Genomic DNA, 92,720 nt, shown 5'->3' with positions numbered 1-92,720 from the left:
GCTCGACTTGCATGTATTAGGCACGCCGCCAGCGTTCGTCCTGAGCCAGGATCAAACTCTCCGAAGAAATGTTTGACTTGCTCATTTTGCTTTTTGATAGTGTGTGCTCACTTAAAAATTAACGTTGGCGCTTTGTTTTGTTCAGTTTTCAAAGAGCAATTTCGTTGTCGTTTACTTCGTAAGCGACTTTTACATCTTATCATGTTATCGACTGTTTTGTCAACATGTTTTTTTGATGTTTTTTTGTTTTGTTGTAGCTGCGAAAGCTGATGTCCCGCAGCGACATGTATTAATATAACACCTAGATTATTATTGGTCAACACTAAAAATGATTTTTTTGAAATATTTTTTTAAACTCTATAAAATCGATGATACACGTCTTGTCCTTTTGTTTCCACTTTGATGACATCTATTACTTTCTTCTCTATTAAGTATTCTAAAAGAACACCTAGATCGACTGAATAAAACTTAAGTTCCGGATGATCCATTAACTCTGCAATTGTCCAAGGATCTTCTTTTGTACTCATTATTTCAACTAAATGCTGTGAACCCGTATTCGTCCTAGAGTAAATAAGAAATTCACTCGCAAGGAAAAGAAGCTCCAATCTTTTTTCAAGGGTTTCCTCACTACTGATCAATTCTTTATACAACTTATAGATTTCAGGTTCCATATGTTTCACTTGGTTCCAGACCGTAACTTCTGGATAAAAACCTTGTTCTATTACTTCTAAACGGGCTAAGTGATGAAGGGAATGAACAATATGATTATACGCATCAAGATAATGACCTTTTTCAAAGAAGCCTTTTCCATCCATATATCTGCGAATTAACTTCGCAAACTCCATCCCTATTTTTAACTTCCTTCCATAAAAAGGAAACTCTCTGATTTCTGTTTTCAAATGATCCAAATATTCATTCCGGTCAAAGAGGACCTTTCCGTTATAAATCCAGTCAACTACTTTACGGTTTGATCCTAATAGAAGCCATTCTTTTAGTTGTTCTTCCTTAACGATATGTAAAGCTGCCTTTTTGTCCTGGTATGTGTAGTGCTTTAAAAACACTGCCTCTTCTGCTTCATCTACAATAACAAAAAGGATGTAGTCAAATGTATCGGTAATCGGGCTGTTACTTTCCCTTTTTTCTATTAATAAGATTCCAAGTGTAGATTTTAAACTTGCTCGCTCTTGATAAATCGGGCGAAGGATATCTTCCATTATAAATTCCTCCAAAACCTTTTTTTTTAAACATTCGACAAAACTCTTCAAAATCCTGTATTTCACCTAGATGATATTTACAAAAACAACACATTTAAAAGTAATATGTATCCTTTATTTCTTTTTTGTTCCATCCTTAGTTTATGTTATAGTTAAAGTTATATTTTAGGAGGGACAATCCATGGCTAAATATTCTAGCAAAATCAATAAAATCCGTACATTTGCTTTAAGTTTGATTTTCATCGGCTTTATAGTGATGTATCTTGGACTTTTCTTTAAATCACATCCTATTGTTATGACGCTTTTTATGGGTCTAGGTCTTTTATTTATTATTGCAAGCACCGGCGTTTATTTTTGGATTGGAATGCTTTCTACAAAATCTATCCAGGTTGTGTGTCCTAACTGTAGTAAACCTACAAAAGTATTGGGACGTGTGGATATTTGCATGCATTGTGAAGAACCATTGACTCTTGATAAAAAGCTAGAGGGCGAAGAATTTAACGAAAAATATAATCGCAAAAGCCTGCATGACTAAATTAAACCCTTAAGAGAGTTTGTTTCTCCCAGACAGATGGCTCGTGATTAATTGTATCATTTTTTTGCAACAAAAAAAAAGTTCCAACCAAGTGGCGGAACTTTTTTTAATGCGCTTCTTTTTTCGAACACTCTGTACAATCTCCATATATTTCCATCCGATGGTGACTAACATTGAAACCGGTGACCTGTGCTGCAAAATGTTCGACTTCGTCCAATGCAGGATAATCAAAATCTACAATTTTTCCGCAGGTTTGGCAGATTACATGATAATGATTCGTCGTTACAAAATCAAATCTTGCTGAAGAATCGCCATAGGTAAGTTCTTTAACCAATCCTACTTCGCGGAACACACGCAAGTTGTTATAAACCGTAGCCACACTCATATTGGGAAACTTTCCTTCTAGCGCTTTATATATATCATCTGCGGTAGGGTGAGACATAGAGCTTATCAAATATTCAAGTATCGCATGGCGTTGAGGAGTTATTCTTACACCGGTATCTTTAAGGGAATCCAACGCTTCTTTTAACTGAACTTCAGACACCGTCATCCACCTCTTTTTCTCATTAAGTATGAATTATTAAATTATAATATTTATAAATAGTGTACCTTTTTTAAGTTGATTTTGTCAATATTTCACCTGTTTATCTCTTCATTTTAAGTTTATTCATCCACCCTTTAAATCTTCCCCATTTTCTAGTTTGAGCCTAGCATCCTCTCGATAAGTCAATGACGTTGATAAAGTCATTTCCATCTATCAGGTATTCATGCATGTTTTTTCAAAAATCGAAAAGGTTCTAGGTAAATATTCACTGCTTTTACTCGAAAGATGCGGTGTGACCGTTACATTTTAACACTTCCTCGTAAACCAGATCACCGCGTCCAATATTCACGAAAACGGCAGAAGCTTTCATAGCTTTAAAGTGTTCTTTTTGCAACAGATTCTGTGTTTCAATCGTGCTTGGCAGAACAGATGCGATGTAATCTGCTTCCGGTAATACCCCATATAGACGATCAATGTGCTGCACAGGATTTCCGCTCCGATTGACCCCAATTGTCGTCATCCTAAAGGCATTCCCAAGACGCGCTACCTCTCCGCCAATTGCACCAGCACCAAGAATGAGTATCGATCGATTTCCCATTCAATTCTCCTACTTCTATCTTTCTATCCCAAAGCTCGTCTGATTCATTCTTGATAAGCTGTTTCACTTTCTTTTCGTACCGCAAAAGCATCCCAATCGTGTACTCTGCCATCGGTATTTTATGGATACCTCTTGCATTTGTTACCAAAATCCCGCGATTCTCAATGGCTTTAAAAGGCATTAATTCCATACCTGCACTCATAACCATAATCCATTTTAAATTCGGTGCTTTCTCAATTGTCTCATCTGTTAAATCTTCGCCGTATGTAATTAGGATTTCCGCTCCGCGCAGTGGTTCATCCTCCCAATCCTCTTGATAAACGAAATTCAAAGCAGGAAAGGTATCCTCCATCTTCTTTTGGATATCTTCGTTTGGAATGATTGTGAAAGTAATTACATATTTTATCTCTCCTTTTAATAACAAAAAAAAACACGGGCTCTGTATGTCCCGCGCAACTTTCTCTGAGGAGGTATTCCCTTAATAAAGCATATTCAGGTGTCCTCTTTTTGAGTTGGACAAAAGCCTTAACCCTGTAAAAAAAGGCTTTATTTTAATAAATTGGGGTTTAAAGCACGTAGTTCCGGCAACATAAAAATGCCATCCCTTCGGATCAGAATGTCATCAAAGTAGATATCACCACCGCCATATTCAGGGCGCTGGATCAAAACCATATCCCAATGTGTAGAAGAACGGTTTCCATTATCAGCCTCTTGATATGCTTGGCCAGGAGTTAGATGCAGACTGCCACATATTTTCTCATCAAACAAAATATCGTCCATTGGCTCCATAATAAATGGATTGATTCCAAGCGCGAATTCCCCAATAAAACGGGACCCTTCATCTACATCAAGAATCTCGTTCATTTTAGAACTTTGATTGGAATCTGCTTTCGTAATTTTCCCCTTTTGCAAGGTTAAAACTATGTCACGAAAGGTGACTCCTTGATATGTTGAAGGGGTGTTGAAGGCTATCTTACCATGAACACTCTCTTTTACGGGTGCCGTGAACACTTCCCCGTCCGGTAAATTGTTTTTCCCAGCGCATATGACAGCCGGCATTCCTTTAATGGAAAAGGTGAGGTCTGTCCCTGGTGATACAATTCGAACTTTTTCAGTATGCTCCATCAATAGCTTAAGCGGTTTCAGTGCTACTTCCATTTTTCCGTAATCCATTGTGCAAACGTTTAATAGAAAGTCTTCATACCTGCTAAAGCTCATGCCAGCTTTTTGTGCTGAGCTAGTGGTCGGGTAATTAAGTAAAACCCAGCGCCTGTTGTTTACATAGAAAAGAGTCGACGACTTCATCGCTTCTCCATGAAGACGATGCCTCTCTGCAGGTACATCTGCCAAATCAGCATTGTTATCTTCACCGGAGATGATTATTATCGCATCAATATCAGTATATTTCCTCAAAGTCCATTGTGATAAGGTATCAAGTTGTTCCTTCACATTCCCTTTTAACAAGTGGCAGCTTATTTCATCGTCTTCCAGTTCTACATATGGATATGCCCCAACTCTGTATGTTTCTTTAATCAGTTCTTTCAATAACGGTTTCGTGCTGATATGACCCCGTATCAAGATTCTCTCTTTTGGCTGTAATTGTACGGAATGATGAATCAGCCTTGCAGCAAGCCTGGTTATTCGCTTATCCTTCATCTGCCTGTACCTTATTTTTCTAGATCACGAAGAGTTTCAAGCGCTTCTTCAACATGCCCTTTAACTTTTACTTTACGCCATTCTTTAACGATCGTTCCTTCTTTATCAATCAGAAAAGTTGAACGTTCTATACCCATATATTCCTTACCGAAGTTCTTTTTTAATTTCCATACATCATATAATTCAGCAGCTTCTTGATTTTCGTCAGCTAGCAGCAGAAAAGGTAACCCATATTTTTCAATGAATTTTTCATGACGCGCCGCCGGGTCTGGACTAATCCCTATTATGACAGCATTCAATTCCTCAAACTGCTCATTGTGGTCACGGAAATCACAAGCCTCCGTTGTGCAACCAGGCGTCATGTCTTTCGGATAAAAATATAAAACAACGTGTTTGCCTTTAAAATCCGATAGGGACACTTTTTCACCGTTGTTTGCAGGTAGTTGAAAATCAGGTGCTTTTTCTCCAATTTTAACAGTCATTCTAACCCCTCCATTTCTTTCATTATGGTAAGCGTACCCAATAATTGAAAGAAACACAACTTTCATTTATTCCTCCTTTCCTGATCTAAATCAATCACTGTCCGAATTACAAACGCGGCCGGGAGCGTATAGCCGATGAATGCCTGGATTGTCGCAATCATCCTGCCCACGCCTATCGGGGCTATATCCCCATACCCTACAGAAAACATCGTCATCGCACTAAAATAAAAAGAAGTCTTCAGTTGCTCGTAAAAACTGCCGTCCAAACGATTGCCCATATCAAGAATCACTGAATGATTCTGAAGCTCGTATAATAAATAAATCAGTGCAAAACCTACTAATATCGTCGCATATAAATTGCCAAGCCACAGCATATCCTCCAGAGAAAACTTCTTTCCTCCCGACTCAACAAGAAATAACGTTCGAATGCTCATCACCATGCAAAAAATGATTCCTGCAATCAAGATGTAAAAAGTCATCCCCCACGCCTCATTTCAAAACAACCCATTCCCCTATACATACTCCCCGTCCAAACAATATATTCTTTATTTAGGGGTCAGACCCCATTTCCCAACATTCACATCCTTAAACAAACCTAGGTGCACCAATAGTTTTGTCGATATAGGGCGGGGTCAGACCCCATTTCCCGAGACTTTTTTCCTTGTTGACCATTTTAGTCGGGATATGTTAAGATTGTCTAAATTTTTATAATAGTTTTTATTTTATAAATTTTTGCCACCTGCAGTTTAATTTACAGCAGGTTTGTGAAATTTCATATGTGGAAATAGGTTCCTAATTTTTTTAGGATTAAAAGGGAAGTCCGGTGTAATTCCGGCACGGTCCCGCCACTGTAATAGGAATGTTAGCGCTATGCAATATGCCACTGATTTTCGGATTGGGAAGGCCTGCCGCTAATAAGATTCCTCAAGTCAGGAGACCTGCCTGTTTCGACAACACTGTTTTAACCTACGGAGAATAGGGAAGTGTTAGGGACCTTATAATTTTAAGGGGTTTTTGTATACCCCTTTATTTTAAGCATTTCTAACTTTCTCTTTTGATGGTTAGGGGTGCTTTTTTTATTGTTATTTTATTAAAAGAAAAAAGAATGTAGGAGGATGGGAATATTGAAAAGTAGTAGTTTAGGGTACCCGCGAATTGGGGAAGATCGTGAATGGAAACGCACATTAGAAGCTTACTGGTCCGGAAAAATCGATGAATCGGAGTTTACAGCACAGCTAGAAGCCATCCGTTTAGGCAACTTACAAAAGCAAAAGGACCAAGGTATTGATATTATTCCTGTCAATGACTTTACTTTATATGATCAAATGCTCGATATGTCTGTAATGTTCGGTCTTGTTCCTGAGCGTTATTCAGCCTATAAAGGCGGCACCGTTCCCCTTTCTGTATATTATTCTATGGCTCGCGGAAACAAGGATGAAGTTGCTTCTGAAATGACGAAATGGTTCAATACAAATTATCACTATATCGTTCCCGAATTAAAACCGTCAAAGCTGACTTTGACAGAAAATAAACCACTTGCTTCTTATCGCGAAGCCAAAGAAAAACTAGGAATTGAAGCTAAGCCCGTGTTAGTCGGACCTTATACTTTTATTACTCTGTCTAAAGGCTACAATAAACAAGATGTACCTGGAATCATCCTTAGTCTCCTGCCTTTATACACACAAATTCTGCAAGAGTTAGAACATGAAGGCGTGAAGTGGGTGCAAATCGATGAGCCCTCCCTTGTTTCATCCATTTCTAAAGATGATATGCAAACTGTTACTTACTTATATGAAAAATTGAGTGAAGCAGCTCCAAACTTGAACATCATGCTACAAACATACTTTGATGCGGTAGAGCACTACCAAGAGGTGATTGAATTACACGTTCAAGGGATCGGTCTTGATTTTGTCCATGATAAAGGGAAGAACCTTAGTAATCTTCAAGAATTCGGTTTCCCGAAAGACAAAGTGCTCGGTGCAGGTGTGATTGATGGGAAAAATATTTGGCTTTCCGATTTATCGAAAAAGAATCAGTTGATCAATACCATCACAAAAACCGTAGCCGAAGACCAAATTTGGCTTCAACCCTCTTGCTCCCTGCTTCATGTACCAGTAACGGTTCGAAATGAGACGGCTCTTACTAAAGAAGTTCAACAGGCCCTTGCCTTTGCTGATGAGAAGCTTGAAGAAATCACTCTACTAGTAAAAGGTAGTAATCAAGGTGCCAATGCAATTGCTGAAAAAGTAGCCACTAACAAATTAGCACTTCAAACGTTAGCAAGTTCAAATGCGCGAAATCATAAAGACGTCCAAACTGGTGTCGAACACGCGAAGAGTAAAACAGCCGGCCGGCAGCTGTCATTTAAAGAGCGCTATCAAAAACAACAGGAATTTTTCAAACTGCCTTTCCTTCCATCAACAACAATCGGAAGCTTTCCGCAGACAGCTGAAGTAAAACAAGCTCGCGGAAAATTCAAACGAGGAGAATGGACTGCTGCTCAATATGAAACATTTGTTAACGAGGAAATCAGCAGATGGATCAATATCCAGGAAGAAATCGGCTTGGATGTTCTTGTACACGGAGAATTTGAACGAACAGATATGGTTGAATTTTTCGGCCATAAGCTAGGAGGATTCGTTTTCCTCGAAAAAGGCTGGGTACAATCTTACGGTTCTCGCTGCGTAAAACCACCTGTTATCTACGGCGATGTTCATTTCATCGAGCCGATGACAGTCCGGGAAAGTGTGTACGCGCAATCCCTGACGAAGAAAACGGTAAAAGGAATGCTGACAGGTCCTGTAACAATTCTGAACTGGTCATTTGTACGTGATGATATTTCAAGGGAGAATGTTTGCTACCAGTTAGCGCTCGCCTTGGAAAAAGAAGTGGGAGCCTTAGAAACTGCCGGAATCAAAATGATTCAGGTGGATGAGCCTGCCCTTAGAGAAGGTCTTCCATTGAAAAAAGGCGACCGCGATGAATATTTAAAATGGGCTGTGAACTCCTTCTTGATTTCCACTTCAAGTGTGGAAGATACAACTCAAATTCACACGCATATGTGTTATTGCGATTTCAACAGCTTCATGGATGTCATCTCTTCCCTGGATGCCGATGTAATTTCCATAGAAACATCTCGCAGCCACGGTGAACTAGCTTCCGCATTTGAGGAAAAAACGTATGAAAAGGGTATTGGTCTAGGAGTATATGATATTCACAGTCCACGCGTTCCTGCAGTCGAGGAAATGGTCGATATGATTGAACGAGGCATCAAAGTATTGGATAAAGATCAATTTTGGATTAACCCCGACTGCGGCCTGAAAACAAGGGGCGTTCCTGAAACCATTGCTTCTTTGAAAAATATGGTGGAAGCTGCAACAATCGTTCGCAAAAACCTACTGGTCAATCAACAGTCGAATGATTGAAAAAGGTATTGATTTTACAAATGCTAATCCTATCCGGCAGTCACGGACTTTTTTAACTGATCTTGTTTTCCCACCAGATACGAATCATCACAACACTATCTTTGGAGGTAAAGTGATGGCCTATGTAGATAAAATCGCCTGCATTTCAGCAATGCGCCATTGCCGAAAACCGGTTGTGACCGTATCAAGCGACTCCTTTGACTTTTTGGCACCCATCAAGACAGGGGATGCGATTAACCTAGAGGCCTATGTCACCTGTGCCCATCGGACGTCGATGGAGGTATTTGTGAAAGTGGAGCGAGAAAACCTATTAACCGGTGAAAAGCAGCTTACAGCCCGCGCTTTTTTAACGATGCTAGCAATAGACGCAGATGGAAAGCCCACCCCCGTTCCTCAGGTTTTTCCGGAAACGGAAGAGGAAAAGCAACAATTCGTTCAAGCACAAGCTAGATATATTGAAAGAAAGAATAAGCGTAAATAAGAAAAATCCCTTCAACTGAATAATGTTGAAGGGATTCTTTTTAGTTTCCAGCTCCGCGGTACCTTTTCACTCCCTGATTCCAAATGAAAACAGATACTATGAAAAAGGCAATCCCGATAACCGGTGTTGCAAATGCATAAGCATACCACTCTTCTTTTCTAAGAAAATAAGAGGCTGGATACACGCCGACAAACGCGAATGGCAGCACCCATGTAAGTACAAACCGAATGACCTTGTTATAAATATCAACCGGATAGCGGCCATAGTTCCCGATATTGTACATCATTGGCATGATTGACGTTTTCGCATCCGACCAGAACCCAATGCTTGCAATTGCTACAAAGATGGACGCATAAGCAAGTGCCCCACCGATTGCAAAAATCACAAAGAGAATAGGATCATACCAAGTAAGCTCGAGATTCAATGATGCACCCGAATAGAAAATAATGATCAGGCCGGTCACAACACCAAATAATGATTCAAGCTCAATTCTTTCCAAAATGACTTGAAACAGGCTGTGGATCGGCCTAGTTAATATTCGGTCCATCTCACCTTTAACGATATAGCGATCGTTAAAATCCCAGATATTAAAAAATGAAGAAAAAAGAGCAAATGGTATAAGGAAGAATCCGTATATAAAAATAATTTCTTCACGGCTCCAACCGCTTAAAAATTGCGTATGTCCGAAAACAACTAAGATAAATACCAGATTCACAACCTGATTCAATAGGTCAGAAAGAATTTCCATGAAAAAGTCGGCACGGTACTGCAATCTCGTTTTCATATATTGGCTTACATATTGAAAAAACATCGATACATAGAACATCTCATCAACCCCCTTGAATAATCAGCTGTTTTTTTGCGACTATCCATAAAAGCTGAATTGGTATTATGAGAATAATGACCCAAATAAATTGCTGTAATAAGGCCATGCCGATATCGCCTGAGCTATAACCATTTGTGAAAATCATGCTTGGTACATAGCTGATCCCTTGAAAAGGCAAATACTTCATTACTTCTTGCGCCCATATTGGGTAAAAACTGATTGGTAGCAACAGCCCGGAAAATAAATCAATGATGACCCTTTTTGCCCGGATTAGCCCTGCGTTGTTATATAAGAAAAATGTAGTGATTCCCGTTAATAAGTTAATTTGTGTATTAATGATGAAACTGAACAGCAAGGAAATGCCGAATATTCCCCACGTTGCCGGTTCATGTGGCAATTCGATAGGAAAAATAAAAGCTACCAGCAGCATACCTGGAATGGAAAAGAAGAAGAAACGGAATATTCCCTCTCCCAGCCCTTGCATCGTCTTCATGCCTAAATAGTTATAAGGTCGAATCATTTCGATGGCAACCTTGCCGTCTTTTATTTCATTAGCAATTTCACGGTCAATATTATTAAAATAAAAAGCACGCGCCATCCAGGCAACCGCTACATAGGTTGTCATCTGCGTACTTGAAAGTCCTTCGATGGAGCTTTTATCCCCATATATCGCATTCCATAAGAAATAATAAGCACCAATATTGATACTATAAATTAAAATACCAGTATAATAATCCGTTCGATACGCAAGCATCATCAAAAAACGCATGCGAATCATAGCAAGATATTTCCCCATGGTCCTCTCCCTTCTTGTCAGACACGTTGTTTCTTAATGGTACGAGAGTCAGACCGTGCCTTCTTCATAAATATTACGAACAATCTCTTCAATAGAGGTTTCATGAATTTTGACGTCCTTGATTTTAAAATGTGATACGACCGCAGAAACAAGCTGTGAAATATGATCGCTTTCCTCTTTCATCATAGCCATGTAAGTTTGATGTTTTTCATCGTATACCCAGTTCGCGGTAAACGGCAGCGGTAAGGATTGCAAATCATGTAACTCAACCGGTTCAATAAATTGAAAGTGAACCTGTTTTTCCTCCGCCCAATTATCTTTCAAACTCTGCAGTTCCCCATCATAAATAATCTGGCCTTCATCAAGCATGATTACGCGCTCACACAAAGCCTCTATGTCTCCTAAGTCATGGGTAGTCAAAAGGATTGTCGTGTTATATTTTTTATTGATTTCTTTCAAAAACTCGCGAATTTTCATTTTCACGAGCACATCAAGGCCAATCGTCGGCTCATCTAAGAACAGCAGCGGTGGATTGTGAATCAGTGCTGCAGCAAGCTCACAGCGCATCCGCTGACCAAGTGAAAGTTTACGTACCGGTTTGTCGAGCAAAGGGCCGATATCGAGTGTCTTGATCACATGTTCCATATGGTCGTTATATTGTTCATCTGATACTTTATAGACTTTTTTCAGCAACCGGAAGGATTCTTGAACTGCAATATCCCACCACAGCTGGGAGCGCTGACCAAATACAACCCCGATTGTCTGCGTGAACTTTTCCCGTTCTTTATGTGGATTCATGCCATTTACCGTAATTTCACCCGCTGTTGGCTCTAAAATACCTGTAAGCATTTTAATCGTTGTCGATTTCCCTGCACCATTTTCCCCGATATAAGCTACCATCTCACCCTTTTTTACAGTAAAATTAATATCGTTAACAGCAGGAACAATTTTATAATTTCTTGTAAGTAAATCGCGAAAGGCTCCTTTTAAACCAGATCGGCTTGATACCGACTTAAATTCCTTCCGCAGCTGTTTCACTTGAATTGCATCACTCATTCTATTATTTCCTCCGTAATCTCTTGTCCTAATGAATTAGTTTATCCAACCTCAGCTTTTTAGACAATAAAAATGCCTAGATGCAAAGGACTATTTTCAGGGCAAATTTTGGCGTTGCATGAGATACATATATAAAGGAGACAAGTATGCTATGAATATTAAACAATTATTACTATCCCAAATCGAAAAGGTCGTTATCGATCTTCGATATGATTTCCTTTACGAAGATGAATACGAAATATTATGCCAAGTTGTCCAAAGGGATTCCTCCGGATCGATTGAAAATACCCCCTTAAGCTTCCACTTGCATATTAATGAAGAAAAAGGAACCGGCCACCTTATCTTCTACCAAGCCCAAGGTGAAATCAAACGCCAAAGCTTTGACATCGAAAACCCTACCACCATCCTGAACATCCTATCCTTCATAACTGATGTTTTGGGGTCAGACCCTATTTCCCGAACAAAATAAAATGCGAAGAAGCCTGCTGTTTCTAGGGTTTCAGCGTTTTTATAAGGGGCCAGACCCTATTTCCCAACCTTTCACCCCAGATTTCTGGCCAGAAAAGTGCTATGATTAAGGGGATTATGATTGTATTTTTAGGAGGTTTTTAGATTGGATTTTAGTAATTCAGAGCTTTTACATAAAGAGGCATTGGAGCATATTGTCGGCGGGGTTAACAGCCCTTCTCGTTCTTATAAAGCCGTAGGCGGCGGTTCACCGGTTGCCATGGATCATGCCAAGGGAGCTTACTTCTGGGACGTCGATGGCAACAAGTATATCGATTATCTAGCGGCATACGGGCCGATCATCACTGGCCATGCCCACCCACATATCACAGAGGCGATTACAAAAGCTGCTGAAACAGGTGTTTTATACGGTACTCCCACTAAACACGAAGTCAAGTTCGCCAAAATGCTAAAAGAAGCAATTCCATCCCTAGATAAAGTCCGCTTCACCAATTCAGGTACTGAATCTGTTATGTCCACCATCCGTGTGGCCCGCGCTTATACTGGACGCGACAAAATCATTAAGTTTGCCGGCTGTTACCATGGTCACTCCGACCTTGTTCTCGTAGCTGCAGGTTCAGGTCCGTCTACGCTTGGAACACCGGACTCTGCTGGTGTTCCGAAAAGTATTGCACAAGAAGTCATCACGGTTCCTTTCAATGATATCGAGCCATTTAAAGAAGCGCTTAACAAATGGGGCAACGAGATTGCTGGTGTCCTAGTCGAGCCGATTGTCGGCAACTTTGGAATCGTCGAGCCAAACCCAGGCTTCTTAGAAGATGTCATCTCTCTATCTCATGAAGCCGGTTCACTCGTTATTTTTGATGAAGTCATCACCGCTTTCCGTTTTATGTACGGTGGAGCACAGGACCTTTTGGGAATTCAGCCTGACCTGACTGCCCTTGGAAAAATCATCGGTGGAGGCCTTCCGATCGGCGCTTATGGCGGTAAAAAAGAAATCATGGAAACTGTAGCACCGCTCGGACCTGCCTACCAAGCAGGAACGATGGCAGGTAATCCAGCTTCCATGCTTTCTGGGATTGCATGCTTAGAAGTTCTAAAAGAAGAAGGTCTATACGATGAGCTTGATCGCTTAGGAAAAATCCTCGAAGAAGGTATCCTAAAAGCAGCTCGCCAATATAATGTCCCTATCACTACTAACCGCCTTAAAGGGGCTTTAACCATCTACTTCACAACAGAAAAAATTGAAAATTATGAGCAGGCAGAAAACACGGATGGCGAAATGTTCGGTAAGTTTTTCAAGCTTATGCTTCACCAAGGCATCAATTTGGCACCGTCAAAATATGAAGCTTGGTTCTTGACAATAGCTCACACAGATGATGATATCGCTTATACTCTAAAAGCGGTTGAACATGCATTCAAAAACCTAATATAAGAAATAAAAAAGCATAATTATGCAATTTTTATACACCTCCAAGATGCACATCATTCTTGGAGGTTTCTTATTTCCTTTAAATAAATCATTGAAATTGGCCTTTAAAGCATTTTTTCACAAAATTGACACTCTGCCTCTCATCCAATCTATTGTATAAAAAATTGATTTCTGAATATTTAAATGATATGATATCAATACATTTATATACAATTTCTTTCAATCAATTAATAACTTAAACGTTTGTTTAAGTTTACTAATATTATCCTCGTTAAATCAAATGCTACAGGAGGTGAAAGGCAGAAAATAAGGGAAAACCTTATTCACGCCAAACATATGACTCAACAATGGACACCTGCTTCATTTAAAGAATTTTACAGAGAAGAACATGATGCCTGCGGAATTGTTTCCTGCATTGAAAAAAAGAAAATCCCAACCAATGAAAATATCTTTGCCTGTATCGACGCTTTGGTTAAAATGAACCATCGCTGCGGCTTTATTAATGGTGAAGGAGATGGCGCCGGTATTCATATTGATATTCCTAGGGCTCTCTGGAAAAAGAAGCTTGAAGCGGAAAATATCGATTCCAGCATCGTCGATCAAGATGCCTTCATAGTCGGCCACTTATTTTTAAGCAATAAAACAGAAGCAAATGATTTGAAAATCCAAGTCAAAGAGAAACTCCTTCAACACGGGCTTTCCTTGATCTTCGAAACAGATAAAGCATACCTTTCTGAAGCATTAGGGCCGATTGCCATTCAAGAAGACCCAGTGTTCTGGCAATTTGCCTGTTCATCCACAATCGAAAACCACCAGGAGCTTTCCAATGCTCTTTTTGAACTAACTTCCGACATCGAAAAAAGTGATTTTATCCATGTTGCTTCTCTAAGCCAGTATCATGCGGTCTACAAAGTAATGGGGGCCGGAGATACGCTTCCTGCCTATTACCATGATCTTGCTGACCCTTTAGCCGCTTCCACTATGACCCTAGGACACAATCGTTTTTCAACTAATACTCTATCAAGCTTTTTCAGGGTCCAGCCCTTCAGTGTGCTTGGACATAACGGCGAAATCAATACTATTGCCAAATTGCGTGATGAAGCAAAAATGATTGGTGTTCCGATCGCAAAAGACGGGAGTGACTCCCAGGACTTAAACAAAACAATCGAAACATTTATCTGTCGTCATGGCTACTCTTTGTTTGAGGCGATCGATCTTGTTTTCCCTCCAATTATTAATGAAATCAAGGAATACCCTGAACACTTACAAAACCTATATACGTATTTACGAGAAGCATGGGGACATTTTGCACAAGGTCCTGCTGGAATTATCTCCCGTTTTGGCGACGAAGCAGTTTTCTCTGTCGACTCTCTAGGCTTGCGTCCACTTTGGAATATTGAAACGGAAACTTCCTATATGTTCACTTCTGAACCAGGTATCATTTCTTCTAATGAATATACAGGAGATCCAAAACCATTGGGTCCAGGGGAAAAAGTCGGCTTGAAATGGAACGGTGATTCTATTGAATTGTACAATTACAAAGATTTCCAGGATAAGGTATTTGAACTTTTCAATAATCGTTTTGTTCTTTACAATGACCTAGTCCGCTTACAGCCACAGATTTTTGAAAAAGTGGTCTCCATGACAAACACACAAGCCATTCATAACGGTCAATATAAAGCCTTTGGCTGGGAAAGAGAGCATGTTCAATTAGTCGAACAGATGGCCGAAAAAGGAGCTGAACCTATTCGTTCACTAGGTCACGATGCACCACTGGCCGCCCTCAATCCTCAGCGGACCAATATTTCAGATTTCATTAAGGAAAGTGTCGCTGTTGTAACCAACCCAGCGATCGACCGGGATCGGGAAACCGAGCACTTCTCAACAAGAACCATCATTGGGAAACGGCCTTCTTTATTTGAAGCCAAAAAGGCGGGGAAAGTTACGGAGCTTCTAACTCCTTTACTAATTGAAGGGTTAACAGGTTATGAATGCTCATCTATTGTTTCGCAGCCAAGCTACGATCAATTCGTTAAATATAATCAAGATCAAAAACTAGTACATTTTATTTCAAGCACTTTTACAGAGGATGAAAGTATTCCGGATGCATTAACCAGAATTACCGATGAAGCGGTTAAAGCAATCGATGAAGGAAAAACTCTGCTCGTTTTGGATGATGCCCTCGCCCACCAAAACGGAAATCTTTGGCTTGATCCACACCTTGTCACTTCAGCAGTCGATCAAGCATTAGTCAATACAGGTAAACGTAGGGATTGTTCCATTCTTTTACGTTCTGCATCGCTAAGATCTCTGCATGATATCATTGTTTCTTATGGACTTGGAGCAAACTTAATCAGTCCGTATTTCATGTTCCTATCCTTATCTTCTGATGATCTTAAGGGTGTTACCAATCTATATAACTCATTGACAAAAGGACTTGAGAAAGTAATCTCCACCATCGGCATTCATGAACTACGCGGCTATGGACGACTTTTCTCAAGCATCGGGTTGCATGAGGAGATTGCCAATTATTTAAATATCGCTAACTTCTTTGGTTCAAATGATTTAGACTATAACTTTGACAGAATCAAAGCCGACGCCATCCAGCGTGCGGTAGATTACGATAATGAAAAAGAACGGATGGGTAAAACCTTCCATTTATTCCCAAGGATTTGGAAATCTATTGGAGAAATTGCTTCAACCGGGGACTATGACGCTTATCGCGAAAAAATTACTGAACAAGAAGAGTCCAATCCGACAACGATTCGTCATTTAACATCCTTAAAAGCTTCCGATATATCTGTCCCATCCGAAGAAGTCAGTCTTTCTATCGGCGAACAGGAGCTGCCATTTGTCATTGCCTCTATGTCCTTTGGATCACAAAATGAGATAGCTTTCCGGGCGTACGCAGAAGCTGCCGAACGGTTAGGTATGATTAGTATGAATGGTGAAGGTGGAGAAATTAAGGATATGCTGGGCAAGTACCCGAAATCCCGCGGACAGCAGATTGCTTCAGGCCGTTTCGGTGTTAACGCAGAGCTCTTAAACTCTTCTAATCTATTAGAAATTAAAATTGGGCAGGGGGCAAAACCTGGTGAGGGCGGACATCTTCCCGGATCGAAGGTTACCGCGAAAATTGCGGAAGCCCGAAATGCAACCATTGGTTCTGACTTAATCTCCCCTTCCAATAACCATGATATATACTCTATTGAAGATTTGGCGCAAATGATTCATGAGTTAAAAACGGCAAATGACAAAGCCAAAGTCGCCGTTAAGGTACCAGTTGTTCCAAACATTGGTACAATTGCAGTCGGTGTTGCCAAAGCTGGCGCCGATATCATCACGCTTTCTGGTTTTGATGGCGGAACAGGTGCCGCTCGGATTCATGCCCTCGAACATGTTGGTCTTCCAGTTGAGATAGGTGTGAAGGCGGCACATAACGCGCTCCTTGAGTCTGGAATTCGTCAAAACATTGAAATTTGGGCTGATGGCGGGTTAAAAAGCTCGATGGATATATTAAAATTGATGTTGCTTGGGGCAAACCGTGTCGGCTTTGGAACCCTTTCGATGATTGCAGTTGGCTGTACAACTTGCCGTGGCTGTCACCTTGATACATGCCATGTCGGCATCGCCACTCAAATCGAATCGGAAGCACAAGCAAAAGAACATGGGCTGCGCCGCTTTGTTCCTCGAAAATTTGATTTAGCGGTTCAAGGATTAACGAATATGTTCACTGCATTTGCCAAAGAACTTAAAGCGCTGACCGGATCTCTTGGTGTGAAGAATCTTCAAGATATTGTTGGTCGCTCTGATTTGCTTCAGCAAGCTAAAGGTCAACAAATCCTGGATTTAACTTATTTATTAAAAAACCTTGATATAACGCCATTCTCTAATAAAGAAACTGCGGCGTATTTGAACGAGGGTTCCATGCAGGTAGCTGTAGGGGCTGAATACCTGGATTCACATGTCGAAGAGCTTCAGCAATCCCGCAACTATAGCTCGATCACCTCCGAGCAGCGTGTACTCGGTAGCCGAGTCTCCTGCCACCGGGTCCGAGGCCGGCTGGATGGATCATACAAAAAGCTTCCTCCTGTTCACCTATCCTATCAGGATGGTTCGATTCCAGGTAATGGACTTGGGGCATACAATACCGAGGGAATCTCGATTAGCGTAAATGGTGGCGCCCAGGATGGAATTGGTAAAACATCGATTGGTGGAAATATCGCCATCTTTAAATCTCCCGGAAAAGATGGAAAGTTTTTCAATGGATCTGTCGGTAAAGGCTTCGGATATGGTGCACAGCACGGTCTCCTTATTGCCCAAGGCGATGCCGATGCCAGGGCAGGAATCCGGCTTTCCGGAGCTGATATGATCATTGGCGGACTACTGAAGCAACCCATTCCAGCAAAGGAAACTGGAAATATTGCGGTAACTTCCAATATTAAGGGATTTGCTTTTGAATATATGACAAATGGAAGAGGATTGGTTCTAGGTGATCCAGGGCCATGGATCTGTGCAGGGATGACCGGCGGTGTCGTTTATTTACGTCAGCAACCTGAAGCTGGATTAACCAAAGAAGTTATTCAAAAGCGGGTTGCAAAAGGAGCGGAAATTTCAATTGAGTCGCTTTCTAAAAAAGGTCTTCAAGACGTGACTGAACTTCTTGGAAAATACGTGTCTCTGTTAAAAGATCAAGGCCAAACAGAAGAAGCAACTTCTCTAGAGACTTTGCTTCAACACCCTAGTAAACATTTCCTTCAAGTTGTTCCTGTTAAAGAACAAGCGGATCCAGCTGTATCCACTGAGTAATAAAGAGTTCTCACTTGAAAGATACTTGGCAGCTTAAGTCTTAATATTATCGAAAAAGCTGATGCTCTTTAATTTTGAGCATCAGCTTTTTCCAATAGTATAAATGCCTGAAGAGAAAGACATATTGAGGTAATTACACGATGATAAATTGCCTCTATTTTCTTTATATATTAGACTTAAAATTACCTATTGTAACTTCAAGGAAATTCCTGTATATTACTTTTTGTTTACTTCCTCATATTTTAGTGTAAAGTACTAACAAATAAGTTAGAATACAACTTTAAGCAATAGTCTATATATAAATAGAGCCTTTGTTAAAATAACCTATTACATTTCAAAGAAAGGATTAACCTATATATGAAGTTTGGTGCCCGCATTCTCAAAACAGGAATAGCGATAGTTTTAGCTCTTTATCTTTCGGAACTACTTAATCTACCTGCTCCTGGCCTTTCTGGGATTGCTGCAATTTTTGCAATACAGCCGACCATTTATCGTTCTTATCAAACGGTATTGGAACAAGTACAAGGAAATATAATCGGGGCATTGGTGGCCGTTTCCTTCGTATTGTTATTCGGAAATGACATTTTTTTTATCGGCCTGGCCGTGATGGTCGTCATAACCATCAATTTAAAATTAAAAATGGATAAAACGATTGTACTTTCTATCGTGACGGTTATTGCCATCATGGAAAGTCAGCAAGGTGAATTTCTAAACTTTGCCTTTATTCGTCTCTCATCTGTTTTACTGGGGATTGTCTCTTCTTTTATCGTCAATCTTGTTTTTCTCCCACCTAAGTATGAAGCAAAGCTTTATACACGCATAACTGATGTGACGGAAGATATTTTAAAATGGATTCGAATTAGCACAAGACATGCTACTGAACACACATTATTGAAAAAAGACATCAGCAGGTTAAAAGAAGAGTTACTTGATCTAGAACATATTTATTCTATGTACAAAGAGGAACGTGAATATTTCAAAAAGAACAGTGTTGCTAAAGCCAGGAAGCTAGTTGTATATCGGCAAATGATTATCACCACAAAAAAAGCGTTTGAAACTTTGAAGAGAATTCATAAATTCGAGAATGAATTTTATCAAATGCCTGAAGATTTCCAACGGAGTATCTTACAGCAGCTTGATTCCCTAATTCGTAAGCATGAACAGCTGATATTACTGCATATCGAAAAAATTAAAGCCATTGAGGAAATTGAAGATTGGGATCAGGATTGCTTAAGTCGTAAAGAGCTTCTTGCTCACTTTTTTGAACAGCAAAATCAAGTGGACGAAATGCATGATAACTTGGGCCATCTTTCGGCCCGCCTTGTACCATTGATTTCATCCGTCATTGAGTATGACGAACAATTGGAACATCTTGAAAAGCTGATTGTCAGCTTCCAGTCCTTCCATAAGGATGATAATGAAATCTCTGTCCAATATGAAGAAGATTAATAATAAGGACTGTTCATCGGAACCGTCTCAGTTTGTAGACAAAAGGGGTTCGGAATTAAAAAATTCCGAACCCCTTTTGAAATTCCCTTTGAATTTTGGCCCACTCTGTTAGGCCATTTTGGACCTTGCCATGTCCAATTGGCCATCTTCTTTAAATTAATGGCAGCGAAAGTAAGCATCTCCTGCATCGACAATTTTCAAGTCCCCTTAAAGTAGTCCAACGCATGCCATGCTTTTCTTTTGCATCTGCGAATACACGCTCAATCGTTTCTTTACGTTTCGCATATATAGGTTTTACATCTTGATGATGGATGATTGGAACGGAAGGTACGAGACTCCTGCGGGAAAAGCGTGTCCAAGGGAGACCCGGCAGGCGCAATGGCGCCGAGGAGGCTCCCGGACCGCCCGCGGAAAGCGAGTGCCCTACGTTCCAATCAACGGTCAAATTTTAAAAACCTAAAAAAACTGTAGACAAACTCAATTATTATCGAGTTTGTCTACAGGCTGGGACGGTTCATCGGAACCGTCTTTTTTTATTTTCACCATTTATTATATACTTATTCAATCTTCCAAAAGGTGTTGATCTGCTGCCTTTTCAATCCTATCCAATTTCATTAATAAATCCTGCATCTCATCCTCAGAGAATGTATTAAAGTTCTTACCCATTAATTGGTTATGCTCCGCAAGTACTTTACCCAAAATTTCTTCTCCGCCCTTTTTTAATTCAAGGTTAATGACTCTGCGATCTTTATCCGAAGGCGCCCGTCTCACATAATCCATTTCGACCAATTTATCTACAAAGACAGTAATCGCACTCGGCTTCACCGTCAAAAAGTCAGCCAGTTGAGTTGATTTAATTGACCCTTCTCTTTTTAATATCATCAATATGAAAAATTGAGGCGATGTCAATCCAAAGGGCTGAAGATTTTTGACAACGATGTTCCGAAGTTTTTTCCTGATCCGAAAAATCTGCATTTCTATACTATTGGTTACTTCCCATTTAAAATCCAGCCTTCTCACTCCTTATATAGGACAATCCTATCTTAAATTTAAATAAATGATTATGTATTGTCAAATCTACTCATCTTTATCATTAAAGCCACAGCACTTCCTCTCCTTCCCATTAGGGTTTATTTACCATCAGCAACTCCGAATATATTACATGACAAAAATTAATTAAACTGGTAAACTTTTTATTTAATAATATTAATACTTATAAAAATTAATATTTATTAAAGTTAACTAATAAACATTAGACATAGAGGGCAGGTGTTAACTAGGTCAAGTTAGTTTTTTATAGAAGGATCTGCAACAAATCGTGTGGCGATTTTTTATAGCCATTCAATTGAATCATTATCAATAATTCTTGGAGGCGAAGAACACGTGAATAAAGGACGTTTAATTTTAATCAATGTCATTGGATTAGTGGTTATTTTGGCAGTTGTAGGCGGAGGGGCTTATTACTATTATGAAAGCACGAATTTCATCAAAACAGATGAAGCAAAAGTTACAGGAGATTTATATACGATCGTAGCTCCTGCTTCTGGAAAACTAACAGGTTGGGACCTAAAAGAAGGCGACATTGTGAGTAAAGAAAATAAAGTGGCTAAAGTTTCAACGGTAGAAGGAGAACAAACTGTAAAAACTTCAGCCCCCGGTACAGTTGTTAAAACACAGGTATTAGAGGATCAGCTTGTCCAAGCAGGTCAAACTCTCGCACAGACCATTAATATGGAGGACTTATCGATAACCGCTAATATTGAAGAAAATAAACTAAAAAATATTGAAAAGGGTGATAGCGTCGATATTATCATCGATGGAGATCCCGATACGGTTTTCGAGGGTACATTAGAACAAATCGGTTACGCAACCACATCAGTCTTTTCAGTGATGGGTAACCAAAATAGTAGCGGAAACTATACAAAAGTAACTCAAAAGGTTCCAGTTAGAATTTCTATTAAAGCTCCTTCCGATAAAGTATTACCAGGCATGAACGCCGAAGTGAAGATATCAACAAAATAATTTTGCCAACACAGTTTTACAGAAAGGAGGTTGGCTTAAATGGCTCCTCAAACAATCTCAGTAAATGAAAACAAAGGAATGAAACAATATGCTCCCATGTTAATCATCTTAATGCTTGGCTTGTTCATGGTCATCTTGAATCAAACCTTGCTAAGTGTCGCGATGCCGAGAATGATGGCTGAATTCAATGTCGCGGCAACTACGATTCAATGGTTATCCACTGGTTTCATGCTCGTTAATGGGGCATTGATTCCTTTGTCCGCTTTTTTAATTGAGCGTTTTGGTACGCGCGTCTTATTCCTCGCTGCCATGTTTTTATTCACAGTCGGAACTCTCATCTGTGGCATTGCACCAAATTTCCCAGTTATTCTTACCGGCCGGTTAATTCAGGCAGCTGGTGGGGGGATATTACAGCCATTAGTCATGACGATCATTCTTTTTGTCTTCCCTCCAGAAATGCGTGGGAAAGGAATGGGAATCTTTGGCCTCGCTATCATGTTTGCCCCTGCCATCGGTCCAACTTTATCTGGTTGGGTCATACAGGAATATAGCTGGAGAGTCATGTTCTATGCAATGGTGCCATTAGGCATAATTATCATGACGTTAGCCTTTTTTAATATGCGCAATGTGGCAGAACCCAAGAAAATCAAATTGGATTTATTAGGTGCATCCTTATCTCTGATAGGTGTAGCATCCCTACTATATGGTGTCAGTGAAGCAGGTTCAAAAGGCTGGTCAGACGTTATCGTTCTAGGAACCATCATCGTTGGGGTTATCCTTCTTACCCTATTTGTAGTTCAACAGCTACAATCGGATACACCGATGCTCGATTTCCGTGTGTTTAAGTACGATATGTTCGTTTTATCAAATATTATTTCTGCCATCGTTACAGTGGCAATGTTTACCGGTATTTTCTTATTGCCGATTTATTTACAAACGCTAAGGGGTTTCACACCTGTTCAATCTGGTTTATTGATGTTACCGGGAGCACTTGTGATGATGGTGATGTCTCCTGTTTCAGGAGCTTTATTTGACAAAGTCGGCCCTCGTCCATTAGCACTTGTTGGTTTGGTAATTACAGCAATCACAACCTATGAATTCGCAAACCTGACTACGGAAACGACCTTTTCAACTTTGGTTATCTTCTATGCCATTCGTTCTCTTGGAATGTCTTTACTGATGATGCCAATCATGACGGCTGGGATGAATCAGCTTCCAAAGCATCTGAATACACATGGTACTGCGATGAGCAATACATTGAAACAAGTAACCGGGGCCATTGGAACAAGCTTTGTTACGACCATATATACAACTCGTGCTTCTTTTCATGGCACTACTTTAGGAACGGATATGAGTGTTAGTGACCCTGGCTTTGTGCAAAATTTCCAATCAATTGTTCAATCCATCATGAGTTCCATGAATCAAACTAGTGAGCAGGCACAAGAAACCGCAATGTCTCTGATTTCCGCTCAAATCCAAGGTCAAGCAAACGTAATGGGAATCAATGATGCTTTCTTTTGGGCAACAGGCTTTGCAGTTGCCGGCATTGTTCTCTCACTGTTTTTGCGTGACGTTCGGAAGGACAAAGCTTTTAAACAATCTAAACAAGAGAAAAATGATGTACCTTTATTGCCTTCACCAGTAAAAAAATCAGTTTAACCAAACGGGGGGATAAGAATGAAGATCTATGTTGTATATGACAGCGAAGGCAGCCACACGAAGGCTCTAGCCGAAGCAATCGCTCATGGAGCCGCTAAGATTCCTGGAGCTGAAGTACTAATTGATCATGTAAACGAGGCCGATGTTTATAAGCTTCCGGAAATGGACGCCATCATTTGGGGCTGTCCCGGACATTTCGGAACCATCAGTTCAGGTCTGAAAACCTGGATTGATAAACTCGGCTATCTATGGGCGGAAGGTACACTGATCAATAAAATCGGGGCTGTATTCTGTACAACAGCTACCTTACATGGCGGGCTAGAAGCTACGATGCTAAACTTGATTACTCCGATGCTTCATCAGGGGATGATCATTGTCGGTTTACCTGGTACTGTTCTTGAAAACGCATTATACGGGTCTTATTATGGTGTGGGAATCAGCTGCCCACCCGGCGTGGATGAGAGCATCACCACTAATGACTTCCAGCTTGGAGAAGCATTAGGAAAACGGGTAGCCCATGTCACTCGATCATTCATAAACGAGCTCTAGGAGGCTTGATTCAATGGGCATAATTCTAATTATTATCGTTGCCATTTTAGCGGTTACGGGTTTAATTACATTTAATATCAAAGCGTTATCCCCTGATGAGAACCCGGTCGTTGAGGAAGAGCACTCTTTAGGTGAGTCCGCTTTTCCCCCAGAAGTTGACTTTAGTACCGAAATCATTGTCCAAAAGGACAGGGATGAACTGAAAATGAAGGATGATGATTATCGTTTGGCGCTTTCTAATCTTCACAATCAACTGCACTCAAACGATGATTCATCTGAAGAAAACAATCCAACCGTTCGCAAAATGAAGGATAAAGAATATCGCGGTACATTAGAGGATTTTCAGCAACATGGCAAATAAAATAAGATCCCCTTATTGGCGTTAGGCCATTGAGGGGATCTTATTTTATAATTCAGAGTTTAAGGGAATCTGAAGGTCTGTTGTCGCCTTCAGATTCCCAATCAACGAGTTTGCTTTACTTTTTTTTCTGGTTGACAATTATTCACAGAGACTTTAAGCTAAGGTAATGCAACACAATCATTTTTAAACTCAGCTTTTGTTGAGAGACGGAATTTTAAAAGGATTTCCTTTTTTCGTTCGTCACTTGCCCTTTAGGCAGGTGGCGATTTTTATTTTTTTAGGGGTGAAAAATATGCAACTATTGAAGTATTCCATAATGGTTTTAATCGGCTCCATTTCATACGGCACATTATCCACAATGATTAAGTTCGGATTCATGGACGGCCATTCTTCCGGAGAATTAGTCGGAAGTCAATACCTAGTCGGTTGGCTGATTGTCTCTGTTTTATTTCTTTTTTCGTTTAAATATAAAGTTTCATGGAAAAGTGCCGGATTACTTTTATTCACAGGTATGATGTCCACTTTTGTCGGGAAAGCGTATGCCGTCTCAGTATCAGAGCTTCCAGCTTCGATTGCCGTGGTATTTTTATTTCAGTTTACCTGGATCGGCGTTCTAATCGAAAGCTTTCTAAATAAAAGACGGCCTGATAAAAATAAACTCATTGCCATTTTTGTTCTATTTATCGGTACGTTATTAGCAGGAGCAATTTTTGGCCAGCCTCTCTCTGCACTTAGTTTAAAAGGAGTATTGTTTGGCCTTTTATCGGCGTTACTTTTTGCTCTTTATATGTATTGTAACTCTCAGTTCGCCGTTGGGGAATCTTCCATGAAGCGGTTGTTTTTCATTGCAACAGGGGCGATGCTCACTGCTGTATTTACTACTAACCCTGTCACACTTGTAACAAATCTTGTTCAAACAAACCTATGGTATTATGGTCTATTGCTTGGCACGTTGGGTGTTCTTGTTCCTTTCTTTTTCTTTGCTGTCAGTATGCCGAAAGTTGGTGTCGGGCTTGGGACAATTCTTTGTGCGGCAGAATTGCCATCAGCAATGGTCGTTTCGGTTATCTTCCTAAATGAACAAGTTACGTCCCTGCAGTGGTTCGGAATGTTCATGATTATTATCGGAATTGCCTTACCTGAAGGGATGAAGCATCTCCCCAAATTTCTTCCTAATAGTAAAAGAACTTCGCAAGAAAAAAGAGTATCCTAATGAAAATAACAGGTTCTTTTAACTCGAAGTATTGAAGGGGAAATTACTTGTTTTTAGTTTTACTTTTCACATTTAACACAGCTGAAAATTCAACTAAAAGAGCATCGAATTTTCGATGCTCTTTTAGTATGCAAATTACATCAGGAATATTATCGAACTTTAACAATTTGGGTGCATTACACTTATTGGTATAGTTTTCAAATAAAAAAAGAGACCATTTCACTACTGCGAACTGGTCTGCTCTTCTATTTGAATCAGTTATAATTACTTAGGATTCTCTATATTCTATTTTCCTTAAGCATCCAATTGTTGCACTTGAAATAGGTTATAGTAATGCCCTTGTTTTTTCATGAGTTCTTCATGTGTTCCGATTTCGGTAATTTCCCCATTATCGATATGAACAATCCGATCGGCATGGGTAATGGTTGATAAGCGGTGTGCCACAATGATCGTAGTCCGTTTTTTCGCCAATATATCAAGCGCTTCTTGGATGTAATGTTCACTCTCTAAATCTAATGCAGAAGTTGCTTCATCCAACACAAGGATTGGCGGGTTTTTCAAAAATACCCTCGCAATAGTAACCCGTTGCTTTTGGCCTCCGGATAATTTCACACCCCGCTCGCCTACTTTTGTTTCGTAGCCATCTTTTAAAGACGTAATGAAGTCATGAGCATTCGCCGCTTTTGCCGCAGCAAAAACTTCTTCATCACTTGCCTCAGGCCGTCCCATTAGGATATTGGCCTTAACCGATTCACTAAATAAGATATTATCCTGAAGCACCATTCCGATTTTGTCTCTCAGGCTGCGGACTTTATATTTCCGGATATCCGTACCATCCAGTAATACGCTTCCCTCTGTTACATCATAGAATCGGGAAATTAAACTGACGATTGAGGATTTCCCTCCACCACTCATTCCAACAAGTGCAATGGTTTCACCCGGTTTCACATCCAGGTTGATATGTTTTAAAACAGGTGCCTCTTTCTCATCATAAGCAAATGACACATCCTGAAACGTAATTCGGCCGTCTACCTGCTTCAGCTCTTTTGAACCAGGTTCATCATCAATATCATATTTCTCATCCACAAATTCAAAAACCCGGTCCATAGACGCCAATGTTTGTGTCATTGTAGTCGAAGAGTTAACTAATCGTCTAAGAGGATTATAAAGCCTGTCTATGAAACCGACGAAGGCTACCATAGTACCTAGCGTCAACTGCTCATTGATGACTTGATAACCCGCAAAGCCAATCACTAGTAAGGGTGCAATATCTGTAATTGTATTGACGACAGCAAATGACTTAGCATTCCAACTCGTATGTTTCAGTGCCTTATCCAGGAAATTTTTATTTTGCTTCGCAAACAGTTCCTGCTCACGATCTTCAATCGCAAAGCTTTTTATAACCGACATGCCTGAAACACGTTCATGAAGATGACTCTGCACATCCGCCAACGCTTGAGACCTAACCCTTGTATAGGTTCTGAGCTTTCCAAAAAAATGTTTGATTGAAAAAGCGTAGAATGGCAGCATTATGATGGATACAATGGTTAGCTTTACGTCCATCGTGAACATAACCACTATTACAATAATAATTGTAGCGATATCTAGCCAGAGATTCATCAAACCGGTGATAACAAAGTTCTTTGTTTGTTCCACATCCGTGATCATCCTTGAGATGACCTCGCCCACTCTTGTGTTGGAATAATATTTAAAGCTCAGTTTTTGTACATGAGTAAATAAATCATTACGGATATCATATAAGATTTTTGTTCCTGTCCATTGAGCAAAATACTGCCGGTAATACTCAATGGGCGGTCTTACCGCTACAAAGATAAAAATCATGATGCCCATAACCCATAAAAGGCGTTCGGATTTCATATCAGTAGACAGGTCACCATTGATGATGTCATCCACAATATACTTGCTAAGCAATGGAATCAACAGTGGAATCGCGAACTTTAATAGGCCAATCAATATCGTCCCGATAATTTGCCATTTATATGGCTTAACAAATTGTAAATATCTCTTAATGCTCCCCACAGGACTCCTCCATTTCTCCTAATAACTTTGAAGACGGTTCATTAGCTATAGATAGTAATGCTAGTATTAGTTAATACAGTATAATACCGTGTAAAAGATTCTAAAGATACACTTTCAGTTATATTTTCCTTTTCGAAAAATTAAGCTAGTATTAGTCTTTCACATACTCACATTCTCTTCCAAATATTTAATGAATAGTTCCAAAATATTCTTTTCAACTACATATTATCCAGGGTCTTTCTATAAACGGGACTCATTTCAACATCTCGTAAGTTTACTTTAATACCACAACAGTTAAAAGAATAGTGCTTTCTTCTAGAAAAATAAGAGAAATAACATGTAAAATCTGTCTTTATCGAGAATAGAAAAAAAGCCTGCTAGATAAGCAGCAGGCCTTTTTACTATTATCGATAAGTTAAAAAGCGTTCATACCAACTATCAATAAATTCTGCGGAGAATGGTCCTTTTCGCTGGCGTATCATATAAATTAAATAATCTACGTTCTGTTTTAATATTTGATCGATAGCATCAGGATAATTCATCTCTTTCCGATGCCTTTCATATTCATCCTCATCCAGCAAATTAAACGTCATATCTGGGAATACTTTGATATCCAGGTCATAATCAATGTATTTCAATGCTCCTGGATCGTATGTGAACGGAGAACTGATGTTGCAATAATAATAAACCCCGTCCTCTCTCAACATACCAATAACATTAAACCAATACTTTGAATGAAAATAGCAAATCGCCGGCTCTCTTGTAATCCATGTCCTTCCATCTGATTCCGTCACCATAGTACGGTCATTTGCTGCTATCACCAGATTTTGGGTTCCTTTTAAAACGGTTGTCTCTTCCCAGATACGATGGATATGTCCATTATGTTTATAGCTATGAATTTGGATTTTTCCTCCTTCGGCAGGAACAATCCCCATTTATCTCTCCCTACTTTCTATAGACACCCTTACAGCGTACTGTGCCCTATTCCGTTTGCAGTTGTTGTGTGTATTTAAAATATATACTTTTTTCCATTTACCCTATATTCCTATATTATAGCGATTTATTCATAAATTTAAAACAAAAGTGGCTAATCCCCCAGTAAAAATGTGAAAATAAGCCAAAAAAATCTGACCTTCCACTCATTTCTACTTAGAAATTAGCCAATTATTTATTGTACTGCAGCCTGTCCTTGCTGAAAATAACGAATGACCTCTTCTGTTTGCCTTTCGAACATATCATGGATACATTTTAATTCTTGCTTCTTAAGTTGAATCTCTTCCTGAATGGTAACTGCTTCACCCTCCTCTTGCAGATCAAGGAGTTGCTTCTCTATATCTTGGCATCTTTCGATTTCAGATTGTAAAAGTAAAAGCTTTTCCATCGTTTTCAACTGATTGTTTATAAGCTGATTAAATTGCTCCATGATTGCACCATCCTAATCTGTATTTATTCTTTAATATGTATATTCTATTTTTATCTGATATCTCCTTTGACTTAAAATGTAAACGTTGCGAAACATTTGTCGAATGCAGACAAAAAATTAAAAGACACCCTTCAATAGAAGGATGCCTTTTCGTATCAGCAATTAGCCTTGGCTTTTTTTGCTTTGAGATTTTTGGTTTTGTTGTTTCACTTGTTGTACGTTTGTTTCGCTTGCAAACTCAGTACCGTATTGGCCTTGACCTTGACCTTGCTGAGATTGCGCGTTTTGTTGTTTCACTTGTTGCACGTTTGTTTCACTTGCAAACTCAGTACCGAATTGGCCTTGACCTTGACCTTGACCTTGCTGAGATTGCGCGTTTTGTTGTCTCACTTGTTGTACGTCTGTACCTGCTTGTGATTTATTGTTGTTAGCCATTAATATCACCTCCACAAATATAAGATAACCAATCTCATGGAGTGTTATCCGGCTAAAAACATTTAAATTTTACCAGTTATATTTTAAACAAGTAAAGAAATTCCTCCATCGACAATAACGGTTTGTCCTCGAATCATACTTGCTCCATCCGATATTAAAAATAGAATGGTGTTCACCATATCTTCTACCTCAACCATCCGTCCTGCTGGAGTCTGTTCAGCTGCTTCAGCAAGCATTTCATCCCGGTTCGGGAAAGACTTTAGCGCATCCGTATCAATCACACCGCCTGAAACGGCATTGACACAGATATTCATTGAGGCGAGTTCAACAGCTAAATATCTTGTCAGTGCTTCAAGCGCCGCTTTCGATACTCCGACAGCCGTGTAATTTTTCAAATAGCGGATGGAACCAAGTGAACTGATACTGACAATTTTACCTCCACCATTTCTTTCCATCAATTTCGCCGCTTCCTGGGCACAGAAAAGCAGGGCTTTTGTATTGATATCCATTGTCCAGTTCCAATGGGATTCTTCAAGCTCCATTAACGGGCGCTGCACACCTGATGCAGCATTATTGATGAAGATATCCAAACGTCCATAATACGCATCGATTTCCTCAAACATACTTTTTACTTTTGCAACGTCTCCGACATTTGCCTTTACTACAAGGGCTTTACGCCCCAATGCTTCAATTTCAGCAGCTACCTCTAATGCTTTTGACTTGCTCCGGGCATAATTAATAACGAGGTCGTATCCTTCCTCTGCAAGTTTTAATGCTGTGCTTCTTCCTAGACCTTTACTGCTTCCTGTAACGAGCGCTACTTTTTGTTCCATTTGTTTATTCATCCTTTCTGAGTAAACACCCATCACTTTAAAAAAGGAGTGTTACTATTATGTATGTTGGACGTGATATGACAGAGTTGTCGATGATGAAAAAATCGGATTGGGAAAATAGTGAGCTTGCCTATTTTCATCACTCTCTTCAACAAATGGTACCTTATTTAAACCAAGAAGGACAGAGTATCCATACCGAAATCGTCAAAGAAATTGAAAATAGAGGCGGACTCAACAAACAAGAAGCCAATTACACCCAAGGAACGGAAACAAGCTACGAGTAATTTACCTTTAAACAATTGAAAAGAGAAGGAGAGGGTATCTTAGCGGATATCCTCTTTTTGACTATGCTTGCTTCTCATATTTATAGAACTATCTCTCCGTAAAGATTTTTTTATAGAAAAAAATAATAATTCCGCAAATCAGAGCTACACCTACAAGTGATAACAAGTAAACAGAAGGGGAAATAACTTTACCAAAGACCGCTTCATTTTTAAGTGTCCCCGCTTGACCCCATGCGTTTTCAATTTCTGGTTTATATTGGCTTGTTTTTATAGATCCGACTATCATCGTACTAACAAAATAAAACACATGAAGAATTATTGAACCAATAACCGCTTGAAAAACTACCTTCATTTATGCGCCCTCCATAACCTTATTTTACCATAAAAAAAACAATGTACTTTCTTATCCGGAACGCACTGCTTTTTCTATTTAATTAGGTTGTGTGGATGGTATTAAAAAAACGGATAACTTAATTGGTACCCTCTTTATCGTTATAGGCCTTCATCATTTTTTGGTGTGAAACCGGAAACGCGAACTCCTCCATCTCCGTTTTACTAACCCACTTCAGCTGATTCTCTATTAACGTCGCTTCACTAATTGTTTCTTTGACTGTTCCGATATACGTATCCACTTTCCAGACAAGGTGTGAAAATACATGTTCAATTTTCACAAGCGGATCTGTAATCTCCGGTTTTACACCGTACATTTCATGAAATCGATTCTCAAAGAATTCCCGTTTATGCTGAAGCGATGTATGGTTTTCGAAGTTCGGGTATTCCCAAAGGTTTGCTAGCAATCCTTCAGATGCTCGCTTGTGAATTAAAAATTCACCTTTTTCATTCGTTAATAGCACAGCCACGATTGGTACATCACGCGTTTTTTTCTTTTGGATTTTCACCGGTAGTTCTGACTGAACCCCTGCCTCAAAGGCAAGACAGTGACTTTGAACCGGGCACAGTAGACAGGCAGGCTTACCAGGTGTGCAGATTAAAGCCCCCAGTTCCATTAAGGCTTGATTGAAAGCAGATGTATGGTTGTGATCAATCAGCTTACGAACAGCAGCTTCAAATGTTTTTCGCGTCTTTGGCTTTGCAATATCTTCATAAATCATTAATATCCTTGATAGCACACGCATGACATTCCCATCCACAGCTGGCTCCGGCTTGCCATAGGCTATGCTAAGAATCGCTCCAGCTGTATAAGGACCAACACCTTTTAGCTTAGAAATTTCCTCGGGACTATCTGGTACGACACCATTATATGACGCCTTTACCTCTTGTACAGCACTATGCAGGTTCCTGACCCGCGAATAGTAACCGAGCCCTTCCCAAGCTTTTAATATTTTTTCTTCATCGGCATTGGCAAAATCCTCAAGAGTCGGAAACCAGTCTATAAACTGGTTAAAATAAGGAATGACTGTATCCACTCGCGTTTGCTGAAGCATAATTTCAGAAACCCATACACGGTACGGATCCTTATTTTCCCTCCACGGCAATTCTCTTTGTTCTTCGAGAAACCAGGAAACTAAATCTTTTTGAAACGCCTCGATATTTATTTTTTCTATTGTTCGGATATTTATTTCTTTCACTTCAGTTCCTCCAAAGATGTTACACTTTTATTAAAAATGGGGAATACATATAATAGGCATTCTTTTTTTTAATAACATGTTCATATTTATTTTATTGTAATAGGTCATAAAAAAGTCAAAAATATATTCATTTGATTGATAATATATAAATACGGTATGATTATGGATAGGGAAGATCTTTTTTTCAAATTGTGGCAGGGAGGTTAGACTTTTGGATACAGGTACTCATTTTGTCATGGGAATTGCTCTTGGAGGACTTGCCACATTAGATCCTGTTATTGCGCAAAGTCCGGTTACTGCAAGTGCAGTCATTGCAGGTACGATATTAGGATCACAAGCTCCTGACATTGATACCGTTTTAAAATTACGAAATAACGCTGTATATATACGAAATCACCGTGGAATTACACATTCTATTCCCGCTGTTTTACTTTGGCCCCTGATTATCAGCGGTGCAATTTTCGCCTTCATGCCTGAAGCAAATTATCTTCATCTTTGGCTTTGGACCTTTTTAGCCGTTTTTCTTCATGTTTTTGTCGATATCTTCAATGCCTATGGAACACAGGCGCTAAGGCCCATTTCTTCCAATTGGGTAGCTCTAGGGGTCATCAATACATTTGACCCGTTCATTTTTGGAATCCATGTTGCCGGCTTGATATTGTGGGGGTATGGATTTCCTCCCGGCTATTTATTTCTCTCAATTTACGGGATACTCGTGCTCTATTATATCTCTAGGTTCAGGGAACAGGCTTTTATTAAAAGAGCTGTTAAGCAGCAAATTCCGGGAGCAAGAAAAATTATTTTATCACCGACCATGCGGTTTCATCGCTGGAAAATAGCGGTGATTACCGAAAAGCATTATTATGTAGCGAGAGCTGATAATGGCTATGTGACGATTCTGGATACTTTTGATCGAATTCCATTGCCTGAAAGTAGAATTCTCGAAGCCGCCAAACTTGATATCAATTTGGCTGCCTTTCTGTCTTTTTCCCCTGTTTATCGCTTTGAAATCGAACAAATTAAGGACTATTACGAAGTCCGTTTTATTGATTTAAGATACCGCAGCAATGGGTATTACCCCTTTGTAGCTGTCGTCCATTTAGACAGCGATCTAAATATCTTAAATTCGTATACCGGTTGGATCTTTAGTGAAGCGAAACTGCAAAAGAAATTGAATATTATTTTGTAGATCTACGCAGATTGAAAAAAGGCTGATTCCAGAGGAAACCCGCTGGAATCAGCTTTTTTAATGCAGTCGATTCTGTTGATTTAATAAATGCTTATATTTAGGATTTTTCGCAATGAATTCGTGGAATTGTTCACCGTAATTATCAATCCAGGTCTGAACAACACGTGACGTCATTTCTTCGCCAGCATACTCATGCCCAGCTTTTGCATAGGTCGCTTCGAAATCTTCCCATAATAATTCCACCCAAGTTAAAGCTTGCTCATACGTGATGTGATCATTTTTCTCAAGCAGGATCTTGGTTAATCTTTCATGGTAATCATTCATTAGAACCACCTCATTGCCAATATTTTTACAGACTGAACTATACTGTACTTTACCCATACTAGTAGTAAGCGGAAACGCTTCTTTCTTAATACAAATGTTTGGAGGAGAAAAACTTGCGAAATAAACAAAAAGGATTCCCCAACCAAAACCATAATAAATTTCAAGGTGAGCCTCGTGCAAAGGAGAGATTTGCCTCTAAGCGAGCGGATGGCAGCATTAACACACACCCACAAGAACGTATGAAAGCATCCAACGAGCGATCGAATTAGAAACAATAGAACACTTCTGAAGGAATCGGGTCCTCCCGGTTCCTTCAATTATCTCAACATCGAAATTGGCAGTGCTTCTTCCTTCCCGCTTCCACCCAAACGGTACCCCCAGGCGAATACACCATTCATATAATCAATTTTGAAATAAACTCCCGGATCGCCTTCAATTTGATAAATTTCACCTTTTTTAAAATCATCCGGATTTAACAAATAGGCTTTAGCCATAGTTACTTTGCGTTCCAACACCGAATATTCGTTAACCATCCCTAATTGCTCAGCTTTTCTAGCTTTTTCTGTTAGCGCTGCAATTTCCTGTTGTAGTTCATAGGCCGACAACTTGCTGTATCTTACGTCGCTCATATATATGGCTCCTTAAATGAAATATTAATTTACTTCTATATTAAACAAAATTTTACGATTTGGCTATCGATGTACTTATTCCATGTCTGAATTGGAAAGAAATCGGTCAATTAATTCTATTGGAAAACCTTTTCGGTATAATGCCTGCTTCATTTTTTGTTCATATTCGAAGCCTTCATAGTTTTTATAGCGGCGCTGCATCTTTTCTGCATGATGACATAGCGAATCCCATTGTTCATCTTCATCCTTTTCTACCGTTACATTTTCAAGTGCCTCAAGAATGACATCTCTTGGAAAACCTTTTCGTGTCAATGTCTGTTCAAGCTTCTGCCTTAAAGCTCGTTCCGAGATGTTTTTTTCTTTTTTCACTGATTTTCCCGCAAGCTTTTTCGCATGCTCAATTTGAATATCATAGGGGTATTCCTTCAAAGCCTCCATAACTAGCTTTTCATGTATTCCTTTTTCCTTCAGCTCCATCTTAAGGGTAGTAGGACCTTTATTTCCTCCGTTTACATGGGTCCGTACGTAAGCCTTGGCAAATTCAAGGTCATCTAAATAGTTAAAGCTGTAAAGCTTATGTATAGCTTCCTTTATAATCGGTTCTTCTATGTCCTTCTTTCTTAAATAAAGGTGAATTTCCGATTCTGAACGCATGCGGTATGATAAATAATTAAGTGCATCCGTAAATGCTTTTTGGATTTCATCATGGAATTGTATTTCAGCAAGAAGCAGGTCATCAAGTGCAGTACCCTTTTTCAAGTGAAATTTCAATAAAACTTCTTCGTCCACAGCAAACGCATATTTTTCATCAACAAATATGTTATAACGATCTTTACGTTTTTTTTGGGTTGTTATTTTTGTTATGTTTGGCATAAAATCCACCCCCATCCCTACTTTACCCCTTTACGAGTACCTTTTCTATATATAGCATGTCTAAAAATGAAAAAAGAACAAGGGCATGTTAAAGTGAATAAAAGACAAGAAAAAAAGGAAGTGGTTTTCATGAAAATAGCCATTGCTGGTGGAAGCGGTTTTGTCGGCACAGCCCTTATCGATGAATTATTAAAAGAAAATCATGATTTATATATATTGACACGTCATCCTGACAAATATAAAAAACGGGAAAATCTCCAATATATCGGCTGGCTGACCGCAGACTCAAGCCCTGAAAAAAACTTAGAAGGCCTTGATGTGTTCATTAACCTTGCCGGTGAGTCTTTAAACAGTGGGCGTTGGACCCCGGAACGAAAACGTCGTATTGTCGAAAGCAGAGTTGAAGCTTCCAAAGAAATGAATCGAATCCTTTCTAAGCTGCCAAATAAAGTTTCTGTCATTATCAATGCAAGTGCAGTGGGTTTTTATGGTATCTCCGATCATGAGACCTTTACCGAAACCTCTGATTCCATCGGTGATGATTTCTTGGCTCGGACAGTTAAGCTATGGGAAAAAGAAGCAACCAAATCCCGCTCATACAGTAAACGAGTTGTCCTTACAAGGTTTGGTGTGATTCTAGGGGAAAAAGAAGGTGCACTGCCAATGATGGTTCTTCCCTATAAACTTTTCGGCGGAGGAAAAATGGGCAAAGGAAGTCAGTGGCTTTCCTGGATTCATATTCACGACGTCGCCCGTGCAATTGTTTTTTGCATGAATAATCAACACATTCAAGGTCCAGTCAATTTCACAACACCTAACCCAGTTCGAATGGATAGATTTGGAAAAGAAATCAGTAGTGTCATGCACCGGCCTCATTGGTTACCTGTTCCTCCCTTCATGCTAAAAACCATGCTCGGTGAAATGAGCATACTTGTGCTAGAAGGCCAAAAAGTCCTTCCCAATAAACTAACAGAGGAAGAATTCACATTCACTTTTCCAACCCTTAATATGGCTTTACAAAATATCCTAAAAGAAAATTCTCATGTATGAATGAAACTTTTTAGGAAAAAATAGGGATATCAAGTGAAATGGAGATGATCTAATTGTCCAAAAAACAGGAAAAAGAAAAAAGTAACTTAACCAGCACGCAAGCAATTCTTTATTCTCGAGAATTTAAAAATGCAGACCGAGCAGGCGGATTTAACGAAAAGAAATCTCGCCGTTAAGTTTGGAGTTTTTTCCCGTACATTTTGATCAGCCATTCAACACAAAATAAGCTAGCGATGATTAAGGAAATCATCGCTAGCTTATTTATTTCTTTACTCTTAGGGGGCGCTAAAATGGGACGCAATAACATTCATCATAATCAAGACAAAAACGCTCAAAAACTTCCACAGGTTCCTAAAAATCTAAAAAGTGACGGACTTGATGTCGAATATTCTTCGGAACTGGCTGACCAACAAGATATTGAAGCACAAGCGCGAGCTAATGCAGCTACTCGTCGTGCCCATAACCGCGAATTATAACAACCTTTACACCTTAAGGGGCTGTTCAGTCAGCCCCCTTAAATTAGTTTGCTGATATCGTCTTATCCACACCCCTGTGTATATTGTGGATATTTTCTGAAAATACTGACATGTGGTAGGTATTTTGTCTCGCGATATCAACATGTAAATAATGTAATTTCTGGATAACTATGTGGATAATGTGGATAACGCTAACATCTCATTGACTAGACTACATTTCATTTGTGGATAACTTTTACACTACCCTGAAATGATTTGACAGGTTATTAACTCAACTAAAAAATCTATTCTGCTTAAAACAATGAAGGTTTTCCAACCTTTCGTTATTCAGCAACAGTTTCTTCCAACTGTTTTCGGAGCATGAATTTTTGAATTTTCCCACTTGCGTTTCTAGGCAACTCTTTACAGAAGATATATCTTCTTGGACGTTTATAGTTAGCTAGTGTATCGCTGTTCTTACACCAGTCTTCTAAATCACTTTCCGTCAATAACGGATCTTTAACTACTACAAAGGCCGTCACCTTTTCTCCCCATTTTTCATCAGGCTGACCAAGTACTGCACAGTCAAGAACGCCTTGATGCTCATAAAGTATGTCTTCCACTTCACGTGGATACACATTTTCGCCTCCGGAGATAATCATGTCATCCACACGATCTTTGACCCACAAATATCCATCTTCATCAAGGAAACCAATATCCCCGGAATGGTACCAGCCTCTGTAAAGCGCTCTCTCTGTCTCTCCATCTCTTTGAAAGTACCCTTTCATGATGCAAGGGCCTTTCACTAGGATTTCCCCGATTTCCCCGGGTTCAAGTATATCATCAGGATCCGATGGGCCTTCGTCATTTGGACGGGCAATGACGATTTCATGATCGCGGCACGCTTGGCCGGCAGAACCAGCTTTACGTATTTGATCATCCTCTAATAGTAGAGTGATGGCCGGGCCCATTTCAGTCATTCCATACGCTTGGATAAATTGAATGCCCAGTTTTTCCTGACAAGCAAGTACAAGCGTGGGCGCCATTGGAGCGGCTCCATATAGTCCCAGCTTCAAACTTTGAAATTTATAATCATTCAGATTTTCCTGAATGAGCATATTCCACATCGTTGGTGCTGCAAATAGTTTGGTAATCCCTTCGGATTCAAACAGTTCAAGAACCCTTTTAGGATTGAACTGATGAAGAACTACATTTGTTGCACCAACCTGTACGCGCGGTAAAAATGAACAGTGCAATTCCGCACAATGAAACATTGGCGCGGTAATCAAACCGATATCACTGCTTTCATACTTCATCGCCTCTGTTAAAATCGCAGCCTGCTCGACCATATCTTTATGAAGATGAATAACTCCTTTTGGGCGTCCTGTCGTCCCGCTTGTATACATAATGGCATAGACATCATTCTCGTGAATGTCCACATCAACAGGCTGAGAAGATGTACTGACCATTTTTTTGCGGTACCCTTGGGCATAGCGAGGCACATTCTCATCAATATACCAAAATGCTATTTCCGGGAAGCGTTTTTCAACAGCTGCCACAATCGATTCCAATTCACCTTCAAATAAAACGACCTTTGGCGCCGCGTCACTTAAGATGAATGCAAGCTCTTCTGCCATTAAGCGAAAGTTGATTGGATTAAAGACCGCACCAATCTTTGCACAAGCAAAAAATGCGGTGGCAAGTTCTTCATTATTATAAAGAAAAGTAGAGACCCGGTCCCCTTTTTGGACACCTTCTGCTTGGAGAGCCGCCGCCAACCTATTCACCTGCTCATTCCATTGAATATAGGTATAGCGGATATTTCTTCTCACGTCGTAGATAGCTTCTTTAATGGGGAATTTTTGAACCGTCTGATCAAAGATATTTTTAATCGTTACTGACATATCATTTCCTCCTCAAGTAAACCCACTATCAGCAAGCTGATTTCATGTCATGCTGCTGATGGTTGGCTTTATCACTTTTTCAGCCTTTACTTTCGTGTGAATTTCTAAAGTTTTTCACGAGAAAATACCCTCTCAATCTATTCTTTCAATAATGGTAGCATTCGCCATTCCGTGACCTTCACACATTGTTTGCAATCCATATCGGCCGCCTGTTCTTTCTAATTCATGGATCATCGAAACCATTAAACGGGCACCACTGCCGCCAAGCGGATGACCTAAGGCAATCGCTCCGCCATTTGGATTAAGCTTCTTAGGGTCGGCCCCTGTTTCTTTTAACCAAGCAAGCGGTACAGGAGCAAAGGCTTCATTAACTTCAAAGACATCGATATCATCAATGGAAAGACCTGCTTTTTCCAATGCTTTTTGAGTGGCAGGAATTAGACCTGTCAGCATTAGGGTAGGATCTGATCCGACAACAACCCGTGTATGCACTTTAAAGCGAGGTTTCAATCCAAGCTCTTCTGCTTTACTACGCTCCATTAATAGTAAAGCTGCAGCACCGTCACTTATTTGGCTTGAGTTCCCTGCATGGATTAATCCTTCTTCTTTAAAAACTGCTTTCAACCCTGAAAGGACTTCTACCGTAGTTCCCTCCCTTGGCCCTTCGTCTTCCGTAACTTCAATATGATTTCCTACTTTATCTGTACCTGTAACTGTGATTATTTCACGGTCGAAATAGCCTTCCTTTTGAGCACGTATTGCCCTCTCATGGCTTTCAACAGAAAACTGATCACATTCCTCACGTGTGATTCCCCACTTTTCTGCGATTCTTTCAGCCGACAAACCTTGGTTGATTACCTCGTAGCTGTCTAAATACTTTTGACTTGTTTCAGCTCCTTGATAATTTGAACCCATTGGGACACGAGACATATTTTCTACTCCTCCGGCTACGACCACATCCATATCTCCTGACAAAATGGCTTGGGAAGCGAAATGGACAGCCTGCTGACTCGATCCGCATTGACGGTCAATTGTCGTACCTGGCACTTCAATCGGATAACCGGCAATCAGAGCTGCAATCCGAGCAATATCTCCGGCCTGCTCCCCAGCCTGCGAAACACAGCCTAAAATGACATCATCGATGATAGCATGATCAATGCCTGCTATTTCAACCAGCTTCTTTAATACTTCCCCCGCTAAATCATCTGGGCGAACATCCTTTAAGACACCGTTTCTTCTGCCAACCGGAGTACGAATTCCCTCAACAATTACCACTTCCCGCATGTAATCTCTCCCCTTCTCATTTTGTTTTTTAAAGTTCAAGGTTCTTTGCGATGATTTTCTTCATGATTTCATTTGTACCCGCATAGATGCTTGCTACGGGTACATCACGGTACCTTCTAGCAATCTTGTATTCTTCCATATAACCATAGCCACCATGAAGCTGCATGCATTCAATGGATATTTTCCTTGCAGTCTCAGTCAAACGCCATTTAGCCATCGACACTTCTGTGACCATCTGTTCACCCTCCATATGATTGGCAATCAACTGATCCAGGAAAACGCGGCCCATTTTAATTTCAGTAGCCATTTCTGCGATTTTAAACTGAGTGTTCTGGAACTGACTCACTGATTTCCCGAACGCTTCCCTGCTTTTGACGTACTCAATCGTATCCGATAGCATATCCTCGGATGCGGTTTGGGCACAAATTGCTACGACAAGACGTTCCTGCTGCAATTTCTCCATTAAATACTTAAACCCTTTGCCTTCTTCACCAAGTAAGTTTTCCTTTGGTACACGACAATCTTCAAAGATAAGTTCTGCTGTATCCTGACAATGCAAACCAAGCTTCTTCAGTTTTCGTCCCCTGGAGAATCCTGGAGTATCTCTTTCAACCACGACTAAACTTACGCCTTTATGCTTCGGAACAGCATTTGGATCCGTTTTACATGCCACGATGACAAGATCCGAATGAATCCCATTTGTGATGAATGTTTTTTGTCCATTTAGTATGTAATGATCTCCATCCAAAATCGCAGTCGTTTTAATATTGGCTAAATCCGAACCTGTTCCCGGCTCTGTCATGGCGATGGCTGTAATGATTTCCCCTGTCGTGCATTTAGGGAGCCACCGCCGTTTCTGCTCCTCATTTCCGTATGCGGAAATATAAGGAACCGTAATATCACTATGGAGCCCGAAGCCTATGAAACCTGAACCCACTCTTTCTAGCTCTTCATTAATTATGACCGCAAAGCCCCAATCTACTTCAGAACCCCCATACTCTTCTCCCAGATCCGGACATAAAAAGCCTTGCTCCCCCATTTTCCCCCAAAACGAACGAGGAATAATACGGTCTTCCTCCCATTGTTCATAATAGGGAACCGCTTCTTTCTCTAAAAACTTACGTAATGATTTGCGGAAAATCTCGTGATCTTCACTTAAGTATGGATGCTTCATCTCTACTATCTCCTCTGTCATTAGCTTTGTCGTATCAACCTTTTCCTTTTTAAAGAATATACTTTAGTCATTTCCCGGAAGGAATTGACTCTTATCTAGGTGACATTCGAATGGCCCCGTCCAACCGAATCGTTTCTCCATTCAGCATTGGATTTGTAATAATGCTTTCCGTAAGTTTAGCGTACTCTTCGGGATATCCTAGTCTTGATGGAAATGGCACGGTTTTCCCTAATGACGTCCTCGCTTCTTCTGGTAATGAATCAAACATCGGTGTATGAAATAACCCCGGTGCAATCGATACGACACGTATCCCTTTGGAAGCAAGCTCCCTTGCAATCGGAAGAGTCATACCGACAATCCCACCCTTTGAGGCACTATATGCCGCTTGTCCGATTTGTCCTTCAAATGCAGCTACCGACGCTGTGTTGATAATAACACCGCGCTCTCCCTCTTCGTTCGCTTGGTTATTAACCATTTTTTCAGCCGCAAGACGAATAACATTAAATGTACCGACCAAGTTAACCATCACTACTTTTGAGAACGTTTTCAATTCATGTGTACCTTTTCTTCCGATGACCTTTTCAGCAATCGCAATGCCAGCACAATTGACAACAGTGTTAATATCTCCAAATTTTTTAATTCCCTGTTCCAACGCTTCTAGGACACTTTCTTCACTTGTCACATCTGTTTTAATAAATAAGACTGAATCTCCTAATTCCTCGACCATTTTGGCGCCATTTTCTTCTGAGAGGTCAAAGATAACAGCTTTTCCACCTTTTTGAATGATGTTTCTTACAGTGGCCGCTCCCAGACCTGAAGCCCCACCTGTTACTACAGCAATAGTTTCTTGAATATCCAAATCCTCACCTCATATGTTTTCGTCTAGTATATATATTCATCTTTACCTATCGGCAAAACTCATTTTCAATATTATCCTATGAAGTATTTTTATTCTGATAGTTTTGTTGCTTGAAATGCCTGATTCACTGTTTACTTTTTAAGCCATGAAGTGTTTCGGTAAAACCTTTAATCACCTGTTCAAAATCCTGCTTCAATTCATCAAGCTCTTTAATACGTTCATTTATTTCGTTTAATTTCTGTCCAGCTGTATCAATTGTTTTCTCCAATTGCTTAATACCCGTCCTGTCCTTATCAAATAGCAGAACAATATCCTTTATTTCAACTAATGAAAAGCCATACTTCTTGCCACGCATAATGATTTTAAGTTGAGCATATTCTTTCTTTCCATATAATCTTTTTCCGGTTTCGGTGCGCTTTGGCCTTAGCATACCTAGTTCCTCATAGTATCGTAGTGTTCTTGTTGTCAAATCAAATTCTTTTGCTAACTCAGAAATGGTATACATGTTAAAACCACACTTTGCAAAGGGATTATTTACCTTATATTAACATTGACGTTAACGTAAAGTTCAATAATTATTCACAAAATTTTAAATATATTAAACTGAATGAAAGTTATAAACTGTTATACTATGAGTATATTCTTTTTAAATGAAGGGACGGGTCAAATTATGCTCTGCTCAAAAATATTAGTTGCATATGATGAATCTGAATTGGCACTTAAATCTTTAGAAAAAGCGATTGAATTAGCGAAGCTGGATCCTGCAATTGAAATTCAGGTACTTCACGCGGTTACACTTCCAATCCATCCAAATATATATGGCAATGCTTTTCAAGAAATTGAAGAGGCTATGCTTAAGTATGGCAACGAAGTAATCGAAAAAGCGGATGCACTGTTATCCGAAATTCCTAATGCATCCCAGTCTTTTGTCGTAGAAGGTTCCGCCATCACTACTTTGTTGGAACATGCGAAATCTCATAATTGCGACCTTATCATTATGGGGAGCAGAGGCTTAAGTGGATTTAAGGAATTCCTAGGAAGCGTCAGCCACTATATCGTCCAGAATTCTCCAGTACCTGTCTTATTAGTTAAATAAACAATTTGCGACAATCTTATGACTCACCAATTTGAAGAAGCTGGGCTCTTATTTGGAGCCCAGCTCAAACTGTAGACAAACTCGATAAATAATTGAGTTTGTCTACAGTTTTTTTGAGGATTTGTAAATTTGAACGTTGATTTCCACTCCAGGCACTCGCTTTCCGCGGGCGGTCCGGGAGCCTGTGGGGTCTCCCTTGGACGCGCTTTTCCCGCAGGAGTCTCGCACCTTTCGTTCCAATCAACTTTGTTTTTTTTAAACATTTAGATAAAACCCCTTTTGCCAACAGAGGTGATAAGGATGCTTTCTAAACATGATTCTATTCAGCAGATCAACTTGAAATGATTACTTTAGATCAACTGGTGCCAGCGAACCATTTGGTTCGTAAAATTGAGGCCGCCATTGATTTCTCTTTCATTTATGACTTGGTGAAAGATATGTATTCAGAGGTAGGACGCCCAAGTATTGATCCAGTTATTTTAGTTAAACTGACATTCATTCAATATACCTTCGGTATTCGCTCGATGCGTAAGACCATGAAGAGATAGATACGAACATGGCCTATCGTTGGTTCTTAGGTTACGGCTTTCATGATAAAGTACCTCACTTCTCTACCTTTTGAAAAAACTACGAGCGTCACTTTAAAGATACAGACCTATTTGAACAGATTTTCTACCGTATATTAAAGGCTGCTACGGAGAAAAAGTTAATCAGTGCAGAACACGTTTTCGTTGATTCCACATATGTGAAGGTGAAGGCGAATGCGAATAAGCGCAAATTTGAAAAGAAAATCGTTAGAAAAGAAACACCTGCTTATCAAGAACTTCTTCAAAGTGAGATTAACCAAGACCGCGAAGACCACGAAACAAAGAGGAAATCTTACCTACAAAGCTTATCATGTTTTACAAACCCTTCTGTTAACAGTTAAAATGAAAGTAATTTTAAAGAAGATAAGCAGGTGAAGTGATGGATATTAAGCATTTACAATACTTTATAGAGGTTACCAATTTCAATAGCTTTACTCGGGCAGCGGATCATTTATTCATTACTCAGCCTACCATCAGTAAGATGATTAAAAACTTGGAAACTGAGCTCGGTGTTGAACTTTTTGATCGTTCCCGTAAACAACTGATTCTGACCGATGCCGGAAGGGTTGTATTAGAGCAGGCAAAATTGATTGATAAAGCTTTTCATAATTTAGAAACAGAAATGGACAATTTATTAGGTTTGAAAAAGGGGCATATACGAATCGGATTACCGCCGATAATTGACGCCTCCTTCTTCCCCCGAATTCTTAGCCGTTTCCATGAGGATTATCCTAATATTACCTTTCAATTAGTAGAGGATGGCTCAAAAAAAATTGAAGAATCTGTCCAAAATGACTTACTCGACATTGGCGTAATAGTCTTGCCAACTAACACCGTACTTTTTCATCATTTTGCCTTTTTAGAAGAAGACATTAACTTGATTGTGCCCCCCTCCCACCCACTTGCCTGTCGGGAAGAGATTGATTTGGCCGACCTAGAAGACGAGTCCTTTATCTTATTTAATAAAGATTATGTCTTGCGTGATCTCATAATTTCGTCCTGTAAAGAAGCTGGTTATTCTCCACACATTGTCACAGAAAGCTCACGTTGGGATTTTATTGAGGAAATGGTTTATTGTAAACTCGGAATCGCTCTTTTACCTGAAAGTTTATGCCGTCATGATAAGCGCATCAAGTCCATAAAGGTTAAAAACCCCTCCATTAGTTGGAACTTAGGATTCATTTGGAGTAAGGATCAATACCTTTCATATGCGGCAAAAGAATGGTTAAAATATACAAGAGATGCGTTGACTAAAAAAGATTAACTACCTCGATAGTTAAGCATTAGACATGTAAGCACTATCATAGATTTAAGTTATGCTCATGATAACATCTAACCATTTTACAATACTTAACAGCGGAGTTAGACTTGGTATGAGTAAAAAGCACTGTACTGTAAATACTGATGTAATCTATATTTTCAGAAAGGAGATATTTATGATCACTTTATCTAGTGTCGATGAGTTACAAGCAACCGAAGAAGCTTTGGAGAAAATTAAATATTCATACCCCGAATTATTTAATAAACTACTCCATGTCGTTGCCTTAACACGAGCTTTTCAATTTAAATATCAATTTATGGGCACATTAATCATGGATGAAAACCATAACGAATACACCCCTGAATTCGTTATGCCCTCCGTTATCCACTTATATATAGAGGAAGTTCAAAAGTTAAAGGATGATCCTAATATCCAGGTTTTACAACAAACCTTCTTCCAAAATGAAAATATTGGATATGCTAAAATCAGTATGTTAGTGCTCGGTAAAAGTCCTGAATCACTTTTAGGCGCTTCATACATTAAATAACACCCCCTGATAAGTTCCCAAAGAAAAAACCTCCGATTTACGGAAGGTTTTTTTTCTTATTCTAATATTAGAGTACTTTGCTCAAAAAGGATTTGGTTCTTTCCTGCTGCGGATTATCAAAGATCTCACTTGGAATATTTTCTTCAATAATAAAACCCTCGTCCATGAAAATCACTCGATCACCAACTTCTTTAGCAAACCCCATCTCATGGGTCACTACGACCATTGTCATACCTTCTTTAGCCAATTGCTTCATAACCTCAAGCACTTCACCGACCATTTCAGGGTCAAGAGCAGAAGTCGGTTCATCAAACAACATTATTTTGGGTTCCATTGCCAATGCCCTAGCGATTGCCACACGTTGCTTTTGTCCACCCGATAATGAATCCGGATAGGCGTTCGCTTTCTCAGCAAGTCCTACTTTCTTAAGCAGTTCCATGCCTCTTTGTGATGCCTGTTCTTTGGAAACTTTACGAACCTTTAGAGGCGCAAGCATAATGTTATCAATAACTGTTTTATGCGGAAATAAGTTGAAATGCTGAAATACCATGCCAACTTCTGTGCGTACTTTATTGATATTGACCTTCTTATCTGTCGTATCAATTCCCTCTATGAAAATATGTCCACCCGTTATCGTTTCAAGTTGATTGATACACCTGAGAAAAGTGGATTTACCAGACCCTGAAGGCCCAATCACCACAACTACCTCCTGTGGGGCAACGATTGCATTGATATGCTTCAATACCTCGTTATCTCCAAATGACTTTTTTAAATTCTCGACCTTAATCATTCTGTTTTCAACCTACTTTCGAGTCTATTTAATACGAAACTTAAAATAAGGGTCAGGAAAAGATAGATAAAGGCACACGCCAAATACGGCTCCCACACTTTAAAGTACTGCCCCCCCATCGCTTTTCCCCAATACATTAATTCGGGGGCTGCAATGACACAAAGGAGGGAGGAATCTTTTAATAATACGATGAATTCATTTCCTAACGGAGGGATCATACGTTTGAATGCTTGAGGTAAGACAACATGAATCATTGTTTGTGTATGGGTCATTCCCAATGAACGAGCCCCCTCCATTTGTCCTTTATCAATGGATTGAATTCCTGCACGGAAAATTTCCGCAATATAAGCCGCTGCATTTAAAGACAAAGCAATGACTCCCGCGGTGATTGCGTTCGTCTCCCCAGTAAAAATGGGCACAATACCAAAATGGATTAAAAAGATCTGAACTAATAGCGGTGTTCCACGAAAAACCGTGACATAACAGTAAAATGGAAATGCGAGCACCTTGTTTCTCATTATTTTCCCTAAACCAATCAGTAACCCTAAAAAGGTTCCGATGAGAATAGAGGAAACCGATAGACCAATAGTGAGCATCGTTCCCTTTAATAAGAAAGGAGCATATTCAAAAATAATATCCCAGCGAAAATTCATTCTGTTCCCCTCCTAAAGACCAAAAAAACTGCGTAACTTCACACTTAAAGTTACGCAATTTTTTAATTTTATTGTTGTGCTTTTAACGTTTCAACATCTGGTTCTGTGCCGAACCATTCTTTATAAATTTCTGCATACTTTCCATTCTCATAAATAGCATTGACGGCTTTATCAAACTCAGCTTTCAACTCGCTACCTTTTGGGAACATAAGACCATAAAATTCCTGATCAAAACTGCTGCTATCTTCAACAACTTTCAGCTTTTGGTCAGGGTTATTTTTCACATATTCTTCAACAACGGTATTGTCCGCTACTACCGCTTCAGCTCCGCCTTGTAATAATTCCTGAATGGCCAGATTATTATTTTCGAATTTTTTGATGTCTTTATGATTTTTCCCAAGAAGTGACTCGACTGCTTCCTGTCCAGTTGTAGCTGTTTGAACGGCAATAACCTTTCCTTTCAATTCTTGTCCTGATTTTATATCACTTTTCTCAGGAATTAAGATTTTATTTGTGGATAAGAAATAAGGCACCGAAAAATCATACGATTGTTTTCTCTCATCATTTACTGTAATTGCAGATATCCCTACATCCGCTCTTTTAGACTCGATTTCTACAAAAATTGGATCCCAGCCAACATGCTCAACTTTCACTTTATATCCAGCTTCTTTTGCAACAGCATTGATAAAATCGACATCGAATCCAACAATTTTATCACCTTCAAGATATTCAAATGGAGCATATGCCGCATCCGTCACGACCCTAAGTGTCTTCCCATTTGATTCTTCTTTTTCGCTAGTTGTCGTTACTTCCTTATCCTTCCCGCATCCAGTCATAATCAGTAACAAAGAAGCAACCATGGCAAACACTAAAAACGAAATTTTTTTCAAAATAATCCCCTCTTCTCTCTAATAAACTCTTTTGTAAAGAACAAAACAAATTCAAATCGAAAGAATATTCAGTATTTTCACTCAAAAATATTATACGTTTAATTGTTTTTTTATGCAATAAAAAGTCCGTAAATAACTTTAGTAAAATAAAATTTTATCCAATTAACTCGAAAAACCAAGAATTTAAATAGGCTTTAATTATTATGACAGCGGATATTTCCTCATTTATATGTAATTTTAAGAAATTATATTGAAAACGGATATTAGAACTATTATCTAGATTTTAAATTGGAAAAAAATAAGCAGCAACCTCATTAGCTTGGTTGCTGCTTACTTAAATATTATTTAAGGCACTTCTTTAATCCCCTCTTCAATATCTAACATATCTAATAGGAAGATAAAAATCGGAATCCCAATGATCAAGCCCCATATCCCAAGAAAGTGCTCGGAAAACAGAAGAATGATGAAGGTGAAGAACGTTGGCAAATTTGTTTTTGCCGACATGAATTTTGGATTTAAAATATAGCTTTCAAGTGAATGTATAACCCCAATCATAATAAACACAGCAATAACCTTTGGCATACCGCCGATACTGTAGGCAATCATGCTTAGTGGAACTAGGGAGATAATAACTCCTGCAACTGGAATCAACCCTAGGAAGAAAATCATAATTCCTAGACCGATTAACTGTGGAAATCCAAGAATCCATAAGAAAGTTACTGAAAGGACTGCATTCGTAATGGCTATTAAGAACTGGACCTCAATTACCTTTCCGAATGAATTGATGAATTTAACTCCAAAGTGACCAAGATTTATAAAGAAGGATTTGAATTTACCCCGCTTAAATTTAGAAGTGAAACGAATAATTTTATCTCTTTCCAATAAGAAAAATAGACTAAGCAGTATAGAAAGGAAAATCTGTAATGCCAGTTTGCCGAAATCAGATACATAAAGATAAAGCGTATTCATCTGTTTTTGAAGATCGAGCGGCGATTCAGTCTCGTTCATTAAACTAATGGCGTATTGAATGACCCGACTATCGGGAGGATGTTGAAAGAAGAAAACAATCTGTGTAACTAATTCCGTAAATTGCAACGTAATGACCGGTAAATATTTATAAAGTACGATGACTAAACAAGAAATGACGACTATATATAAAAAGCTTATGACAACTTTAGAGTTAATACGCATCACTTTATTTAGTCGAATCATGATAAATTGTTCCAGCCTTCCCATTAGGAAAGTGAAAACAAATGTGAATAACACAATATTAACCATACTTCCTATGCTTATAAGAAACAGGACTAACACTATTAATGTAATTAACCTCGAAAAACCTTCACTTTGTAAATATTCTTTTACCACTTACCTATCTCCTAACTACCATTCTGCTGTGATAATTCCTTCTATTTATTATTTTACACGGAATTGAGGGATTCTACTACAGTTACCTTCCATTGACAACAAAATTATTTGAATGATCAATAAGCTTTATTGAGAGGAGGTTAGATCATAATCCTAGACTCTCTTTATATAGAACATCAACTGATATCAACGACGATTTAGGTCTTATTTTCAAAAAACATCTGCCAAATAGGCAGATGCTAATCTTCATCTTTCACATCGATATCTTCTGGGATGGGTTCGTTATAATATTCCGCTAATTGCTTCTTATATTTTTCCATCTGTTCAAGATGCGTATTAAACTGCTCTTTAAAAATTAAATGCTGCTCGTATATTATAAATTACTATGAGATAAAACCAATTAATCCTTGATATCACTGTATTTTTAAATGGGATAAAACTAAAAGAAGGACAAAACCCTTAATAATTAACGGGCGAATATATAATAACATTAAGATAAAACTATATTATTATAATCTGAATTGTTTTTATCCAGTTTACGCTTTGTATTCCCAATTTAATCTTAATTTATATAAATATAATTTTATGTCCCTGTAACGAGCCGAAGATCTGACATTAAGGTGTTAGATAAACGTAGGTATTCACCTTTATTAGTCTTCATCTTTAATATCTTTATCTTCTGGAATTGGTTCATTCTCCAACTCCTCCACTAACTTTTTATATTTCTCAAGCTGTTCAAAATGAGTCTTGAACTGTTCCTTATAGACCAATACTTCACCCTCACCGTCATGCAAAACTCTTATTTTTCCTTGTAAAATTAATTTCTCGACATATGGTACAGACACCGATAAGTAATCAGCCGTTTCCTCTACTGTTATATACAATTAATTCGTCACTCCTTCATGGCTAACATAGACATTATATCTTTCTTTTGCTCGAGAGCAACCTACATAAAATAGTTTATATGCCAGTAAAACTTCTTCAATACGATTCACTGAGACTAAACATTTTTTAAAAGATGTAAAATGAGACTTGCGACTACAATGTCAGTGATTAATTACGTACTGACTTATTTTGTCTCAGGTATGTAATTACCTATTAACGTCACTTTTATTGATAGTACATAAAAGGGCTACTCCTATGGGCCTCCAATATTGGTGAAAGTTAACGTAGCCTCCCTTTACCCTTTCATCACGATACAGCTCCTGATCGAATCGCTACTAAGAATAAGGATAACATTTTTCAAAGGAAAATTTTTAAAAATAGAAAATGCTCTGGAGAATACCTCGTCCCCAGAGTATTTTCTATTTTAATATTTTTATTTATTTTATTTAACAGCTTCTTTTTTTTAAACAAAAAAAACCGTTCGAAAAATCTACTTTTACGAAGTGAATGATAGCTATCTTCATTAGCGATGAGTTCTGGAGACCGTGTTGGAGGAGATACGGGCGGCTGTTGTGTGGGTTGCTTTTTGAGTGAGAGGAAAACAATGAAGGAAGAAACATTGATTTCTTTATTAGGGTTGTATCAATGTAGCGATGCGAAGTGAGGATTCTGTGAATCGGCTCAATAGGCCCTCCTCGATTCCTCTCCCATGCAGAACTTCCTTGAATCCACCCTCGAATATGCCTATAAGAGGTAATTAATGGAATAATATTTCCTAACAAAACCGGATATTTATGCAAAAAAAGATTGTGAAGAATTGCACTTAAACTAACATGCAAGTTAATCGAAGAATTTGTGGAAACAACTACCAGTAGATGGATGGGATAGCATTAGGAAAAGTGAATAATCAAGTTTAGGAATTTTCATTATAAAAAGCCCGACTCTACTTTACGATTAAAGAGAATTCATGGAAAAAACGAGTTAATCTGATATGAATACAAATTTATTTAGAAAATAAAGATTCGAAATGCTCTCGCTTTGTCTTGTTTAAAAAATAAATTGAATTTCAAGTATCGGACAAGTCAAGAAAGAGCAAAATCAGCTAAGGGATGATTAGAATTGCTCCTTACTAAGATTCAGCTTTTTGTTACCACCTAGCAAAGATATCACGCATGGCGTCTGAATGACGTGCAACTTCATCCCTGACCATAGTAGGAAGGCCAATCTCCATAGCATAACATATGGCCCGGTGGGACTTAATATTTCCCTTCAATATTGTCTGCAGAGTTTGATTTCCCAGGCGATGTCTCAAATAATATCGATACCTAAGTACTCGGCTTTGAATACAATTGTACATTTCAATAATGTAAGGGTTGCCAGAAGCATTGACGATGCAACTATGAAATTCATGATCGCAAGTTTCAAAACCATTCAATTCAATACTTTCTACAATTTTTTCGAAGTTCAGCGCCAACATTTTTAGTTTTTCAAGGTTTGCCTGATCAATTGCCTGAGCTGCAAGGTAGCTGGCATTGCTTTCAATAAAAACCCTAGCTTGCGTAATTTGCAGGCAGTCATAGGGTGTGATTAATGCAACAAAGGGGTACTTACCACTTTCCTTAACAATAAGCTGTTCATTAACCAGTCGTTCTATTGCTGTTCGTATAGGTGAACGGCTAATTCCTAATTCTTTCGCAATCTTTACTTCATTAATTCTTGATCCTGGCAGTATTTTCATTGTAATAATATTATCGAACAGAAAATCATAAACCAAGCCACCAAGCGCCGCAAAAGGATTTTCTTTGACTTTTTCATGAAATTCTTCTTTTTCCATAGACACCCTCCTACCTTATAGTAGCTTATCAAACATTTTATATAAATTTTGCGTGTATTGACTATAAATACTTTCTTGTGAATTGATCACAAAAAGGCGCTCTTTTGTAAAATGTAAATAGCATCGAACACTTTACAAAAAGAAGCACCCTTTATGATAACAGAATTGATTTCGTTTCTGTACAATTATTTTAAGTGTAGATGAAAGATTACTAAATAAAAATACCAATAGGTTAAATAAACCTATTGGTATTTAAAATTTTAAGAAATTTCGATTCCGGATAACACTCCGCCCAGGCGTTTCATGCCCTCTTCAATTCTTTCTGGAGTATTTGAAGAGAAATTTAACCGTAAGGATTTTCTTCCGTCTTCCGGATTCACAAAGAATGGTTTACCTGGAACGAAGGCGACCTTACAGTCTCTTACTGCCTTTTCTAGTAGTGCTTGCATATCTGGCTCACCAGGCAGCTCTGCCCATATGAAAAGACCGCCTTCTGGCTGGATATATTGTGTACCAGTAGGGAAGTAGTTCTTAATACCTTCTAACATTGCATCCATTCGTGCCGAGTATATTGGTGTAATGGCTTTTAAATGTCCTGGTAATAACCCCCGATTTAGGAATTCTGCACAAACCACCTGTGTCAAATTAGTAGTATGGGTATCAGCACACTGCTTTGCAATAATTAATTTTTGTATGATTTCTGGTTCTGCTAAAACTGTACCGACACGTAAACCAGGTGAAATAGTCTTAGAGAAACTATTTAGAAGAATTACGTGTCCAGTCTGATCAAAGGATTTAATAGGTGGTAACGCTTCGCCTCTGTATCTTAAATCGCCATAAGGATCGTCTTCCATTACCATCATATTGAAAGTAGAAGCTAGTTCAGCAATTTTTTTGCGTCGTTCTAAGGGTAAAGTTATTCCAGTTGGATTTTGAAATGTGGGAATAGAGTAAAGCATTTTTGGATGGTATCTTTTTATTTTTTCCTCTAAATCTTCCATTATCATGCCATGTTCATCCGTCTCCACCGGAACACATTTAATAAAATTTTTATTAAAAACCATTAATGTACTTAAAAAAGTAGGAGATTCTACTAATACGACATCACCCGGATCCAAAAACACATCGGATATTAATTGAATACCCTGTGTTGCTCCAGTAATAGTTATTACATTTTCTAATGAGGCACTTATTCCCTTTGGATAAGCAATATGCTCTAAATAAGCTTCTCGTAAAGCCTTCCAACCTTCTGTCACGCCATACTGCAGAATTTGGTTTCCATTTTCTCTTAATGCTTTATCTATAATATCTTGAATTGTATCAATCGGGAACGACTCGTTTGCAGGGCTTCCTCCACCAAAAGATATAATCTCAGGATTGCTCATTAATTTTATAATCTCTCGAACCGCACTCGCGGATACCTCTTCCATACGCTTTGCAAAATTATACATATAATTAAGCTCCTTTTTTATATATTTACTTAACCAAGTCATGAGACTTTTGATAATGGACCTTCTGTTCTGGCTGTTTTAAAGCCTCTCCATTTTGGCCTTCGAAAAGTCTCCCCCATCCTGAAACAACCGCAAACAGGAAGACTAGGAAAAGAACGATGGGATGGAATGCACCTGCTGATATCAGTATTGGGTTAACAGGCTGGATAAATGAAAACTCTTCAACTAAGCTATTTATATTTGCGTTGGTAATAATTATAAACAGACTGCTAAATGGTATTAAAATGGGAAGTGTAGAGGCAAATCCAGACAATAGGTTTCCTCTGCGATAAGGATGGAGCTGCTTCTGTTTTCCTAATTTGTCAGCGAGGGGACCGAACATCATACAGGCTGGTCCATTAGCACCACCAAGACAAAAGCCAGAAAGAGTTGTCCCTATCATAATAATAAGCTCTGTCCCTTTTGCCGTAGAAGCTAGTTTGCTGTTTATTAAGCGATTCATGATCTTATCCATCGTACCGCTTTCTTCAAGAATTCCCATAATACCAAATAATGACATTAAAAACACAACAGTGCTCATAACACCTCGGATGCTGTCGATAAGAAATCCGCCTAAATGGCCATCCTGCACTATAAAGATATCGGTTATCTCAAAAATGCCAAGAGGCAATGCGATAGCTATGCCGGATAAAGTGCCTATCGTAACGGCTAAGTAGATGTTCTGGCTTTTTACTGCAACGAACAACAGGATCACGATTGGGATTAACATAATTAAGCCGCTTGGATCAGAGTATTGTTTGATTAAATCTTGACCGGCAAGATCTATTTCCTGGCCTGCCCCCCCAAAAACCAAGAAAAGCACACAGGAGATTACCCCTGCTGCAAAAGCATAGCGTAATCGTGATAGAATCATTCCTCCGATTTCTGCGAAACCTTCTTTTCTGGTATACTTCTGGGTAGCACAACTCGCAATAGTGACATCTGAAATTGGCCCAATGCTGTCACCAAAAATAGCTCCGCTTAAAATAGCGCCTGCTAAAAACACCGGATCCGCCCCCAGCAAAATGCCGGCGGGGTAAAGAAGTGGAAAAGCTGTCGTCAGTGTTCCAATTGAAGTTCCAGTTACAGTTGCTAAAATGGTAGCAGTGATAAATGTAAACAAGGTGAAAAGAGCGCCTGTCAGGTGAAGTTGCATACCAAGCCAGACAAAACCTTCTGCCGCACCAGCCTGTGCCATCATTTTTCCAAAGAATGAGACTACAAAAAGAATAAGGATTAACATATTAGCCATCTCAGAAGACAGCCCTTTAATAACACCATTCCAGTACTTTCCATTACTCTTTGCGAAAAAACTTCCTATAATAAGCGCCACAAAACCGCCCAGGGCTAAGGCATCCATTTCATATACACGGAATACAACAAAGAAAAGAATGCAGGCTACCATAAAAATAACCAGAGGCAAGAAGGATAACCAGCTACTTATCTTAAATTCAATTGAATTCTGTTTTGGTTCTGGCATAACAAACTTCTCCTTTCTCAGTCCAGGTTCTAAGTTATTTACTTCTTACTTCGCTGATAATCGATTTGAATGCATTAATGTATACAGAAACATCCATGTTTATCGCAACACCGTCAAATCCATCAGCTAAGTATTTTTTTGCTGTGCTATTATCTGTTGAATAAATAAATGCAAATTTCCCTGCTTCTTTACATGCTTTCAAAATTCGCTCAATGGCTTGCACAAAATTTGGATCTGCAAATTGACCGGGTATTCCCATCCCAATAGAAAGATCATATGGGCCGATGAAAATTCCATCCACCCCATCAATATTTACAATCTCTTCAATATGATCCAAGCACCCTTGAGTTTCACATTGAGGAATGATCAGTGTTTTTTCATTGCAAATATTGAAATATTCCTCCATATTCTTTGTAAAACTTGCAAACCCATAACTAGCTGCTCTAGCATGAGTAAAGCCTCGTTTACCAATAGGATAATATTTTCCGTATTCCACCAATTGCTTTACTTGATCAATAGTGTCAATGCAAGGAGCGACAATGCCTTTAGCCCCTATATCTAGCATTTTAAGGATAGAAGATCGAGAAACATCCTTTACCCGTACGAATGGAGTAATTCCTCTCAGTTCTGCAGCACGCATAAAATCCATAGAGCTTTCTACATCAAAAGGACCATGCTCCGCATCAATAATCAAAAAATCTAATCCGGCAATACCCAAGCACTCTACAGCTGTAGTACCACCAAGTTCAAAAAAAGTTCCTAAAACCGATTCGCCCTGATTAATTTTTTCTTTAATTTTGTTTTCCATCAAAAGTCCTCCTTCATGATAAAGCCTTATAGCAGTAATGGATTTATAGATCTATTGTTCAATTAAATTATATAGTCCTAATTGTGTCAAAATTTCGACAGAAACTTATCGTTGATGAAAATATTGTTTATGTTAAGAGACTATTTTTTCTGAATAATGGCTAAATTGATTGAAATAAAAAACAAAGGTACAAGTGATGGTGTCATTCCGGAAAATGCGGTAGCCGGTGGTTATTTTCCTAAAATGAGGTTCAAAGATAGAATGGTAGTCCATTAGTCAAACAGGTTATTTACAGAAATACCCCTTCAATATGAAACCTTAATGGCTCCTTGCATAAGTGACAGGGATCTTCGTGATTCTGCTTGCAGGAACAGTTATAACAGAAGATTCGGGGACAATATCGAATCCATCATGGTCACTAGAAGGCAAAGATATTGCCTATCTTTGGTTATTAGACGTTGGCAAGGGAAAGCCTCGTCAATTACAGATGACTCTTATATGGAGCTTGATCCAACATGGTCTCCAGATGGAAAGCAGTTTGCTTATTCATCTGATAAAGAAGGAACAGAAGATATCTATCTTTTAAAAGTGGCTTCAGGTAAGGAACAACGATTAACAACATCCGGCAGCGCTGAATTTGCTGCATGGTCTCCGGATGTAAAGAAGATAGCTTATCAAGATGAAAATGGCAAAACTTATACGGTCAATATTAGTACGGGAGAGACAAAACAAGTAATAGAAAGCCTAAACTTACCTGGACCTCCTACATGGGGACCTGATATTAAAAACATTGCATTAGCTGCGATTAAAACGTATTCAAAGCGATTCCGTGAAGGAACAAACCAAATTTATGTCGTTAATACGGAAACAGGGACGAAAAACTTCGTTGATCCAATTACTTTCAAATCATTGAGTAACCGAAATAACTCGGGACCCGTATGGTCGCCAGTTGGAAAACAGATGGCCTTTATTATTGAAAGTCAGCTTTGGGTGATGGCGGTTGATGAAAATGGACAGCCAAAAGGAGAGCCTCGACTCATTTCAGATGAGATTGCAGATTCACCTAGCTGGAGTGGGGATTCAAACACATTGATGTACCTATCAAAAGGAGATTTGAAACTTGTTTCCATAAATGGAGGTCAATCACAAACAGTACCTTTTACTATGAAATGGCAGCCTAAGCTTCCAAGTGGAAAGACTGTGATTCATGTTGGGGGATTATGGGATGAAGTAAGTACCGAACTTAAAGAAAATGTTGATATTACGTTACAAGGTAACCGAATTGTCGATATCCAACCACATAAAAAAGAACATAACGGAAAGGTGATCGATGCGAGCGAACTTACCGTTATTCCAGGATTGTGGGATGCACATATTCACCAGCAGGCGTTTCAGTCTCATTACGGTTCTAGACAAGGACGTCAATTACTCTCCTTTGGGGTCACAAGTACTGTTTCAATGGGAGATTATGCGTATGGTGCGATGAGGATCGTGAAGAAATTGAATCTGGAAAACGGGTAGCTCCACGTTATTTTGCATCGAGTGAGCCCATCGAGGGTTCACGCGTTTACTATAGCAATATGAGACCTACAACTTCTTTAGATGCGGTTAAACGGGAAGTGGAAAGAGCCGATCCCTAGATGTAGACCTTTTGAAAACCTATGTGAGACTTCCAAATGATCACCAAGATTATGTGATTAATGCGGCTCATGAAATGGGAATACCTGCGTTTTCACATTACTTCTTCCCGTCAATGGCATTCGGACAAGATGGAACATCCCATATTTCAGCTACACAGCGTCTAGGATTTTTTTGGATTCTATCCTGAAGTCGTTTCAGTTCCACGTATCGAAAAATTGTATACACCTTCGCAATATCCAAAGTGACTTTTACCGTTTTTGCATTTCCAGTTTTATCGATTGCACCGACAGATAGCTTTTACCTTTGCCTCGATTTTTTCCTGAAACGGATTTGCAAGAACTCGTTATTGCGAAGGTTAGGGTTTCTAGGACGGTTAGATCTTTTACGGTTGCTGTACTGGAGTAATTTGATATTTTTTATCTCCATCCAACCATGTTGCCCAATCCGATACTTTTGTTCCAGTCTTTTGTTTAGCGATTTGGACAGAATATTTACTTTTTATCTCCGTACCCTTCTTATTCACAACCTTATTATAGCCTTAGCTTGAATTCTGGTCATTTTCCCTACTTCACGCAAGCGTGTAAGGTGTTAAAGGACGATGTCTAAGCCTAAGTCTCACAAAAATTCTACCAATCAATAAATGGATATCTGAAAACAAATCACAGCAATAACTTACAAACCCTTCCAATAACATGTAAGATAATACTAAAGTGATAGATCTATAGATTAAGAGGAGTGGACCAAATGACCTTATTTTATGTAATACTTGCGGCAATTTCCGCTATCCTTCTAGTAATTGTTGTGAAACGGCGAAGTGAGCCAGCTAGAATAGAGCGGTATCAAAATGAATTTGATAAATTATATACGGAAACTTTGGACGTGGAATTAACCGAAATTGTACCTGAAGCATTAATCATACAGCTTAACAAAGCACTGGATTACGATTATATGGAAAAGGTCAATACAGAATTCCGGCTGAAGTATCCCCGAAACTCACAGGAAAGGGTTAATGAGCTGTGGCGCGAATTTAAACGCTACTTGATTATGGCTGCTGTGTTTGGCAAAGTTGAAATGTTTAATGAGGTCATCGATGAGCTATGGCATATCATGCTGTATTACAAACAGGAATATGATGATTTTTGCCAAACGTTCATTGGCCAACCCATTCAGCATAATCCCCACTCACAGCCAGTTTTTAAACCTGAAGAACGTACGCTGTTTGATTTTTACTATGTACAACTGTTTACGGTTGATACAAGTTCGATTCAAAAATGGGGGAAATTTTTCAAGCATGCTAAAGGAAAAGAATTGCTCCATGAATTCGAAACGCTGGAGTTGGAACAGTTAAAGGAGAAATATATGCGCACTCCTACAAGTATAGAAGCGGAAAAGACCTTTGAATGTTTCGCCTCCCTTTTTAAAGAGAATCGTCCGAAAATAGTATTGGATTGGCGGAAAGGATACGATCAAACAGACTATGCTGCTCCTGCCTACTTCACCTATGCCAGTTCCGATAATCATGATACAGACTTTAATGATATTTTCGGGGTCGAAGCAGCCATAACCTCCTCTGACTCAAATAACGCTAATCATGGTGGAGATCATAGCAGCACCTATGACAGTGGTTCTGGTTCTGATTCTTCTAGCTGTTCTTCGTGCAGCTCATGCTCTTCATGAAACTTTTGCTAAATAGTTCATATATGTAGAGAAAAATTAAACGCTTGGACAGATACCCAAGCGTTTTTACAAGTTGAATTATTAGTATATAAGGCCTTCCAAACGAAGGCCCTTTTATTGTACAAGAACCCTTTTGTAAAATGAAAAGTAATTTAAAGTTTGCTGTATTAGAGATAAGAAGAACCCATTTACAAAAGGAAGCACTTATACTGAAATAAAATATTACTACTGACTTAGTTCAGTTAAGCTCTATTAATTCCATCGATTGAACCAACTTTTAATTCTTTGTTTATTTTTCTCAAGAACTTCCTTCGATGTCCGATTGTCTTTTTGTTTTTTCCATTCAAAAAAGGAAGCAATTCCGATAAGCACCCCTCCCCCGATGATTAAATACAGCCACCATGGCATCTGACTCCACATTGAATTTGTATTCATATAAATATTGAATAAAATTGTCCCTGTCCCTACTATAAAATACGATTTGTATTTCATCATGAATCCAAAGAGCAATGCTGATAATGAAATCGTTCCGATAATAAGTGCATCATTTAAGGTATTGCTGGCCATTGCATCGCCTATCAAGACTAAAAACAAGAGAAAGACAATTCCAATCTCGATATATTGCGTCGTTTTGCCTTTAACAAAGATTTTTCTCAATAGAATAGTACTGACAATAAACAGTGGCAGAATCTCGGTCTCAACCTCGAGGACAGCAGGAACCGAAAATTGATTGACGATGACCCAATACGGATACAAACTAAGCAATATAGCTGCAGCCAAGTAGATTTTTCTTTCCATTCGTTCAGTCGTCGTGCTTCTCATCAAGATGAAATAGGCCGGAATCAGTAATGCTACGAAAACTTCTAGAATGAAATGTACTGATCCACTCATCAGAACCTTTATATTCATTGCAAAAAGAAACAGCAACCCATATACCCGGTAAAAATCCAAACTAAGGCCAGTTTCGCCTTTCTTTAGTATCCCTTTAAAATATTTCTTGCTTAGTATCACCATTATGGTCGTACATCCGAAAAGGACCGTGGTGCCAATCGGAAGCGCTAACGTGTCTGCATACATAATGATGATCCAATACGGATACAAACTTAGAATTCCAGTCAGCCATACATAAATATTTCTTTCCTTTACATTATTTGTAAAGCTTCTCATCAGGATGAAATAGCCCGTTATCAAGAGTGATACTAAGACTTGTAGTAGCTGATATGTCGTTTCATTTACTAAAACTTCTCTATTCATGGCCAGTAAAAATAATAGCCCATAAATCCGGAAAGCATCAATCGTTGCACCTGTTTCTTCTTTCTTAATCAGCACTTTGAAATAGCGACGGCTTAGCATTAACATTCCTATCATACAGATGAAAAGAACAACCAATCCCATTACAATCGAAAGGGTGTGTACATAGTTCATAATGCATAAGAAAGGATACAGACTGATGATTGCTGCAATATTGGAGTAGATTTTCCGTTCATTCAGTTCGCCTGTAAAGCTTCTCAGTAATATGAAGTAACCCGTTATCAAGAGCGATACTAAGACTTGAAGCACCTGATATTTTGTTTCATACGTAAACACTTCCACATTCATATCAATTAAAAATAACAAACCGTATATCCTATAATAATCAATGAACCTTATTTTACCTTCTTGCATAATTAGCCCTCTAAAATAGTGACGGCTCGCAAACACCATCACAGCTGCACATACAAACAGGACAGCAATCCCCATAACCAGAGGTAAACTATTTACATACATCGCATAAAAAATGAAAGCGAGGCTAAGAGGAAGTACAACAAAGTTCTGCCAATTCCTTTTCATGAGCAGATACCAGGAAAACACAATCTGTACAGTCACAAGTCCCACCCAAATGATCTCCCGATTGAGTGGGAAATCACGGATTGCCGTTTCAATGATCGAAATACTGACCGCCAAATGAGTGAATGGAATGAGGTAATATTCCATAATATCTTTCCAGTTCTTATTAGATACTGCCCATAGTATGGTTATGATTCCTCCTGTAATCATCAAGCAAATCGAAGTAATAAACTTTATTTGCTCCACGTTAGCTAAAAACAGAAACACTTGTAAGAAAAGCACTGAAAAGCCAAGGTACGCAAAGACGTATTTTTCCCATTTCACTGTCGTACGCAAGGCACTGAAGATATATATCAACAGCTGCGTAACATATAGAAACGGCGAGCTATTCGTATGGACAATTAGTAAAAATCCAACAGGTATCGCCACTAAATTTGCAAGATGGCTAGAGTAAAGGAAGTATAGTTTCCCATTATTTGAATATTTCCCAAGCCCTTCTCCTACAATGAAAAAGATTAAAGGACCAAACAAGGCGAACCCAATTTTGAATATCACCTGGTTAAAATCAAAAACATCGTAAAGCGAACCATATAGGCTAGCACTTGTAATAATGACAGGCAGCCAGAATATATGTTTCCGGTGTACATGAACGGACCAGCCGTTTATTGCAGTCGCAATACTAATTAAACCCGTTACACCCATTGGATTCAACTCACTGTAGGGAATCAGTATAAAAGCAAGGAAGGAAAGAATCTGTCCACTATAGATAAAGACAGGAAAGAATATTGGAAATCTTCTCTTTAAAGCGTAGGACGCTCCGATTGAAATCAGTGCTGCCCCCATTAAATAAAGGCTGACAGTGATATTTGAACTGACCCAAACGCTATCTTCCAACAAATATGGATAGAAGGCAACTAACGCCAATACGAAAGAAATCGGAAAACCATATACGGCTGTTTCCTTCATAGATTTTGTATCATCTTTTACATAGGTAATAAAGAAAAGTCCAGAAATCAGGACGAGAGCTGCACTAACAGCAAGCCAATCCATTTCACTCAATTTACAAGTTAATACCCCCACCATAATCATTGGAGAGATAAATAAAACACTCTGCTTAAATAGGCTGTAGATTGGGTGGCGATTATATAAATACAGCCCGATATACTTGAAAACCTGAAGCACGAATATTAGATTTAAAACAGTAGAAATAGAGAATTGAAAAGCAAAGCAAAGATATACAAATGCTAAATTAAAAACAACAACCGCTGGGTACGTGAAGCTCGTATTTTTCGATTGTAGTGAAACATAGACAAGCTGGGCAGATAGTATCATAAGGGCAACAAAAGTTTGCGCATAGTTTTCCTGATAAACCATCGCGTTTATATATAAAAAAACGATTCCACTCTCAATCAAACTGGTAAACATAAAGTTCTTGGATAACTTAGGCTCCTTCGCTTTAGCCATATAATTGGAAAGCGCCATAAAAATGATTGGCACAAGTGCATAAGCAATGACCATAAATTCATAGAAAAATGAATTATAAACAAAATGGATATATCCATAAGTGAAGATAGCACTAAAAGCAATTTCATAATATTTCTTTTGAAATTTGACTGCAAAAATTAAAAACAAAACAGAAAAAACAATCAATGTTATCGAATAGACCAGGTTACTTGAAAATAACGTCAAAATCACAAAGGTTTCCACAATGATTTTAAACAGGATGAATTGAAAAATAACTGGTTTGAATAACACTAATTTATTCCTATTTTTCAACTGTTCAACATTCCATAAAAGCACTAGATTAAGGACGCTTACCGCCAAAAACATCCACTCAATGGTTGGAGTCACAAAAGCAAAACCGAAGTAACAGGTAACAGCAAACATTAATATGGATAGGATAATGAATATTTTCGACTTAAAGTAATCAGCAATCTTGAAATATATGCCTAAGCAAAGTAATCCGCCAAGAAAACCAAGTAGAGCCCGCCCCCCACCATTAAGCGATAAGTACTCTCCAAATATCTGATAATATGAAGCTGATAAAATCGTAATTGGAATAAATAATCCTGCAAGTGTCAGGAATGCAAAAGCCGTCTGCTTTATTTTCAATTTCCAGGCGATAAAGGCCATTCCCGCAAAAACGACGGATACCATTCCTATGAAAAACACCTTCAGAACCGCATTCAAATTACCCCATGATGAGGTTGCCAAAATCAAACCTCCGAATAGAAGTAAAATTACCCCCGTGAGCAGGACCACAGAGATATTCCATTCCCGGATTTGCTCGGGTGTTTTCTTTGGCTTTATTGGTTGAACAGGCCTCTCCCGCTTGATTACCTGTTGTTGATTAACAGGTTTTCTTTCAGGGATGCTCGCGATGGCCGGTTCAGGTCTTTCTTCCATAACTTGTTCTTTAAGGTCAATCGAAATCTTCTTATCTTTCGTTATCGATTCGTTTAATCTAAGTACTTCCTGTACTTCAAATGAATCTTCATCTTTAACGAGGTTATCTTGGACCTTCTTCTCAACTGCCTCACTTTTCAATAGAGTCTCTGCTTTGAGACTAGCTTGCTTTTTTTCATTATCTAATCTCTTTTGTTTATAAAGAGCTATTTGAAAATGACGATCATACGCCCTGCTAATCCGTATATATTCTGTTTTTGGGATGAGCCGCCTTTCCCATAAAACTTCAAGCTCTTCTTGGAAAATCTGCTTCCTTCTTTCTAATGTCATTTCTTCATTTGAAGAATCATTCATCCAAAGATTCCCCTCCCTTCACTTAGACCTTATATCATCGTATGTATATTTTCTTTTTGATAATAACAAAGTTTTTCCATTTTTTATATATTTAGTATCAAAGTCGGTAAAAACCCCTTAAAGTACAATCGCCAAAAAAAAGATAACCCTTAATGGAGTCATCCAAAATTCTATACTATTTTTAACTTACCCTCACTTCTAACAATCCATATATAGACTATAATCGAAATGAAAATCGAGACAGCTGCTGTGATATAAATACTCCGATAGCCGAAGAGGTAGCCAATCTGTCCGAAAACAATAGCACCTATCCCAACTCCAAGGTCGAAAAATGAGAAATAAGTGGCGTTCGCCATCGCTTTACGATTGGGTGCCGTTTTTTCAATCGACCATGCCTGCAAGGCCGGCTGAACAGAACCGAATCCAAATCCATAAAGCACCGCCGCTATGAATAGAACCGTTTCACTAGGCATCCAAGCTAGCAGGAGCATACCTGACATGATGAGCACTGTTGAAGGCACAAAGATTGCCCGGTGGCCTCTTCTGTCATATAATCTGCCGGAAAATAATCTCGTGACCATGAGAGCCATTGCATAAAGAAGAAAGTACCACTGAATTCCACTCACACCTTTTTCCGCTGTATAAAGTGGCAGGAAAGTTGCGATTCCACCAAATGTAACGGAAATAAAGAAAATAAGCAGAGATGGTTGCAAGGCACTTTTTTCATAAATATCAAACCTCTTTGCAGCCACAGCAGTTAACGGGTTTATTTCCACTTTTTGATATCGAATCATAGATGCCATAATAACAGCAAACAATCCTAACAACGAGCAAATCAGGAACAACTCTTGAAACGGGAGGACTGTAACTAAAAAAAGACCCAATGACGGACCGAATGCGAGCGCAAGATTGCCCGATAATCCGTAATACCCCATCCCTTCGCCACGGCGTTTGGCCGGAATTATATCAGAGGCTATGGTGCCTGAAGCTGTAGAAGAAAAACCCCAGCCAACTCCCTGTACAATGCGCATTATAAATAACAAGCCGATGCTCCCCATAAAACCGAAGGAACCTACGGATAAGGCAAAAATGGCTAACCCAATAAGAAAAACAATACGTCTTCCTTTCGTTTCCAATAATTTCCCGGCAATTGGCCGAACAAGCAGGGCGGAAAATGTAAAAATACCAAGGACAGCCCCTACTAGGCGATCATCCCCTCCAAGCTGCTCAACAAACAGCGGGATGGTTGGCATCGTCATTTGGAAACTCATGAAGATGCACAGATTTGCCAAACAAATCATGATAAAGTCGCGTGTCCATATTTTATCAGAACCTCTTACCCGCTCATCAACTAATGATTCCCTCATATCCCTTCACCTTCTAATTCAGATAGTTATTGCCAGTTTACTAAAAATAGATACAATAAGCGAATGATTCATTTCGTGAGACTAAATATAATTCAAAAGACTGGACCAAGTTTTCTAATCTTCATGAACATAAAAGAGTTATATAAACATACACGTAAATCTCATAATTTAAGGATAATGAAAGTTTTTACATTAGCGTTTATTCTATCCCATAAGAAGCATATGGTATGTTGCCCTTCTGTATGCGCACTTACTATTCTTTCCAAGCTGCAGCTGCTTTTCCCAATTGTTTCTCGCTTCTTTAAACACCCAAAATATCTGCATTCACCTAAATTCATTTTTGATATTGTTTTCTTTGTCTCAATTTCATTTTTATATGCTACTTTTTTCTTTTAAAAGTTTATATAGATTGTGAAAGCAAAATTGACTTGTGAAAAAAAGGAGCCGAAAACAATGATTTATGAAGAAACCTACCGATATTTAATACGCCATGTTTCCTCCACGGAGTTCGACACATGCTTATATTCCCTCCTGCATATGGATTGGGATGGTGTGATTCAGAGTCCGCTCCACAAAATGGCTAAAGGAGTTGGAACGACTGAAAAATATCTGAAAAAGATCATCAAGAAATTTTCATCCCCACACGTTGGCTGCGGTCGCAAAATCTTCATTCCCATTCAACAGGAGATAACAAAATATAAATTCAACCTCGGGCCAACAGGCAGTCTCAGCTTCAACAGTAAAAAGGACCGATACTGTAAAAAATACCGTTTCTTCTATAGTAATTCCTTCCGTAACCTATCCCTGCCCGCTAAGAGACTCGTGCTCATGGCTGCATTCTCTCACTGCACTACGATGATATTGTCCATTCAGAATGTTCCCTTTTCAAAAGACAGCATGTACTTGATGCCATGGAAACGGTTAACAAAACGTTAGGCGACATGGTAACCTTCACTATTGCCAGCTCCGTTTTCACTCGGAAAGAAATCATTTTGGCTTCTTTCAAAAAAGGGATGTTAAAGGATTATCTTGAAAATCGTACGGAGAGAATGTTGGTCCGGAAAACAATTTATGAAGCGGGATTCCTTGAATATATAGAAGATCAAGTCTGTATGGAGCTAGAAGGGGTCGGAAAATACATCTATCGTTCGTTTCTTAAAGCTGCACATGGACCTATAAAAGAGGATTTATTAAAATTGGCTAGATTCGTGTATAGTTCTTCACTTAAAAAGTTGGGTAAAGCCCTGTTTAGCAAAAAGCATTTATTAGCTGATCCCAAACAGGCTTCCGCTTATTTTAGTACGATCGTTTATAACGAAGCACTGGAACAATTAGCCACGTATGCACACCAGGCTACCTCCATTTTACGAACCAAATGGTTCGCTGGCACCAGTTGATCCAAAGTAATCATTTCAAGTTGATCTCGCTGAATAGAATCATGTTTAGAAAGCATCCTTTTCACCTCAAGTTTTAATACTTCTTTTTTAAAACAAAAAAGACTGTAGTAAAAAGGAGTTCTATCTAAATGTTAAAACAAAGTTGATTGGAACGGAAGGTACGAGACACCTGCGGGAAAAGCGTGTCCAAGGGAGACCCCGCAGGCGCAATGGCGCCGAGGAGGCTCCCGGACCGCCCGCGGAAAGTGAGTGCCTGGAGGGAAATCAACGGTTAAATTTTAAAAACCTAAAAAAACTGTAGACAAACTCAATTATTATCAAGTTTGTCTACAGTCTGAGCCGATTCCAATGGAATCGGCTTTTTTTCTCGCTTTGTTCTATTTTGTTATCTCAATTTTCCCATTATTTGTTTCCAATTTAACCAAGTTTTCACCTTTACCAATAACAACATTCCCATCATATTTATTAAGAATATCGATTTTCCCATTATCAACATGAACATCAAAGGTTGTATTGGTCGGCTCCTTATCTGTTTTAATCATAATTTTCCCATTGTCACTTTCCAATTGAATATTCCGATCCAAGTCTTTTGTGACAAGAGAGATTTTGCCGTTATTCGAGGAACCTATCAGATTTCCCTCTACATTATTAAGATCTACTCTTCCATTAGCAGATTTCACCTCTACTTTTTCGGTTACTATATCATTTAATTCAACTCGGCCATTTTGTGATTCCACGTTCAGATTCTTTATCTCCAGTTCACCCATTTGCACTTTTCCATTATCACTTTTAACGACAAAGGACTTATAAGATTTCTCGGGCACATACACTTTTAAATGTAATGATTGAATTTGAAACCCAAAGCTAAAGGAACGTTTATCTTTTAATGTAACCGAAAGTTTCTTTCCTTCCACATCTGCAGAAAAATTCAGTTTAGAAACATCCACACCTTTTGATACTAACTCTATTCTAGTCTCAGTACCCGTCGTTGGGATAATTTCAACAGTTGCATTATCAGAAATGACCTCTACGTCCGTTACCTCATCTGAAATCGATTTTTCCTCCGTATTCGTTTCCTTGTTCGTCACTTGAGAAAATGTAAACAAACTGCCTACTACACCAACCAATAACAGAACAAGTGCAATAATCGATAATTTTTTAATATTAACCATGTTTCAAACCACCTTTCACAAGAGAAACGTTAAATTTCAAATAACGAATAAACCCTTTTGTTAAAGCACTTGTAGCGACAAACATCCCCATGGCTATGAATATTCCAATCCCGCAAAGTCCCAATGCGAAGAACAAATCAAATAATTGAAAGCTGCCTAAAATTAGATTAATAAGTACGCCAAACGGGGCAAGAATGAAGCCAATCGCTGATGCCCATCCTGCAATTACAACCCCTACCAGCGCTATAAAAGGTCCTAATATAATTACTAAATTAAAAAATCCTAAACCAATAACTGCCCAAACGGCTCGCATGACATTTCCAGCAGAAGTCGTTTGCTCGAGTTTATCAAGACGGTAAGATGCCGTTAGTTCCTTGGAAATTTGTTTCGGATTTCCAAGGGATGCTGAAATTTCCTGCTCTGTTTTTCCTTTTTCAATCCCAATCGCGAAATATTCTTCGTAATCTTGCAGAATATCCTGCCGTTCCTCTTGAGAAAGCCTTATTAATGAGGCATTCAATTGTTTTAAAAATTGTTCTTTATTCATTTGCCCGCACCTTCCTTAATTAATTGATTGACCCCATTAGAAAACTCTTTCCATTCTGTCAGCAATTCTTGAAGGTATTCCCGGCCTTTCTCGGTTAACTTATAATACTTACGCGGCGGCCCTTCTGTTGATTCTTGCAAATATGTCGTAAAATACTCTTCCTTTGTTAATCGCCGTAACAGTGGATAAACCGAACCTTCCGATATCTCGATTTGATTTGAAATCTTCTGAACAAGTTCATAGCCGTAACGGTCTTGCTTATCCAACAACACAAGGACACACAGTTCCAAGACCCCTTTTTTAAATTGTACATTCAATGCACCATCACTCCTTTCTAGAATGTTTTGGTACTATTTATTAAACAGTACCAAACAGCGAATAATACATCTTATGTAAATAATTTACCATACGGTACTATTTATTGCAAGGTACTGTAAAAAAATAAAAAAACACCCCTCTCCCTTTTTATTATCCTATTTTGATTATCATTAGAGCTGACCTTCTGCTTAACCAATCAGAATTGCAAATATATATCGTTATTTCTGTTAAGTGTAATCATATGGGGGTAGGAGAAAATTAACATATATTAATAGCTAACGGAGAATAAGTTATATAATAGAAATATATGGAAGGAGGAACTACTTTGGCAAAAAAAGAAATAACGAAAAAGCAGTTTGATTTTCTTGAACACGAACTTATGTATCTTGAAACAGGAGGAATCATCTCTGAGCAAGAAAAAGAAAAGATGCTAGATTCCTATGATGTGAAGGAGAATTTAAGTTTCATTACTATTTTATTATCCATCGGGGCACTTCTTTTAGGTCTTGGAGTGTTAACCTCCGTTGCCAGTAACTGGATATATTTAAACAAGGGTGTTAAATTCCTAATAATAATTGCCTGTCTAATTGGAGTAAACTTTGCAGGTGTTAAGTGGCAGACACGCTTTCCCAAAACAGCCCGGAGTTTACATTATGTTGGAATTTTGATATTCGGAGCAGGCATATTTCTAGTTGAGCAGATGTTTAACATTAGCATCAATTTCAACAGTTCCTTTTTATTATGGGCCATTGGAACAGTATTCATTGGTTACTATTTAAAAGACGTCTTCATCCTTCTTTTTACTTCCTTTCTGCTTTTCATTTATATTAACGGAAGTATATTCCTTGATGAAACGTCTTACCCGCTTGTCATTCTTGTATTTATACCGTTTTTATATGTTCTATTAAAAAAATTCGATTATCCTAAGGCCTTGGGCTTTTTTATTAACGCATTAGCCATCAATACAATCGCTTTATTTCTAATGGAATTTGTGCCAAAGTTAGATTTTAAACAGCCGAATACGATCGTCCTTTCCATTTTGTTTTTATCGGGAATCATACTGGCGTATCTTCCATTTCCATCTAAATTACAAAGTACCACCCACATACAAGGGCATATCTTACATGGAATCACAGCACTCTTCCTTACCTTTGAATTTTCAATATGGTTCCCTATAGCTTATTTTATTTTCCTGCTTTACCTTATTCTAAAGGGCAGTTTAACCAGTATCGTTATAATATGTGCACTGATTTTCAGATATTATATTGATTCCTTTGACTTCCTGCCAAAATCGCTTACATTCATAATCGGCGGCATCATGCTTATTGGATTTGGCTTCTTCTTTGAAAATCAACGGAAAAAAGGAGGCGATTTCAATGAAGAATAATCTATTCTTCCGACCGCTCACCGTATTTTCCATTCCAATCTTGATTCTTTTAGTCTTGGCGATTCCTCCCATCTGGACTACCATGACCGGAGAGGAAATTAAAATCAAAACCGCCCCAGTCGACCCGACGGACCTGTTCCGGGGCAGCTATGTGGCTCTGAATTATGAAATAGAGACCGTTAAGCCTTCACAACTTGATGACTCTGTTATTTCTGAGTTCAAAACAAGAAATATGGGTGATTATAAAAAGGTATATGTACGACTAAAACAAAGCAGCAATGGTCTATATAACGTTGATTTTGTAACGAAAGAAAAACCCAGTAAAGGCGTTTATCTAAAAGGAGAATTAGAAATTCCTTATGACTTAAAAAGAGCTACAACTGTTCAGATTAGATACGGCCTAGACAATTATTATGCATCCGAAGAAAAGGCTAAGGAAATAGAAACAGACGCTTTGGCTAAACCTTCAGTCGCTATAGTAAAGGTTAGAAATGGTAATGTTGTATTAACAGATATTATCATTGAGTAAGCGTTTTATAACCATCCGAGACAAGCAAAAAGAGCATCACTTTTTCGATGCTCTTTTTGCTTGTCATATTATTAAGTATCTGTTATGAATATCAGAGATTTTACTTAATGACCCGTTTAGCCCCCATATATCGATCTTTCCAATACTTGTCGCTCATTTTTACTACCTTTACACCTTTTGTTGTGGTTCCCACAAATGTACCTTTTCCATTATAGATGCCCACAAATGAGACTTTTCCTTTCGTGCCAGTTGCATAGAACACTAAGTCGCCTGTTTTTAAGTCTTCTTGCTTTACGGCTTTACCGGTTTTATACTGTTCTGCACTTGTTCTCGGAATTTTCATTTTTGTCGCTGCATTTTTATAAACATACTGAGTAAGCCCGCTTGCATCGAATCCTTTTGGTGTCGTCCCTCCATATTTATAAGGGCTCCCCACCTGTTTCTCCGCTAAGGCGGCAACTTCATCACCATAGTTAATTGATGCTGATGCATTAGCTGGACCGAAAATAAACGCTGTCACCAATGCTAAAAGTGAAATAATTGTTACAAGCCATTTTGAAACTGGTAAACTAAGACTCATTCTTTTTCCTCCCCAATCTGTAAATGAAACACAATTTTAAATATATGATGAAGTTTAGATTTGATTCCTAAAATCCTTATTTATTTCTACCACCTTCGTTTATTCACCATAAGTTCTCTATATAAAAAACAAAAAAACCACATGCTCCGTTACATAAATAAAACGGTGACATCTGGTTTCTTCTATATTTTTAGTAGAAAAAGATTCGTCCAATTACTTAGGTTTCTCATATTTTCGAGCCTCATCACTGTCGCTTAGACCTTTAGTAGTATGATCAACCACACCGCCGACCCCAAAGAATGCAAGCGCAATAAAGTTAATAATCCCCATCGCCCCATTCAGCGCATCATCGGTAATGGTAAAACCAATCGGGTGGATAAAGTTATTGATGAACGCCGCAACCATTTGCGTTAATATTAAAAGCCCCGGGAGAAGAACTGTAAAAATAAACGTCGGATTTTTAAGACGCACTTTCCAGTTGATCATTGCTATGCCCCCCTATATATATTAAGTCCATTTCAGTTCAGAAATACTACGGACTTTACTATATTTTATGTAGCTTGTCCTTCTTGCGTTCGGGAGTTCTATGAAATTAATATATCGCTTTATACTTTGATTTACTTACTTATAATTTAAAGAAAAATTGATAACAGAAAGTAATCTATAATATTGCACAAAAGAGAGAAAGAAAGATAAAGCAGATAATAATTGTAGGTTTGAAATAAAGTTTTATTATTTTATTGCTATTAACCGTTATAAACATACAAAGAAAAGAGCATGTTTTGAAAAAAGACTGGTCAAAACATGCTCTTAACATATTCAAAATCAAATGATACTTTTATAAATACATTTTCCATACTTCTTAATGAACGTACGCGCCGGACTGTACGTAAAATAAAAATTACAAAAGAGAAAACTAAAAGTAAAACTTCTTTATTACTTTGTTTTTTTTAAATAACAATCCTACTATTTTTTCAAAAAACAATTACATTATAAAAAACGTTGAAGAAGAAAAATTAGTTGCTAACTGGATAAAAAAATCTTCCCTCTATTACTCATAGGGGATTCTGTTACACGAATAGCTTCCTGTACTTCCTGTAGGTCATAGTGAGAGTCTGGCATCATAAACCCCAATCTTTTATCGTTTATAAAACTTATCAAAAGGTTAAAAGTTTCTTGCCAAGTTTGTACGGATACCTGTTGATTCCAATGCCGCAGATGAAACATTTTAACATTCACTTTTGTCCTATTTGAAATTCCCGCCCAATTTACAGGCTTTCCTGATAAAAGCCCAATAGTTAATAACATGCCATTAGGTTGAACACAAAAGGCTAACTCTGAACCGTCTGTTCCACCCACAGAATCAATAGCAGCGTTTGCTCCACGCCCATTCGTTAATTCCATCACGGTATTATGTAATGATGAATCAGAAGTATTGATTACATAAGAAGCTCCAAGTTTAAGAAGTTCTTCCGTATATGTATTGTTTCTTGTTACAGCAATCAACTGAAAACCGAGAATCTTGGATAACTGAGTAAAGATACGACCAATAGAAGATCCGCAAGCATTCACGATTAATACATCATCCGGTTTCAATGCTAATACTTCTGTACAAGTAAGCCAAGCTGTTATCGGATTTATATATAATTGTGCTGCAATATAATCCTCAATGGAACGAGGTATAGGAACTGCCAAATCCGCAGATGTTCTAACATATTCTTGCCAAGTTCCTTCACCACGCAGAGGCAGAACACGCTTACCTATTAGTTCTTGAGACACTGAAGGACCTACCTCTTCTACAATACCGACCCCTTCATAGCCAGGAATGGAAGGTAAAGAGATTCGGTGAGAATATACCCCTCGAATAGGTAGCAAGTCAGACGGGTTAATAGGGCGAACTTTCATACGCACAAGAATTTCTCCTTTAGTAGGTCGTTGAATGTTTTTACTTTCAACTTTCAAAACGCTTTGCGGGCTTCCGAATTCGTAGAATTTAATACATTTTGCTTCCAAAACAATAAGCCCCCTTTATTATAAAATCTCATCTATTTTTATAATATCACCTTTCACTAAACTGCCCCGACAGTGACATAAGAAAAAGAGCTGCCGAAGCAACTCCCTTATTGAAGTATAGCATCTGTTAATTGAATTGTTATTCATAATTTTATAATTTTTTATGTTTATTGCTCTTAAAAATCCTTTGATTTTTTCTCCTTCGATTTAGTCAAAGGAGATAGAACCAATTGTTCGCATTTCTCATAAACCCCTAATAATTTCTGAGTCAAACTTAACTTAGGAACAACAATGTAAACAATTGAGCCTGAAATGATGCTTATAATAGCTCCTGCTAAAACATCTGCTGGATAGTGGACACCGACCCAAATACGAGAAATACCAACAAGGAAAGCCGGTATGATCCATAAAAACCACCATCCTCTTTTGAACATCCAAAAGGATACACAAAATGAGAAAAACAATATTGTATGGTCACTTGGAAAAGAATTATCAACTGCTTTTTCAATTAATTTATTAACATTTGTCAACTCAGCAAATGGTTGATTATTTGAATAAAGTTTCCCTGCTATCTTCCCAATTATTTCAGCAAATATAAAAGTAATGGTTGCACAAAAAACCATCATTCTACTCTTTTTATTTTGAGTAAACCAAATTATGATAACACCAAAAGCTAAGAAAAATACCATATACTAAGCAATGAAAATCATAGCAGGATTTAAGTATGTGTATTGTTTCCCTAAGTCATTAATCATTCTAAATAAAGTAATATTCAGTTCTAAAAAACTCATTTCATACCACCTTTTTTTCCTCTTTTTCTTAAATCTTAAAAGAGGGAGAGCTTAATCGCCATCGATTCTCCTAATAGTTTAAGGTTCACATCTTACAATCTTGTCATATCTATGTAAGGTGGATTTAACATACACATAATAGCGTTATTTAACGGGATTGAGTGTTTAAATAAAGTAATAATAGCTAGCTTCGAAATTGGAATCGTCTGATGGTAATATTTCTATTTATGTTGGACAGTTTTACGTGTTAAATAATAAAGCCCTTCCTTTTACAGGAGGGGCTTCAGACTGTAGACAAACTCGATAAATAATTGAGTTTGTCTACAGTTTTTTTTGAGGATTTGTAAAATTTGAACGTTGATTGGAACGTAGGGCACTCGCTTTCCGCGGGCAGTCCGGGAGCCTCCTCGGCGCCCTTGCTCACTTGTCTTTAAAGTACAGATTAATAGGGCTTCTATTATATGGCAAATTAACTTTTAGAAAACGTTAGAGTTTCATAACTTACTCAAGTTCTACATATTCTTCAGCGTGCCACTTGATACCTTCCCTTTGAAAATATGCTTCTGCTTCTAACGGTAAATTAGAAGTAACCATCCGTAAACCTTTTCTCTCAATTCCCCCCGGAAAAGATACTGACGACAAGTCCTCTGACAGCCAAAATCGCTTATACTGCTGAGATAATTTGTCTTTTTCAAATTCGCCTATCATTTGCCCTCGGTTTATAAAAATTAGATAATCAGCAGCAAGCTTGCGGATATCTTTCATTTGATGAGTGGAAATGAAGATTGTTTTTTCTTCCCTTTCCATCCACTCAATCAAAAGGTTCATATATTTCTGCTTTGATACAATGTCCATATGGACAGTTGGTTCATCCAGAATCACAGTGAAAGGGAATTGGTACACAGCTTTTACAGAAGCATTACAAGGGTTTTCCAAAGTTATTGCCGATGTTAATAGGAAACCAAGCCGGAGAAAATTACTATAAAGCTAAAGGATTTACAACTGCCGAAGAGTTTGAGAAGGACTATTATGGACACAAACTAAGAACCAAACGAATGGCTTTAGAAATCTAATGCAAATGCTCTGTTTTACATTTTCCAGAAAAGTGTAAAATCAAATGAAACTTTTGTACGCTATGCTCGTAATTAAGAGTGGAGGTGTAAAATGAAAAAGTATCTAATTTTCATTATTAGTTTCTTATTGTTATTTACCTTATTGCAGATTTCAACTGGACTATTTCTAACTGCTATATATACCCCTGATTTTTCAGAGTCATTGGGCATGGGTAATACACTTTCTAAAGAAGTGGTTTTTGTTCAAAATTCGCAAATGCCTACATTAATAATTGCTGTTTTATCTGCTACATTAGCCTATTTCATTTTGAATAAAGTCGTAAAAAAGAATTGAATGAGAAGAACCTTCATACAACAAGAGTGCGGCTTACCCTCCGCACTCTTGTTGTTTACTTTTCATAATCAATCCTGAACCACTTTTCGATAGTCTTCCAGAAACAGTTGAATCTTTTCTGCAGCTTCTGTCAATCTCTCAGCCGGTTGGACCAAGGCCATTCGAACATATCCTTCGCCTTGTTTTCCAAAAGCATCTCCAGGGACTACCGTAACCCCCGCTTTTTCAATCAATTCATAGGCAAAATCTCGTGACTTCCAGCCAGCAGGAATTTGAGCCCAAATAAACATAGTAGCAGAGGATTTAGGTACATGCCATCCGCCTTTTGCAAGACCTGTTATCAAGGCATCCCGACGGGTCTCGTATTCCTTAACCTGATCGGACAGCAGCGAAAGGTTGGATGTAAGCGCCATTTCAGCAGCTTTTTGAATCGGATAAAAAACTCCATAATCGATGTGTGATTTCAATGTACCTAAGATATGTAACGCATCACGATTGCCGACCACATATCCAATACGACAGCCTGCCATATTGAACGTTTTCGATAGCGAATTAAATTCAATCCCAACCTCCTTAGCCCCCGGAATGGACATAAAGCTAATCTGAGGATGATCATCAAAAATTAACTCAGAGTAAGCAAAATCGTGAACAACCAGAATCCCATTCTTTTTAGCAAACGAAATAACCTCTGAAAAAAAGGCTTCATCAGCAAGTGCAGTGACTGGATTTCCAGGGTAACTGATGATCATCATTTTCGTTTTGTTCAATATTTCATCTGGTATTTCATTGAGCTGCGGCAGGAATTTATTCTCGGCAGTAAGTGGCATTGGATAAATGTTACCTCCTGCGAGCTCTACACTTGCTTCGTAAATTGGATATCCCGGATCCGGTACTAACACATAATCACCCGGATTAATCATTGCTGTTGCCAAGTGTGCAAGCCCATCTTGTGAGCCCATCAGTTGAAGGACCTCTTTATCTGAATCAAGCTCTACCCCGTAACGTTGCCGATAAAAATAACAAACAGCCTCATGGAATTCAGGTGTACCTTTCAGCGTATAACCGTATGAATTTGTATCCTGTGCATATTTGACCAGCGTATCCACTACAAATGCAGGCGGTGGCAAATCAGGACTACCAACGCTCAGATCGATAACATCTATCCCGCGCTTCATCGCATCCTGCTTACGATTCGCCAACTCCGAAAAAATTCCTGTTGTGAATCTTCCGACTTTTTCAGATGGAATAATATTCATAATACAGATTTCCCTTCATCAATAATCTTTTTATCTATTATTATAGCAAATCAAATCACTCTCTAGTGTTTTATACCATTATTTAGAACTCTTGAGTATTTGATGAAGGGCTGCATCGAGTTTATTAAATTTAAACTCGTAACCCTCCCTTACCAATCTTTCAGGAATAACCCAGCGACTCTTTAAAATCAATTCAGTTTCGGTTCTCATAAAGAAAGCTCCCATTTCAAGCATGGGCCTTGGGCATGGCAGCCCTCTCTTTTTATTCAGGGCATTTCTCAAGTGAGCCATTAGCTCACGATTTGTAACTGGATGAGGTGAAGAACAATTGAATACTCCGCTTAACTCCTCGTTCTTTCTTAGAAAAAGGACAATGTTAAATAAATCATCTATATGTATCCAACTGAACTTTTGATTTCCCGATCCTTGGTGACCGCCTAGACCAAATTTGACTAAATTTTTATAAGGAGTCATAACCCCTCCATCATCGCCCAACACAATCGCTATTCTTAAAGCAATTTGTCTTGTATGAGGTAACTGAAATTCAAAAAATGAACGCTCCCATTCCTTGGCCACATGAACCGAGAAACCTGAGCCAATGATACCGCCATCCTCTGTCATTGGATTATCTTCAGCATGCCTATAAATAGTTGCCGTGCTTGAGTTTATCCATAATGAAGGAGGATTTTCACATTGTTTAATTGCATTTCCTAGTATTTTAGTAGTTTCAGTTCGTGAATGTAAGATTTCTTCCTTATTCTTAGCATTGTAGCGACAGTTAACTGTTTTCCCTGCCAAGTTGATTAACAAATCAGAATTCTCAATCGATTCTCTTACTCCTTCGATATTGCTCCAACTGATATGTGGAGATTGTCTTGAAATTATTCTTACCTCATATCCTAAACTCATAAAATGATTTTCAAAGTATTTACCAACAAAACCAGTCCCGCCAGCTAAAACTACTTTCTTCTTCATATAACCAACTCGCTTTCTTTCAAGAGTTAATAGCCCGTGACATTCTTATTGTGAATTACTTCACAAAAATTATACCACTCAATTACATTAAATGGTAGGATCATTAATAACAGTGGCTAAAGAGTTAATATTTCTTTTGCTAACTCTCCTTCCAATCTAACTGGTTCTCTTTAAGGAGTAGGTACATCATTATCCACAGGGCCAGTAAAGGCTGCATCTAAAATAGATGCTACTTAACATCACTAGGCAACAAGCTGTTACAGCCCTACATGAAATATACAATAAAGCTTCTTCGGAAAAAAATTCTACATACTTCCACTTATTTAAAAATCAATGACAATACCCAAAAAGATGATACTGGAGATTCCCCCTCTTCATTTACAAAAACCATACTCTCCCCAAATAGACACTTAATATTTTTACAATAAAATTAGCTTGTTCAATATTATTTCAATATATCGGGGGTGTCGGAAAGATGTTAAATAAGTTTAAAACATTTACGGTATTGGCTCTCAGCTTAGCCATCCTTTCTCAAAGTCTGCCGGTCGCTGCAAAAGATGCAGAAGAAAACAACCAGACAAATTCTGGAGGTAGATGGATGAAAGGGGAATATCATGCCCATACCACTCAGTCCGACGATGCAGAAGGCTCTCAGACCCTTGAAAGAGTGCTCAACAACGCATTTGACAAGTATGGTATGGATTGGATGGGAATTTCCGACCACTTGAGAATGTCTTCACGGGATGATGAAGGACATTTGATTCCAGGCGGTCCGATTCCTCTGTCTCAGGGAATCATTCAATATCAAGATCCGAAAATGAAACAACTGCAGAAAAAGGGCAAATATAAAAACAAAATTATCTTTTCGGGGTTCGAATGGGACATGCCTACATACGAACATGTCGGCATAGGAATTTTAGGAGATCAGGCAGGATCATCGAAAAGTTTAAAAGCTGGCAATCAATTCGAGTATTTGTTTACCAATCAGGATGAAAAGATGTTCGATTCTAAGGATGTAGCCATCTGGAAAGCACAGGACCAAAGAGCCAACAAGACACCACAGGATGCTCGAACAGCCTTGGCATGGCTTGAGAAGAATTATAAAAATACAAGTTATGCCATCCTGAATCACCCTTCGAGAAAAAAGGTTTACACCATATCTGATTTCCGCGACTTCAACAATATTGCACCGGATGTCTTGTTTGGATTTGAAGGCATGCCCGGTAACCAAATGGAGCCCGACAGAGGCGGCTTAAACCTGTCAACGCCTGAAAACAGGACTTATGGCGGTTCCGATTACATGCTTGCTAAGATTGGCGGTACATGGGATGCGCTTCTTGGAGAAGGACGTCAGTTCTGGAACTTTTCTAATTCCGACTCCCATTTCGAAATCAGTGAAAATCGCCTTTACTCAAGCGGATACTGGCCTGGCGAATATTCTAAAAATTATACTTGGGTGAACGGTTCCACGATGCAATCCGTCTTGGACGGCATGCGGTCGGGGAAATCATTCTCTGTTTTTGGTGACTTGATTAACGCACTTGATTTCCAAGCTAAAGGCGGAGGCAGCAAGGTAGATATGGGTGGGGACCTTCAAGTGAAGGAAGGACAAATGGTCAAAATTACAATCCGATTTAAGAGCCCCAAAAAGAACAACAACGGCGATTCGGTTAAAGTAGATCACGTAGATTTAATTTCCGGTGATGTAACCGGGAAAGCTATGCCTGGAACACCAGCTTACAGTAAAGACACCAATGATACGACAAAAGTAGTTAAACGCTTTACAAGCAAAGACTGGAAAACTGATGACGATGGTTACCATATTATCACTTACAAAGTCAAAGCGAGTAAGGACCAATATTTCCGTTTGAGAGGTACGAATCTAGGGGAAAATGTCTCTGGAGAAACGAGCAACGGTGAGCCGCTGATCGATTCAAAGACTGATATTGAGGATAACGAATCACGTTTTGCCGAGATCAACAACCGTAACTATAAAGACCTTTGGTTCTATTCGAACCCTATCTTCGTAAGCGTTGAGGAAAGAATGCATCACAATCACTAAGCCAATTAGTTTCGGGCGGTTCAAATCCAGAATTAACACTCCCATCCACCTTCTTAATCCTGAAGGTGGATGGGAGTCTTTATGTTCTCGAAAGTTCTAAATCCATCGTTTCTACTTAGTCTCCTCCAGACCGAAAAACCTTGAAACTCACGTTCGAGTTGGGTATCGGAACAGATGCCATATCAAGGAGAAAAGGAAAAATCTATGTAGGTATCAATTTTTACGTGATGGATGGTATTAGAAGTGAAAAGTTGTAGAGAAGAACAAACTCTTCGTTATAAGTACTAATTCAATTCAATCCTTTAAAATCTGTATAATTCGCAAAGATTCATTAACACTAATGATAAAAGTGTTTCTATTGACTTTTTACCCTTTCTAATTTAGTATCATTTATATCAATCCCTATCAGATTACTAGGAGGTTTATCAGATGAAAAAATCGATTGCACTTTTATCGCTATTGTTAGCTTTCACAATTGTACTTACCGCTTGTGGTTCAAATACAAAAAATGAGGCAAATAATACCGACAATAAATCTTCACAAGAAAGTCTATATGATAAAGTCAAAAAAGATGGCGTATTAACAGTTGGAACAGAAGGTACATACCCTCCTTTCACATTCCACGATGATTCAGACAAACTAACTGGGTTTGATGTTGAAATTTCTAAGGAAGTAGCAAAACGTCTTGGTGTGAAAGCAGAGTTTAAAGAAACACAATGGGACGGTATGTTTGCAGGATTAGATGCCAAACGTTTTGATATGATTGCAAACCAAGTTGGAATAGATGAAGACCGTCAAAAGAAATATGATTTCTCGGACCCATATATTCAATCAGGAGCAGTTTTACTTGTTCACAAAGACAATTCAGATATTAAATCATTCGATGATTTAAAAGGTAAGAAATCTGCACAGACTTTAACAAGTAACTACAATGATATAGCAAAATCCCACGGTGCTGAAGTTATCGGTATTGAAGGATTTTCTCAAGCCGTACAGCTTATTGGTTCTAAACGTGTAGAAGCAACGATAAATGATAAATTATCTTACCTTGATTATAAAAAACAACATCCTGATGCACCTATCAAAGTGGCTGATGAGGAAGAAAACGGTGTAACCAGTGGGTTAATGTTTAGAAAAGACAGCGACAAGTTAGTGGAAGAAGTAAACAAAGCACTAAAAGATATGCATGATGACGGTACGTACGCAAAAATCTCCGAAAAATGGTTTGGTGAAGATGTTTCTCCTAAGTAATATTTTCTCTGACCCAGAGCGTATGAACCAACTTGTTTCCATCGCTCAAACCTCCCTCTATCCTATGGTAGAGGGAGCTATTAAAAATACAATTCCACTAACATTAATAACATTTGTTCTTGGCCTTATTCTCGCTGTACTAACAGCATTAGCTCGATTATCTTCTATAAAAATTTTACAAATAATTGCGCGTGTATATGTGTCAATCATCCGCGGGACACCATTACTTGTGCAATTATTTATTATTTTCTACGGGCTGCCAAACTTAGGTATAACGATTAACCCTTTCATATCGGCTATTATAGGATTTTCTCTAAGCGTCGGAGCTTATGCTTCAGAAATTATACGGGCAGCTATTCTATCAATACCAAAAGGACAATGGGAAGCAGGCTATTCAATTGGTATGACATATACCCAAGCATTAAAGCGAATTGTTTTACCGCAAGCAGCTCGAGTATCCATACCCCCATTATCAAACACTTTTATTAGCCTTTTAAAAGATACATCGCTTGCATCACTAATTCTTGTAGCAGAGATGTTCCGTAAAGCTCAAGAAATTGCTGCAAAAAACTATGAATTTCTATTACTCTACATTGAAGCAGGCGCTATATATTGGATTATGTGTACGGTTTTATCAATTATTCAAGGACGTATCGAAGACAAACTTAATCGATATGTAGCAAAATAAGAGCTGAAGTATTAAAAGGAGATTTTAGAATGATTAACATTAAGAATCTTCATAAATCATTTGGTGACCTTGAAGTGTTAAAGGGCATTGATTTGGAAGTAGAACAAGGAAAAGTCATTGTATTAATCGGCCCTTCTGGTTCAGGTAAAACAACGTTTCTTCGTTGCTTAAATCTCCTTGAGGTGCCTACAGACGGGACGATTGAAATTGATCAAAAATTAATGGAGTTTAATAAACCTGTTAATAAAAGATCAATTACTTCTTTTCGTAGTTTGACAGGGATGGTATTTCAAAACTATAACCTCTTCCCACACAAAACAGCAGTAGAAAACGTAATGGAAGGTCCTATTATAGTAAAGAACATTCCAAAACAAAAAGCGAAAGAGAAAGCCAAGGCATTGCTTACAAAAGTGGGTTTAGGTGACAAAGTTGATTTTTATCCTTTCCAGTTGTCCGGCGGCCAGCAACAGCGCGTGGGAATTGCAAGGGCACTGGCCATGGAGCCAAAAGTAATGCTGTTTGACGAGCCAACCTCTGCTCTTGATCCTGAACTAGTTGGTGACGTCTTACAAGTAATGAAAGACCTAGCGAAAGAAGAAAGAATGACAATGGTTGTTGTGACACATGAAATGCGTTTCGCTCGTGATGTAGCAGACGAAGTTATCTTTATGGATGAAGGAAAAATTATGGAACGAGGAACACCCGAACAAATTTTCACAAACCCTAAAGAAGAGCGTACACGCCGTTTTTTGAATATGATTCAATAAAAAGGCGTTTGTTTAATATAGAAAAACCCTATTAGCAAAATAGGGTTTCAGTTTGTAGACAAAAGGGGTTCGGAATTAAAAATTCCGAACCCCTTTTGAAATCCCCTTTGAATGTTCGCCTAAATTTAAGAGGTTAGGGCTCTATCTTAAAGTTAAAACAAAGTTGATTGGAACGGAAGGTACGAGACTCCTGCGGGAAAAGCGCGTCTAAGGGAGACCCCGCAGGCGAAAGCCGAGGAGGCTCCCGGACCGCCCGCGGAAAGCGAGTGCCTGGAGTGGAAATCAACGTCCAAAATTGTACAAGCCATAAAAAACTGTAGACAAACTCGATTAGCAAAATAGGGTTTTTTTGCGCATTTAAATTAAATGTATCATCTCAATTTCAACTGTACGAACATATTGAAAAAACCTGTAGATTTGCCCGACTTTGGACGTTATCTACAGGCTAGTTAAGGGGTGCACATACCTCAAACAAAAACTTTGACTTGTTTCGTCTGTGCATGATAAATCTGATAAAGAACTAATGCAAAAACTGAAAGCATAGCTCCTGAAATAAATGGCAAATCTATCGAAATGGAAAATAACCATCCACCTATTGGAGGACCAGCAATTCTACCGAATGAGTCAAAGGAAGAAAGTAAGCCAGTAACACTGCCATGTCCAGTTGTAGAATTTTTGGTCAACAGTGCCGAAATGGCAGGCCGGATGAAACCATTCCCTAATCCGAAAATGGTTAAGAAAACTGCAGATGTCCAGAAATTATTAGAGAACAGTATTAGAATAAATCCAATGGCCGATACGATAATCCCTATTCGGATAACCGCGCCTTCGCCATATTTCTTTGTCATCCTTCCCACCAATCCACCTTGAACAATCGCACTGCCAAATCCCATGATCATAAATATATAGCCTAATTGTACAAGGCTTATATTAGCCTTTTGAGCTGCGAAATAGGCGAAAGTCGTTTCGAGTCCAGCCATAGAAAGTGTGATAATCAATTGTAGAATAAACATAATACTCAGCGGTCCATTAAAGGCTTTCCACATTGATTCTTTATTTTTCGAATGCCTAGATCTTTTTTCTACTGTAAGTGATTCTTTCAGTATTAGAAACACTAGAATTAGAGTAATTAAAGATGAAATCCCCGCAATATAAAAAGGTAAATTCAAACTTGTTTTTGAGAAGATACCGCCAATTGCCGGACCAAAGATGAAGCCAAGTCCTGTAGCAGCACCGATGATCCCCATCCCTTTCCCCCGGTCCTCTGGCGTCGTAATATCAGCTACATACGCCATTGCAGTAGGCATATTAGCAGAGGATAAAACCCCACCAACAATTCTAGCTACGAATAAAACCCATAAAGAATCTGCTGTCGCCATGATGAAAAAAGAAAGCGCTAATCCTGCAATTCCAATCATCATAACAGGCTTACGACCTATTCGGTCAGAGATACGTCCCCACATTGGGGCAAATAATAATTGCATTAACGAATAGACAGCCATTAAAAGACCAAGCTCTGTCGGACTGCCACCAACCTTTTCAGCTAGGAACGGCATTACCGGAATAATAATCCCAAAACCGACCATCACTAAAAACATGACTAAAAAAAGAACAGGCAACACCTTTTTTGTTTCCATTATTTTTTCTCCTTTTATTCTTTCACATTTGCTGCATACTTTTTCTAATGTTCTTTGATAGAAAATGATTTTGGTCTAGAAGAATATCATCGAAAACCTAGACTTAATTACATAGTAAAACATAATAGCTATATCATTATCTACCTACCAATACTTTAAACAGTTTATCATACAACCTTTACCAAATCAGTACTTAGTACTATCTATATCCGCCTCAAATAAATAAGCCTACAACCGGAAACTACCTTATTTAAAACCAAACAATGATCAGTCCCCGGCGTTTAATGGCAACAAGGTCCTGATCCTTATATTGAAAGTACACTTTCATTTTTTAATGGAACCTATGTGCTTTTCTCTACTTTGTTTCGCAGCTTATCTTCGCTATTAAATATAATCTTGAACGAAAAATTATGAAACGGACGCCTAAGGCGCACTTATTCCAGAAATATCTCTCCCCTCCCCTTATTTTTTGCTACAGGGTACTCTATACTGTAGGTTAAGATTGATGTTTGGGAGGTAGAAGAATGGCTAATGATCAGTGGATTTTAATTATTGACGATGAGGAAGATTTGGCGCGTCTCATGGAGACAGTTTTACATAAAGAAGGTATTCCAAATATTGTAACAGCTGGGACAGTTTCTGCTGGTTGGGCAAAGTTTCAGGAGGTTAATCCCGCACTTGTATTGCTAGATATTATGCTGCCTGATGGCGAAGGCTATGATTTATGCAAGCAAATTCGTGAAGTGTCGAATGTGCCAATTTTATTTTTGTCGGCTAAGGATGATGAAATTGATAAGCTTTTAGGATTGGCGATTGGTGGGGATGATTATATTACCAAACCATTTAGTCCGAAAGAAGTTGCTTATCGAGTAAAGGCGCAGCTAAGGCGTGCAGGCTTTTCAGAGGAAAAAGCGGCTCCGAAAAGTTTGCAAGTTGGTCCTTTTGAGCTTAGTGCAAATGAAACAGAAGTGAAAAAGGATGGCAAAACGATTGAGCTCACAGCAAAAGAAATCGGACTGATGAGCTGTTTTATGCATCATTCGAATCAGATTTTAAGCAAGGAAACTTTGTTTGAACATGTGTGGGGCGATGATTTCTTTGGCTCTGATAATACAGTGATGGTGCATATTCGCCGTTTACGCGAAAAAATTGAGGCGGATCCTTCAAAGCCTTCGTTTTTATTAACTGTTAAAGGGCTTGGTTATAAATTACAAACCAATGGGTGAAATAAGATGAAATGGAAATTGACACTGCGCTTTTTAGGATCCGTTGTGACAATTGTTGTAATCGTAGGGATTGTAAATACAATTATACTCTTCTGCTTACTCTTTTTTCGATCGATGTATAATTTCGGGACAGAAGAAGTATCTGCAGAAAACTTTAGCCGAACATTTTCACAATATGTAGAAATACAAGATAACAAACCAATGGTAAATGAAGAAGGGCTAGATAAACTCAAAGACAATAAGGCCTGGATACAATTTTTGAATAATAAGGGTGAGCAAGTGGCAGCCTTTTATACACCTCAAAATTTGCAAACAGTGTATTCTCCTGTTGAAATCGTACAAATGTATAAGTATAAAGAAATTGATGCAAAGACGACTGTTTTTGTCGGTGAAGCCCATAATTTCAGCTATTTTGTAGGCGTTAAGGAACAGAAAATAGGTCGCTATGTAATGACCTATGATTATGCAAAAGTTTTTAAAAACTTTAATATCTTATTTTTACTATTTTTAATCATAGATATTATTATTGCATTAGTCATTGGATTCTTATTTGGTAAAAGATTAACGAGTCCACTGAACATATTAATAGAAGGAATTCAGCAGCTTCGGGAGAGACGCTTTAAGAAGATGAGTATACCAAAAGGCGTTTATGAAGATGTATTTCGCAATATGAATGAACTATCGGTAAAGTTAGATCAGTATGAGAAAGAGCGTGATCAGCTTGACCAAATGCGTGAGGAATGGATTAGCAATGTTTCTCATGACATGAAGACACCACTTGCCTCTATCCATGGTTATGCAGAATTGATAAAAGATGGCGCCACAGATTTAACACCAAAAGAACTGCACGAGTATACATCTATTATTAATAGACAGTCTATATATATGAAAGATTTGTTAGATGACCTCAATTTAACGATGCGTTTACGTAATCAACAGCTCCCTTTGCAATTTGAAGATGTAAATATTGTCGGGTTTATTCGTGAAATGACGATTGAGCTTTTAAATGATTCATCATTTGGTGATCGACAGGTTGAATTTGAGGCAAATGTGGACAAAGCAATGCATAAAGTGGATAAAAAATTACTGAAAAGGGCGATCCTTAACTTTATCTACAACGCACTTGTGCATAATGATGAAAATGTCGTTGTGAATATACAAATTAATAATATTTATCTACAAGGTGGACAAGAGCAAAATTCAAGCAGCATATCCACAGCCCCAGGATCTCATACCCAAATTACCATTGCTGATAATGGCCGCGGTATTCCCCCTAAAGATTTAGAACAGGTTTTTGAACGCTACTATCGAGGGACGAATACTACCAGCACACATGGGACTGGATTAGGAATGGCTATAGCAAGAGATATTATTTTAGCTCATAACGGAAAACTAGATTTGACTAGCGTTGAAAATAAGGGAACCACCATTACTATACTTTTATAATGCTAATTCTGTTCTTCTTAATAGGCAGAGAAAAGGGCTGTACTCCACTTACTTATTGGAGACAGCCCTTCTTTCCTATTTTATTTTTTTTGTGCCTTTTTCGGGATTTCCTCAAATTTCACTTCATCATAAGACGATACTTCATCTCCATTTTTCACGTACATTTTCAAGTAGGCATCTTTCCGAAGATTTTTTTGTGCCGTGAATTCAAGTTGTATTGTTTCACCATCAGCATTTGTGGCGTCCAGTTTATAAGAATAGGAGGTCATCACTGTACCATCATCCAGTTTGGTTTCATGCTCTTCCCCATCCTCTGTAATTTGTAAATAATAATTGCTGGCATTCATACGGTTGAAGTCAATATTAGTAAGCGCGAATACCCCTACTACTCCTAGCAAAAACAAAATACCAACTACCATTAGAAATTTTTTCATCTCTATCATCCTTCTGTTTTATTATTTTGTGTGATAATACGATTGTAAGAAGCTACCGTTAAGATATAATACAGACCGTAGATAACTGTATAAGCAATCATCCAGATCAACACAGGTTTTGCTAGGTCCATCATCAGTAAGCTAGAGAAGGCTTTTAAAGCAACTGCACTGTGTAATAACCCTACCGCTAGTGGTACGAAGAAGATTACGAATACTTGTGATGCAATGGATTTCCGCATTTCTTTTGCGCTAACGCCCATTTTATGAAGCATATTGTATTGTGATTTATCTTCCTCTGCTTCAGTTAAAACTTTAAAATAAATGATACTACCTGTTGCAGCTAAAAATACCAGACCCAGGAAGCTTCCGATAAAGAGCAGTGATCCTACGCCTTCGATGCTTGTCTGAAAATCTTGAGGAGCACTAGAAAATAGCGCTTCTTCAGGTATTTGTTTTGCAATTTTTTCTGATAAATCCGTAGAAGCTTTGTCCACACCAATGACACGGTATTTTAGTGCTTCTCCTTCTTTTTGTAATACTTTAAATTGATCATTTGATACCACAACTGCAATACCTGCTGTGCCGGCATTTAAAACGGTTTGTGTTTTAAAGCTCTGGAATGTGATTGCAGAGTTGTTTTCTGTCGTGATGGTCTTTCCCTTGTATTTAGGTGAGAATCTTTTGTCATATCCAATATCTAAAATAACCGCATTATCAGCATTTACATGTAATTCTTCCTTGTTTTGTACTGCTGCTAGTTTGTTATATGTTTTTTCGTTGATAACCGTGTAAATTCTTTTATCTGAGCTATCGAAAACTGATGCCGCGTTTAATTCTTTTGTATTAAATGTGACTGATAGTGCTTCGATATTTTCATCGTACTTTGTATCTGGCAATAAAGCGCTAACTTGTTGATTGCTTTTTGCATCTGTTTGCTGATACATAAAAGTATTTGGATCAGCGGTCATAACTTGGTCATTTGTGTTGTAATAAAGACCATACACTGCACCGCCTGCTGTTACAGTTGTAGCACTTAACACCGCAATCACGGTCAATGTACGTGCATTCCCCCGAATACGATATAGCAGTTGTGAGATCGTCATTATATGAAGACCTTTCCATAGCCATTTTTCATTTTTCTTAATTATGGCTAACACAAAGCCTGTCACACTGTGGAACAATAAAAACGTGCCGACAATAACTGTTGTCAAAATAATTAGTGCTGTCATTAAAAATCCGACTTTTTCCCACACTTTTGAAGTAAATAGATCTTGCATCGCTAACCAATAACCGGTGACAATTAATAAAACCCCAAGAATGGCTACAATCATTGATGACTTCGGAGCCGCTTCCCCCTTTTTCGATGCGTGGAATAGATCAATTAATTTAAATTGATAAATTAAACGATAGCCCTGGAATGATGTCACTAAGAAAATAATAAGAAATACGATAGCAGTGTTCAAAGCTGCGGATCCTGAAAATGTAAATGGTGCTATGACATCATAGCCCATTAAATAAATCAAAATCGTCATAAATCCTTTTGAACAAAGGAATCCAAGTACAATCCCCACAACTAATGAAACCAAACCTAATAATAAGTTTTCAAAGAAGAGCATAAAGCCAATTTGACGGTTACGTACGCCAAGCAATGCATACAATGCAACTTCTTTTTTACGTTTTTTCATAAAGAATGAATTCGAATAGGCAATAAATATGGCAACGAAGAATATTAGAATGACTGCGGCACCACTCATTAGTGAATCTAATTTTTGTGATGAAGCCGTTTTTTCTGCAATCGTATCGCTATATTTTAATGTCACAAATGTAAAGTAGATGATAATACTAAAAACCATAGATGCGATGTATAAAAAATATTGGGAGAGGTTTCGTGCAATATTTTTCCTCGCTAGACTAAATAACGTCATCTACCTCACCTCCAATTGTTGCAAGGACATCCAAAATCTGTTGGAAGAAAACTTTACGTGATTGGCCACGACGATAAATTTCTGTTGAAAGCGTGCCATCCTTGATGAAAATAATACGTCTGCAGAAGCTTGCGGCATATGCATCATGTGTTACCAACATGATTGTAGAATTATTATTTTCATTTAATTTACTTAAGCTTTCCAGTAAACCTGTCGCTGATTTTGAGTCAAGTGCACCTGTTGGCTCATCAGCCAGGATCAGTGCAGGCTCTGTAACAAGCGCTCTGGCTGCAGCTGTTCTTTGCTTTTGGCCACCTGAAATTTGATATGGATATTTAGCTAGTAAATCTTCAATACCAAATACTTTAGCGATACGATTCACTAAGATATTAATTTCTTTCGCTGGAATTTTCGCAATCGCCAGTGGTAATAATATATTTTCCTTCACAGTCAATGAATCGAGTAAATTGTAATCTTGGAAGATGAAACCAAGGTTGTCACGTCTGAAATCTGTTAAAGCAGCGCCCTTCATATCGTGAATACTCGTATCATTCATATAAATTTTCCCTTCAGTTGGGGAGTCAATTGTTGCTAACATATTAAGCAAAGTTGATTTCCCCGCTCCAGAAGGTCCCATTATACCTACAAACTCTCCTTCATGAATGTCAAAAGATATATTTTCTAACGCTGTGTAGGCAGCGCTTGATTTACCATATGTTTTTTTTATATTTTCTACTTTTAATAATGGTTCCATTTGTTTCACCTCTTCAGTAATGTTGATACTTATACTTTACATGCTCATCCTTACATCATCTTTGTGCCAACCTTACAGCAACCTTAAATCTATAAAAAAAAATCGTCTTCTATATGTATAGAAGACGACAGTTTGTAGACAAAAGGGGTTCGGAATTAAAACATTCCGAACCCCTTTTGAAATTCCCTTTGAATTTTGCTCAATATTAAGGAATTGGGTCTTTACGAGCCCACTATGTTAGGCCATTTTTGGACCTTGCCCTGTCCAATTGGCCATCTTCTTTAAATTCATGACAGCGAAAGTGAGCATCGCCTGCATCGACAATTTTTTAAGTCCCCTTAAAGTAGTCCAACGCATGCCATGCTTTTCTTTTGCATCTGCGAAAACACGCTCAATCGTTTCTTTATGTTTCGCATAGTTAGGTTTTACATCTTGATAATGACGCAGATGATCTGCTTCTTCCATATAATCTTGCCAAATATGACGTGTCACTACTTTACTTGGGCGTCCTACCTCTGAATACATATCTTTCACCAAGTCATATATGAATGAGAAGTCAATGGCGGCCTCAATTTTTCGAACCAAATGGTTCGCTGGCACCAGTTGATCTAAGTAATCATTTCAAGTTGATCTCGCTGAATAGAATCATGTTTAGAAAGCATCCTCATCACCTCAAGTTTTAATACTTCCATTTTAAAACAAGGCTCTGTTAAATGTTAATGTTGTTAATTAGATAAAGTTAAGGGGAGTACAAGAAATATTTTTGGACTCCCCAAAACTTAAGCTCAATGTAAAGAAAATTTACGAACTGAAATACTCAATGATTTTAAAACCCACATAATCTGTTTTGGTTGGATGTTTACTTCGATAATAACAATCCCAATAACTTACTGCTCGACTTTCGATTGTATTATAAAATCTTGCATTTTCTGCAATGAAATCTTTTGTTATCCCCTTATCAATATTACCTAAATTATCTTTTATCACTTGTAAGATTTCGATTACATACTCACCCGTCAGTCGAATTAAATAGGGAATTATCCAATTGTGGTCACTGCATTGATGAATTATCTTTTAAATTTTCTTCTCTAACAAAACCATCGTGATGCCTTGTAAATAAACAATTTAATACTATTTGTTGTCTATCTGTTAATGAATTATATTGCGATAAGGAAGGTTCATTATAATAAATACGTTCAGGAATATTCAACTTACTTCCCTTAAAATTAACCTCAAAACAGTAAGAGAAGTCTAACTTGTTTGTTTGGTTAATCATACTCAAAACTCTAATTGCATCTTCCTCTAATTCAGTTGGAAACGCTTTTAATAATTCATATTTTTTATTTGACATATTTTCACCAACTTTAATTTGCTCGTTATATGGAAGAAAAACTAAACAAGGAATTTTGATAGTCGTAAGCTATCATAAGTATCAGTCATTTCAAATACAAACGATGATAATAATAACTCTTTAATATTGTGCTTCGTACTTTCATTACTACGGCTATCGACAAATAAAAACCAGGCCAGATAGTTGTCGAGATATTTTGTAGCCACGCCTTTAAATCGGTTTATCCATTGTTTCATACGAGAATGGAGACCGTTAACATTCTGAATGTGATACAAACCTTTTATAACGTGTTTTCCATCATTAGATTTGATTGAATAATGCTCTAATCCCTTTTCTTTTGCATAGGTTTTATAAGCTCTCCAAGCATCTGTAACAAGGACGTTATCAGGTGTCAACTTAGAGCCTATCATATTATCAACTTTGTTCTTCACAACACGCCCCATACAAGCAACTTTTGAAACTGTTGCTTTCGTTCGGTCTCTTGCAACAAGAACGCAAACCTGTTCGTGACTTACTCCTCTGTGTTTAGATTTTCCACCACGCTTACGAGCTTTACGTTCAGTAATGCCACGTGTACCTTTCTGCGAGTATAGAAAATAGGTTTCGTCTACTTCAACAATACCTTCAAATTGCTCAAAATCCATTTGTTTAAGGGCATTCAGTAGCTTGTGTCTCCAATTAAATAGCGTAACCCAAGTAACCCCAACGATTTCAGCCGATTTTCGTAGGGAATATCCTTTAAACAAACAATCAACGAATGTAATCCATTCATCACCTTTTCGTGTACGATACAAGACAGTATTTGTTGTATCGGTAAAGGTCTTACTGCAACACTTACAACGATAGCGTTGGCGACCATTATAATTACCGAAACGAACAACGTGCTTAGATTCACAATGAGGACACTCAAAACCTTCTTTAAAGCGAGTTTCTCTCATTTCTTTGATTAGACGACCACCCACTGAGGAAGAAGGCTCAACATAACGTCTTACCCATTGATACACTCGTTCTTTTTCAGTATGCGGTAATTTGTCGATATGCTTTAACAAGTTACTAAACGCTTTGCTCAACCTTACAACCTACCGAATATTTGTTCTTATAAGGATAATACCAGGATTTTGAACAGGTATCAAATATCAACATTATTCTTTAACAGAGCCTAAAACAAAAAAGACTGTAGGCAAAAAAGGTTCTATCTAAATTTTATAACAAAGCTGATTGGAGCGGAAGGTGCGAGACTCCTGCGGGAAAAGCGCGTCTAGGGGAGACCCCGCAGGCGAAAGCCGAGGAGGCTCCCGGACCGCCCGCGGAAAGCGAGTGCCTGGAGTGGAAATCAACGTTCAAATTGTACAAGCCATAAAAAAACTGTATACAAACTCGATTTTCATCGAGTTTGTATACAGTCTGACGTCTTCTATATGTATAGAAGACGCAGTTTGTCGACAAAAGGGGTTCGGAATGTTTTAATTCCGAACCCCTTTTGATATTTTCTTGGAATTTTGCTCAAGATTAAGAGCTTTGGTCTCTACGAGCCCACTATGTTAGGTCATCTTTGGACCTTGCCATGTCCAATTGGCCATCTTCTTTAAATTCATGGCAGCGAAAGTAAGTATCGCCTGCATCGACAATTTTTTAAGTCCCCTTAAAGTAGTCCAACGCATACCATGCTTTTCTTTTGCATCTGCGAATACACGCTCAATCGTTTCCTTGCGTTTCGCATAGATAGGTTTTACATCTTGATGATGACGCAGGTGATCTGCTTCTTCCATATTTTCTTGCCAGATATGGCGCGTCACCACTTTTTGATGGTCTTTGCTTTCTGTACACTGTGATAAAAATGAACATGTCTTACAAATGTGTTTGGGAGATTTGTACTCGCGATATCCCTCTTTATTTGTTGTTGAGTACTTTAAAATCTCGCCCGATGGG

General features: G+C 38.4%; 89 protein-coding genes, 1 rRNA gene, 4 pseudogenes and 1 riboswitch. Of the genes and pseudogenes, 36 read left to right on the top strand and 58 right to left on the bottom strand.

Going from position 1 to position 92,720, the window contains the following annotated elements; translation table 11 throughout:
• Both ACQKMR_RS20705 and ACQKMR_RS20700 read right to left on the bottom strand, forming a co-directional pair.
• Positions 1-67 (bottom strand): 16S ribosomal RNA (locus ACQKMR_RS20705); the annotation flags it as partial.
• Positions 68-350: 283 nt separating this feature from the next.
• Complete coding sequence (locus ACQKMR_RS20700; RefSeq protein WP_427699004.1) at positions 351-1,214, bottom strand: nucleotidyltransferase-like protein; 864 nt, start codon at positions 1,212-1,214, stop codon at positions 351-353.
• Positions 1,215-1,395: 181 nt separating this feature from the next.
• On the opposite strand from ACQKMR_RS20700, the gene ACQKMR_RS20695 reads away from it, so the two are divergent.
• Complete coding sequence (locus tag ACQKMR_RS20695) at positions 1,396-1,749, top strand: YgzB family protein (protein ID WP_427699003.1); 354 nt, start codon at positions 1,396-1,398, stop codon at positions 1,747-1,749.
• A gap of 106 nt (positions 1,750-1,855) precedes the next feature.
• Here the strand turns inward: ACQKMR_RS20695 and perR are convergent, their stop codons facing one another.
• From perR to ACQKMR_RS20665, 6 genes are all read right to left on the bottom strand, one after another.
• Positions 1,856-2,299: a peroxide-responsive transcriptional repressor PerR gene (perR, locus tag ACQKMR_RS20690; protein ID WP_427699002.1), complete on the bottom strand. Its 444-nt coding sequence runs from the start codon at positions 2,297-2,299 to the stop codon at positions 1,856-1,858.
• A 268-nt stretch (positions 2,300-2,567) separates the two neighbouring features.
• Positions 2,568-2,891: an NAD(P)-dependent oxidoreductase gene (locus ACQKMR_RS20685; protein WP_427699001.1), complete on the bottom strand. Its 324-nt coding sequence runs from the start codon at positions 2,889-2,891 to the stop codon at positions 2,568-2,570.
• Positions 2,815-3,222, bottom strand: coding sequence for a hypothetical protein (locus ACQKMR_RS20680; RefSeq protein ID WP_427699000.1), 408 nt, complete (start codon positions 3,220-3,222; stop codon positions 2,815-2,817). The genes ACQKMR_RS20685 and ACQKMR_RS20680 overlap by 77 nt, the downstream gene beginning before the upstream one ends.
• Before the next feature lie 215 nt (positions 3,223-3,437).
• A complete protein-coding gene (locus tag ACQKMR_RS20675) occupies positions 3,438-4,547 on the bottom strand; it encodes an aminopeptidase (RefSeq protein ID WP_427698999.1) in 1,110 nt (369 codons plus the stop codon).
• An 11-nt stretch (positions 4,548-4,558) separates the two neighbouring features.
• Entirely contained in the window at positions 4,559-5,029 is a 471-nt protein-coding gene (gene bcp / locus ACQKMR_RS20670) for a thioredoxin-dependent thiol peroxidase (protein WP_053347943.1), read from the bottom strand.
• A 62-nt stretch (positions 5,030-5,091) separates the two neighbouring features.
• Complete coding sequence (locus tag ACQKMR_RS20665) at positions 5,092-5,508, bottom strand: potassium channel family protein (protein ID WP_284471719.1); 417 nt, start codon at positions 5,506-5,508, stop codon at positions 5,092-5,094.
• 290 nt (positions 5,509-5,798) lie between these two features.
• Positions 5,799-5,989: riboswitch (cobalamin riboswitch) on the top strand.
• A gap of 155 nt (positions 5,990-6,144) precedes the next feature.
• On the opposite strand from ACQKMR_RS20665, the gene metE reads away from it, so the two are divergent.
• Positions 6,145-8,454 carry a 5-methyltetrahydropteroyltriglutamate--homocysteine S-methyltransferase gene (gene metE / locus ACQKMR_RS20660; RefSeq protein ID WP_427698998.1) on the top strand — a complete coding sequence of 770 codons (2,310 nt, stop codon included), beginning with the start codon at positions 6,145-6,147 and terminating at the stop codon, positions 8,452-8,454.
• Entirely contained in the window at positions 8,447-8,935 is a 489-nt protein-coding gene (locus ACQKMR_RS20655) for an acyl-CoA thioesterase (protein ID WP_427698997.1), read from the top strand. The genes metE and ACQKMR_RS20655 overlap by 8 nt, the downstream gene beginning before the upstream one ends.
• A gap of 40 nt (positions 8,936-8,975) precedes the next feature.
• Here ACQKMR_RS20655 and ACQKMR_RS20650 read toward each other — a convergent pair whose 3' ends face one another.
• Genes ACQKMR_RS20650 through ACQKMR_RS20640 form a run of 3 tightly spaced genes read right to left on the bottom strand, consistent with a single transcriptional unit; the run spans position 8,976 to position 11,613 of the window.
• Entirely contained in the window at positions 8,976-9,761 is a 786-nt protein-coding gene (locus ACQKMR_RS20650; RefSeq protein WP_427698996.1) for an ABC transporter permease, read from the bottom strand.
• A 4-nt stretch (positions 9,762-9,765) separates the two neighbouring features.
• On the bottom strand, positions 9,766-10,557 hold the full coding sequence (locus ACQKMR_RS20645; RefSeq protein WP_427698995.1) for an ABC transporter permease: 792 nt from the start codon (positions 10,555-10,557) through the stop codon (positions 9,766-9,768).
• 48 nt (positions 10,558-10,605) lie between these two features.
• Positions 10,606-11,613 carry an ABC transporter ATP-binding protein gene (locus ACQKMR_RS20640; protein ID WP_427698994.1) on the bottom strand — a complete coding sequence of 336 codons (1,008 nt, stop codon included), beginning with the start codon at positions 11,611-11,613 and terminating at the stop codon, positions 10,606-10,608.
• A gap of 151 nt (positions 11,614-11,764) precedes the next feature.
• Between ACQKMR_RS20640 and ACQKMR_RS20635 the strand changes: the two genes are divergently transcribed.
• The 4 genes from ACQKMR_RS20635 to ACQKMR_RS20620 all read left to right on the top strand — a co-directional run bounded on the left by ACQKMR_RS20635 (position 11,765) and on the right by ACQKMR_RS20620 (position 19,771).
• On the top strand, positions 11,765-12,082 hold the full coding sequence (locus ACQKMR_RS20635) for a hypothetical protein (protein ID WP_427698993.1): 318 nt from the start codon (positions 11,765-11,767) through the stop codon (positions 12,080-12,082).
• A gap of 144 nt (positions 12,083-12,226) precedes the next feature.
• Positions 12,227-13,516 carry a glutamate-1-semialdehyde 2,1-aminomutase gene (locus ACQKMR_RS20630; protein WP_116821421.1) on the top strand — a complete coding sequence of 430 codons (1,290 nt, stop codon included), beginning with the start codon at positions 12,227-12,229 and terminating at the stop codon, positions 13,514-13,516.
• Between the two features lie 333 nt (positions 13,517-13,849).
• On the top strand, positions 13,850-18,322 hold the full coding sequence (locus ACQKMR_RS20625) for a glutamate synthase-related protein (protein WP_427698992.1): 4,473 nt from the start codon (positions 13,850-13,852) through the stop codon (positions 18,320-18,322).
• 357 nt (positions 18,323-18,679) lie between these two features.
• Positions 18,680-19,771: an FUSC family protein gene (locus ACQKMR_RS20620; protein WP_427698991.1), complete on the top strand. Its 1,092-nt coding sequence runs from the start codon at positions 18,680-18,682 to the stop codon at positions 19,769-19,771.
• Here ACQKMR_RS20620 and ACQKMR_RS20615 read toward each other — a convergent pair.
• Together ACQKMR_RS20615 and ACQKMR_RS20610 are read right to left on the bottom strand one after the other, a co-directional pair.
• A pseudogene (locus ACQKMR_RS20615) lies at positions 19,768-20,066 on the bottom strand (transposase); the annotation flags it as partial. The gene ACQKMR_RS20620 and the pseudogene ACQKMR_RS20615 sit on opposite strands and share 4 nt — an antisense overlap.
• 266 nt (positions 20,067-20,332) lie before the next feature.
• Positions 20,333-20,791 (bottom strand): MarR family winged helix-turn-helix transcriptional regulator, encoded by a 459-nt coding sequence (locus ACQKMR_RS20610; RefSeq protein ID WP_427698990.1) that lies wholly within the window; start codon positions 20,789-20,791, stop codon positions 20,333-20,335.
• Between the two features lie 363 nt (positions 20,792-21,154).
• Here ACQKMR_RS20610 and ACQKMR_RS20605 point away from each other — a divergent pair, with 363 nt between their 5' ends.
• The 5 genes from ACQKMR_RS20605 to ACQKMR_RS20585 all read left to right on the top strand — a co-directional run bounded on the left by ACQKMR_RS20605 (position 21,155) and on the right by ACQKMR_RS20585 (position 25,575).
• Entirely contained in the window at positions 21,155-21,793 is a 639-nt protein-coding gene (locus tag ACQKMR_RS20605) for an HlyD family secretion protein (protein WP_427698989.1), read from the top strand.
• A 54-nt stretch (positions 21,794-21,847) separates the two neighbouring features.
• Positions 21,848-23,452 (top strand): DHA2 family efflux MFS transporter permease subunit, encoded by a 1,605-nt coding sequence (locus tag ACQKMR_RS20600; RefSeq protein ID WP_427699006.1) that lies wholly within the window; start codon positions 21,848-21,850, stop codon positions 23,450-23,452.
• Positions 23,453-23,470: 18 nt separating this feature from the next.
• A complete protein-coding gene (locus ACQKMR_RS20595; RefSeq protein WP_427698988.1) occupies positions 23,471-24,001 on the top strand; it encodes an NAD(P)H-dependent oxidoreductase in 531 nt (176 codons plus the stop codon).
• 13 nt (positions 24,002-24,014) lie between these two features.
• Positions 24,015-24,362 carry a hypothetical protein gene (locus tag ACQKMR_RS20590; protein ID WP_427698987.1) on the top strand — a complete coding sequence of 116 codons (348 nt, stop codon included), beginning with the start codon at positions 24,015-24,017 and terminating at the stop codon, positions 24,360-24,362.
• 292 nt (positions 24,363-24,654) lie between these two features.
• Entirely contained in the window at positions 24,655-25,575 is a 921-nt protein-coding gene (locus ACQKMR_RS20585; RefSeq protein ID WP_427698986.1) for an EamA family transporter, read from the top strand.
• Between the two features lie 294 nt (positions 25,576-25,869).
• Here the strand turns inward: ACQKMR_RS20585 and ACQKMR_RS20580 are convergent, their stop codons facing one another.
• The 5 genes from ACQKMR_RS20580 to fabL all read right to left on the bottom strand — a co-directional run bounded on the left by ACQKMR_RS20580 (position 25,870) and on the right by fabL (position 30,306).
• On the bottom strand, positions 25,870-27,615 hold the full coding sequence (locus ACQKMR_RS20580) for an ABC transporter ATP-binding protein (RefSeq protein ID WP_427698985.1): 1,746 nt from the start codon (positions 27,613-27,615) through the stop codon (positions 25,870-25,872).
• 404 nt (positions 27,616-28,019) lie between these two features.
• Entirely contained in the window at positions 28,020-28,550 is a 531-nt protein-coding gene (gene ntdP, locus ACQKMR_RS20575) for a nucleoside tri-diphosphate phosphatase (RefSeq protein ID WP_053344486.1), read from the bottom strand.
• A gap of 233 nt (positions 28,551-28,783) precedes the next feature.
• The gene (locus tag ACQKMR_RS20570) at positions 28,784-29,038 is read right to left on the bottom strand and encodes a YgaB family protein (protein WP_427698984.1); all 255 of its coding nucleotides are present in this window, start codon (positions 29,036-29,038) and stop codon (positions 28,784-28,786) included.
• Between the two features lie 162 nt (positions 29,039-29,200).
• Positions 29,201-29,473, bottom strand: a complete 273-nt coding sequence (locus ACQKMR_RS20565; protein WP_427698983.1) for a gamma-type small acid-soluble spore protein — start codon at positions 29,471-29,473, stop codon at positions 29,201-29,203.
• Positions 29,474-29,556: 83 nt separating this feature from the next.
• Positions 29,557-30,306, bottom strand: a complete 750-nt coding sequence (fabL, locus tag ACQKMR_RS20560) for an enoyl-[acyl-carrier-protein] reductase FabL (protein ID WP_427698982.1) — start codon at positions 30,304-30,306, stop codon at positions 29,557-29,559.
• Between the two features lie 59 nt (positions 30,307-30,365).
• Here fabL and ACQKMR_RS20555 point away from each other — a divergent pair, with 59 nt between their 5' ends.
• On the top strand, positions 30,366-30,590 hold the full coding sequence (locus ACQKMR_RS20555; RefSeq protein WP_427698981.1) for a hypothetical protein: 225 nt from the start codon (positions 30,366-30,368) through the stop codon (positions 30,588-30,590).
• An 88-nt stretch (positions 30,591-30,678) separates the two neighbouring features.
• On the opposite strand, the gene ACQKMR_RS20550 is transcribed toward ACQKMR_RS20555, so the two are convergent.
• Together ACQKMR_RS20550 and mutY are read right to left on the bottom strand one after the other, a co-directional pair.
• Entirely contained in the window at positions 30,679-30,942 is a 264-nt protein-coding gene (locus ACQKMR_RS20550) for a hypothetical protein (RefSeq protein ID WP_427698980.1), read from the bottom strand.
• Positions 30,943-31,060: 118 nt separating this feature from the next.
• Positions 31,061-32,179, bottom strand: coding sequence for an A/G-specific adenine glycosylase (gene mutY / locus ACQKMR_RS20545; RefSeq protein WP_427698979.1), 1,119 nt, complete (start codon positions 32,177-32,179; stop codon positions 31,061-31,063).
• Positions 32,180-32,390: 211 nt separating this feature from the next.
• Here mutY and ACQKMR_RS20540 point away from each other — a divergent pair, with 211 nt between their 5' ends.
• A complete protein-coding gene (locus ACQKMR_RS20540; RefSeq protein WP_427698978.1) occupies positions 32,391-33,368 on the top strand; it encodes a metal-dependent hydrolase in 978 nt (325 codons plus the stop codon).
• Between the two features lie 57 nt (positions 33,369-33,425).
• Here the strand turns inward: ACQKMR_RS20540 and ACQKMR_RS20535 are convergent, their stop codons facing one another.
• A complete protein-coding gene (locus ACQKMR_RS20535) occupies positions 33,426-33,692 on the bottom strand; it encodes a YfhJ family protein (RefSeq protein WP_053344478.1) in 267 nt (88 codons plus the stop codon).
• Positions 33,693-33,805: 113 nt separating this feature from the next.
• Between ACQKMR_RS20535 and ACQKMR_RS20530 the strand changes: the two genes are divergently transcribed.
• The gene (locus ACQKMR_RS20530; protein WP_427698977.1) at positions 33,806-33,961 is read left to right on the top strand and encodes a small, acid-soluble spore protein K; all 156 of its coding nucleotides are present in this window, start codon (positions 33,806-33,808) and stop codon (positions 33,959-33,961) included.
• 48 nt (positions 33,962-34,009) lie between these two features.
• On the opposite strand, the gene ACQKMR_RS20525 is transcribed toward ACQKMR_RS20530, so the two are convergent.
• Both ACQKMR_RS20525 and recX read right to left on the bottom strand, forming a co-directional pair.
• On the bottom strand, positions 34,010-34,321 hold the full coding sequence (locus ACQKMR_RS20525) for a YfhH family protein (RefSeq protein WP_427698976.1): 312 nt from the start codon (positions 34,319-34,321) through the stop codon (positions 34,010-34,012).
• A gap of 75 nt (positions 34,322-34,396) precedes the next feature.
• Entirely contained in the window at positions 34,397-35,194 is a 798-nt protein-coding gene (gene recX, locus ACQKMR_RS20520) for a recombination regulator RecX (protein WP_427698975.1), read from the bottom strand.
• Positions 35,195-35,323: 129 nt separating this feature from the next.
• Between recX and ACQKMR_RS20515 the strand changes: the two genes are divergently transcribed.
• The 3 genes from ACQKMR_RS20515 to ACQKMR_RS20505 all read left to right on the top strand — a co-directional run bounded on the left by ACQKMR_RS20515 (position 35,324) and on the right by ACQKMR_RS20505 (position 36,720).
• Positions 35,324-36,244 (top strand): TIGR01777 family oxidoreductase, encoded by a 921-nt coding sequence (locus tag ACQKMR_RS20515; protein ID WP_427699005.1) that lies wholly within the window; start codon positions 35,324-35,326, stop codon positions 36,242-36,244.
• A 53-nt stretch (positions 36,245-36,297) separates the two neighbouring features.
• On the top strand, positions 36,298-36,420 hold the full coding sequence (locus ACQKMR_RS20510) for a YfhE family protein (protein ID WP_427698974.1): 123 nt from the start codon (positions 36,298-36,300) through the stop codon (positions 36,418-36,420).
• Between the two features lie 114 nt (positions 36,421-36,534).
• Positions 36,535-36,720, top strand: a complete 186-nt coding sequence (locus tag ACQKMR_RS20505; protein ID WP_427698973.1) for a YfhD family protein — start codon at positions 36,535-36,537, stop codon at positions 36,718-36,720.
• Positions 36,721-37,043: 323 nt separating this feature from the next.
• Here ACQKMR_RS20505 and ACQKMR_RS20500 read toward each other — a convergent pair whose 3' ends face one another.
• The 5 genes from ACQKMR_RS20500 to ACQKMR_RS20480 form a co-directional block, all read right to left on the bottom strand.
• A complete protein-coding gene (locus tag ACQKMR_RS20500; RefSeq protein WP_427698972.1) occupies positions 37,044-38,603 on the bottom strand; it encodes a fatty acid--CoA ligase in 1,560 nt (519 codons plus the stop codon).
• Positions 38,604-38,735: 132 nt separating this feature from the next.
• Entirely contained in the window at positions 38,736-39,887 is a 1,152-nt protein-coding gene (locus ACQKMR_RS20495) for a thiolase family protein (RefSeq protein WP_427698971.1), read from the bottom strand.
• Between the two features lie 28 nt (positions 39,888-39,915).
• Entirely contained in the window at positions 39,916-41,061 is a 1,146-nt protein-coding gene (locus ACQKMR_RS20490; protein ID WP_427698970.1) for an acyl-CoA dehydrogenase family protein, read from the bottom strand.
• Positions 41,062-41,152: 91 nt separating this feature from the next.
• Positions 41,153-41,920, bottom strand: a complete 768-nt coding sequence (locus tag ACQKMR_RS20485) for a 3-hydroxyacyl-CoA dehydrogenase (RefSeq protein WP_427698969.1) — start codon at positions 41,918-41,920, stop codon at positions 41,153-41,155.
• 124 nt (positions 41,921-42,044) lie between these two features.
• Positions 42,045-42,425, bottom strand: a complete 381-nt coding sequence (locus ACQKMR_RS20480) for a MerR family transcriptional regulator (RefSeq protein ID WP_427698968.1) — start codon at positions 42,423-42,425, stop codon at positions 42,045-42,047.
• Between the two features lie 165 nt (positions 42,426-42,590).
• On the opposite strand from ACQKMR_RS20480, the gene ACQKMR_RS20475 reads away from it, so the two are divergent.
• The 4 genes and pseudogenes from ACQKMR_RS20475 to ACQKMR_RS20460 all read left to right on the top strand — a co-directional run bounded on the left by ACQKMR_RS20475 (position 42,591) and on the right by ACQKMR_RS20460 (position 45,411).
• The gene (locus ACQKMR_RS20475; protein ID WP_427698967.1) at positions 42,591-43,016 is read left to right on the top strand and encodes a universal stress protein; all 426 of its coding nucleotides are present in this window, start codon (positions 42,591-42,593) and stop codon (positions 43,014-43,016) included.
• A 300-nt stretch (positions 43,017-43,316) separates the two neighbouring features.
• Positions 43,317-43,887, top strand: a pseudogene (locus ACQKMR_RS20470) (transposase); the annotation flags it as partial.
• Between the two features lie 95 nt (positions 43,888-43,982).
• Complete coding sequence (gene cidR, locus ACQKMR_RS20465) at positions 43,983-44,867, top strand: cidABC operon transcriptional activator CidR (protein WP_427698966.1); 885 nt, start codon at positions 43,983-43,985, stop codon at positions 44,865-44,867.
• A gap of 172 nt (positions 44,868-45,039) precedes the next feature.
• Entirely contained in the window at positions 45,040-45,411 is a 372-nt protein-coding gene (locus ACQKMR_RS20460; protein WP_427698965.1) for a hypothetical protein, read from the top strand.
• Positions 45,412-45,478: 67 nt separating this feature from the next.
• Here the strand turns inward: ACQKMR_RS20460 and ACQKMR_RS20455 are convergent, their stop codons facing one another.
• The 9 genes from ACQKMR_RS20455 to ACQKMR_RS20415 all read right to left on the bottom strand — a co-directional run bounded on the left by ACQKMR_RS20455 (position 45,479) and on the right by ACQKMR_RS20415 (position 55,606).
• Complete coding sequence (locus ACQKMR_RS20455) at positions 45,479-46,201, bottom strand: amino acid ABC transporter ATP-binding protein (RefSeq protein WP_427698964.1); 723 nt, start codon at positions 46,199-46,201, stop codon at positions 45,479-45,481.
• Positions 46,198-46,854 carry an amino acid ABC transporter permease gene (locus tag ACQKMR_RS20450; RefSeq protein WP_427698963.1) on the bottom strand — a complete coding sequence of 219 codons (657 nt, stop codon included), beginning with the start codon at positions 46,852-46,854 and terminating at the stop codon, positions 46,198-46,200. Before ACQKMR_RS20450 ends, ACQKMR_RS20455 begins: the two co-directional genes overlap by 4 nt.
• Before the next feature lie 68 nt (positions 46,855-46,922).
• A complete protein-coding gene (locus ACQKMR_RS20445; protein WP_427698962.1) occupies positions 46,923-47,744 on the bottom strand; it encodes a basic amino acid ABC transporter substrate-binding protein in 822 nt (273 codons plus the stop codon).
• 345 nt (positions 47,745-48,089) lie between these two features.
• Complete coding sequence (locus ACQKMR_RS20440) at positions 48,090-49,109, bottom strand: AI-2E family transporter (RefSeq protein WP_427698961.1); 1,020 nt, start codon at positions 49,107-49,109, stop codon at positions 48,090-48,092.
• 650 nt (positions 49,110-49,759) lie between these two features.
• The gene (locus ACQKMR_RS20435; RefSeq protein ID WP_061461713.1) at positions 49,760-49,993 is read right to left on the bottom strand and encodes an excisionase family DNA-binding protein; all 234 of its coding nucleotides are present in this window, start codon (positions 49,991-49,993) and stop codon (positions 49,760-49,762) included.
• A gap of 1,148 nt (positions 49,994-51,141) precedes the next feature.
• Positions 51,142-51,828 (bottom strand): GntR family transcriptional regulator, encoded by a 687-nt coding sequence (locus tag ACQKMR_RS20430; protein WP_427698960.1) that lies wholly within the window; start codon positions 51,826-51,828, stop codon positions 51,142-51,144.
• Between the two features lie 260 nt (positions 51,829-52,088).
• Complete coding sequence (locus tag ACQKMR_RS20425; RefSeq protein WP_427698959.1) at positions 52,089-53,279, bottom strand: PLP-dependent aminotransferase family protein; 1,191 nt, start codon at positions 53,277-53,279, stop codon at positions 52,089-52,091.
• Between the two features lie 25 nt (positions 53,280-53,304).
• Positions 53,305-54,798, bottom strand: coding sequence for a Na+/H+ antiporter NhaC family protein (locus ACQKMR_RS20420; protein WP_427698958.1), 1,494 nt, complete (start codon positions 54,796-54,798; stop codon positions 53,305-53,307).
• A 34-nt stretch (positions 54,799-54,832) separates the two neighbouring features.
• A complete protein-coding gene (locus tag ACQKMR_RS20415; RefSeq protein ID WP_427698957.1) occupies positions 54,833-55,606 on the bottom strand; it encodes an HpcH/HpaI aldolase family protein in 774 nt (257 codons plus the stop codon).
• A gap of 321 nt (positions 55,607-55,927) precedes the next feature.
• Between ACQKMR_RS20415 and ACQKMR_RS20410 the strand changes: the two genes are divergently transcribed.
• Together ACQKMR_RS20410 and ACQKMR_RS20405 are read left to right on the top strand one after the other, a co-directional pair.
• Positions 55,928-57,127 carry a DPP IV N-terminal domain-containing protein gene (locus tag ACQKMR_RS20410; protein WP_427698956.1) on the top strand — a complete coding sequence of 400 codons (1,200 nt, stop codon included), beginning with the start codon at positions 55,928-55,930 and terminating at the stop codon, positions 57,125-57,127.
• A 130-nt stretch (positions 57,128-57,257) separates the two neighbouring features.
• Positions 57,258-57,434 carry a hypothetical protein gene (locus ACQKMR_RS20405; RefSeq protein WP_427698955.1) on the top strand — a complete coding sequence of 59 codons (177 nt, stop codon included), beginning with the start codon at positions 57,258-57,260 and terminating at the stop codon, positions 57,432-57,434.
• A 195-nt stretch (positions 57,435-57,629) separates the two neighbouring features.
• On the opposite strand, the gene ACQKMR_RS20400 is transcribed toward ACQKMR_RS20405, so the two are convergent.
• Positions 57,630-57,770: a hypothetical protein gene (locus ACQKMR_RS20400; RefSeq protein ID WP_427698954.1), complete on the bottom strand. Its 141-nt coding sequence runs from the start codon at positions 57,768-57,770 to the stop codon at positions 57,630-57,632.
• A 221-nt stretch (positions 57,771-57,991) separates the two neighbouring features.
• Between ACQKMR_RS20400 and ACQKMR_RS20395 the strand changes: the two genes are divergently transcribed.
• Entirely contained in the window at positions 57,992-58,924 is a 933-nt protein-coding gene (locus ACQKMR_RS20395; protein ID WP_427698953.1) for a hypothetical protein, read from the top strand.
• Between the two features lie 252 nt (positions 58,925-59,176).
• Here the strand turns inward: ACQKMR_RS20395 and ACQKMR_RS20390 are convergent, their stop codons facing one another.
• The gene (locus ACQKMR_RS20390) at positions 59,177-63,511 is read right to left on the bottom strand and encodes a hypothetical protein (protein WP_427698952.1); all 4,335 of its coding nucleotides are present in this window, start codon (positions 63,509-63,511) and stop codon (positions 59,177-59,179) included.
• Between the two features lie 170 nt (positions 63,512-63,681).
• Positions 63,682-64,878 (bottom strand): MFS transporter, encoded by a 1,197-nt coding sequence (locus tag ACQKMR_RS20385; RefSeq protein WP_427698951.1) that lies wholly within the window; start codon positions 64,876-64,878, stop codon positions 63,682-63,684.
• A gap of 453 nt (positions 64,879-65,331) precedes the next feature.
• Between ACQKMR_RS20385 and ACQKMR_RS20380 the strand changes: the two genes are divergently transcribed.
• Positions 65,332-65,814, top strand: a complete 483-nt coding sequence (locus ACQKMR_RS20380) for a hypothetical protein (RefSeq protein WP_427698950.1) — start codon at positions 65,332-65,334, stop codon at positions 65,812-65,814.
• Complete coding sequence (locus tag ACQKMR_RS20375; protein ID WP_427699007.1) at positions 65,790-66,275, top strand: hypothetical protein; 486 nt, start codon at positions 65,790-65,792, stop codon at positions 66,273-66,275. The genes ACQKMR_RS20380 and ACQKMR_RS20375 overlap by 25 nt, the downstream gene beginning before the upstream one ends.
• Positions 66,276-66,652: 377 nt before the next feature.
• Here the strand turns inward: ACQKMR_RS20375 and ACQKMR_RS20370 are convergent, their stop codons facing one another.
• Genes ACQKMR_RS20370 through ACQKMR_RS20360 form a run of 3 tightly spaced genes read right to left on the bottom strand, consistent with a single transcriptional unit; the run spans position 66,653 to position 68,311 of the window.
• Positions 66,653-67,447 (bottom strand): DUF4097 family beta strand repeat-containing protein, encoded by a 795-nt coding sequence (locus ACQKMR_RS20370; RefSeq protein WP_427698949.1) that lies wholly within the window; start codon positions 67,445-67,447, stop codon positions 66,653-66,655.
• Positions 67,440-67,994 (bottom strand): HAAS signaling domain-containing protein, encoded by a 555-nt coding sequence (locus tag ACQKMR_RS20365; protein WP_427698948.1) that lies wholly within the window; start codon positions 67,992-67,994, stop codon positions 67,440-67,442. Before ACQKMR_RS20365 ends, ACQKMR_RS20370 begins: the two co-directional genes overlap by 8 nt.
• On the bottom strand, positions 67,991-68,311 hold the full coding sequence (locus ACQKMR_RS20360) for a PadR family transcriptional regulator (RefSeq protein WP_427698947.1): 321 nt from the start codon (positions 68,309-68,311) through the stop codon (positions 67,991-67,993). The genes ACQKMR_RS20365 and ACQKMR_RS20360 overlap by 4 nt, the downstream gene beginning before the upstream one ends.
• 326 nt (positions 68,312-68,637) lie before the next feature.
• On the opposite strand from ACQKMR_RS20360, the gene ACQKMR_RS20355 reads away from it, so the two are divergent.
• Together ACQKMR_RS20355 and ACQKMR_RS20350 are read left to right on the top strand one after the other, a co-directional pair.
• The gene (locus ACQKMR_RS20355; RefSeq protein ID WP_427698946.1) at positions 68,638-69,699 is read left to right on the top strand and encodes a DUF2157 domain-containing protein; all 1,062 of its coding nucleotides are present in this window, start codon (positions 68,638-68,640) and stop codon (positions 69,697-69,699) included.
• Positions 69,689-70,228, top strand: coding sequence for a GDYXXLXY domain-containing protein (locus ACQKMR_RS20350; RefSeq protein ID WP_427698945.1), 540 nt, complete (start codon positions 69,689-69,691; stop codon positions 70,226-70,228). The genes ACQKMR_RS20355 and ACQKMR_RS20350 overlap by 11 nt, the downstream gene beginning before the upstream one ends.
• 100 nt (positions 70,229-70,328) lie before the next feature.
• On the opposite strand, the gene ACQKMR_RS20345 is transcribed toward ACQKMR_RS20350, so the two are convergent.
• The 5 genes and pseudogenes from ACQKMR_RS20345 to ACQKMR_RS20325 all read right to left on the bottom strand — a co-directional run bounded on the left by ACQKMR_RS20345 (position 70,329) and on the right by ACQKMR_RS20325 (position 74,467).
• Entirely contained in the window at positions 70,329-70,808 is a 480-nt protein-coding gene (locus ACQKMR_RS20345; RefSeq protein WP_427698944.1) for a C40 family peptidase, read from the bottom strand.
• 213 nt (positions 70,809-71,021) lie between these two features.
• Positions 71,022-71,294: a phage holin gene (locus ACQKMR_RS20340; protein ID WP_427698943.1), complete on the bottom strand. Its 273-nt coding sequence runs from the start codon at positions 71,292-71,294 to the stop codon at positions 71,022-71,024.
• Positions 71,295-71,831: 537 nt separating this feature from the next.
• Positions 71,832-72,821: a zinc-dependent alcohol dehydrogenase family protein gene (locus tag ACQKMR_RS20335; RefSeq protein ID WP_427698942.1), complete on the bottom strand. Its 990-nt coding sequence runs from the start codon at positions 72,819-72,821 to the stop codon at positions 71,832-71,834.
• 176 nt (positions 72,822-72,997) lie between these two features.
• Positions 72,998-73,612, bottom strand: a pseudogene (locus ACQKMR_RS20330) (undecaprenyl-diphosphatase).
• A gap of 501 nt (positions 73,613-74,113) precedes the next feature.
• Positions 74,114-74,467 (bottom strand): hypothetical protein, encoded by a 354-nt coding sequence (locus ACQKMR_RS20325; RefSeq protein WP_427698941.1) that lies wholly within the window; start codon positions 74,465-74,467, stop codon positions 74,114-74,116.
• Between the two features lie 309 nt (positions 74,468-74,776).
• On the opposite strand from ACQKMR_RS20325, the gene ACQKMR_RS20320 reads away from it, so the two are divergent.
• On the top strand, positions 74,777-75,019 hold the full coding sequence (locus tag ACQKMR_RS20320; protein WP_427698940.1) for a hypothetical protein: 243 nt from the start codon (positions 74,777-74,779) through the stop codon (positions 75,017-75,019).
• Positions 75,020-75,087: 68 nt separating this feature from the next.
• Here the strand turns inward: ACQKMR_RS20320 and ACQKMR_RS20315 are convergent, their stop codons facing one another.
• Positions 75,088-76,275 carry an LL-diaminopimelate aminotransferase gene (locus ACQKMR_RS20315; RefSeq protein ID WP_427698939.1) on the bottom strand — a complete coding sequence of 396 codons (1,188 nt, stop codon included), beginning with the start codon at positions 76,273-76,275 and terminating at the stop codon, positions 75,088-75,090.
• A 78-nt stretch (positions 76,276-76,353) separates the two neighbouring features.
• Positions 76,354-77,250, bottom strand: a complete 897-nt coding sequence (locus ACQKMR_RS20310; protein ID WP_427698938.1) for a TIGR01777 family oxidoreductase — start codon at positions 77,248-77,250, stop codon at positions 76,354-76,356.
• A gap of 475 nt (positions 77,251-77,725) precedes the next feature.
• Here ACQKMR_RS20310 and ACQKMR_RS20305 point away from each other — a divergent pair, with 475 nt between their 5' ends.
• The 4 genes from ACQKMR_RS20305 to ACQKMR_RS20290 all read left to right on the top strand — a co-directional run bounded on the left by ACQKMR_RS20305 (position 77,726) and on the right by ACQKMR_RS20290 (position 82,018).
• A complete protein-coding gene (locus ACQKMR_RS20305; protein ID WP_427698937.1) occupies positions 77,726-79,312 on the top strand; it encodes an S-layer protein in 1,587 nt (528 codons plus the stop codon).
• 429 nt (positions 79,313-79,741) lie between these two features.
• Positions 79,742-80,563 (top strand): amino acid ABC transporter substrate-binding protein, encoded by an 822-nt coding sequence (locus tag ACQKMR_RS20300; protein ID WP_427698936.1) that lies wholly within the window; start codon positions 79,742-79,744, stop codon positions 80,561-80,563.
• Positions 80,547-81,251, top strand: coding sequence for an amino acid ABC transporter permease (locus ACQKMR_RS20295; RefSeq protein ID WP_427698935.1), 705 nt, complete (start codon positions 80,547-80,549; stop codon positions 81,249-81,251). The genes ACQKMR_RS20300 and ACQKMR_RS20295 overlap by 17 nt, the downstream gene beginning before the upstream one ends.
• Before the next feature lie 29 nt (positions 81,252-81,280).
• Complete coding sequence (locus tag ACQKMR_RS20290) at positions 81,281-82,018, top strand: amino acid ABC transporter ATP-binding protein (protein WP_427698934.1); 738 nt, start codon at positions 81,281-81,283, stop codon at positions 82,016-82,018.
• A gap of 467 nt (positions 82,019-82,485) precedes the next feature.
• On the opposite strand, the gene ACQKMR_RS20285 is transcribed toward ACQKMR_RS20290, so the two are convergent.
• Positions 82,486-83,655: an MFS transporter gene (locus ACQKMR_RS20285; protein WP_427698933.1), complete on the bottom strand. Its 1,170-nt coding sequence runs from the start codon at positions 83,653-83,655 to the stop codon at positions 82,486-82,488.
• Positions 83,656-84,179: 524 nt separating this feature from the next.
• Here ACQKMR_RS20285 and ACQKMR_RS20280 point away from each other — a divergent pair.
• Positions 84,180-84,881 (top strand): response regulator transcription factor, encoded by a 702-nt coding sequence (locus ACQKMR_RS20280; RefSeq protein ID WP_427698932.1) that lies wholly within the window; start codon positions 84,180-84,182, stop codon positions 84,879-84,881.
• Positions 84,882-84,887: 6 nt separating this feature from the next.
• Positions 84,888-86,327 carry a sensor histidine kinase gene (locus ACQKMR_RS20275; RefSeq protein WP_427698931.1) on the top strand — a complete coding sequence of 480 codons (1,440 nt, stop codon included), beginning with the start codon at positions 84,888-84,890 and terminating at the stop codon, positions 86,325-86,327.
• 80 nt (positions 86,328-86,407) lie between these two features.
• Here the strand turns inward: ACQKMR_RS20275 and ACQKMR_RS20270 are convergent, their stop codons facing one another.
• From ACQKMR_RS20270 to ACQKMR_RS20240, 7 genes and pseudogenes are all read right to left on the bottom strand, one after another.
• The gene (locus ACQKMR_RS20270) at positions 86,408-86,761 is read right to left on the bottom strand and encodes a YxeA family protein (RefSeq protein ID WP_427698930.1); all 354 of its coding nucleotides are present in this window, start codon (positions 86,759-86,761) and stop codon (positions 86,408-86,410) included.
• Between the two features lie 5 nt (positions 86,762-86,766).
• On the bottom strand, positions 86,767-88,686 hold the full coding sequence (locus ACQKMR_RS20265) for an ABC transporter permease (protein ID WP_427698929.1): 1,920 nt from the start codon (positions 88,684-88,686) through the stop codon (positions 86,767-86,769).
• Positions 88,673-89,440 carry an ABC transporter ATP-binding protein gene (locus tag ACQKMR_RS20260; RefSeq protein ID WP_427698928.1) on the bottom strand — a complete coding sequence of 256 codons (768 nt, stop codon included), beginning with the start codon at positions 89,438-89,440 and terminating at the stop codon, positions 88,673-88,675. The genes ACQKMR_RS20265 and ACQKMR_RS20260 overlap by 14 nt, the downstream gene beginning before the upstream one ends.
• A 237-nt stretch (positions 89,441-89,677) precedes the next feature.
• Positions 89,678-89,938, bottom strand: a pseudogene (locus ACQKMR_RS20255) (transposase); the annotation flags it as partial.
• A gap of 553 nt (positions 89,939-90,491) precedes the next feature.
• Entirely contained in the window at positions 90,492-90,791 is a 300-nt protein-coding gene (locus tag ACQKMR_RS20250) for a hypothetical protein (RefSeq protein WP_427698927.1), read from the bottom strand.
• Positions 90,792-90,832: 41 nt separating this feature from the next.
• Complete coding sequence (locus ACQKMR_RS20245) at positions 90,833-91,861, bottom strand: IS1595 family transposase (RefSeq protein WP_427698926.1); 1,029 nt, start codon at positions 91,859-91,861, stop codon at positions 90,833-90,835.
• A gap of 471 nt (positions 91,862-92,332) precedes the next feature.
• On the bottom strand, positions 92,333-92,720 hold a 388-nt coding region (locus ACQKMR_RS20240; protein ID WP_427698925.1), incomplete at its 5' end, for a transposase.

It is taken from the genome of Peribacillus sp. NPDC096540 (assembly GCF_050278525.1).
Taxonomy (GTDB): domain Bacteria; phylum Bacillota; class Bacilli; order Bacillales; family DSM-1321; genus Peribacillus.
The sequence above is the reverse complement of the archived record's forward strand: the minus strand, read 5'-3'. Positions and strand labels throughout refer to the sequence as shown.

What these genes read in the sequence shown, in the direction of transcription:
- ACQKMR_RS20700 (WP_427699004.1), bottom strand. Translation starts at nt 1,214, where the DNA reads ATGGAAGATATCCTTCGCCCGATTTATCAAGAGCGAGCAAGTTTAAAA.
- ACQKMR_RS20525 (WP_427698976.1), bottom strand. Translation starts at nt 34,321, where the DNA reads ATGAGCGACGTAAGATACAGCAAGTTGTCGGCCTATGAACTACAACAG.
- ACQKMR_RS20325 (WP_427698941.1), bottom strand. Translation starts at nt 74,467, where the DNA reads ATGGACATTGTATCAAAGCAGAAATATATGAACCTTTTGATTGAGTGG.
- ACQKMR_RS20315 (WP_427698939.1), bottom strand. Translation starts at nt 76,275, where the DNA reads ATGAATATTATTCCATCTGAAAAAGTCGGAAGATTCACAACAGGAATT.
- ACQKMR_RS20270 (WP_427698930.1), bottom strand. Translation starts at nt 86,761, where the DNA reads ATGAAAAAATTTCTAATGGTAGTTGGTATTTTGTTTTTGCTAGGAGTA.
- ACQKMR_RS20515 (WP_427699005.1), top strand. Translation starts at nt 35,324, where the DNA reads ATGAAAATAGCCATTGCTGGTGGAAGCGGTTTTGTCGGCACAGCCCTT.
- ACQKMR_RS20310 (WP_427698938.1), bottom strand. Translation starts at nt 77,250, where the DNA reads ATGAAGAAGAAAGTAGTTTTAGCTGGCGGGACTGGTTTTGTTGGTAAA.
- ACQKMR_RS20390 (WP_427698952.1), bottom strand. Translation starts at nt 63,511, where the DNA reads ATGAATGATTCTTCAAATGAAGAAATGACATTAGAAAGAAGGAAGCAG.
- ACQKMR_RS20685 (WP_427699001.1), bottom strand. Translation starts at nt 2,891, where the DNA reads ATGGGAAATCGATCGATACTCATTCTTGGTGCTGGTGCAATTGGCGGA.
- ntdP (WP_053344486.1), bottom strand. Translation starts at nt 28,550, where the DNA reads ATGGGGATTGTTCCTGCCGAAGGAGGAAAAATCCAAATTCATAGCTAT.
- ACQKMR_RS20480 (WP_427698968.1), bottom strand. Translation starts at nt 42,425, where the DNA reads ATGTATACCATTTCTGAGTTAGCAAAAGAATTTGATTTGACAACAAGA.
- ACQKMR_RS20595 (WP_427698988.1), top strand. Translation starts at nt 23,471, where the DNA reads ATGAAGATCTATGTTGTATATGACAGCGAAGGCAGCCACACGAAGGCT.
- ACQKMR_RS20535 (WP_053344478.1), bottom strand. Translation starts at nt 33,692, where the DNA reads ATGAATGATTACCATGAAAGATTAACCAAGATCCTGCTTGAGAAAAAT.
- ACQKMR_RS20665 (WP_284471719.1), bottom strand. Translation starts at nt 5,508, where the DNA reads ATGACTTTTTACATCTTGATTGCAGGAATCATTTTTTGCATGGTGATG.
- ACQKMR_RS20410 (WP_427698956.1), top strand. Translation starts at nt 55,928, where the DNA reads ATGGCTCCTTGCATAAGTGACAGGGATCTTCGTGATTCTGCTTGCAGG.
- ACQKMR_RS20500 (WP_427698972.1), bottom strand. Translation starts at nt 38,603, where the DNA reads ATGTCAGTAACGATTAAAAATATCTTTGATCAGACGGTTCAAAAATTC.
- ACQKMR_RS20275 (WP_427698931.1), top strand. Translation starts at nt 84,888, where the DNA reads ATGAAATGGAAATTGACACTGCGCTTTTTAGGATCCGTTGTGACAATT.
- ACQKMR_RS20645 (WP_427698995.1), bottom strand. Translation starts at nt 10,557, where the DNA reads ATGGGGAAATATCTTGCTATGATTCGCATGCGTTTTTTGATGATGCTT.
- perR (WP_427699002.1), bottom strand. Translation starts at nt 2,299, where the DNA reads ATGACGGTGTCTGAAGTTCAGTTAAAAGAAGCGTTGGATTCCCTTAAA.
- ACQKMR_RS20620 (WP_427698991.1), top strand. Translation starts at nt 18,680, where the DNA reads ATGAAGTTTGGTGCCCGCATTCTCAAAACAGGAATAGCGATAGTTTTA.
- ACQKMR_RS20495 (WP_427698971.1), bottom strand. Translation starts at nt 39,887, where the DNA reads ATGCGGGAAGTGGTAATTGTTGAGGGAATTCGTACTCCGGTTGGCAGA.
- ACQKMR_RS20420 (WP_427698958.1), bottom strand. Translation starts at nt 54,798, where the DNA reads ATGCCAGAACCAAAACAGAATTCAATTGAATTTAAGATAAGTAGCTGG.
- ACQKMR_RS20425 (WP_427698959.1), bottom strand. Translation starts at nt 53,279, where the DNA reads ATGTATAATTTTGCAAAGCGTATGGAAGAGGTATCCGCGAGTGCGGTT.
- ACQKMR_RS20345 (WP_427698944.1), bottom strand. Translation starts at nt 70,808, where the DNA reads ATGAGTCTTAGTTTACCAGTTTCAAAATGGCTTGTAACAATTATTTCA.
- ACQKMR_RS20340 (WP_427698943.1), bottom strand. Translation starts at nt 71,294, where the DNA reads ATGATCAACTGGAAAGTGCGTCTTAAAAATCCGACGTTTATTTTTACA.
- ACQKMR_RS20585 (WP_427698986.1), top strand. Translation starts at nt 24,655, where the DNA reads ATGCAACTATTGAAGTATTCCATAATGGTTTTAATCGGCTCCATTTCA.
- ACQKMR_RS20290 (WP_427698934.1), top strand. Translation starts at nt 81,281, where the DNA reads ATGATTAACATTAAGAATCTTCATAAATCATTTGGTGACCTTGAAGTG.
- ACQKMR_RS20260 (WP_427698928.1), bottom strand. Translation starts at nt 89,440, where the DNA reads ATGGAACCATTATTAAAAGTAGAAAATATAAAAAAAACATATGGTAAA.
- ACQKMR_RS20295 (WP_427698935.1), top strand. Translation starts at nt 80,547, where the DNA reads ATGTTTCTCCTAAGTAATATTTTCTCTGACCCAGAGCGTATGAACCAA.
- ACQKMR_RS20450 (WP_427698963.1), bottom strand. Translation starts at nt 46,854, where the DNA reads ATGAATTTTCGCTGGGATATTATTTTTGAATATGCTCCTTTCTTATTA.
- ACQKMR_RS20655 (WP_427698997.1), top strand. Translation starts at nt 8,447, where the DNA reads ATGATTGAAAAAGGTATTGATTTTACAAATGCTAATCCTATCCGGCAG.
- ACQKMR_RS20505 (WP_427698973.1), top strand. Translation starts at nt 36,535, where the DNA reads ATGGGACGCAATAACATTCATCATAATCAAGACAAAAACGCTCAAAAA.
- cidR (WP_427698966.1), top strand. Translation starts at nt 43,983, where the DNA reads ATGGATATTAAGCATTTACAATACTTTATAGAGGTTACCAATTTCAAT.
- ACQKMR_RS20395 (WP_427698953.1), top strand. Translation starts at nt 57,992, where the DNA reads ATGACCTTATTTTATGTAATACTTGCGGCAATTTCCGCTATCCTTCTA.
- ACQKMR_RS20380 (WP_427698950.1), top strand. Translation starts at nt 65,332, where the DNA reads ATGATTTATGAAGAAACCTACCGATATTTAATACGCCATGTTTCCTCC.
- ACQKMR_RS20385 (WP_427698951.1), bottom strand. Translation starts at nt 64,878, where the DNA reads ATGAGGGAATCATTAGTTGATGAGCGGGTAAGAGGTTCTGATAAAATA.
- ACQKMR_RS20555 (WP_427698981.1), top strand. Translation starts at nt 30,366, where the DNA reads ATGTATGTTGGACGTGATATGACAGAGTTGTCGATGATGAAAAAATCG.
- metE (WP_427698998.1), top strand. Translation starts at nt 6,145, where the DNA reads ATGGGAATATTGAAAAGTAGTAGTTTAGGGTACCCGCGAATTGGGGAA.
- ACQKMR_RS20460 (WP_427698965.1), top strand. Translation starts at nt 45,040, where the DNA reads ATGATCACTTTATCTAGTGTCGATGAGTTACAAGCAACCGAAGAAGCT.
- ACQKMR_RS20490 (WP_427698970.1), bottom strand. Translation starts at nt 41,061, where the DNA reads ATGAAGCATCCATACTTAAGTGAAGATCACGAGATTTTCCGCAAATCA.
- ACQKMR_RS20300 (WP_427698936.1), top strand. Translation starts at nt 79,742, where the DNA reads ATGAAAAAATCGATTGCACTTTTATCGCTATTGTTAGCTTTCACAATT.
- ACQKMR_RS20650 (WP_427698996.1), bottom strand. Translation starts at nt 9,761, where the DNA reads ATGTTCTATGTATCGATGTTTTTTCAATATGTAAGCCAATATATGAAA.
- ACQKMR_RS20430 (WP_427698960.1), bottom strand. Translation starts at nt 51,828, where the DNA reads ATGGAAAAAGAAGAATTTCATGAAAAAGTCAAAGAAAATCCTTTTGCG.
- ACQKMR_RS20365 (WP_427698948.1), bottom strand. Translation starts at nt 67,994, where the DNA reads ATGAATAAAGAACAATTTTTAAAACAATTGAATGCCTCATTAATAAGG.
- ACQKMR_RS20265 (WP_427698929.1), bottom strand. Translation starts at nt 88,686, where the DNA reads ATGACGTTATTTAGTCTAGCGAGGAAAAATATTGCACGAAACCTCTCC.
- ACQKMR_RS20375 (WP_427699007.1), top strand. Translation starts at nt 65,790, where the DNA reads ATGGAAACGGTTAACAAAACGTTAGGCGACATGGTAACCTTCACTATT.
- ACQKMR_RS20250 (WP_427698927.1), bottom strand. Translation starts at nt 90,791, where the DNA reads ATGTCAAATAAAAAATATGAATTATTAAAAGCGTTTCCAACTGAATTA.
- ACQKMR_RS20625 (WP_427698992.1), top strand. Translation starts at nt 13,850, where the DNA reads ATGACTCAACAATGGACACCTGCTTCATTTAAAGAATTTTACAGAGAA.
- ACQKMR_RS20320 (WP_427698940.1), top strand. Translation starts at nt 74,777, where the DNA reads ATGAAAAAGTATCTAATTTTCATTATTAGTTTCTTATTGTTATTTACC.
- ACQKMR_RS20370 (WP_427698949.1), bottom strand. Translation starts at nt 67,447, where the DNA reads ATGGTTAATATTAAAAAATTATCGATTATTGCACTTGTTCTGTTATTG.
- ACQKMR_RS20415 (WP_427698957.1), bottom strand. Translation starts at nt 55,606, where the DNA reads ATGGAAAACAAAATTAAAGAAAAAATTAATCAGGGCGAATCGGTTTTA.
- ACQKMR_RS20280 (WP_427698932.1), top strand. Translation starts at nt 84,180, where the DNA reads ATGGCTAATGATCAGTGGATTTTAATTATTGACGATGAGGAAGATTTG.
- fabL (WP_427698982.1), bottom strand. Translation starts at nt 30,306, where the DNA reads ATGGAACAAAAAGTAGCGCTCGTTACAGGAAGCAGTAAAGGTCTAGGA.
- ACQKMR_RS20550 (WP_427698980.1), bottom strand. Translation starts at nt 30,942, where the DNA reads ATGAAGGTAGTTTTTCAAGCGGTTATTGGTTCAATAATTCTTCATGTG.
- ACQKMR_RS20635 (WP_427698993.1), top strand. Translation starts at nt 11,765, where the DNA reads ATGAATATTAAACAATTATTACTATCCCAAATCGAAAAGGTCGTTATC.
- ACQKMR_RS20305 (WP_427698937.1), top strand. Translation starts at nt 77,726, where the DNA reads ATGTTAAATAAGTTTAAAACATTTACGGTATTGGCTCTCAGCTTAGCC.
- ACQKMR_RS20695 (WP_427699003.1), top strand. Translation starts at nt 1,396, where the DNA reads ATGGCTAAATATTCTAGCAAAATCAATAAAATCCGTACATTTGCTTTA.
- ACQKMR_RS20475 (WP_427698967.1), top strand. Translation starts at nt 42,591, where the DNA reads ATGCTCTGCTCAAAAATATTAGTTGCATATGATGAATCTGAATTGGCA.
- ACQKMR_RS20285 (WP_427698933.1), bottom strand. Translation starts at nt 83,655, where the DNA reads ATGGAAACAAAAAAGGTGTTGCCTGTTCTTTTTTTAGTCATGTTTTTA.
- ACQKMR_RS20565 (WP_427698983.1), bottom strand. Translation starts at nt 29,473, where the DNA reads ATGGCTAACAACAATAAATCACAAGCAGGTACAGACGTACAACAAGTG.
- ACQKMR_RS20675 (WP_427698999.1), bottom strand. Translation starts at nt 4,547, where the DNA reads ATGAAGGATAAGCGAATAACCAGGCTTGCTGCAAGGCTGATTCATCAT.
- bcp (WP_053347943.1), bottom strand. Translation starts at nt 5,029, where the DNA reads ATGACTGTTAAAATTGGAGAAAAAGCACCTGATTTTCAACTACCTGCA.
- ACQKMR_RS20570 (WP_427698984.1), bottom strand. Translation starts at nt 29,038, where the DNA reads ATGGAGCAATTTAATCAGCTTATAAACAATCAGTTGAAAACGATGGAA.
- ACQKMR_RS20455 (WP_427698964.1), bottom strand. Translation starts at nt 46,201, where the DNA reads ATGATTAAGGTCGAGAATTTAAAAAAGTCATTTGGAGATAACGAGGTA.
- ACQKMR_RS20350 (WP_427698945.1), top strand. Translation starts at nt 69,689, where the DNA reads ATGAAGAATAATCTATTCTTCCGACCGCTCACCGTATTTTCCATTCCA.
- recX (WP_427698975.1), bottom strand. Translation starts at nt 35,194, where the DNA reads ATGCCAAACATAACAAAAATAACAACCCAAAAAAAACGTAAAGATCGT.
- ACQKMR_RS20640 (WP_427698994.1), bottom strand. Translation starts at nt 11,613, where the DNA reads ATGAGTGATGCAATTCAAGTGAAACAGCTGCGGAAGGAATTTAAGTCG.
- ACQKMR_RS20590 (WP_427698987.1), top strand. Translation starts at nt 24,015, where the DNA reads ATGGGCATAATTCTAATTATTATCGTTGCCATTTTAGCGGTTACGGGT.